Origin of the sequence: Pseudomonas sp. MWU15-20650, from assembly GCF_023242475.1 — a bacterium.
Taxonomy (GTDB): Bacteria; Pseudomonadota; Gammaproteobacteria; order Pseudomonadales; family Pseudomonadaceae; genus Aquipseudomonas.
The window spans coordinates 1-97,522 of sequence record NZ_JALJFG010000022.1; the positions used below are offsets into that span (position 1 = coordinate 1).

The following is a 97,522-nucleotide window of genomic DNA, read 5'->3' on the forward strand; positions in this document are numbered from 1 at the left end:
ACCGTAAAAATGTGGGAGGGGGCTTGCTCCCGATGGCGGTGGGCCAGCTGAGGATAAGCTGACTGATCCACCGCTATCGGGAGCAAGCCCCCACATTTGACCCTGCTCAGTTTTCTACCTGGCTCCACTGCTTGCTCAAACGCTTATCGGAAATCGGCACTTTGGTACCCAATTGCTGGGCGAACAATGACACCCGATATTCCTCCAACCACCAGCGGTAGAGCTCCAGTTGAGGGTCGCGCTTACCTTCCTGGGCGTGCTTGTTCAGCCGGTTCTGGTATTGCGCCCAAAGGCCGCTCAACTCAGTACTCCACACCCGATCTTTTTGCACCTGGCCCGGTAGCTTTTCCAGGCGCAACTCGATGGCCTTGAGGAAACGCGGCAACTCCTTGAACCATTGCGCCGGGGTTTCCCGTACAAACCCGGGGTACACCAGGTTGCTCAGTTGCTGCTTGATGTCGTTCAAGGCCACGGCCTGGGCCAAGTCGATCTTGCCTTTGAAGCGCTTTTGCAAGCCGTGCCAGAGTTTCAGCACGTCCAACGTCAAACGCGCCAGGCGCTCGGCATGTTCGGTCCAACTGCCACGCTTGCGCTCCGCCAAGGCGGCAAGGCCCGCACCGTCGCGCGGCAAGCTGGCTTCGCCTTCCAGTACGCAAGTATCGAGGCTGGCCAGCAGGATGTCCTCCACCAGCGCGTCAATGCGTCCCAGCTCGCGGTACATCAGGCCCAGCTCGGTCAGCCCCGGCAACTTGCCGCGCAGGAATTTAGCCGGCTCCGCCAGTTGCTGCATCAATAGGCGCTGCAAGGCGCGACGGTGCTGGAACTCGGCCTCGGCGGCCGTGGAGAAACGACCTTCCTTGACCGTGCCGTTTTCTTCCACCAGCGCCGGGTACACCGTCATCGACAGGCCGGCGATCTTTTGTTGAGTCTTCTCGGCCACCGCCGCAAACACCTTGGCCTCCACCGGCTGCTGGCTTTTTGCGGTGTGCGGCACCGCTAAGGCCGCCTGGCTGGCTTCGGCGAAACGCGCGGTCAGCTCCGCCAGGTCACGGCCCTCGCCCAGGAACTTGCCCTGGCCGTCGACCACTTCCAGGTTCATCTTCAGGTGGTTTTCCACCTGTTGCGCGGCTTCCATCCAGGCTTCATCGGTGACCCGCGCACCTGTCATGCGCAGCAATTCACGCCCCAGCGCCTGGGGCAAGGAGCCCTGGCCGAATTCGATACGTTGCAGCGCCGCCTTGACGAAGTCCGGCACGGGTACAAAGTTTTTGCGCAACGCCTTCGGCAAGTTGCGCACCAGGGCGATGCACTTGGCCTCGATCACCCCCGGCACCAGCCACTCCAGACGCTCGGCGGGCAATGCCGGTAGCAGTGGTGCCGGCACACGCAGGGTGACGCCGTCACGCGGGTGGTTGGGCTCGAAGTGGTAACTCAAGGCCAGCGCCAGGTCGCCCAAGTGCAAGGTGTCCGGGTAATGTGCGGCGGTCACTTCACTGGCCTCACGGGCCAGCACGTCTTCCTCGCGCATGATCAGCAGTTGCGGGTCTTTCTGGCTGTTGACCTTGTACCAGCTGTCGAAGGTGGCAGTCTGGTGAATCTCCGCGGGCAAGCGCGCATCGTAGAAAGCGAACAGGGTTTCTTCGTCCGCCAGGATGTCGCGCCGGCGTGCCTTGGCTTCCAGTTCGTCAAGCTGCTCCAGCAGTTGCTGGTTGGCCGTGAGGCACTTGGCCCGGGACTGAATCTCGCCGCGCACCAAGCCTTCGCGGATAAACAGCTCGCGGGACACCACCGGGTCAATCGGCCCGTAATGCACCGGCCGCCGTCCGACCACGATCAGCCCGAACAGGGTGATCTGCTCAAAGGCCACCACTTGGCCGCGCTTCTTCTCCCAATGGGGTTCGAAGTGGTTTTTCTTGATCAGGTGCCCGGCCAGGGGTTCGATCCAGTCGGCATCGATCTTGGCCACCATGCGCGCATAGAGCTTGGTGGTTTCCACCAGCTCAGCGGTCATCAGCCATTGCGGGCGCTTCTTGCCGATACCGGACGAGGGATGAATCCAGAAACGCCGCTGACGGGCACCGAGGTAATCGCCCTCTTCGGTCTTCTGGCCGATCTGGCTGAGCAGGCCGGACAGTACGGCCTTGTGCAGTTTGGCGAAGTCCGCCGGTTCCTTGTTGATCGTCAGCTGCATGTCGCGGCAGATCAGGCTCAACTGGCGATGGGAATCGCGCCACTCGCGCAAGCGCAGGTAATTCAGGAAGTTTTTACGACACCAATTGCGCAACGGGCTGGCGGTCAATGCCTGGCGCTGCTCTTCAAAACCACGCCACAGATTAACCAGACCGGCGAAGTCGGAATCGGCATCTTTCCATTGTGCGTGAGCCTGATCGGCGGCCTGCTGACGCTCCGGCGGGCGCTCGCGCGGGTCCTGGATCGACATCGCACTGGCGACGATCAACACCTCCTGCAAACTACCCAGCTTGGCGGCTTCGAGCAGCATGCGCCCCATGCGCGGGTCCACCGGCAGGCGCGCCAACTGGCGCCCCAATGGCGTGAGTTGGCTGTTACGGTCAACCGCCGAGAGCTCTTGCAGCAAGTTGAAACCATCACTGATGGCCTTGCCGTCCGGCGGTTCGATAAACGGGAAGTCGGTGATTTCGCCAAGGCGCAGGTGCAGCATCTGCAGGATCACGGCGGCAAGGTTGGTACGCAGGATTTCCGGGTCGGTAAATTCCGGGCGACCGATAAAGTCTTCTTCACTGTACAACCGAATGCAAATGCCCGGCTCGACACGGCCGCACCGGCCCTTACGCTGGTTGGCGCTGGCCTGGGAAATCGCCTCGATCGGCAGGCGCTGCACTTTGGCGCGATAACTGTAGCGACTGATGCGCGCAGTGCCGCTGTCGATCACATAACGAATGCCCGGCACAGTCAGTGAGGTTTCCGCCACGTTGGTCGCCAAGACCACACGGCGCCCCGGGTGCGACTGGAAAATGCGCTGCTGTTCGGCCGGCGATAGGCGCGCGTACAACGGCAGGATTTCCGTGTGCCTAAGCTGGGCCTTGCGCAGCATCTCGGCGGCGTCGCGAATTTCACGTTCACCCGGCAAAAATACCAGCACATCCCCTGGGCTGCGCCGCTCGCTGCGCTCATAGGCGGCGATCTCATCGAGGGTGGCGAGGATCGCCTGGTCAACGGTCAAGTCGTCCTCGACACGGTTGCCCTCCTCGTCTTGCTCCAGGGTCAATGGGCGATACCAGGTGTCCACCGGGAAGGTACGCCCCGAGACTTCGACAATCGGCGCATCGTCGAAGTGCTTGGAAAAGCGCTCCAGGTCGATGGTCGCCGAGGTGATGATGACTTTCAGGTCGGGACGACGCGGCAACAGGGTCTTGAGGTAACCCAGCAGGAAATCGATGTTCAGGCTGCGTTCGTGGGCTTCGTCGACGATGATTGTGTCGTAGCGTTCGAGGTAGCGGTCGTTCTGGGTTTCCGCCAGCAGGATGCCATCGGTCATCAGCTTGATCAGGGTGTTGGAATCGCTCTGGTCTTCGAACCGCACCTGATAACCCACCAGGGCGCCCAAGGGGGTGGCCAGTTCTTCGGCGACACGGCTGGCGACACTGCGCGCAGCAATCCGGCGCGGCTGGGTATGGCCGATCAGGCCGTACTGGCCGCGGCCGATCTCCAGGCAGATCTTCGGCAGCTGGGTGGTCTTGCCCGAGCCGGTTTCGCCCGCGATGATCAGCACCTGATGCTTGAGCAGTGCGTCCTTGATCTCATCGCGCTTGGCGGCAATCGGCAGGCTGTCGTCGTAGCGAATCACCGGCAGGCTGGCACGCCGCGCCGTCACCTGGGCGCAGGACGCCTGCAGACGCGTCACCCACTGCGCCAGCTTTTCCTCATCGGGCTTCTTGCGCAGCTCAAGCAACTGGCGCCGCAAACGGTGGCGGTCGGCGAGCATGGCGTGATCGAGGTTTTTCAGCAGTTGATCGATAGTGGGTGCTTGGTCAGTCATCAGGGCGGCAACGGTCTTTTGGGTAAGGCAGGTGATGCCTGCACAGCGTTAGTCGATTGAGTGGGAGGGATTGTCGCAGATTTCGACGCGTCGGGAGACGCTGCGTCATTGGGCAGCGGTACTGAAAGCCGTTCCATGGTGATTTTTACTACAGAGTTTTAACACCCCATCTGACGCTTAAACAGAGAAAGTCCGATGTGATGGATGCAGTGTGCAGGCTTCAATAAGTCTCCAGATACGTCTGGTAAATCAGAACATTCCCACCGGAAAGCGGAGTTTATTATGCCTATCAATGCCACCACGTCACGCCTGCCAAACTACGATGACTCCATGCGGGCCCAACCTCGCTCGGCAAGTACGGAGCCACCGCCCCGCTATGAGTTCGCTCCGGCTTACACAGAAAAGCCGACCGCTACTTCCAACAGCCGCACCTCGTCAGAGCCAACAACCAACCTGACGGCGAATAGAATCTCGAACAACCAACCTTCAAGCTCGGCAAGGCGAGGAATGAGTTTCATGAGCGGCCTTTAACGCTGAAACAGGTGAGAGTCGATGAACAACCTGCATCAGGACACTTCGACCACCCGGAGCCAGGCCCCCAACAAGACAGACAGGAACCACCTGGGCACCTGGAGTGACAAAATACTGGAAACTAACAAAGACACGCCGTTTTTGGCCAAGAAGTAAACCCAGTCGACCCCATCCATCGATCTGTAAGTGCCTACCCCTTGAACTACTGTCAACTCAATAGTTGCCAGTAGTTTTTAGCCACACTCCAGCGCTTACTGAAACGCAATAATTTGGCTGTTCAAGCCCCCCCTTCCCACCTACGCCGATAAGGAAATACATCGATGACCTTGCCGGCACGAATCGCCTCCTGCAGGCCCTTCCAGTAGTCGGCGTTGTACAACTCGCCGTGCAACTCATCGAACAGCTTGCGCTGGCCGGCATCGGCAAACAGGAACGGTGGGAATTCTTCCGGAAACACGTCCAGCGGGCCGATGGAATACCAGGGCTCGGAGGCCATTTCATCCTCGGGGGTGCGCGGCGCAGGGATGTGCCGGAAATGGGCTTCGGTGAGAAAGCAAATTTCGTCGTAGTCGTAGAACACCACGCGACCATGACGGGTGACACCGAAGTTCTTCAGCAGCATGTCGCCCGGGAAGATATTGGCGGCCGCCAATTGCTTGATGGCCAGGCCGTAGTCCTCCAGTGCTTCACGCACCTGGGCCGGGTTGGCGTTGTCGAGGTAGAGGTTGAGCGGGGTCATGCGCCGCTCGGTCCAGCAGTGACGAATGAGCACCGTGTCGCCTTCCACTTCGACGGTACCGGCAGCGACTTCCAGCAATTCGGCCAGGCACTCAGGCTCGAATTTGCTCAAGGGAAAGCGAAAGTCAGCGAACTCCTGCGTGTCGGCCATGCGCCCGACGCGGTCGACGCTTTTAACCAAGCGGTATTTCTCGATCACCGTGGCGCGGTTGACGTTTTTCGACGGCGAAAAACGATCCTTGATGATCTTGAACACGGTGTTGAAGCCCGGCAGCGTGAACACACTCATGACCATGCCGCGCACACCCGGGGCCATGATGAACTGGTCGTCGGTGGTCGCCAGGTGGTTGATCAACGCCCGGTAAAACTCTGACTTACCGTGCTTGTAGAAACCAATGGAGGTGTACAGCTCGGCGATGTGCTTGCCGGGCAGGATGCGCTTGAGAAAGCCGATAAATTCCGCCGGTACCGGCACGTCGACCATGAAGTAGGAACGGGTGAACGAGAAGATGATCGACACGTCGGCTTCATCGGTGATCAACGCATCGATCTGAATGCCACGCCCTTCGCGGTGCAGCAATGGAATAACCAGCGGCCATTGTTCGTCGCGGGTGTAGATACGCCCTACGAGGTAGGCGCCTTTATTGCGGTAGAGCACCGAGGAAAACAGCTCGACCTTGAGATCCGGGTCTTTGCACACCCAATCCGGCAGGTTTTCCCGCAGCTGTACTTCAAGACGCCGCAGGTCGGCCGGCAGATCGGCGTAGGGCTCGCTGAAGCTGTAGTCAGAAAAAATCTGCGCAAGCAGGTCCGATATTTTACCGGCCGGTGTGTAGATGCGCGTTTGTGCCGCCCGTGCCCGGCGCAAGCTTGGCCGGGTGGTGTGAATGAACATGCAGCCGTCGCTGATCAGGTCATGGCTGAACAGGCCGCAAAAAATCGAGTTGTACCAAGTCTCGGACAGCTCATCATCAAAGCGCAGGTCGATCAGGCCGATATAGGCGCTTTTCACCAGGGGCCACAGGTCAATCTCGTGCAGGGCGCAGGCTTCGAAGCTGGCCCGCAGGCGGGCGGTGACCTCACTGACCTTCTCTTCGTACAGGTTGATACGCGCCGCCGAAGCAGCCTGCCCTTGCTGCCACTGGGCCTTTTCGAAACGCTCGCGGGCGCCATCGGTGATCTGGCGGAAGTGCTCACGGTAATCGTCGAACCCTTCAAGGATCATCCGGGCGATTGCAAGGGCAGGTTGCGGCATACGGAAAACCTCGAACGGGCATTTGGAATGCCCTGAGCTTAGCCAGTGAGCCGAGGCAGGAGAAGGATGATTTTGCGTAGCGGCCTTGAAGCCGCGTAAGGGAAACCCCGATTACCACGATGACCGCACGTTGATAGATAGCGCCCCCCTCTCCCACGCTGACATGACCCGGGACAGGTTCTAATCGCCAAGGCGTCTCGAGATGTCATTCGAAGCGCTCGGCGCCGCAGTCAAAGCCGAGGGCCTGGCGGTGGACCTCAACGGCATGGTGACGCGGTTTGTGCTGTAAATAGCCATTGTGTCAGGCCGGTCTCTGGGCAACACTCGCCGCCCTTTCGCGTAGGAGTTTTCCGTGAGACCTGTCGACACCCTGTATTTGCTGGGGCTGGCCGCTATTTGGGGCGCCAGCTTCCTATTCATGCGCATTATCGCGCCGGAAATCGGCAGCGTGCCGACGGCTTTTTTCCGGGTGTCGATTGCTGCTGCGGGGTTGCTGGTGATTCTGGCGATGATGCACGTGAGTTGGGACTTCCAGGGCAAGTTCAAGACCGTCCTGCTGCTGGGTGTGATCAACTCCGGGATTCCGGCGACCCTGTATTCGGTGGCAGCTCAAGTATTGCCGGCGGGTTACTCCGCTATTTTCAACGCCACCACGCCCTTGATGGGCGTGCTGATTGGCGGGCTGTTCTTCAGTGAGCGCCTGACGCCGTCAAAAATTGCCGGCGTGAGCCTGGGCCTGTTCGGCGTCGGCGTGCTGACCCGCGCCGGGCCCGTGGCGTTTGATCGGCAATTGTTGATCGGCGCGCTCGCCTGTTTGCTGGCCACGACATGCTATGGCTTTGCCGGTTTCCTGGCGCGGCGTTGGCTGGATCAACGTGGCGGGTTGGACAGTCGCCTGGCGGCCTTGGGCAGCATGCTGGGCGCAACCTTGTTTTTGCTGCCGCTCTTTGCCTACAGCGCGATCAGTCATCCGCCTGCGAGTTGGGGCGGCTGGCAGGTGTGGTCCTCGTTACTGGGATTGGGCCTGGTGTGTACGGCATTGGCCTACATCCTGTACTTCCGCCTGCTGTCATCCATTGGCCCGGTGAAGTCGATGACCGTGACCTTCATGATTCCGCCGTTTGGCGTGTTATGGGGCGCGTTGCTGCTCGATGAGCCTTTATCAATGGCGCATCTGTATGGCGGGGTATTGATTGCAGGGGCTTTGTGGCTGGTATTGCGGCCGGGGAAACTGGCCAAGGCGCTGTAGGAGCCGACGGGCTCCTACAGCGAGTGAGTCCGCTATTTTTTGCGGAACACAAAGACCAAGCCAATGATGATCAACGCCATCCCCAACAGGCTCAACAATGCGAGCCGATTGCCGAAGATCCAGTAGTCCATCACCGCCGTCACCGCCGGTACCAAGTAGAACAGACTGGTGACATTCACCAGGTTGCCCCGGGCGATCAGGCGATACAGCAACAACGTCGCCAGCACTGATACCACCAGGCCCATCCACAGCACCGGCAGGTAAAAGCCCGTGTTGTGTTCAACGTGGAAGGGTTGGAACGGCACGAACACCGAGCACAGCAATAGACCGGCCAGGTACTGCACCGGCAATGTGCCCAAGGGGTTGTCGGTAATGCGCTTCTGCATGATCGAGCCAAACGTCATGCTCGCCAGCGCCAACAACCCGAACAGCATCCCGGCCAAGGACATGCCCGCCAACCCGATGCCCTGGTAAACCACCATGATCAACCCCACCAACCCCAACCCCAGGCCGAACAACCGGCGCCAGGAGCGCTGACGCTCCATCAGCACCACCGTAAGGATCGGCTGCACGCCCATGATGGTCGCCATCACTCCGGGCGTGACGTTGAGGTCCAGGGCCAACAGATAGAAAATCTGGTAAGCCCCCAGCAACACCAGCCCGGTCGCCGCCGCATACCACAGCGGCTTGCCGGCACGTGGCAGCTTCAACTTGAGGACCGGCACCAGCACCACCAACCCGACCAGGGCGATGGCAAAACGGATCAACAGAAAGGCAAAGGGCGAAGCATGGGCCAGGCCCAACTTGGAAAAAATCGCCCCACTGCTCCACAGCAAGACAAACAGGCTCGTCGAGGCCGCCGCGGCCACGGATTGTTTCGAAAGAACAGACATGGTTACCACCTGTAATCAGGCAAAAAAGCCGATTCAGCAAAGAGCTGAAATTCAGTAGGTTTTTTCAGGCAGGCAGAGGGGCAACAGCGATTCGCTGATCAGCCCGAAATGCCAACGCCCGGCGGTGATACGACTGCGTACACCGGCGTGCTACTGACAGGTGGGGGGTAGTGACTGATCTGCGCAGGCTGCTTGTTCCCGCACGGCACGACCACAGCGCTGACCGCTGAATCGACTACCGCTATGTGCTGGGAAGCTGACATGTGCTGATCTTTTTGAAGGGATGAAGGCGCACCGACTATAACCAGCTGCAAACACATTTTGCAATCCCTTCGCCCATGGCGGTACGTGGCGGACTTTTCATGCCCTCTAAAGAAGACCGCTCGTTATAATGTCGCCCAGTTTTTTTAAAGGATTTCACATGATTGCTTTGCCCTGGCTGTACCTGGTGCTTCTTTCCATTGGCTATGTGCTGGCCTTGATCTATGGGCAACTGGGCCTGCTGGCGGCGGTTTCGATCGCCTTGCTGCTGATCGCAGGGTACGCCGTACGCCAACAACGTACCCCCTGGGCGCGCTACCTCGGCCATGGCTTGTTCATCGTCTTGGCCCTGGGCCTGGCGATGCACTGGCTGCCGGGTTTCTACAACGGCCGTGGCATCGCGCCCCAGCGCCTGACCCCAGACGCCGTGCCGTTCTCGATGTACCTGAACCAGGACAAACCGCTGATTGGCTTCTGGTTGCTGCTCGCCTGCCCGTGGATTGTGGCGCGGCGTTCATTGCGCCTGTCGATCTGCGTCACGGCGCTGGCCTTGACCCTGACCGCCATCGCCGCCTTGGGTGGCGCAGCCCTGATAGGGATGATCAGTTGGGCACCAAAATGGCCGGAACAATCCTGGCTATGGGTGTTGAATAACCTGCTGCTGGTGACGCTGGTGGAAGAAGCGCTGTTTCGCGGCTATGTCCAAGGGGGCCTGAGCCAACGCTTGAAACACCTGCCCTACGGCGAGAACCTCGCGCTGCTGTTGGCGTCGCTGTTATTCGGCCTGGCGCACCTGGGGGCGGGCTGGCAGTGGGTGCTGCTGGCGAGCATCGCAGGGGCAGGTTATGGCCTTGCGTATCGCTTCGGTGGGCTCGGCGCGGCGATTGCCACGCATTTTGGCTTGAATCTGCTTCACTTCGGCTTGTTTACGTACCCGATGCTGGCCGGCTGATTGTTGCGCGCCGTTGGATTGTTGCAAAAACACGTTAAATAAATGCCTGCAACCGCCGATAACCCCTGAAAGCCTTGCGGATTGAACAATCATGCGTAATAACCAACCCGTTACCCAGCGCGAACGTACCTTCCCCGCTCAGCAACGGTTGATCTCCACCACAGATGCCAAGGGTGTCATCACTTACTGTAACGACGCGTTTGTCGAAATCAGTGGGTTCACCCGCGACGAACTGATCCGTGCTCCGCACAACCTCGTGCGTCACCCGGATGTGCCGTCGGCCGTGTTCGCGCACATGTGGTCCACGCTCAAACAAGGCTTGCCATGGATGGGCATCGTTAAGAACCGCTGCAAGACAGGTGATCATTACTGGGTTAACGCCTATGTGACACCGGTCTTCGACGGCAACCAGGTGATCGGCTACGAATCGGTGCGCATCAAGCCCACCGCCGAGCAGATCCGCCGGGCCGAAGCGCTTTATCAACGGATCAACCAGGGCAAGTCCGCCATTCCCCAGCGGGACAAGTGGCTGCCGGTATTGCAGGATTGGCTGCCGTTTATCCTGGTCAGCCAACTGAGCTTCATGATCGGCGCAACCCTCACCTCCCAATGGGGGTTCGCCCTGGCGGCAGGGTTGTCGGTGCCACTGGGCCTGCTCGGCCTGAGCTGGCAACAGCGTGGCCTCAAGCGTCTGCTGCGCCTGGCTGGGCAGACCACCTCCGACCCGTTGATCGCGCAGATGTACACCGACAGCCGTGGTGCACAAGCACGCCTGGAGATGTCGATCCTCAGCCAGGAAGCGCGCCTGAAAACGTGCCTGACACGCTTGCAGGACACCGCCGAACACCTCAACGACCAGGCGGCACAATCCAACACCCTGGCGCATAACAGCTCCAGCGGCCTGGAGCGCCAGCGCGTGGAGACTGAGCAGGTGGCCACTGCGGTCAACCAGATGGCGGCGACGACCCAGGAAGTCGCCAGCCATGTACAACGCACCGCAGATGCGACCCAGGAAGCCAACCGCCTGACCGGTCGCGGACGCGACATCGCCGGGGAAACCCGCGAGGCGATTCAGCGTCTGTCGGTCGCCGTGGGCGAGACGGGCGTGACCGTGACCCAATTGGCCAAGGACAGCGATGAGATCGGTGGCGTGGTCGATGTGATCAAAGGCATTGCCGACCAGACCAACCTGCTGGCGCTCAACGCAGCCATCGAAGCGGCGCGTGCCGGTGAGATGGGCCGTGGTTTTGCGGTGGTGGCCGACGAAGTGCGACAACTGGCGCAACGTACGGCGGAGTCCACCGGACAGATCCATACGCTGATCGCCAAACTGCAACACACCGCGGCTGCGGCCGTGCAAACCATGGACGCCGGGCACCGCCAGGCTGAAGAGGGTGTGGCGCGGGTCATGGAAGCAGACCAGGCGTTGGTGGGGATCAGTGAAGCGGTGGCCAACATCACCGACATGACCACCCAGATTGCCGCCGCGACCGAAGAGCAAAGCGCGGTGGCCGAGGAGATCAGCCGAAACATCAGCACCATTGCGCTGTTGGCGGACCAGACCTCGGAACAGGCGATGAACTCGGCGCAGTTGAGTGAGGAGTTGACCCATACGGCCAATACCCAGTACTCACTGGTAGAGCGTTTTAACCGCTAGACCGCTATCGGGGGCATGGGTATCTACACAACTTTCAGCCCCTGACAAATCTCCCACAACAGCCGTAGCTGCCCCTAACTGGCGCCGAGAAACCCAGCCACTTGCACCGCCGCAGCCTCCAAATGCTGCTCATGACTAAACCCTGAAGCCTTCAACGGCTTCAAGTCATGATCCCCCGCCACCAGCCACATCACCTCGATGCTCGGCGACAACTCATACCCCTCCACCGCCGCCCGGTTGCCCAAGGCATCGCGCTCGCCCTGCACAATCAATGCAGGCGTCTTCAGCGCGGCCAAATGTTCCACCCGTGGTTTCTCCGGCTTGCCCACCGCATAAAACGGATAGCCGAGGCACACCAGCCCGTCAGCGCCCAGTTCGTCCGCCAATAAACTGGCCATCCGCCCGCCCATGGACTTGCCGCCAACCGCCAGCTTCCCAGCGACATGACGTCGCACCTGGGCATACACCTCGCGCCAGGCTTCCAGCAGTTTGGGCGCCGGATTCGGCGGGCGTTTGCCCCCCTCCAAGCGGCGTTGGGCCATGTAGGGAAACTCGAAGCGCAGTACATTCACGCCATGGCTGGCAAGGCGTGCAGCCATGTCGTTCATGAACGCCGAGTCCATTGGCGCGCCGGCGCCGTGGGCCAGGATCAACGTGACCGGCTCGCCCGAAGCCTTGCCCACCGCGACATCCCACAGCCAGCCGTGTTCCCGCGCACGCTGCGCCCATTGATCCCCGTCAATACTGGCCTTGTGCTCTTTGCCCATGCTTGCCTCGCTTTTTAGTCTGCCTATAACTCCAGCCCAAGTGCCGCATTGGCTTGGGTTGAACCGTGGATGGGGAACCATGAACACTACTTTAAGTACCGCCTATAACTACAAGGTGGTCCGCCAATTCACCATTATGACGGTGGTGTGGGGCATCGTCGGCATGGGGCTCGGGGTTTTTCTCGCCGCCCAATTGGTATGGCCCGCGCTCAACTTCGATTTGCCCTGGACCAGCTTCGGCCGCTTGCGCCCGCTGCACACCAATGCGGTGATCTTCGCCTTTGGTGGCTGCGCACTGTTCGCCAGCTCGTTTTACTCGGTACAGCGTACCTGCCAGACACAGCTGTTCGCGCCGAAAATTGCCGCGTTCTGCTTCTGGGGCTGGCAACTGGTGATTGTGCTGGCGGCCATCAGCTTGCCGCTGGGCTACACCACCTCCAAGGAGTACGCCGAGCTGGAATGGCCGATCGCCATTCTGATCGCCGTTGTCTGGGTGGCCTATGGCATCGTGTTCTTCGGCACGGTAATGAAGCGCAAGACCAAGCATATCTACGTGGGTAACTGGTTCTTCGGCGCCTTCATCATCACCGTGGCCATCCTGCATATCGTCAACCATGCGTCCCTGCCGGTGAGCTGGACCAAGTCCTACTCGGCCTACGGCGGTGCGACCGATGCCATGGTGCAATGGTGGTATGGGCATAACGCGGTAGGCTTTTTCCTCACCGCAGGCTTCCTCGGAATGATGTACTACTTCGTGCCCAAGCAGGCCGAGCGCCCGGTGTATTCCTATCGCCTGTCGATCGTGCACTTCTGGGCCTTGATCACCCTGTACATCTGGGCCGGCCCACACCACTTGCACTACACCGCGCTGCCGGATTGGGCGCAGTCGCTGGGCATGGTGATGTCGCTGGTGCTGCTGGCTCCCAGCTGGGGCGGCATGATCAACGGCATGATGACGCTGTCGGGCGCCTGGCATAAGTTGCGCAGCGACCCGATCCTGCGCTTTTTGGTGGTCTCCCTGGCGTTCTACGGCATGTCGACCTTCGAAGGCCCGATGATGGCGATCAAGACCGTCAACGCCCTCTCCCACTACACCGACTGGACCATCGGCCACGTACACGCCGGCGCCCTCGGTTGGGTAGCGATGATTTCGATCGGCGCGCTGTACCACATGATCCCGAAAGTCTTCGGTCGCGAGCAGATGTACAGCCTCGGCCTGATCAACGCGCACTTCTGGCTGGCCACCATCGGCACCGTGCTCTACATCGCCTCGATGTGGGTCAACGGCATCGCCCAGGGCCTGATGTGGCGTGCGATCAACGAAGACGGCACCTTGACCTACTCCTTCGTCGAAACCCTGGTGGCCAGCCATCCTGGCTTCATCGTGCGACTGGTGGGCGGCGCAATCTTCCTCAGCGGCATGTTGCTGATGGCTTACAACACATGGCGCACCGTGCGCTCGGCGCCCGCTGTCGAAGCCGCCGAACCTGCCACCGCCGCGCAGATGGCCTGAGGAGTCAGTGATGAAACACGAAACGATTGAAAAGAACGTCGGCCTGCTCATGCTGTTGATGGTGTTCGCCGTGAGCATCGGTGGCCTGACCCAGATCGTCCCGCTGTTCTTCCAGGACGTGACCAACAAACCGGTGGAGGGCATGAAGCCTTACACCGCGCTGCAACTGGAAGGCCGCGACATCTACATCCGCGAAGGCTGCGTACAGTGCCACTCGCAGATGATCCGCCCGTTCCGCGCCGAAACCGAACGCTACGGCCACTACTCGGTGGCCGGCGAGAGCGTGTGGGACCACCCGTTCCTGTGGGGCTCCAAGCGCACCGGGCCGGACCTGGCTCGCGTCGGCGCGCGTTACTCGGACGACTGGCACCGCGCGCACTTGTACAACCCGCGCAACGTGGTGCCGGAATCGAAAATGCCGGCCTACCCATGGCTGGTCACGGCCCCGGTCGACAGCAGCCACACCGAGACCAAGTTGAACGTGATGCGCACCCTCGGCGTGCCGTACACCGACGACATCAGTGGCGCAGTCGCCAGCCTCAAGGGCAAGACCGAGATGGACGCACTGGTTTCCTACCTGCAAGTGCTCGGCACTGCCATCAAGAGCAAGAGGTGAGCCATGGGATTTGAATTCGATGCAGGCACCATCCGCGGCCTCGGCACGCTGGTGGTCGCCATCGCTTTTATCGGCCTGTCGCTGTGGGTGTTCAACAACCGGCGCAATGCGGAATTCGAGCAGGCACGCCTGCTGCCCTTTGCCGATGAACCTTCCCCCTGCGACGCTCAAGAAGAGCCTGCAACAAGGAGCACTCGGCCATGACCACATTCTGGAGTACATGGATCAGCGTCTTGACCCTCGGCAGCCTGATCGGCCTGACCTGGCTCTTGATCGGCACCCGCAAGGGCGAGACCAAGGGCAGCGTCGACCAGACCATGGGGCACGCTTTCGACGGTATCGAGGAATACGACAACCCACTGCCCCAGTGGTGGTTCATGCTGTTCGCCGGCACCCTGGTGTTTGCCGTCGGCTACCTGATCCTCTACCCGGGCCTGGGTAACTGGAAAGGTGTATTGCCGGGCTATGAAGACGGCTGGACCCAGACCAAGGAATGGGACAAGGAAATGGCCAAGGCCGACGCCAAGTTCGGGCCGATCTTCGCCAAATTCGCCGCCATGCCGGTGGAAGAAGTCGCCAAAGACCCGCAAGCGCTGAAAATGGGCGGTCGCCTGTTCGCGTCCAACTGCGCGGTGTGCCACGGCTCGGATGCCAAGGGCGCCTACGGCTTCCCCAACCTGGCCGACAACATCTGGCGCTGGGGCGGCTCGGCGGATGCGATCAAGACCACTATCCTGAATGGTCGCCACGCGGCGATGCCGGCCTGGGGTGAAATACTTGGCGAGGACGGCGTGAAAAACGTCGCGGCTTATGTGCGTCACGACCTGGCCAAGCTGCCCTTGCCGGCTGAGAACACGGCCGACCTCGTGGCCGGTCAAGCTGCGTTCAACACCACCTGCGTGGCGTGCCACGGCCCGCAAGGCCACGGCATGGAGGCCATGGGCGCGCCGAACCTGACCGAACCGGCCGGCTTCATCTATGGCACCAGCCTGACGCAGTTGCAGCAAACCATCCGCCACGGCCGCCAAGGCCAAATGCCGGCGCAGGATGTGTTGCAAGGCAATGACAAGGTGCACCTGCTAGCGGCTTACGTGTACAGCTTGTCCCATAACGCTGAAGGTGCAACGCCAGACAGCGCGACCAAGTAAGGCAGCAACCCGTTTCACTGTAGGAGCGAGCTTGCTCGCGAGGCACCTGAGGGCACCACGCTTATCCAGCATAAACGCGGCGCTCTGGAGTTCTTCGCGAGCAAGCTCGCTCCTACGGGGATCCGGTGTTGTTTTCATTTGCGCGACCAAGTGTCGCACCCCTTCCAAGCCCACCTTTCCCCTCCTCCTATTCGGGTCTACGCTTGTTCCCACAGTGGACCATTCCTGGCCTACGCGACGGCAGCCGTTGCGCCCCTGAAATTTCCTGTCCACTCGATCAGCTTTCCATTTTTGATTTTGTCCCTACGTAAAACATGGAAAGGGCGCAGAATCTGGCGTGGAACGCATTGATACAGGTCAGTCATTGCGTTGCAATGGCCCCTCGCTTTCTACATACTTGCGGCCGATTTTACCTATAAAAAAACCTAAACCGTGGAACCTTAGAATGAGCACAGCAATCAGTCCGACTGCTTATAACTATAAGGTAGTCCGCCAGTTCGCCATCATGACGGTGGTCTGGGGGATCCTTGGCATGGGGCTCGGGGTGTTCATCGCCTCGCAACTGGTTTGGCCGGAATTGAATTTCGGCTTGCCATGGACGACCTTTGGCCGCCTGCGCCCGCTGCACACCAACCTGGTGATTTTTGCCTTCGGTGGATGTGCACTGTTTGCCACCTCCTACTATGTCGTGCAGCGAACCTGCCAGACGCGACTGATCTCCGACGGCCTCGCGGCCTTCACCTTCTGGGGCTGGCAAGCCGTTATCCTCGGAGCCATCATCACCCTGCCCCTGGGCTACACCACCACCAAGGAATACGCCGAGCTGGAATGGCCGATTGCCATTTTGCTCGCCATTGTGTGGGTGACCTACGCCGTGGTGTTCTTCGGCACCATCGTCAAGCGCAAGACCAAGCATATTTATGTGGGCAACTGGTTCTACGGCGCGTTCATCCTGGTGACGGCGATGCTGCACATCGTCAACCATGCATCCTTACCGGTGAGTTTGTTCAAGTCCTATTCGGCCTACGCCGGGGCGACGGATGCGATGATCCAGTGGTGGTACGGCCATAACGCCGTGGGCTTCTTCCTCACCACCGGCTTCCTGGGGATGATGTATTACTTCGTGCCCAAGCAGGCCGAGCGTCCGATCTACTCCTATCGCCTGTCCATCGTGCACTTCTGGGCGCTGATCACCCTGTATATCTGGGCCGGCCCGCACCACCTGCACTACACCGCCTTGCCGGATTGGGCGCAGTCCCTGGGCATGGCGATGTCGATCATCCTGCTGGCCCCGAGCTGGGGTGGCATGATCAACGGCATGATGACCCTCTCGGGCGCCTGGCATAAGTTGCGCACCGACCCGATCCTGCGTTTCCTCGTGGTCTCCCTGGCCTTCTATGGCATGTCGACCTTCGAAGGGCCGATGATGGCGATCAAGACCGTCAACTCGCTGTCCCACTACACCGACTGGACCATCGGCCACGTACACGCCGGCGCCCTCGGCTGGGTAGCAATGATCTCCATCGGCGCGCTGTACCACATGATCCCCAAGCTGTTCGGGCGCGCGCAGATGCACAGCGTCGGGCTGATCAACACCCACTTCTGGCTGGCCACTATCGGCACCGTGCTCTACATCGCCTCGATGTGGGTCAACGGCATTACCCAGGGCCTGATGTGGCGTGCAATCAACGATGACGGCACGCTCACCTACTCCTTCGTCGAAGCGCTGCAAGCCAGCCATCCGGGCTACATCGTGCGCGCTATCGGCGGTGCGTTCTTTGCCAGCGGCATGCTGATCATGGCCTATAACGTCTGGCGCACCGTGCGCGCCTCCGACCCTGTAGCAGCCGAAGCCGCCGCCAAGATCGCCGTTGTAGGAGCCCACTGATGAAGCATGAAGTAGTCGAGAAGAATATCGGCCTGCTGGCCTTCTTCATGGTGATCGCCGTGAGCATCGGCGGCCTGACCCAGATCGTTCCGCTGTTTTTCCAGGACGTGACCAACAAGCCCGTGGAAGGCATGAAGCCACGCCCCGCCCTTGAAGTTGAAGGTCGAGACGTCTTCATTGCCAACGGTTGTGTCGGCTGCCACTCGCAGATGATCCGCCCGTTCCGCGCTGAAACCGAACGCTATGGCCACTACTCGGTCGCGGGTGAAAGCGTGTGGGACCACCCGTTCCTGTGGGGTTCCAAACGCACCGGCCCGGACCTGGCCCGTGTGGGCGGGCGTTACTCTGATGACTGGCAGCGTGCGCACTTGTACAACCCGCGCAACGTGGTGCCTGAGTCGAAAATGCCGGCGTACCCGTTCCTTGTGGAAAACAAGCTCGACGGCAAGTACACCGCCAAGAAGCTGGAAGTCTTGCGCACCCTGGGTGTGCCCTACACCGATGAAGACATCGCCGGTGCCGCCGCCGCCGTGAAGGGCAAGACCGAAATGGACGCATTGGTGGCCTACCTGCAGGGCCTTGGCACCCTCATCAAAAGCAAACGGTGATTTTCATGGATATCGGGATGATTCGTGGCCTGGGCACCGTTGTGGTGATGGTGGCCTTTGTCGGCCTGGCGTTATGGGTGTTCAGCCCCAAGCGCAAGTCGGAGTTTGACGACGCGACCATGCTGCCCTTTGCAGATGATCCCGAAGCCATCAAGCACGTCGAGCAAGCGTCTAGGAGTAACAAAGAATGACTACGTTCTGGAGTCTGTACGTCACAGTCCTCAGTCTGGGTACCATTTTCGCCCTGACCTGGCTGCTGCTGTCGACCCGCAAGGGCCAGCGCGCCGAGCAGACGGACGAGACGGTCGGCCACTCGTTCGACGGCATCGAGGAGTACGACAACCCGCTGCCCAAGTGGTGGTTCATGCTGTTTGTCGGCACCATCATTTTCGCGCTCGGCTACCTGGCGCTGTACCCTGGCCTGGGCAACTGGAAGGGGCTGCTGCCGGGCTACAACTACCTCGACAACGACAAGCAAGTCCCATTCGCCAACGGCCAGACCGGCTGGACCGGCGTGCACGAATGGGAAAAGGAAATGGCCAAGTCGGACGCCAAGTTCGGGCCGATCTTCGCCAAGTTCGCCTCGATGCCGATTGAAGACGTGGCCAAGGACCCGCAAGCCTTGAAGATGGGGGGCCGCCTGTTCGCCTCCAACTGCTCGGTGTGCCACGGTTCCGACGCCAAGGGCGCCTACGGTTTCCCCAACCTGACCGACGCCGACTGGCGCTGGGGTGGCGAGCCTGACACCATCAAGGAAACCATCATGAAAGGCCGCCACGCGGTGATGCCGGCCTGGGCCGATGTCATTGGCGAGCAAGGCGTGGCCGACGTGGCGGGCTTTGTGGTGACCAACCTTGACGGCCGCAAATTGCCGGAAGGTGCCAAGGCCGATGTGGCCAACGGCGCGAAGCTGTTCGCCGCCAACTGCGTGGCCTGCCACGGCCCGGCCGGCAAAGGCACCCCGGCGATGGGCGCGCCCGACCTGACCCACCCGGGTGCATTCATCTACGGCTCGAGTTTTGCGCAACTGCAGCAGACCATCCGCTACGGCCGTCAGGGCCAGATGCCTGCGCAAGAGCAATTGCAGGGTAACGACAAGGTGCACTTGCTGGCGGCGTATGTTTACAGTTTGTCCCATGGGGAGAAGCAGGCCGAAGAGCAGTGAAGCTAAACAGCGGCCTGAAATAACGGCAAAGCCAATGAGGGAGGGGGCTTGCTCCCGATAGCAGAGTGTCAGTCACCCTATACAGTGACCGGACCATTGCCATCGGGAGCAAGCCCCCTCCCACATTGGATCGCCAGTGTTTTGAAGGCTGGGCCGGCAAAAACTGTCCATACTTGCCAAGTCAATTGATCCAGATCACATATACCATCAATTGATTTTCCCCAACGCGACCAAAGGTCGCACCCGTTCAGCCGTACCAGAGGCGTATCATTACGCCACTGCAACACCCTATTTTTGACCCCGGCCGGCACGTACTGGCCGAGGCAAATGTCCACCGCCGTGGGATGCAATGATGAGCGACCAAATACCGGTACATGACGTTACCCCGCCTGCCAAAACCGTCGACCTCTACGCTTCGCGTGAGAAGATTTACACCCGCGCCTTCACCGGTTTGTTTCGCAACCTGCGCATGCTCGGTGGCGCTGCGTTGTTCCTGCTCTACTTCGGCACCGTGTGGCTGAACTGGGGTGGTCACCAGGCGGTGTGGTGGAACCTGCCGGAGCGTAAATTCTTCATTTTTGGCGCGACCTTCTGGCCCCAGGATTTCATCCTGCTCTCGGGCATTCTCATCGTTGCTGCCTTTGGCCTGTTCTTTATCACGGTGTACGCCGGGCGCGTATGGTGCGGTTATACCTGCCCGCAGAGCGTGTGGACCTGGATCTTCATGTGGTGCGAAAAAGTCACCGAAGGCGACCGCAACCAACGCATCAAACTCGACAAGGCCCCGATGGGTGCCAACAAATTCCTGCGCAAATTCAGCAAGCACACGTTGTGGCTGCTGATCGGGTTTGTCACCGGCATGACCTTCGTCGGCTACTTTTCGCCGATCCGCGAACTGGTGTTCGATTTCTTCACCGGCCAGGCCGATGGCTGGTCGTATTTCTGGGTCGGCTTCTTCACCCTCGCCACCTATGGCAACGCCGGCTGGTTGCGCGAACAGGTGTGCATTTACATGTGCCCGTATGCGCGTTTCCAGAGTGTGATGTTCGACAAAGACACCCTGATCGTCTCCTACGACCCGCGCCGTGGCGAGGTGCGTGGCCCGCGTAAAAAAGGCGTCGACTACAAGGCCCAGGGCCTGGGGGACTGCATCGACTGCACGATGTGCGTGCAGGTATGCCCTACCGGTATCGATATCCGCGACGGCCTGCAAATCGAGTGCATCGGCTGCGCCGCCTGCATCGACGCCTGTGACAACATCATGGACAAGATGGAGTACCCACGCGGCCTGATCAGCTATACCACCGAGCACAACCTGTCCGGGCAGAAGACCCACAAGCTGCGCCCACGGCTGATTGGCTACGCGTTGGTCCTGCTGGCGATGATCAGCTTGCTGGTCGGCGCGTTTTTCATGCGCTCGCTGGTGGGTTTCGATGTCAGCAAGGACCGCGTGCTGTACCGCGAAAACGCCGAAGGGCGTATCGAAAACGTCTACAGCCTGAAGATCATGAACAAGGACCAGCGCGACCACACCTACGTGCTCGACGCCGCAGGCCTGCCGGACCTCAAGCTGCAAGGCCGTCGTGAGATACGGGTCGCCGCTGGCGATATCGTCAGCATGCCGGTGGAGCTGTCCAGTGCACCGGAGCAACTGCCGTCGAGCACCAACGAGGTGAAATTCATCCTCAAGGATGCCGATGATGACAGCGTCCACGTGGAAGCCAAAAGCCGATTCATCGGCCCACAGGTCCGTTAAAAACAAAAAGCCCGTTAAAAGAGAACCCAACAATGCCCGCAGCCACTGCCGCAAGCCCCTGGTACAAACACCTCTGGCCCTGGATCATCATCGGGATCCTGACCTGCTCGGTCACCCTGACCCTGTCGATGGTGACCATCGCGGTGAAGAACCCGGACAATCTGGTCAATGACAACTACTACGAGGCCGGCAAGGGCATCAACCGCTCCCTGGACCGTGAACTGCTGGCCCAGACCCTGCAACTGCGTGCCACGGTGCACCTGGACGAGCTGACCGGTGAGGCTGATGTGCACCTGACCGGCAACAGCAACCCGGCCACCCTGGAACTGAACCTGATTTCCCCGACCCAGCCTGAGAAGGATCGCAAGATCGTCCTGGCCCGCAGCGCCAGCGAACCCGGCCGCTACATCGGCCAGGTCACCGACAAGGTTGAAGGCCGGCGCTTCGTGGAATTACTCGGTGTCGAGGGTGACCGGACCTGGCGCCTGTTCGAAGAAGAACAAGTCAGCCACGACAAGGACCTGCTGCTGGGCGACGAACCGTTGCAAGGTGCTGAAGACTTGGATAAATAGCAGCATCCATGACCAGCCCAACTCCGTGTTACCACTGCGCCCTGCCCGTTCCTGCCGGCAGCCGGTTTACCGCCGACATCCTCGGCGAGCGCCGCGAACTCTGCTGCCCAGGTTGCCAGGCAGTGGCGCAGGCCATCGTGGCCGGTGGGCTGGAAAGCTATTACCAGCACCGTAGCGAAGCCTCGGCCAACCCCGAGGCACTGCCAGTGCAACGGATGGACGAATTGGCGCTATACGACCGCGCCGATGTACAAAAACCGTTTGTACGCCATGACGGCGATCTCGCCGAAGCGATCCTGTTGATGGAAGGCATCAGTTGCGCCGCCTGCGGCTGGCTGATCGAAAAACACCTGCGCAGCCTGCCCGCCGTGGCCGAGGCGCGGCTGAACCTGTCCAACCACCGCTTGCATGTGCGCTGGGCCGACCGGCAGTTGCCGTTGAGCGAGGTGCTCAGCGAACTGCGCCATATTGGCTATGCGGCCCACCCTTACCAGGCCGATCGCGCCGCCGAGCAACTGGCTGGCGAAAATCGACTGGCCCTGCGTCAACTGGGCGTCGCCGGGCTGTTGTGGTTCCAGGCCATGATGGCAACCATGGCCACCTGGCCGGAATTCAATATCGACCTGAGCCCCGAGCTGCATGTGATCCTGCGCTGGGTCGCGATGTTTCTTACCACGCCTATCGTGTTCTACAGTTGCGCACCGTTTTTCAAAGGCGCACTGCGCGATTTGCGTACGCGCCACCTGACGATGGATGTGTCGGTGTCCCTGGCCATTGGCGGCGCCTACCTGGCCGGCATCTGGACCGCAATCACCGGCGTTGGCGAGTTGTACTTCGACGCCGTGGGCATGTTTGCGCTGTTCCTGCTGGCCGGGCGTTACCTGGAACGCCGTGCCCGCGAACGCACCGCCGCAGCCACTGCCCAACTGGTCAACTTGCTGCCCGCCTCGTGCCTGCGCCTCAATGGCGATGGCCAGAGCGAACGCATCCTGCTCAGTGAATTGGTGCTGGGTGATCGCGTGCTGGTCCACCCCGGCGCGGTCTTGCCGGCGGATGGGGTCATCCTCGATGGCCAATCCAGTATCGATGAATCCCTGCTGACCGGCGAATACCTGCCGCAACCCCGGCATAGCGGCGACAGCGTCACCGCCGGCACGCTGAATGTCGAAGGCGCATTGACCGTCGAAGTCCGCGCCTTGGGCCATGACACGCGCCTGTCCGCCATCGTGCGCCTGTTGGAGCGCGCCCAGGCCGAGAAACCGCGCCTGGCACAAATCGCCGACCGCGCTGCGCAGTGGTTTCTGCTGTGCTCGCTGGTCGCCGCCGTGCTCATTGGCTTGCTATGGTGGGAACTGGATTCGGCCCGGGCCTTCTGGATTGTGCTGGCAATGCTGGTGGCGACCTGCCCGTGCGCCCTGTCCCTGGCCACACCGACGGCCCTGACCGCCGCTACCGGCACCCTGCACAGCCTCGGCTTACTGCTGACCCGCGGCCATGTGCTGGAGGGCCTGAACCAGATCGACACGGTGATCTTCGACAAGACCGGCACCCTCACCGAAGGGCGACTGGCGCTGCGAGCCATACGCCCCTTGGGCGAACTGGACAGCGACCAGTGCCTGGGCCTCGCCGCCGCCTTGGAAAACCGCTCCGAACACCCGATTGCCCGTGCCTTTGGCCGCGCACCGCTGGCCGCCGATGAAGTCCTCAGTTCCCCCGGACTCGGCCTGGAAGGTCGCGTGGGCGAACGCTATTTGCGCATCGGCCAGCCCGACTTTGTCTGCGAACTCAGCGGTTGTGCAATTCCCGCTGCGCCACACGAAGCCGGGCAATGGTTGCTGCTCGGTGACCGCCACGGCGCCCTCGCCTGGTTCGTGTTGGATGACCGCCTGCGCAGCGATGCACCGGCCTTGTTGGCGGCGTGCAAGGCGCGTGGCTGGCGCACGCTGTTGCTGTCAGGCGACAGCTCGCCCATGGTCGCCAGCGTCGCCGCCGAGTTGGGCATCGACGAAGCCCACGGTGGCCTGCGCCCCGACGACAAGTTGCAGGTGCTGCAAGACCTGCACAAAAAAGGCCGCAAAGTGTTGATGCTGGGCGATGGGGTCAATGATGTGCCGGTACTGGCCGCCGCCGATATCAGCGTGGCCATGGGCTCGGCCACGGACTTGGCGAAAACCAGCGCCGACGCGGTGCTGCTGTCCAATCGACTGGATGCCCTGGTGCAAGCGTTTACCTTGGCGCGGCGCACCCGTCGGGTCATCATTGAAAACCTGCTGTGGGCCGGGCTGTACAATGGCCTTATGCTGCCGTTTGCCGCCCTGGGTTGGATCACTCCGATCTGGGCGGCGATCGGCATGTCCCTCAGTTCGTTGACCGTGGTGCTCAATGCCCTGCGCCTGACTCGCCTGCCGCGTGCGCAGTCCCATGGCGCCCCCTTGGTAACCCGCCCGCTGCCGGCTTGAGCCGTGCGGGCATGGAGTGCAGATGCCAGCTCTATACGTGATGATTCCGGCGGCGCTGCTATTGGTGGGCGTCGCCATTTACATCTTCTTCTGGGCCGTGGACAGCGGCCAGTACGAGGACCTCGACGGCCCGGCCCACAGCGTGCTGTTTGACGACCAGGACCCGAACCACCTGGCCGCCGTCGACGAAGCCAACGGCCCCGAACACCCTCCCAAAGACCCGCCCCATGCTTGAACTGGCGCCCCTGCTGGTCTCTGCGCTGATTCTCGGCCTGCTCGGCGGCGGCCATTGCCTGGGCATGTGCGGCGGGTTGATGGGCGCGTTGACCCTGGCGATTCCCAAGGAACAACGCAGTCGCCGGTTTCGCCTGCTGCTGGCATACAACCTGGGGCGTATTCTCAGCTATGCCAGCGCAGGATTATTGCTCGGCCTGGCCGGCTGGGCGGTGGCCAATAGCCCGGCGGCGATGTTCATGCGCGTGCTCGCCGGGCTGTTGCTGATCTGCATGGGCCTGTACCTCGCCGGCTGGTGGAGCGGCCTCACCCGCATCGAAAGCCTCGGGCGCGGCCTGTGGCGGCATATACAGCCCGTTGCCGGCCGTTTGCTGCCGGTGTCCAGCCTGCCTCGCGCCTTGCTGCTGGGCGCACTCTGGGGCTGGCTGCCGTGCGGTTTGGTCTACAGCACCCTGCTGTGGGCGGCCAGCCAGGGCAATGCGCTGGACAGTGCATTACTGATGCTGGCATTCGGCTTGGGCACCTGGCCGGTGCTGCTGGCGACCGGGCTTGCGGCCGAACGTGTCACCGCGCTCTTGCGCAAACGCAGCGTGCGCATGGCCGGGGGGTTGCTGGTGATGCTCTTCGGGATATGGACGTTGCCAGGTCCGCATCAGCACTGGTTGATGGGGCATTAAATCGCCCTGTGGCATAGCGCCGCTCCCCGTTGATACAAATCAAGATGCCCTGCCCGCCCTGCCCCTAGACTCGGCCCACTAGCCTATCCGGGGGACCGCCCGCATGCTCGACGCCATTCGTTGGGACACAGATCTGATTCACCGCTACGACTTGGCGGGGCCGCGCTACACGTCCTACCCCACCGCCGTCCAATTCGACAGCCAGGTCGGCACATTCGACCTGCTCCACGCCCTGCGTGACAGCCGCAAGGCGGCGCGGCCGTTGTCGCTGTATGTGCACGTGCCGTTCTGCGCCAACATCTGCTACTACTGCGCCTGCAACAAAGTCATCACCAAGGACCGTGGCCGCGCCCAAGCCTACCTGCAACGCCTGGACCAGGAAATCCAACTGGTGGCGTGCCACCTCGACCCGAAACAGCCGGTGGAGCAGTTGCATCTGGGCGGTGGCACACCGACCTTTCTCAGCCACGACGAACTGCGCCAGGTGATGACGCGCCTGCGCCAGCACTTCAACTTGCTCGATGACGATTCCGGCGACTATGGCATCGAGATCGACCCCCGCGAGGCCGACTGGGCCACCATGGGCCTGCTGCGCGAACTGGGTTTCAACCGAGTGAGTATCGGCCTGCAAGACCTCGACCCCGAGGTGCAACGGGCGGTCAATCGCTTGCAAAGCCTGGAAGAAACCCGCGCCGTGATCGATGCCGCGCGCACCCTGCAATTTCGCTCGATCAATATCGACCTGATCTACGGCCTGCCCAAGCAATCACCGCTGAACTTCGCCCGCACCGTGGAGGAAGTGATCCGCTTGCAACCGGACCGCCTTTCGGTATTCAACTACGCCCACCTGCCGGAGCGTTTCATGCCCCAGCGGCGTATCAACACCGACGACTTGCCCTCCCCGGCGGAAAAACTGCTGATGCTGCAAACCACCATCGAGCAGTTGACCCAGGCCGGCTACCGTTACATCGGCATGGACCACTTTGCCCTGCCGGATGACGAACTGGCCGTCGCCCAGGAAGAAGGCAAGCTGCAACGCAACTTCCAGGGCTACACCACCCATGGCCATTGCGATTTGATTGGGTTGGGCGTGTCGGCGATCAGCCAGATTGGCGACTTGTACTGCCAGAACAGCAGCGACCTCCATCACTACCAGAACGCCCTGGCCGGTGCGCAGCTGGCTACCAGCCGCGGGCTGGTGTGCACGACGGACGATCGCTTGCGGCGCGAGGTGATTCAGCAGTTGATCTGTAATTTCAGCCTGGCATTCGAAGGGATCGAACAGGCATTCAACATCGACTTTCGCGGCTACTTCGACGAACTATGGCCGCAATTGGAGACGATGGCCGCAGACGGCTTGATCGAACTGAACGCCCAGGGCCTCCACGTACGGCCTGCCGGACGCTTATTGGTGCGATCGGTATGCATGGTGTTCGATGCCTACCTGGAACACCAGAACAGGCAACGGTTTTCGCGGGTGATCTAGGCGAAATTACTTCATGGCCAGGCTCATGGCTTCCAACTGAGCCGCGGGTGGCTCACCCTTCATCGTCTTGGCCAGTTGCGTCTGAGCGGTGACCATGCCGGCCTGCAATGTCGCCACGGCCGACTGCAAGTTGGCGACCTTGGCCAGGCGTGCCTCTGGGGTCATGGAGGTATCCGCCATCGCCGCAGCGAGTTCGGCCATCTTCTCGGCGATCTGCTTTTTGATTTCGCGGATCATTTTCAACAGTTGCTTGACGCTGTCGCTCAGGCTGCTGTTGTCGATGTCGCTGTTGGGAGATTGGTCGGCCTTCGATGCACTCATTCCCTGACCGGAAATGCTGACTTTCACGCCTTCGGGCGCGCCAGGCTCAGTCGCCTTGGCGTCAACTGCCGGCGCCTTGTTGGCGGCATCTTTATCCTTGGCCGCGTCGGAGGCTTTCCAAACCGATACCGCCGCCACGTTTATCACCGGGTTTTGGACAGTACTGACTGACATGATCTGAGCTCCAGCTCGTAGAGGGACACCTCTTGTATCGACCCTGATACACAAACCTTTATACCGTTGCTGCTTTTTTGTACACGCTGGCCTCAGCGCCCCCCTGTGCGTTACCCTTACGTCTTATGTGTGTTTTCCCACAAGGATTTAAGAAATGTCCGAGCCAGTTAAACTGCGCGCTCACAGCCAGGCTCATTGCAAGGATTGCAGCCTGGCCCCCCTCTGCCTGCCACTTTCATTGAATCTGGAAGACATGGATGCGCTGGACGACATTGTCAAACGCGGCCGCCCGCTGAAAAAAGGCGAGTTTCTGTTTCGCCAAGGTGACAAGTTTGACTCCGTCTATGCAGTACGGTCGGGAGCGTTGAAGACGTTCAGCCTCAGCGACGGCGGCGAAGAGCAAATCACCGGTTTCCACTTGCCCAGCGAGCTGGTCGGGTTGTCGGGGATGGACACCGAGATTCATCCAGTGTCGGCCCAGGCCCTGGAAACCACGTCAGTATGCGAAATTCCCTTCGAACGCCTGGATGAATTGGCCCTGCAACTGCCGCAACTGCGTCGCCAGTTAATGCGTGTCATGAGCCGCGAAATTCGTGACGACCAGCAGATGATGCTGCTGCTGTCGAAGAAAACCGCCGATGAGCGCATCGCCACCTTCCTGGTTAACCTGTCGGCGCGATTCCGTGCCCGTGGGTTTTCGGCCAACCAGTTCCGCCTGAGCATGTCGCGTAACGAGATCGGCAACTACCTGGGCCTGGCGGTGGAAACCGTGTCCCGTGTGTTTACCCGCTTCCAGCAGAATGAACTGATTGCCGCCGAGGGCAAGGAAGTGCATATCCTCGACCCGATCCAGCTGTGCGCACTGGCGGGCGGTTCGCTGGAAAGTTAATGGAGGCAGATGCCGCGGCCGCGCCAACCAGCAAGGCCGCAGGTATACTTCGAGTCCGTTTTCAGCCTCAGGACTCTTCGACGATGACCTTCGATTCGTTCGACATCAAATCCCTGATTCGCCCTGTCATCGACTTCCCCAAGCCTGGGGTGATCTTCCGTGACATCACCCCCCTGTTCCAATCGCCCCGCGCCCTGCGCCTGGTAGCTGACACCTTTGCCCACCGCTACGTAGAAGCCGACTTCACGCATATCGGCGCGATGGATGCGCGCGGCTTCCTGATCGGCTCGATCATTGCCTACCAGCTCAACAAGCCGCTGATCCTGTTTCGCAAGCAAGGCAAGCTGCCGGCTGACGTATTGGCCGAGGGTTACCAGACCGAATACGGCGAAGCCTTCCTGGAAGTGCACGCCGATAGCCTGTGCGAAGGCGACTCGGTGCTGATGTTCGATGACCTGATCGCCACCGGCGGCACGTTGATCGCCGCAGCGAACCTGGCGCGACGCATGGGTGCGACGATCTTTGAAGCGGCGGCGATCATCGACCTGCCGGAGTTGGGGGGGTCGCAACGTTTGGAAGATATGGGGATTGCGACGTTCTGCCTGACGCAGTTTGCCCTGACCGAGCGGTAACGGTTGCCTGGACTGACGCTATCAGGGCTTGCCCCTCCCACACTTGACGGTGTTCACACATCAAAATGTGGGAGAGGCGGTGCGACGATTCGACCTGGCCCCGACGAGGCCAGTGATAACAACCCACCTCACAACCCCATCTGCTTGCAGATGATTTCATTCATGACCTCCCGCGTCCCCCCGCCAATCGACAGGATGCGGTTATCCCGGTACAGCCGCTCCACCAGGCTGCCACGCATGTAGCCCTGGCCACCGAGGATCTGCACGGCGTCATAGGTGACCCGATCGGCAGTATCAGTGGCCAGGTTCTTGGCCATGGAGATCTCTTTGATCACACTCTTGCCGGCGGCCATCTTCGCCGCCTGGCGATAGGTGAACTCACGGGAGACTTCAACGGCGGTGGCCATTTCCGCCAGGCGATGCTTGAGCACCTGGAATTTGCCGATGGGTTTGCCGAACGCTTCGCGCTGGGCGGCCCATTCAAGGCTCTCTTCAAGTGCCAGCTGCGCAGTCATGTTGGCCATCACCGCCAGGGCCAGGCGTTCGCTCTGGAAATTCCCCATGATGCAGGCAAAGCCCATATTCTCGGCCCCAATCAGGTGACCGACGGGCACGCGACACTGGTCGAAGAACAGTTCAGCGGTGTCCGACGCCCACCAACCCATTTTCTTCAGCGGCTGGCCGACCGTGAAACCGGGGGTGTCTTTTTCGATCAACAGCAGGCTGATACCGCCGAAACCTGGACCACCGGTGCGCACGGCGACAGTGTAGAAGTCAGCACGAATGCCGCTGGTGATAAACGTCTTGGCGCCACTCACGAGGTAATGCTCGCCATCACGGACAGCGCGGGTTTGCAGGTTCGCCACATCGGAGCCACCGCTCGGCTCGGTGACGGCCAGGGCGATGATCTTCTCACCGGCCAGCACCTGCGGCGCAACACGTTCACGCACCTCGGGCCTCGCCCATTTGACGACGGGCGGCAGGCCGATATCCAGGGAGCCAAGCCCCGCGACCACGCCACCGGAACCGCAGCGCATCAATTCTTCGCTGGCGGCGACCTTGGCGAACAGATCACCTTCGTGGCTACCGCCCAGCCCTTCGGGGTAGCCAATACCCAGGATGCCTGCCGCGCCGGCCTTGAGATAGAGTTCACGGGGAAAGCTTTCGGCCTCCTCCCACTGCTCAACGCCCGGCAAAATCTCGCGTTCGACAAAACGGCGCACGCTGTCGCGGACCAATTGGTGGCTGGGATCGAAGTATTCCTGATAGGCAGACATCGGCAAGCTCCATGGCGAGATGGAGCGAACTTACCAAGCGCTTGCTTGGTTATCAAGCCGCCATGCATATATCACATGGGACGTTGCGGTGGTCGTTAGAGAGCGATGGGTTTGCGACCGGCAAACGAGTGCGCCAAGGTGCCGCCGTCGACCAATTCCAGCTCGCCGCCCAATGGCACACCATGGGCGATACGCGAGGTGATCAAGCCCTTGTTGCTCAGCAGTTGCGCGATGTAGTGCGCCGTCGCTTCACCTTCCACTGTCGGGTTGGTCGCCAGGATCACTTCGGTAAAGGTGCCCTGCTCTTCGATGCGCGCCACCAACTGCGGGATGCCGATGGCTTCAGGGCCCAGGCCGTCCAGCGGCGACAGGTGCCCCTTGAGTACAAAGTAGCGCCCGCGGTAACCGGTCTGCTCCACCGCATACACATCCATCGGGCCTTCTACCACGCACAACAACGTGTCATCGCGACGGGAGTCGGCGCATTGTGGGCAGAGCTCTTCTTCGGTAAGGGTGCGGCACTGGCGGCAGTGGCCCACGCCCTCCATGGCCAGGCTCAGGGCCTGGGCCAAGCGGGTACCACCACTGCGATCACGCTCCAGCAGTTGCAGCGCCATGCGCTGGGCAGTTTTCTGGCCAACGCCCGGCAAGGTGCGCAAGGCGTCGATCAGTTGGCGAATCAGGGGGCTGAAGCTCATGGGCGAAGGGTCCGACAAAACAACGAGACGCGGTTTATACCCGCGCCCCGGATAAGCGTCAAATGGTCAATCCTGCGCGACCCGCACCACCAACTTGCCGAAGTTGCGCCCTTCGAGCAAACCGATAAACGCTTCGGGTGCCTGCTCCAGGCCATCGACCACGTCTTCGCGGAACTTGATCTTGCCATCGCGGACCCACGGCGCCATGGCACTGAGGAACTCCGGCTGGCGGTCGCCATAGTCGTCGAACACGATAAAGCCCTGGATACGCACACGCTTGGTCAGCAACGTGCGTTGCAGCGCAGGCAAGCGGTCAGGCCCGCTGGGCGCTTCGTGGGCGTTGTAACCGGCGATCAACCCGCACAGCGGAATCCGCGCCTTGGGGTTGAGCAGCGGCATCACGGCATCGAACACCTTGCCGCCGACGTTTTCAAAATAAATGTCCACGCCGTTGAAACACGCCAGGGCCAGCTCATGGGCAAAATCGGCCTGCTTATGATCAATGCAGGCGTCAAAGCCCAGCTCGTCCACCACATAGCGGCACTTGTCTGCGCCCCCGGCGATCCCCACCACCCGCAATCCCTTGAGTTTGGCGACCTGGCCCACGACCGAGCCGACGGCACCGGACGCGGCCGCCACCACCAGGGTCTCGCCGGCCTTGGGCTGGCCAATATCCATCAAGCCCATGTAGGCGGTCATGCCCGGCATGCCGAGTACTCCCAGCGCCATGGACGGATTGGCCAGGCCCTTGGGCACCGGGATCAAGTTGCGCCCGTCACTGATGCTATGGCTTTGCCAGCCGGTGGAGCCGACCACCAAGTCGCCCACTTCGAATTTTGGGTTGCGCGATTGCTCGACACGGCTGACAGCACCACCGGTCATTACCTCATCAATTTCCACTGGCGCGGCGTAGGACGGCGCGTCGCTCATGCGCCCACGCATATAGGGGTCCAGGGACAGGTACAAGGTTTTCAACAGCACCTGGCCGTCTGCCAGCTCCGGCAGGTTCACTCGCTCCAGGCGGAAGTTTTCCGGGGTGGGTGCGCCCTGTGGTCGTGAGACCAGGACGATGCGCTGGTTAAGAATCGGTTCTTGAGGCATTTGGAGGCTCCTTTATCGAATCCATCGGTATAAGGTGCAGACCCTGCATCCCGCTCCAGGGTTCGATTGGATCAGCACAAACAAAAATGCCAGGCGCGATGCCTGGCATTTTCATTCTAGCTAAGACTGGCCGATCAGAACGGCAGCTTCATGCCCGGTGGCAGTTGCATGCCAGCGGTCACGCCGGACATTTTGTCCTGGCTGTTGGCTTCGATCTTGCGCACGGCGTCGTTGACGGCCGCGGCGAACAGCGCTTCGAGCATTTCCAGGTCGTCTTCGCCTACACCGGGCAGCACGCTTGGGTCGATGCTGACGCGCTTGATGTCGTGACGACCGGTCATCACCACGCTGACCATATCGCCACCGGCTTTACCGGTGACTTCGGCGTTGGCCAGCTCTTCCTGCATCTTGGCCATCTTTTCCTGCATCTGCTGCGCCTGCTTCATCAGGCCGGCCATGCCACCTTTCATCATGGGAATCACCTCAAAAGTACGTGGATCAATTAGTAGCCCGGCTTTATGACGCTTGGGGCGCCGGGGCTTCGACAGGTTCAATAGTATCTTGGCGCACCACCGCACCAAACTGTTGCATCATTTGCTGGATGAGCGGATCACCGTGGATCGAATCTTCAGCCTCACGCTGACGGTTGATGCGTCGGCGAGTCGCGGCCTGGGCCGGGGTTTCCTGCTCGGGCTTGATCAGCTCGATGGTGATGGTCAGCGGGCGTTCATGGTACTGGTTCAGCGCATCGTTGAGGCGGCGTTGCTGGGTCGCATTGAACAAGGCGCTATGGGCCGGGTCCAGGTGCAGCAGCCAGTGGTCGCCGTCAATGGCAATCAAGGTGCAGTTGGCGGCGATACTGCCGGTCATGCCCGAGATCGGCAATTTCGGAAATAACTCCAGCCATTGCAGGGCAAGGCCAGTGGCCGGCGCCGCAGCAGGCTCCGCCTCGGGCTCGGGGGCCGGCTCGGCCGTGTGCTCGCTGGCCAATTCATCCAGGTAGCTATAGGCCGAATCCATATCCGGCTCGATGTAGTCTTCGTCCAGCGGTGGTTCGTCGTCGAGGTCGATGCCGGGAGTGGCAGCGTCCACCTGGGCGACGGTCGGCTCGGGCACGGGCGCGGACACCCACTCCGGCGCATCCGGTACCACGCTGTCCGGCGTCGGCGTGGGCATTGGCGTCAGCTCGGGCTGCTCGCCGGCGGTTTCCAGCACCGGCTCCACGGCAGGCTGCAACGGAGCTTCAGCTTCAACCTCCACCGGGTCATTCCAGGGCAGGTCGATCACCGGGGCCGGCTCAGGCTCTGGCGCAGGCTCGATTACCGGCGCAGGCTCGACCACAGGGGCGACCACCACAGGCTTCGGCGCCGAAACAACCGGCACAGGCACAGCAACCACTGGTTTGGCGGAATCAACTGTGGCCTGGCTGATCCCCACTGGCTTTAGCGGCTGTCTCGGCGCGTCTGCCGAATCGGCGGGCCTGAAGGCCAGCATTCGCAACAGCACCATTTCAAAGCCACCACGCGGGTCCGGTGCCAGGGGTAAATCCCGGCGGCCGATCAGGCCCATCTGGTAGTAGAACTGCACATCTTCGGCCGGCAACGCCTGGGCCAGGGCCAACACGCGGTCACGATCGCCATGGCCATTGTCGACACCTTCCGGCAGGGCCTGGGCGATGGCGACGCGGTGCAGCACATTGAGGATTTCCGAGAGCACGCCGTTCCAGTCCGGGCCTTGCTCCGACAAGTGGCGCACGGCTTCGAGCAAGGCCTTGGCGTCACCTTCGATCAGCGCATGCAGCACATCGAACACCTGGCCATGGTCGAGGGTGCCGAGCATGGCGCGCACGTCGGCCGCCATGACCTTGCCTTCACCGAAAGCGATGGCCTGGTCGGTAAGGCTCATGGCGTCACGCATCGAGCCGTCTGCGGCACGGCCGAGCAACCACAGCGCATCGTCTTCGAACGGCACGTTCTCGACCCCCAGCACGTGGGTCAGGTGCTCGACCACACGCTCAGGCGTCATGTTTTTCAGGGAGAACTGCAGGCACCGCGACAAAATCGTTGCAGGAAGCTTCTGCGGGTCGGTGGTCGCCAGGATGAATTTGACGTAGGGCGGCGGCTCTTCCAGGGTTTTCAACAGCGCGTTGAAGGAATGGCTGGAGAGCATGTGCACTTCGTCGATCAGGTAGACCTTGAAGCGGCCACGACTCGGCGCGTACTGCACGTTGTCCAGCAGCTCGCGGGTGTCTTCGACCTTGGTGCGGCTCGCGGCGTCGATCTCGATCAGGTCGACAAAACGCCCTTCGTCGATCTCGCGGCATACCGAACAGGTGCCGCAGGGCGTCGACGTGATACCGGTTTCACAGTTCAGGCATTTGGCAATGATGCGCGCAATGGTGGTCTTGCCCACCCCGCGCGTGCCGGTGAACAGGTAGGCGTGGTGCAGCCGTTGGCTGTCCAAGGCATTGATCAGAGCCTTGAGCACATGGGTCTGGCCGACCATTTCGCGGAACGAGCGCGGACGCCATTTACGTGCAAGAACCTGATAACTCATCGAAAACCGTCGCAACTGGGAAGCGGAAGCCGGTAATGCTAGCGGAGCAAGGGGGAAATTGCATCCGGCACGCTCGTCTAATCTGACCAAGCTCGACTGGCCAGCCCCGCAAAGGCCCTATATACGCGTGGTCCTGGGTGTTTCTGGAATGATTGCCACGGCCACTTTCATGACGCCTGTCGACTCCTGACAAGAACTGACAGTGCCCGCGTTTAGATTGGGCAGCCTCAACTAACCGTTCCCAAGGAGCCTGCATGAACATCGTTGCCCATTATTTCCTGCTGTATGTCGACAGCCCGGCCACCAGCGCCAACTTCTACAGCCGGCTGCTGGGCAAACCGCCAGTGGAGCTTAACCCGACATTTGCCCTGTTCATCCTCGACAACGGCGTGAAGCTGGGCCTGTGGTCGCGTCACACCGTGGAGCCTGCGGCCCAGGTTACCGGTGGCGGCGGTGAGGTGGGGTTTTCCGTGGCCGACAACGCCGCCGTCAATGCCCTGCACGATCAATGGGTAGCACTTGGCGCGAGCATCATCCAATCACCGACCACCCTGGATTTCGGCTACACCTTTGTCGCCCAGGACCTCGACGGCCACCGCTTGCGGGTGTTCTGCCTGAGCGACTAAGCGCCCACAAGGACACCCAGCGGCATCTGGCACGGGATGCGTTCGCCGGGTGATCGCGCGAGACCTTCGGCTGATCAGCTTTTCGGCGCGACCAAGCGTGCGTACTGGCCCTGGCTGATCCATCCGGTAAATGAACGATCCTTGGCATTGATGAATTCAACCTGGGCCCAGCCGTCCTTGAACGCCAGCACGCCCACTACATCATCCTTGACGATGTAAGGACGCTTGTCGGCCTTGGCGCCCGGGGTTTTCAGCAGGTAAGCCTTGTCGGCGGACACCGTGACCAGACCGATCCATTTTTTGTTGGCGGTCTGGGTCAGCTCGAGGCCCGTGGCGATTTCCGGCATCAATACGTTGATACAGCCGGGGTGTTGACGGCCCTGCTCGACCGTCAGGGTCACGCCGTCGGACGAGGCCGCCACACGCCCGGGATAGGCGGCATCAAGCCAAGTGGTGAGCGCTTCAGGCTGGCCCTGCAGGTAAAACGCGCAGCGGCGAGTCACGCCTTCGCCCATGGCTTCGGAGTAGAAGCCTTCGACCTGATGCTCCGGCGTCACCGCCAGCATCAGCCCCTCGTACCTGCCCGAATGCAAGGCGGCCGAGCCGGCAAACGCGGACGCCACAGAGCACAACGACAACACACCCATCGCCAGAAAACGAATCATCTTATTTCTTCCCTTCATAGGCTTCGTAGGCTTGCTTCATAAGAACGTCATAGTTACCGAAGTCATCGCCGTTATAGGCGCGAGCCATGGTAGTAAAGTCCTTGCTCTTCATGGCACTCAGCAACGTCGTGTTCTTGCTGCAAAGGCTGAGGTAAGCCTTGAGTTGGTTGCCGGTATTCACTTTTAATGCCGCCACGAATTCAAATACGGTCTTGAAACCGCACGACCCGTAGTTGAAGCCCATGATCTGGAACATCCCCCAGGAGGCCGACAACAGCGCCGCTTCCTGGTCCAGTGCAAACGCGGTAGCCATGGTTTCCCAGGCTTTTACCTGGTCCTTGTTATTGACCTGCCACTGCGGCCCGGCCTTTTTCTTGTAGGGGTAGGACAACAAAGGGTGTGCTTGGTCGTAGATGTGCTTGGTGTACTTGCGAAATTGGTGCCCTTCAAAGGCGATGATCGGCAACTTGGCCGGCCCGAAACCAAAGCGCCCACCGGACTCCACAGTGGCGAACGCTTTGATGACATTCACCGAAATGCCATTGCCCAACTGCTTGGCAGCGTTCTGGAAGTCGGTATCGCTGAGGGTCATCCCGCCATCGCAGGTGGATTGCATCATCAACTGCCGGTTACGCCGCTCCGCCTCGATCACCGCACGCACGCGGTCCAGGTACACATTGACCGTGGCCTGCACCGCATCGACGTTGTTATTTCCAAACACGTTGAGAAAGCTCGGGATGCGCATCGTCGGGAAGGCCCTCACCGGCACCTTCACGGCCTCCTCGATCAAGCTGTTGAACGTACGCCCCGTAGGATCGATCACCCCATCAGGATGGGCGTACTTGAGATAGCGGAACTGATACTGGCTGATGCACTGCACCAACTGGCCGTCGCACTTGCCGTTCTCCTGCAGGGCGAAACCCATTTTGGGAATGATCAGATTGAATAAATACTGGATGCACTGAACATCAGCGGGCAAGTTGCGGGCTTTACCGGGAGCGCCTACCGAAGCACTGATAAGACGAGGTAACCCTTGCAGGCTTTTCATGACAGACATCCTTGTTAGTTAAAGAAGTGATGGCACTTCAATATCAATCCATACCCTTGTCGCATTCTGAAACAAGTGGCGGGCGGAAGCTAACAAGGCGGTCTGCAAGTTGTCCAGAGGGTATTTTGAAAGTTGTGAAATCAATCAGTAACCGTGCAGCTCCCGGGTCTTCTGATACTGGTGATAGTCAAGCCACTCAACCACATCATAGGGCAGATAAAGCTGCATTCGCGCCCGGGAAATCGCGATGTACACCGCACAAAGTCGTTGATCGAACGCGTAGGCATCCTTGAATTTCACATTGGTCAACAATTGCGGGGTGAGCAGCACATGGTCGAACTCCATGCCGCCAGCGTCTTGCGCCAGCATCAGCAGGCAGCGCTCACCCGGATGGCCGCTCAATCGGTTCAAACGGGTGATGTCAGCCACGTTAAAGCCTTTTTCCAGCTCGGCCTCGACCCAAAGAAACGCCTCATCGAACTGGCAGGCATCCCGCACCTGCTGCCAGTCGGCCATATCGCTGAAAAATGGATGGGGGCCGATGTCATTGAACTCGTTGCTATAGAAATCAGGCTTGAACAATGCAATGACTGTGTCCATGAAGTACTTGAGCGCCTGCTGCGCCTCTTTATTTGCCAGGCCGAATGCACAACGGGCTTCGCTCAGTTGGATGGCCCACTTCATGGTGTCCCAATGGGACGCGGTCAGTACCACGCAACCGTGCGGTGGTACGAACCCCTGAGGATAAAACTCAATCCCGACGTCAGCATCGCGCGCGCCCTCGAAGAGCACCTTGCTTTTCTCCGAGTGCTGGCTGATCAACGGATTGACCAGGCGCTCGACATTGCGCCCGGAACGCACGGAGTAGCACACATCGGTGTGGCGAACCTCACGGGAGCGTTTGACCACGCCCCCACTGGCCTGCTGATACTCATCCCCCAGGGTGATCAGCACCTGGCGGCCGCGCTCGATAATTTGCAGCAGCGGCGCGGGAATGTCCTGGCTCTCATCAATGAGCACATGGGTATAGCGCTCCGGCACCACGCAGCCGGCGAGGCTGGCGCGCTTGATCATCAACAAGGCTTCAAACCCAGTGTGGCTACCCCAGGCGGGATTCGCCTCAAGGTAGCCCCACAACCGGCTGGAATACTCGAGCAACACCCTGGCGTCGACGCTGGAAAGGGGCTGCTTGAAGTGCGGCAAATGCTTGGCCGACAGGCTGTATTCCCAAGAGCGGCAGTAGCCTTCAAGCACTTTGAGGCAGACGTCCACCACCGCCTGTCCCTCCAGGTGCCGGAAGCCGAAGATATTCAGTTCCTGGGCCAACGCCTGCTTGCTCGGGGGCCGTGTCGGCGTATTCACCACCTTGGGCCGCGGGCCATGCAACACGGCATGCGCAAACGCGTGGAAGGTATGCCCGGCCTTGCGCTCTCGCACACCCACCATGCGGGCGCGCAGGGTTTCCAATTTTTCCGGCGTACGCGCCAGCAACAAGGTCTTTTCCGGGCGAAGGTGCTCCATCAAGGCCACCAGCAGGTGACTCTTGCCGATGCCCGCGTAGCCTTGGACATGCAGGTCTTCGTTCAGATTGGCGCGGAAGGTTCTGACCAGCTTGTCTTGCTCGGCACTCAACCAGCGCTCGCGATGCCGGGGCGTCACCATCTGCTTGCTGAACGGATCGTTTGCCTTGAGATGGCGGACTTTATACTCGACGTCCCATTTGCCGTTGGGTAACAGATAGTCTCGCGCCAAGACTTCGTCGGCTAATAGAAAACGCAGTTTCAGACTCTTGACCACATTGAGGCCGAAGTACAGCTTGCGTGGGTCGAACAGCCGTTGCGCCTCCGACAATAAGCTCACCGTCGCGCTATGCCTGCCATCAACCGCCCAGCCAATAAGCTTGGCCAACACCTTCTCGGCGCCATCGGCAGCCAGATCTTTTTCCGGTACTTGCGCCAGGTTCTGGATAACCAGCACCGCCGCCAGTTCCGGTTCACTCAGGGCTACGAGCGCATCCGCACCGTCGGTGCCCAACAAACCCGCACAGGCTTCATCGGTGATCGGCAAGAACACAGGGCTGGATAAATCAAAATGTTCCGAGTGCATACAGCCTCGTAGCCAGGGGAAAGAGACGGTTTGGAGTATGCCACTAGTCGTGAAATGACCGTCATGCACTGTGCAATAAGCATCACAGATGACTGGCTGGACAATCGTTGGATTGGAAACTGAAGAAGGGACCGCAGGAGGGAGCGTTATGGAGGCAACCCCACCAGCCACACCCCGGCACACAATGTTCCCGCTGTGGCTGCTGCCTTCCGGCTCTGACCAGGTTCACGGGTAATCGTTGCGGGGGGACCGATGGGGTCACCATAACGACGCTGGCCTCTCGGCAAGCCGCGCCATTGTACCGATCTCATCGGAAGTTACAACCGTTGACGTCGGATTAAAAAATGAGAGGGTTCAAGTACTTGCCGTCATCGCTATTCTCTGTGGGAGCAAGCCCCCTCCCACAATGGATCATCATTGTGCCTGCAAGACCCCATCGGCCCTGCCGCCCTCTTCCTGGATGACCAGGTGGATAAAGTGCAACTTGGCAATTACCGCCGGCGGCAGCACGAAGGGGTAGAAATCCGGCTGGCCCATGCTGCGTGACAGTTCGTTGAGCATGCCGGCCAGTTCGATCCAGGCGTTGACGAACGACAGGAACGCCGCACCGCCGGGATGTTCAGGGTCGTACAGCGTCGTCAGGGGGAACGGATGGTAATCCAGGTCCATCTCGCGCGCGCTCATGCCGAAACCCAGCGCGGTATCGACGGCGTCCATCATGTGCAGGTAATGAGCCCAAGTCTCGGCCCAGTCTTCCCAGGGGTGCATGGTCGCGTAGGCACTGACGCAGGTTTGCTGCCAGTCGGGCCGCGGGCCGTCCTGATAGTGCTGCTCGAGGGCATCGGCATAACTGGCGCGTTCGTCGCCGAACAGGTTACGAAAAGGCTCGAGCCAATCGGTGTTGGCAATCAGACGGTCCCAGTAGTAGTGCCCGACTTCGTGGCGAAAGTGGCCAAGCAAGGTGCGGTAGGGTTCACGCATTTGCACGCGGACTTTTTCGCGATGGGCATCGTCGGCTTCCTTGATATCAAGGGTAATCAGGCCGTTGGCATGCCCCGTGGTCGGTGCGTTGCCCTCCAGGTCAATGCCGACGAAGTCGAACGCCAGGCCGGTGTCTTCGTTGACACTTTTGGGCACGACTTGCAGGCCCAGGCTGATCAGTTGCGCCACCAGCCTGCGCTTGGCGGTTTCCACCTTGCGCCAGCGATCGAGGTTTTCCGGGATCGACAGGTCGGGAATGGTGCGGTTCAAGCTGCAGGCCACGCACAGCGACGCAGTGCTGTGAGCCGGAATCAGCCAGTTGCAGGCCGCTGGGGTGTCGAGATTGGCGCAGCGGCGGAAGGCGCCAGCGTCAAGATTATCGTCCGCCAGCCAGGTGCCGACGACAGGGCCGGGTTGCAGGGAAGACAGCCGGCTTTGCTGCGGCTGGTAGCCCAGCAGCGCCTGGCAGGCCAGGCATTGGCTGTTGCGAAAGAACAACGATTGCCCGCACCGACACTGCCACACCTTGCTGCTGCGCGAGGTTTGGGCCATGAACGGTGCGGCAATGCGCGAACTGAGTTGTTCGAAGTAGCGGAACATGGCGATCTCTCCCTGGGTGCTTGCCAATACTAGAGCATCCCTTGGGCGCGATCGTTCCACTTTCTTCAGGGCTGCTTCGCAGCGTGACGGGAGCAAGCGCCCTCGCCACAGAAAGCTGTCAGACGCTGATGTTGTGCTTGGCCAGGAAGGCCACGAAGGCCTCTTCATCCAGCACCTTCAAGCCCAACTCACTGGCCTTGGCCAACTTCGAACCGGCGCCCGGCCCAGCCACTACGCAGTGGGTCTTCGCCGACACGGAACCCGCAACCTTGGCCCCCAGGCTTTCGAGCTTGTCCTTGGCCACGTCACGACTCATCAGCTCCAGGGAACCGGTCAACACCCAGGTATGCCCCGCTTCCGGCAAGCCTTCGAGCGCCTTTTTCTCGCTCTGCCAGTGCATGCCGAAGTCCTTGAGCTGCTGCTCGATGGCCAGGGCATGGTTGGCGTTGTCGACGTTATCGAAGAAATCACGCACCGCCTTGGCCTGCTTCTCCGGCAACGCCTGGCGCATATCAAGCCAGTCGGCCTTGATCACGCCTTCGAGGGTGCCGAACTTGTCCGCCAGTTTCTGCGCCGCGCCCGGGCCGACACTGGGCACGTTCAGCTTGTCGAGCAAGCCATCCAGGGTGGTGCTGGCGGCGAACTCGGCGCTCAGGTCCCCCTGCTCCTGCAGTTGCAGGCCGCATTCGTCCGACGACAACAGCGCGCTGATCACGTTCTGGTTATGGCTGTCTTCAAAGAAGCTATGGATCTCATGCGCCACTTCCAGGCCCACATCCGGCAAGTACGTCAGCACTTGCGGCAAAGCCTTCTGCACGCGCTCCAACGATGCCAGGGAGCGCGCCAGCACCTTGGCCGTCTCCTCGCCCACGTCAGGTATGCCCAAGGCGTAGATAAAACGCGCCAGGGTCGGGGTCTTGCTGTTTTCGATAGCGGCGATCAGCTTCTTGCTGGAAATATCGGCGAAGCCTTCCAGGTCGATGATCTGTTCGTACTTGAGCTTGTAGAGGTCAGCCGGCGAACCGATGAGCTTTTCATCCACCAGTTGCTCGATGGTCTTGTCGCCCAGGCCGTCAATGTCCATGGCGCGGCGCGAAACGAAATGGATAATCGCCTGCTTGAGCTGTGCACCACAGGCCAGCCGCCCGACGCAGCGGTACACCGCACCTTCGCTGACGGTTTCCTTGCCCTTGCTGCGTTTTACCAATTGCGTGCGCTCCACATGGGAGCCACACACCGGGCAGTGCTCGGGAATCTGCACTGCACGGGCGTTTTCCGGGCGACGCTCAAGCACCACCGAGACGACCTGCGGGATCACATCACCGGCGCGGCGAATGATCACGGTGTCGCCGATCATCAGGCCCAGGCGCGCGACTTCGTCCATGTTGTGCAAGGTAGCGTTAGACACCGTCACGCCAGCAACCTTGACCGGTTTCAGGCGTGCCACCGGGGTCACGGCACCGGTGCGGCCCACCTGGAACTCCACGTCGAGCAGCTCGGTCAACTCTTCCATCGCCGGGAATTTATGCGCGATGGCCCAACGCGGCTCACGGGCACGAAAGCCCAGCTCACGCTGGGAGGCAATGCTGTTGACCTTGAAGACCACACCGTCGATTTCATACGGCAAGCTGTTACGCCGCTCGCCGATATCGCGGTAGTACGCCAGGCAATCCTGGATGCCCTTGGCCAGTTTCAATTCGTGGCTGACGGGCATGCCCCACTGTTTCAACTGCTGCAGGTTGCCGATATGGGTGTCGCTGATATCGGTGGTCACGCCATAGCCGCAGAACTCCAGCGGGCGGCTGGCGGTGATTTTCGAGTCCAGTTGGCGCAGGCTGCCCGCGGCGGCGTTGCGTGGGTTGGCGAAGGTCTTGCCACCCACTTCCAGTTGCGAGGCATTCAAGCGCTCGAAACCGGCCTTGGACATGAACACTTCGCCGCGCACCTCCAGGGTGGCCGGCCAACCGCTGCCGTGCAGCTTCAACGGAATATTACGTACGGTGCGTACATTGACGCTGATGTCTTCACCGGTGGTGCCGTCGCCTCGGGTCGCGCCGCGGACCAATTCACCGTCCTGGTACAGCAGGCTGACTGCCAGGCCATCCAGCTTCGGCTCGCAGCTGTACTCCACCGCCGCACCACCGCCAAACAGATCGCCCACCGGCAGGTCGAGCCCCTCGGTTACCCGCCGATCAAACTCAAGCATGGTGGTTTCATCGAACGCGTTGCCCAGGCTGAGCATCGGGATCTCGTGCTTGACCTGGGTAAACGCCGACAGCGCCGCACTGCCGACCCGCTGCGTCGGCGAATCGCGCGTTACCAGGTCCGGGTGCTCGGCTTCCAGGGCCTTGAGCTCGTGGAACAACCGGTCGTATTCGGCGTCCGGAATACTCGGCTCGTCGAGGACGTGGTAGCGGTAATTATGCTGATCCAGTTCAGCGCGCAGTTCGAGGATGCGGGTGTGGGCGGCGGTCATGGGTGTTCTCTCATAAAGCAAAAGAGCAGCCGAAGCTGCTCAATATGTTAGTGCACGGATTCTACAGACAACGCTTAAGATCGAACCTTAGCGTTTCTGTGTCAGGGCGCGACGCTCGAACTCGACGATGCGCTGACGGTAATGCTCGATGGTCTGGGCGGTCAGGACGCTGCGTTGGTCGTCCTTGAGCTCGCCGTTGAGCTCCTGGGAGAGCTTGCGGGCAGCAGCCACCATCACGTCGAACGCTTGTTTCGGGTGACGCGGGCCTGGCAACCCGAGGAAGAAACTCACGGCTGGCGTGCTGAACAGGTCGATGTCGTCCAGGTCGAAGGTGCCCGGCTTGACCGCGTTGGCCATGGAGAACAGGACTTCGCCGTTACCGGCCATGCTTTCGTGACGGTGGAAGATGTCCATCTCGCCAAAGCGCAGGCCACTTTCCAGGATGTTCTGCAACAGCGCCGGGCCTTTGAAGCCTGCAGCGTCGCGGCAGATCACACTGATGACCAGGACTTCTTCGGCGGCCGGCTGATCGTTGACCGACTGGCGCGGGGCGCTCTTGGTCGGGGTCTCGTCAGGGAAATCGTCATCACGGCTGCTGAAGCTCGGGCCTTCATCGACGTCGAGGTTCAGGTCACCCTGGTGCGGCTCGGCAACCGCCGCGCTACCGCGCTTGCCACGCTTGGAAGACGGCTCGCGGGCTTCCCGCACCGGCGCGCTCATCGACGGCAAGTCGTGCTCGTCCAGTTGCGGTTCTTTATGGGTATCCAGCACGCGGGGCGGCCCCAGCAGCTCGGCGCTGCCGTCGTCGTCAGGCAAGTTGGACAGGTTTCGGTCCAAACGGAACTTGAGCTTGCCCTTGCCACCGCGCATGCGGCGCCAGCCATCAAAAAGAATACCGGCAATGACAATAATGCCGATGACGATCAGCCACTCGCGCAGACCGATTTCCATGTAATCCCGTGCCTCTAATAAAAAATGCTGAAAAATAAGGGGTTTAGCACCGTGCAAACCGCTTTAAAACGTGGCGCCAACTCTATGTTCTGACTGACGTTTTGCCCACGCATACGAAAAATTGACATTAAACTAGCACGACCAAAGATAACTTTACACCGTCTGTCAAAATGCCTTGAACAAATATGTCCATTTGCCACTTTCGCCAGACCGGTAAATCGCCCCACGTCGCGCTAAAAAATATCCCTCATGGCGCGGTTCAGGATTCCACCATTGCCATCGCCTCTTCCACGTCCACCGCTACCAACCGTGAACAACCCGGTTCGTGCATCGTCACCCCCATCAGTTGATCCGCCATTTCCATGGCGATCTTGTTGTGGGTGATATAGATGAACTGCACGGTCTGGGACATCTCTTTGACCAACCGAGCGTAGCGTCCAACGTTAGCGTCATCCAGCGGCGCGTCAACTTCATCGAGCATGCAGAACGGCGCCGGGTTCAACTTGAAGATGGCAAATACCAGGGCCAATGCGGTCAGGGCTTTTTCGCCGCCGGACAACAAATGGATGGTGCTGTTCTTCTTGCCCGGAGGCCGCGCCATGATCGTCACCCCTGTATCGAGTAGATCTTCGCCCGTCAGTTCCAAGTAAGCGCTGCCACCACCGAAAACTTTTGGGAATAACGCCTGTAAACCGCCATTAATCTGATCAAAGGTATCTTTGAAGCGGTTACGGGTTTCCTTGTCGATCTTGCGGATCACGTTTTCCAAGGTGTCCAGGGCTTCGACCAAGTCGGCGTCCTGGGCATCCAGATAACGTTTGCGCTCGGACTGCTGCTGGTACTCGTCGATGGCCGCCAGGTTGATCGCACCCAGGCGCTGAATACGCGCAGCAATCCGTTCCAGTTCTTCTTCAGCGTCTTTCTCGTTGGCCTGGGCGGTCAGGGTGTTAAGCACGCCATGCAGGTCGTAGCCGTCTTCCAGCAATTGGTCTTGCAAGGTCTTGCGGCGCACCGTGAGGGCTTGCCATTCCATGCGTTGCTGTTCGAGCTGGCCGCGGATCAACTGGGATTGCTGCTCGGCCTGGGTGCGACGTTTTTCTGCGTCGCGCAGTTCGCGGTCAGCATCTTCCAGGGCGATCTGCGCGGTCTTGAGTTCTTCGTCGACAGTCATGCGCTTGTCGAGCAACTCTTCGAGCTTGAGGCGCAACTCTTCCAACGGCGCTTCGCCCTCCTCAAGATTGAGACTGAGCTGCTCGCGCTTTTCGGTCAGGCGTTCAGACTGCATCTCCAGGCGCTCAAGGGCCTGGCGCGTGGAGTCGTGCTGGGCGCGCAAAGAACCGAGGCGCACCGCTAGCTGGTGGGCATGATCCTTGTGCTGGCGAGCTTCCTGGCGCACGCGGTCGAGGCGTTCACGCAGGCTGTCGCGCTGGGCCAGCAGCAGCTCGCGCTGCTCGGTATCCAGGGCCATGCTGTCGAGGGCCTCCTGCAAGTGCAGGCGCGCTTCGCCGATCTGTTCGTGTTCGAGGGCGCGCTGCTCGCCCATCTCGGCCACTTCTTCATCAAGGCGAGTGCGACGCAGGGTCAACTGCTCGACCTTGGCTTTGCTCGCCGACAACTGGGCTTTCAATTCGCCTTGCTGGCGCGCTTCGTCCTGTAACAGGCGGCGCAGGTGTTCGCGGCCGGTTTCCTGCTGGCGTTGCGTAGCGCGCAGGGTTTGCAGTTCGGTTTCCAGGCTTTCGAGCGTGGCTTCGCGCTCTTCACGTTCGGCGATCAGGTTGACGATTTCCTGGCCCCGGGCCAAGACGCCGCTTTCCGCTTCGCTGGCGCGGCGTACGCGCAGGAAGTGCCGGCCTACCCAGAAGCCGTCACGGCTGATCAGGCTTTCGCCAGCGCCCAGTTGCCCGCGTTGGGCCAGGGCCTGCTCAAGTGATTCAACCGGCTTGACCTGGCCCAGCCAAGGCGACAAATCGACCGCCGCCTCGACTTTATCCAGCAAACTGCCCGGCACCCGCGTGCCATCGGCGGCGGGACTGAGCAAGCGCAGATCGCCCTGGGCAAAACCGGCCAGGTCGAAACCGCCAAAATCATCCACCAGCACCGCTTGCAAGTCGGCGCCCAACACGGTTTCCACCGCCAGCTCCCAACCGGCTTCGACTTTCAACCCTTCAGCCAGGCGTGGGCGTTCGGCCAAATGCTGGTCACGCAACCACTCGGCAGTACCGGTGCCCGGGTCAAGCGCGGCTTGCTGCAAGGCTTCGAGGGATGCCAGCCGGCCGTTGAGCCGCTGCAAATCGCCCTGGGCCTGCTGCTGCGCCTGGGTCGCTGTCTGCAATTGCTGACGCAGTTGCTCCAGGCGTTCCACTTGCTGTTCTTCGCTGGCCTCCAGCTCTTCCAGGGTCATTTCGCTTTCGGCCAGTTGCTCGCTGAGCGTCATGATCGCCGCGTCTTCCGGGTCGGCGGCGAGCAGCACCCGCTCTTCCTGCAGGCGGCGCTGGCGCTCGGCCAGGCGTTCCATACTGGTTTCCAACTGCTGGATGCGCGACTGCTGCACCTCGGCCTGGCGACGCGGCTCGGCGGACTGCAGGTTGAAGGCGTCCCACTGCTCCTGCCAGCCGTGCATGGTAAGTTCGGATTCTTCCAGGGCCGCGGCGGCTTCTTCGGCGGCGGCGCTGGTGATTTCCTGCTCGGGGGTGAGCATGTCCAGCTCTTCGCCGAGGGTCAGCAGCAAGGTCCGGTCATGACCCAGGTGCGACTCGGTCTCCAGGCGCGCGCGCTCGGCTTCCTTGAGATCATCCTGTAACTGGCGCAACCGCTGCTGCCCGTGCTGGATGCTCTGCTCGACCCGGGCGATATCGCCGCCCACCGAATAGAAGCGGCCCTGCACCAGATTGAAGCGTTCGGACAGGTCATGGTGACCATCACGCAGGCGTTCAATACTCGCATCGGCGTTTCGCTGCTCGGCCACCAGTGCTTCGAAGCTGATTTCCTGGGTGCCAATAATGGCTTCGCGCTGCCCTACCTGGTCATTCAGGGCCTGCCAGCGCAGGGCCGAGAGTTGTGCCTTGAGCTGGCGCTCTTCGCCCTTGTATTCCTGATACTTCTCGGCGGCCTGGGCCTGGCGGTGCAGGCGCTCCAGTTGGCGCTCCAGCTCTTCGCGCAGGTCGGTCAGGCGGGCGAGGTTTTCATGGGTACGGCGGATCCGGTTTTCGGTCTCGCGCCGGCGCTCCTTGTACTTGGAGATGCCGGCCGCTTCTTCGATAAAGTTACGCAGGTCTTCGGGCTTGGCTTCGATCAACTTGGAGATCATGCCCTGCTCGATGATCGAGTAGCTGCGCGGGCCCAGGCCTGTGCCGAGGAAAATATCGGTGATGTCCCGACGGCGACACTTGGTGCCGTTGAGGAAGTAACTGTTCTGGCTGTCACGCGTGACTTTGCGGCGGATGGAAATTTCCGCGTACGCCGCATATTCACCAACCAGGGTGCCGTCGGAGTTATCGAACACCAGCTCAATACTGGCCTGGCTCACCGGCTTACGGCTGGTGGAGCCGTTGAAGATGACGTCGGTCATCGACTCGCCACGCAGGTTTTTTGCCGAGCTCTCGCCCATCACCCAGCGTACGGCGTCGATGATGTTCGACTTGCCGCAGCCATTGGGCCCCACCACCGCCGCCATGTTACTGGGGAAGTTCACCGTGGTCGGGTCGACGAAGGATTTGAACCCCGCCAGTTTGATGCACTTGAGCCGCACGTTTAGGCGCCCGCCAACGCAGCGATGACCAGCGAGCTGCTGCGCTGGCAGTAGGCCGACAGCACCTGGCGGATCTGTGGCAGGTCACGGGCGAGAACCGCCGCGAGCAGTTGCTCGAACAGCGCCAGGAACTCGCTCATGGACGCCTTGCGCTGATCCAGGGCCAAGTAATAAGCGCGATTCATTGCCGGTTGCAGGTTTTCGACGGTTTCCTGCAAGTACGGGTTGTTGGCGAAGGGGTACGCGGCGCGCATCACATTGAAGCTTTCCTCGACGAAGGCGCGGATGTCCTCGCGCTCCAAGCTCAGCTGCAGGCGTTGCTGGATCTGCAGGAACGGCGCCATGTCGGCCTGGGTCTGCCAGCCTTCGGCGACCGCATTGCCCAACAGGATGTACATCTCGCCCATCAGGGTGCACAGGCTCTGCACCTTGTGTGCGGTGAGCTCGGTGACATGGGCGCCACGGCGCGGCAGGATCGCGATCAGATGGCGACGTTCGAGGATCAGCAAGGCTTCACGCACGGAACCGCGGCTGACGTTGAGCGCCAGCGTGACCTTTTGCTCCTGGATCCGCTCCCCAGGCTTGAGATCGCCGCGAATAATACGTTCGGCGAGGTGGTGAGCGATTTGCTCGGCGAGACTGTCCGGCGCCTTGAACGTCATGTTTTCCCTTCAAAATCTTCTATCGATACAAGCGCGGCAGTGTAGCGCATTGGCCCGCTGATGGCGCTACGCCCACCGTGGCGAATTTGGCATGAAATAAGCAACATCGAAAGCCCACAAGCCGCCAAAAACACCGGTTCCAGAAGACTGGACCATAATTGAAAGGGTTGCGACCGCACTTTCTTGACCTTCCGGTCAGAAAATCGTTGACCGAAAAGTCAGACATGACTAGATTCGGCGCAAAGCGGTTAACAACAATAATGAGTCTGCGAGGCCTTCCGTGATCCAGTTTTTACTTAACCAGGAACTCCGTAGCGAGCACGCCCTGGACCCCAACCTGACCGTGCTCAACTATTTGCGTGAGCATCTGGGCAAATCCGGTACCAAGGAAGGCTGCGCCAGCGGCGACTGTGGTGCGTGCACCGTGGTGGTGGGCGAGTTGCACACCGACGAGCAAGGCAGCGAGCAGATTCGCTATCGCAGCCTCAATTCGTGCCTGACGTTTGTATCGTCGCTGCACGGCAAACAACTGATCAGCGTCGAAGACCTCAAGCACCAGGGCCAACTGCACAGCGTGCAACAGGCCATGGTGGAGTGCCACGGTTCACAGTGCGGCTTTTGCACACCGGGCTTTGTAATGTCGTTGTTTGCCCTGCAAAAGAACAGCGACGCACCCGACAGCCAAAAGGCCCACGAAGCCCTGGCCGGCAACCTGTGCCGTTGCACCGGCTATCGCCCGATCCTGGCCGCCGCCGAACAGGCGTGCTGCAACAAGCCAATGGACCAGTTCGACAGCCGCCAGGCCGAGACCATCGCCCGCCTCAAAACTATCGCGCCGACGCAAACCGGTGAACTCAACAGCGGCGATAAGCGCTGCCTGGTACCGCTGACTGTCGCCGACCTGGCGGACCTCTACGACGCTTACCCCCAAGCCCGTCTGCTGGCCGGCGGCACTGACCTGGCGCTGGAAGTCACACAGTTCCATCGCACCCTGCCGGTGATGATCTACGTTGGCAATATCGAGGAAATGAAGCGCATCGAGTCCTTCGACGACCGCCTGGAAATCGGTGCGGCCACCGCGCTCTCCGATTGCTACACCGCGCTGCACCACGAATACCCGGACTTCGGTGAACTGCTGCAGCGCTTCGCCTCCCTGCAAATCCGTAACCAGGGCACCCTCGGCGGCAACATCGGTAACGCCTCGCCCATCGGTGATTCGCCACCGCTGCTGATCGCCTTGGGCGCGCAGATTGTGCTGTGTAAAGGCAACGTGCGCCGCACGCTGGCCCTGGAAGACTATTTCATCGACTACCGCGTCACCGCCCGTCAGGACAGCGAATTCATCGAGAAAATCGTCGTCCCCAAAGGCCACTCACTGTTCCGTGCCTACAAGGTTTCCAAGCGCCTGGACGATGATATTTCCGCCGTCTGCGCGGCCTTCAACCTGAAGATCGAGAACGGTGTGATCAGCGATGCCCGTGTGGCGTTCGGCGGCATGGCCGCCACGCCCAAGCGAGCTAAAAGCTGCGAAGCCGTGTTGGTCGGTGCCACCTGGAATTCGGCAACCGTGGAGAAAGCCTGCGCCGCCCTGGCCGAGGACTTCACGCCGTTGTCGGACTTCCGTGCCAGCAAGGAGTACCGCCTGCTCAGCGCACAGAACCTGCTGCGCAAATACTTCATCGAACTGCAAACGCCGCACATCGAGACTCGGGTGACCGCTTATGTCTAACCATCATGCCGTGGTAAAAACCCAAGCCGAACTGGCCGAGCTGTTTGCTCAGGACCTGACCTCCGGTGTCGGCCGCAGCGTCAAGCATGACAGCGCCGCCAAGCATGTCAGCGGCGAAGCGCAGTACATCGATGACCGCCTGGAATTCCCCAACCAGTTGCACCTGTATGCGCGCCTGTCCGACCGCGCCCATGCCCGGATCATCAGCATCGACACGGCGCCCTGCTACGCCTTCGAGGGTGTACGTATTGTCATCACCCACGAAGATGTGCCCGGCCTCAAAGACATCGGCCCGTTGATGCCTGGCGACCCCTTGCTGGCGATCGACACGGTGCAGTTCGTCGGTCAAGTGGTGCTGGCCGTGGCCGCCCGCGACCTGGAGACCGCGCGTAAAGCCGCCATGGCCGCCGTGATCGAGTACGAAGACCTGGAGCCCGTGCTGGACGTGGTCGACGCCTTTCGTAAAAAGCATTTCGTGCTCGACAGTCACACCCACCAACGCGGTGATTCGGTGGGCGCGCTGGCAACCGCCAAGCACCGTATCCAGGGCACGCTCCATATCGGCGGCCAGGAACACTTCTACCTGGAAACCCAGATCTCCTCGGTGATGCCCACCGAGGATGGCGGCATGATCGTCTACTGCTCCACGCAAAACCCCACCGAAGTGCAGAAGCTGGTGGCCGAAGTGCTGGATGTGTCGATGAACAAGATCGTCGTGGATATGCGCCGCATGGGCGGAGGTTTCGGCGGCAAGGAAACCCAGGCCGCCAGCCCCGCGTGCCTGTGCGCCGTGGTAGCGCGGCTCACCGGACAGCCGACCAAGATGCGCCTGCCGCGGGTCGAAGACATGTTGATGACCGGCAAGCGCCATCCCTTCTATATCGAATACGACGTAGGCTTCGACGACAGTGGGCGCCTGCACGGTATCAACCTGGAACTGGCGGGTAACTGCGGCTGCTCGCCGGACCTGTCGAACTCGATTGTCGACCGCGCCATGTTCCACGCCGACAATTCGTACTACCTGGGCGACGCCACGGTCAACGGCCATCGCTGCAAGACCAACACTGCATCCAACACAGCCTATCGCGGCTTTGGCGGCCCCCAAGGCATGGTCGCCATCGAGGAAGTGATGGACGCCATCGCGCGCCACCTGGCAGTGGACCCCTTGGCCGTACGCAAGGCCAATTACTACGGCAAGACCGAGCGCAACGTCACCCACTACTACCAGACCGTCGAGCACAACATGCTCGAAGACATGACCGCCGAGCTCGAGGCCAGCAGCCAATACGCCGAGCGCCGCGAAGCGATCCGCCTGTACAACGCCCACAGCCCGATCCTGAAAAAGGGCCTGGCGCTGACGCCGGTGAAGTTCGGTATCTCCTTTACGGCGAGCTTCCTGAACCAGGCCGGCGCGCTGATCCATATCTACACCGACGGCAGCATCCACCTGAACCATGGCGGTACCGAAATGGGCCAGGGCTTGAACACCAAAGTCGCCCAGGTGGTGGCCGAAGTGTTCCAGGTGGAAATCGACCGCGTGCAAATCACCGCCACCAACACCGACAAAGTGCCCAACACCTCGCCGACCGCTGCCTCCAGCGGTGCCGACCTGAACGGCAAGGCCGCCCAGAATGCCGCCGAAACCATCAAGCAACGCCTGGTGGAATTCGCTGCGCGCAAGTACGACGTGAGTGAAGCGGACGTGGAATTCCACAACGCTCATGTGCGTGTACGTGACCAGATCCTGACCTTTGAGGCATTGATCCAGCAGGCGTATTTCGCCCAAGTCTCACTGTCGAGCACCGGCTTCTACAAGACCCCGAAGATCTTCTACGACCGCAGCCAGGCCCGTGGTCGGCCGTTCTACTACTTCGCCTTCGGCGCGGCCTGTTGCGAAGTGATCGTCGACACCCTGACCGGCGAGTACAAGATGCTGCGTACCGACATCCTTCACGATGTCGGCGCGTCGCTGAACCCGGCCATCGACATCGGCCAGGTAGAAGGCGGGTTTATCCAGGGTATGGGCTGGCTGACCATGGAAGAGTTGGTGTGGAACAACAAAGGCAAGCTGATGACCAACGGCCCGGCCAGCTACAAGATTCCGGCAGTGGCCGATATGCCCCTGGACCTGCGCGTAAAGCTGGTGGAAAACCGCAAGAACCCCGAAGACACGGTGTTCCACTCCAAGGCCGTGGGCGAGCCGCCGTTCATGCTTGGGATTGCTTCCTGGTGTGCGATCAAGGATGCGGTGGCGAGTCTGGCTGACTATCGCCAGCAGCCGAAGATCGATGCACCGGCGACACCGGAGCGGGTGCTGTGGGGGTGTGAGCAGATGCGCAAGTTGCAGGCGGTGAAGGCCATTGAGGCTGAAACCGAGTTGGCTTCGCTCTAGACCGAGGCACTGCCATCGGGAGCAAGCCCCCCTCCCACAGTTCAAATGTGGGAGGGGGCTTGCTCCCGATAGCGGCCTGACAGACACCACAAGAGGTGAGTATGAACAACTGGATCAGCGCCCTCGCCGACCTGCAGAACCAGGCTGAACCCTGCGTGCTGGTGACCATTATCGAAGAGCTCGGCTCCACACCGCGCAACGCCGGTTCGAAAATGGTGATCAGCGCCGCGCAGACCTTCGACACCATCGGTGGCGGGCACTTGGAATACAAGGCGATGCAGATCGCCCGGGACATGCTCGTACGCGGCCAGCAGAACACTCATCTGGAGCGTTTCAGCCTGGGCGCCAGCCTGGGCCAGTGCTGCGGCGGCGTGACCGTGCTGCTGTTCGAACCGATGGGCCAGGTACAGGCGCAGATCGCCGTATTTGGCGCCGGCCATGTGGGTCGTGCCTTGGTGCCACTGCTGGCGAGCCTGCCATGCCGGGTGCGCTGGATCGATTCCCGTGACCAGGAGTTTCCGGAACATATCCCCCAGGGCGTGCGTAAAATCGTCAGCGAAGAGCCTGTCGATGAAATTGCCGACTTGCCAGTGGGCAGCTACTGCATCGTCATGACCCACAATCACGCGCTGGACCTGGAACTGACCGCCGCCCTGCTCAAGCGCAACGACTTCGCCTACTTCGGCCTGATCGGCTCGAAGACCAAACGGGTCAAGTTCGAACACCGCCTGCGTGAACGCGGCTTCGACGCCGCACAGTTGCAACGCATGCGCTGCCCCATGGGCCTCACCGAGGTAAAGGGCAAGTTGCCGGTGGAGATCGCCATCTCCATCGCCGGCGAAATCATCGCCACCTATAACGCCAATTTCGGCCAGCACACTGCAAGCGCCGAACCCATTGCCAAACTGCTTGTGGCTTCGCGCCGCAGCCAAGCTTTGACTTCTTTTACCAAGAATTGAGACGACCATGCCTTTGACTCGCAAAGCCTACCGTGCCGCCATCCTGCACAGCCTCGCCGACCCGGCCATCGTTGGGATCGAAGCGTCCTATGAGTATTTCGAAGACGGCCTGCTGGTGATCGAAAACGGCCAGATCAGCGCCGTCGGCCATGCGGGTGACCTGCTGCCGACCCTGCCTGCCGATGTCGAAGTCACCCATTATCAGGATGCGCTGATCACCCCCGGGCTGATCGACACCCATATCCACCTGCCACAAACCGGCATGGTCGGTGCCTATGGCGAACAACTGCTGGACTGGCTCAACACCTACACCTTCCCGTGTGAAAGCCAGTTCGCCGACAAGGCTCACGCCGACGAAGTCGCGGACATTTTCATCAAGGAACTGCTGCGCAACGGCACCACCACTGCCCTGGTGTTTGGCAGTGTGCATCCGCAGTCGGTGAATTCATTCTTCGAAGCGGCCGAGAAACTCGACCTGCGCATGATCGCCGGCAAGGTCATGATGGACCGCAACGCGCCGGACTATCTGACCGACACAGCCGAATCCGGCTACCAGGAAAGCAAGGCACTGATTGAGCGCTGGCACGGCAAGGGTCGCCTGCATTACGCCGTCACCCCGCGTTTTGCACCGACCAGCACGCCGGAGCAATTGGCGTTGGCCGGGCAACTGCTGGGTGAATACCCGAACCTGTACATGCAGACGCACATCAGCGAGAACAAGCAGGAAGTCGAGTGGGTAAAAGCACTGTTCCCCGAGCGCAAGGGCTACCTGGACGTGTACGACCATTACAAACTGCTGGGTGAACGCTCGGTGTTTGCCCACGGCGTGCACCTGTGTGATGAGGAGTGCGCGCGGTTGGCAGAGGCCGGTTCGGCAGTGGCGTTCTGCCCGACCTCGAACTTCTTCCTCGGCAGCGGCTTGTTCAACCTGCCGATGGCCGAGAAGCACAAACTCAATGTGGGCCTGGGCACGGACGTGGGCGGCGGCACCAGCTTCTCGCTGCTGCAAACCCTGAACGAAGCCTACAAGGTCATGCAGTTGCAGGGCGCACGGTTGAGTCCGTTCAAGTCGCTGTACCTGGCAACCCTGGGTGGCGCGCGGGCGCTGCGTCTGGAAGACAAGATCGGTACGTTGCAACCGGGCACCGATGCGGACTTCCTGGTGCTCGATTACAACGCCACGCCGCTGCTCAGCTATCGCTTGAAGCAGGCCAATAACATTGCCGAGACACTATTTGTATTGATGACGTTGGGGGATGATCGGACGGTGTTGCAGACGTATGCGGCCGGGCAGTTGGTGCACCAACGCTGATCTCAGCCACAACACAAAACACATGTGGGAGGGGGCAAGCCCTAATGCCAGTCAGTTAAGAAGGAACACTATCACTGTGGCGAGCGGGCTTGTCCCGCGTTGGGGTGCGCAGCAGCCCCAAAACGGTCTCTGCGGAGTATCGGGTACACCGCATTCGTCCTTCTTTGGGGGCGCTACGCGCCCCAACGCGGGACAAGCCCGCTCGCCACAACAAGCCCGCTCGCCACAGGTTACCGGTTGCTCCTTCTGGCGTTTAACTGGCTGGCATTGGGGCAAGCCCCCTCCCATATTTTTTATATTTATTCAGCTTAATTAACGTGTTGAATCGATTTTATGAAGTGAAATATCAAGGTCGATAAAGGTGTGCATGCCCGGCCCGATACAATGACGACTCACTGAAACTGTCACTTGCCAGCACCCGACCCACCACAATCAACGCCGTACGCCGAAAGCCCTTGGCCGCCACTTTTTCGGCAATATCGCTCAGCGTACCGACCACCCAATCCTGATCCGGCCAAGTCGCCCGGTGCACCACGGCTATCGGGCAGTCGGCGCCATAGTGCGGCAACAGCTCGGCAACGATCTTCTCCAGATGGTTGACCCCCAGGTGAATAGCCATCGTCGTGCCGTGACGGGCCAGGCTGTCGAATGCCTCGCCAGCGGGCATGCTGGTTTTATCGGCGTAACGGGTCAGGATCACACTTTGGGCGATGTCCGGCAGGGTCAGCTCGGTTTCCAGCAACGCCGCGCTGGCCGCCACGGCCGTGACCCCCGGAATGATCTGGAAGGGAATGCCTTGTTCGCGCAAATGGCGGATCTGTTCGCCAATCGCTCCATACAGGCTCGGATCACCGGAGTGCACGCGCGCCACATCCTGGCCCTTGGCGTGGGCGGCCTTGATCACGTCGATAATCTGTTCCAGATGCAACTGGGCACTGTTGACTACCTGCTCGGCCTGATGACCTTCCAGCACCGCCGCAGGCACCAGCGAGCCGGCATAGATGATCACCGGGCAACTGCGAATCAGCCGTTGGCCTTTAATCGTGATCAATTCCGGGTCGCCGGGGCCTGCACCGATAAAGTAGACGGTCATGGGGAGTTCCTGTGGAAAAACGGGTGAGCATGAAGAATGCTCATGATCGAGAAGGGCGATTATCGGGATTTTAGTCCGCGCAAGCCAATGCAAAGGTCGCCTGCGCGGTTTTCCTGCGACGGATCAGCAGGCGGGCAGGGCCGTGGGAGAGGTGTTCCGCCAGGGCCAGGGCGGCACTTTCGGCGATCCCATAACAACCGGTATGGGCAAAGGCGACCGCAGACTTATGGCTCAGTCGGTTTTCATAACCCGCCAATTGTTCTGCGCTGAAACAGTGGAATGGCAGGCCCAGTAGCTCGGCCAGGGCCTGCAACCCGGGCTCATCCCGTTTGTGGTCAATACTCGCCAGCGCGGTGATGTGTGTGCGTTCAATACCGCCCTCGGCGAGGGCAGTGTCAAACAGGCCCAGCAGGGTGTGGACCTCACAGCCCCGCTGGCAACCCAGGCCGACGACGAAGGTCATGCCGCGTAGTGGTCGTCGCGGTGACGGCGGAACAGCCAGGCACTGATCAGGCCCAGGGCCAGCCAGAACGCCACATTGGTTAACTGCGAAGCGATCTTGAACTGTGCGTCCAGCGCTTCGGGGGCCAGCATCGAATGCACTTCAGGCTGCGGCGCGCCAATCACATGCGGCACGGCCAGGATCGCCGCGCCCAATACTTTCAGCAGCCAGTGGCGACCGAACACCATCAGCGCAAGTCCGACAGCGGTGGACGCCGCCGTGCCGACCCACCAGACCTGACGCTGGGCCAAGTCGGCGGCGGCGGTGCCCGGCAACTCGGGCGGCAGGCCCAGGGTGGGTGCCAGCACAAACGTCGCGTAACCGGCCAAGCCCCACAGCAGCCCTTGAGTGGTGCGGGTGGGCGCACGCAGCGTGTAGAGGCCGGCCAGCATCAGCGCGAAACCGACGGCCACCACCAGGTTACCGCCCGTGGTCGACAGCACGCGCTGCCAGCCGTCTTCCGGCTCCCAGGCTTGGGCGTCGTGGGTGTGCGCAGCAGTGCCGGCAGCGTGCTCGTGGGCCACTTCGCTGGCGGCCGGGGCTTTTTCAAAGGTCTCCGCCTGCAAAATCAGCGGGGCGACCCAGAAGCTTTGCAGCAGGGTCAGTAGCAGGGCGGCCAACAGGCCGGTGAACCCTGCGGTTTGGGCAATACGCTTGATCATGTCGGCAGGTCTCAGTGGCACGGGAACGCGGCGCTGTGGCGGGTATCGTGGGCGGCGTTGTGCACTGCCTCGATATGCGAGAAGCCGGCAAAATACACCAGGCACGCGCCAAGGATCGACGCAGAGATAGCGGCGGTCAGGCGTTGGCTCAAGGTGGCAGTGCTGCTGGCGGAGTGCGAAGTGCTGCTGATGATCGACATGGCGCGTCCCTTTCAGGTATCAGGGTGAAACGAGCGCATGAAAACCCCGCGAGCCAGGCACGCAGGGTTCTGAACAGCGCCCGCCCACCGCGGGTTTGTTATCTGATATTTTCGGGCCGGTCTCCGGGCTTGCGAGGGGACTTTCGAAAAAAGTCCTGAAAGCATCGCCTTCCCATGCGTTTGCACAGTGGCTGTGACACTTCGCTCGCTTACCGTTGCGGGGGCAGCACCGGACTCGTCAACGCATCGACTCACCGGTTTCCCGTTTCACCCTGTGAAGGGCACCCGAAACAAGATGTGTAGGAGAGCATGGGCGGGCGACGGTAGTCAAATGTAGCGAGCCCCTGTAGCCTTGCACCCTCGAGGTTCTTCGGCCCAGGTCGAAGCTAAGAAGGGAACGCGGTTCAAGCCGCGGCTGCCCCCGCAACTGTGAAGGGTTCAGTTGACTGCCATGCCACTGTCGAGACGGCGGGAAGGTGCAGTCAGCGCCGGTCGCAAGACCCGTACGCCCCAAGCCAGGAGACCTGCCTCGTCACCGATTTTTCAATTCAACCGGGCGGGGTGATCCGGTGACGAAATCCGCTGCTGCGCGCTGCCGCAGGGCTCATCGTCCCATGTGCCCGCCCCAAAGGGCATCCGATGAAAACACTGGCCAAACTTCCCGTCACTATCGTCACCGGCTTCCTCGGTTCGGGTAAAACCACCTTGCTGCGCCATATGCTCGACAACGCCCAGGGCCGTCGCATTGCAGTCATCGTCAACGAGTTCGGCGAGCTGGGCATTGACGGGGAAATCCTCAAGCAGTGCTCCATCGGCTGCACCGAAGAAGAAGCCAATGGTCGTGTGTATGAGTTGGCCAACGGCTGCCTGTGTTGCACCGTGCAGGAAGAGTTCTTCCCGGTGATGCGCGAATTGGTCGCCCGTCGCGGTGACCTAGACCATATCCTCATCGAAACCTCGGGCCTGGCCCTGCCCAAGCCGTTGGTCCAGGCGTTCCAGTGGCCGGAGATCCGCAGCGCTTGCACGGTTGACGCGGTGATTACCGTGGTCGACAGCCCGGCCGTGGCTGCTGGCACCTTCGCCGCGTTCCCGGACCAGGTTGACGCCCAGCGCAAACTCGACCCGAACCTGGACCACGAATCGCCGCTGCACGAGCTGTTCGCCGACCAGTTGGCCAGCGCCGACCTGGTGATCCTCAACAAAACCGACCTGATCAGTGCCGAAGACCTGGCCCGTGTACGCCTGGAAGTGGCCGAAGAACTGCCGCCGGCGGTGAAGATCATCGAAGCCAGCAGCGGTCGCCTGCCGTTGGACGTGCTGATCGGCCTGGGCGCCGGCTCTGAAGAACACATCGACAGTCGTCACAGCCATCATGATCACCACCACGAAGGTGAAGACGATCATGACCACGATGCGTTTGATTCCATCTCCATCGACCTGCCACAAGCCGACGAAGCGCTGCTGCTCGACGCCCTGACCCAACTGGTGGTGCAGCACGGCATCCTGCGCGTCAAAGGTTTCGCCGCGATCCCGAACAAACCCATGCGCCTGCTGATCCAGGGCGTAGGCACCCGTTTCGACAAGCACTTCGACCGTGCCTGGGGCGCTGACGAAGCACGTACCACGCGCCTGGTGCTGATCGGCCAGGAGCTGGATGCCGCGGGCCTCGAAGCGCAACTGCGCGCCGCGCTCAGCGTCTGACCCATGCACCTGCTCAGGACACAGCCGGGTGGTTTCGTCTCGGACGACAATATTGCCGACCTGGGACAAACGCCCGCCGAGCTGGTGATCCTGTGCAGCGGTGATTCCAGCCTGGCGCTGTTGGCCGAGGCCGCCCAGCAGTTGCCTGCCGATTACCCCAGCCTGCGCCTGGCCAACCCGATGCAGGTGCAGAACCACGCTTCGGTCGACTTGTACGTCGATGAGGTGCTGCGCCACGCCAAGGTCATCCTGATTTCCCTGCACGGCGGTATTGGCTATTGGCGCTACGGTATCGAACGCCTGGTCGAGTTGGCGCAACGTGGCGTCACGCTGATCCTGGTGCCGGGGGATGATCGCCCAGACCCGGAACTCAGCGGTCTGAGCACTGTGGGCGCCGAACAGCGCGACCGCCTGTGGCACTTCCTGCGCCAGGGCGGCCTGGGCAACGCGCTGGATTTCTATCGCTGCCTGGCCAGTGTTTACTGGGGCCGCGATTATCCGTGGGGCGAGCCGCAAACCCTGCCGCGCACCGCGATCTATCACCCGCAAAAAGCCAGCGCCCGCCTCAATGACTGGCAGGCGGATTGGACCGTCGAGTGGCCCGTGGCAGCGGTGCTGTTCTACCGTTCCCATTTGCAGGCGGCCAACACGGCCTTTATCGATGTGTTCTGCCAACGCTTGCATGCGGCGGGCCTGAACCCGCTGCCTATCGCGGTGGCCAGCTTGAAGGAGCCCGGCTGCCTCTCGGTGGTCGAGGACCTGATGGACGACGTACAGGCAGCGGTGATTCTGAACACCACCGGCTTTGCCCAGTCCAGCCCGGAAGCGCCGCATTTACGCCCGTTTCGCCGCAACATCCCGGTGATCCAGGCGATTTGCGCCCAGGACAACCAGCCCGGCTGGCAGGCCAGTGAGCAAGGGCTCGGCCCTCGTGACCTGGCGATGCACATTGCCTTGCCGGAGCTGGACGGCCGCATTATCAGCCGGCCGATCAGTTTCAAGGATTTGGCCTGGCGCAGCGAGCGCAGCCAGTCGGACGTGGTGTGCTACCGCGCCGCCCCTGAACGCATGGATTTCGTGGCGCAGCTGGCACGGCGCTGGGTGGAACTGGCACGGGTGCCCAATGCGCAGAAACGCATTGCGCTGATCCTGGCCAACTACCCCACCCGTGATGGCCGCATCGGCAATGGCGTGGGCCTGGATACCCCGGCAGCGGCGCTGAACATCCTGCGCGCCTTGCAAGCCGAAGGCTATCCGGTGCCGGAGGCGCTTCCAGGCAGCGGCACGGCCCTGATCCATGAGCTGCTCGGCGGCGTTACCAACGACCTGGACAGCCTCGACCTGCGCCCCTGCCATCAAAGCCTGGGCTTGGTCGATTACGAAGCGATGTTCCAGCGTTTGCCCGAAGCCAATCGCCAGGCGGTGCTGGAACGTTGGGGCGCTCCACAAAACGATCCAATGTGCCGCGATGGCCGCATGATGATCGCCGGTCTGCGCCTGGGCCTGACCTTCGTCGGTATCCAGCCGGCCCGGGGTTACCAAGTGGACGCCAGCGCGGTGTACCACGACCCGGACCTGGTGCCGCCCCATGGGTACCTGGCGTTCTACTTCTGGTTGCGCCACACCTACGGCGCCCATGGCGTGATCCATGTGGGCAAGCACGGCAACCTGGAATGGTTGCCGGGCAAAGGCGTGGGCCTGTCGGAACACTGCTGGCCGGATGCACTGCTGGGGCCGTTGCCGAATATCTACCCGTTTATCGTCAACGACCCAGGCGAGGGCGCCCAGGCCAAGCGGCGTACCCAGGCCGTGATCATCGACCACTTGATGCCGCCGCTGACCCGTGCCGAAACCTATGGCCCGCTGCGCAACCTGGAGCTGTTGGCGGACGAATATTACGAGGCGCAGTTGCTCGACCCGCGCCGTGCCCTTGAGCTGCAAAGAGACATTCTCAAGCTGGTGCGTGAAACCCGCATCGACCAGGAGCTCGAACTCGGCGCTGAAGTGGACGCGGCAATCTGGTTACCGCGCCTGGACACTTACCTGTGTGACTTGAAGGAATCGCAGATCCGCGACGGCTTGCACATTTTTGGTGAGTCGCCCGAAGGGCGCCTGCGTATCGACACGCTGCTGGCCTTGCTGCGCATTCCCCGGGGCGATGGCCGTGGCCCACAATCAAGCCTGCTGCGGGTGTTGGCCCAGGCGTTCGAGTTGGGCTTTGACCCACTCGATTGCGCCCTGGCCGAACCCTGGACCGGGCGCCGCCCCGAGGTGTTGCAGAAAATCGACGCGCAGTTATGGCGCACCGCCGGTGATACCCGCGAGCGCCTGGAATTGTATGCGGCGCGGTTGATCGAGCAGGCGCTGGAGGGCCCGCTTGAGCAGTTGGAAGAACCGGGCTGGGAGACTGTGAAGGTCGTCATCGAAAGCCTGCGCATTGTCGTGGCGCCACGCCTGGATGCCTGCGGGCCGGCGGAAATGCGTGGCTTGCTGGATGCCTTGTGCGGGCGTTTCGTTCCCGCGGGGCCGAGCGGCGCCCCCAGCCGTGGGCGTCTGGATGTGCTGCCCACCGGGCGTAACTTCTTCACGGTGGATGTGCGCAACTTGCCGACCACCACGGCCTGGCGTATCGGTTTCCAGTCAGCCAACCTGATGCTTGAGCGACATTTGCAGGACCACGGCGACCACCTGCGCCAACTCGGCCTGTCGGTATGGGGCACGGCCACCATGCGCACCGGCGGCGACGACATCGCCCAGGCCATGGCGCTGATGGGCGTACGGCCGGTGTGGGCCACGGGCAGTCAACGGGTGGACGATTTTGAAATCCTGCCCATCAGTTTGCTCGACCGCCCGCGGGTGGACGTCACGCTGCGTGTGTCCGGGTTCTTCCGTGATGCCTTCGCCAACCTGATCCGCCTGTTCGACGCGGCGGTGCAAGCGGTGGCGGCCCTGGATGAACCGGACGACATGAACCCGCTGGCCGCCAAAGTGCGCAGCGAGCGTGCGGCGCTGCTGGCCTCTGGCCTGGATGAAGAAGCGGCGGCCAAACAGGCCGGCTGGCGCATTTTCGGGGCCAAGCCCGGTGCCTACGGCGCGGGCGTGCAGGGCGCCATTGACGGGCGCCTGTGGCAAAGCCGCGAGGACTTGGCCGAGGTCTACCTGAACTGGGGCGGCTACGCCTACGGCGGTTCTGACGAAGGCACCGCCGCCCGCGCGCAATTCGCCCAGCGCTTGAGCCAGGTGCAGGCGGTGTTGCAGAACCAGGATAACCGCGAACACGACTTGCTCGACTCCAATGACTACTACCAATTCCAGGGCGGCATGCTCGCTGCGGTGGAAACCCTGAGCGGCGCCAAGACCGCCAGCTATCATGGCGACCATAGCCAGCCGGACTTGCCCAGGATACGCACCTTGAAGGAGGAGCTGAACCGGGTGATCCGTTCGCGTGCCGCCAACCCCAAGTGGATCGAAGGTGTGAAGCGCCACGGTTATAAAGGGGCGTTCGAAATGGCCGCGACCGTGGATAATCTGTTCGCGTTCGATGCCACCACCGCGCTGATCGACGATCATCAATACGCGTTGCTCGCCGATGCTTACCTGCTTGACCCCGACACCCGGGCCTTTGTGCAGCAGCACAACCCCGAGGCCCTGCGAGACATGGCCGAGCGCCTGCTCGAAGCCCAGCAACGTGGGCTTTGGCAGGCACCGGGAGCGTATCGTGAAGCACTCGAAAACCTGTTGCTGGATATAGAAGAAGACAGCTGATGACCGACATTCCCCATTTCCCGCTGTCCGCCGTCGTAGGCGCCGACGACCTGAAACTGGCGCTGTGCCTGACCGCCATCGACCCGAAGATCGGTGGCGTGTTGATCGAAGGGCCACGCGGCATGGCCAAGTCCACCCTGGCGCGTGGTTTGGCGGACCTGCTGGCCAGCGGGCAGTTTGTCACCTTGCCTTTGGGGGCAACCGAGGAGCGGCTGGTCGGTACGTTGGACCTGGAGGCTGCGTTGGGTGAAGGTCGCGCGCAGTTTTCGCCGGGCGTATTGGCCAAGGCTGACGGTGGCGTGCTGTATGTCGATGAAGTCAACTTGCTGCCGGATCACTTGGTGGACCTGCTGCTGGACGTGGCCGCCAGCGGCACCAACCTGATCGAGCGTGACGGCATTTCCCATCGTCACTCGGCGCGTTTTGTGCTGATCGGCACCATGAACCCGGAGGAGGGCGAGTTGCGCCCGCAACTGCTCGACCGCTTCGGTTTTAACGTGGCCTTGAGCGGGCAGACGTTGCCGGCCGAGCGCGGGCAGATCATTCGCCGGCGCCTGGATTTCGACAGTCACCCGCAGGCTTTCTGCGCGCAGTGGGCCGAGCCGCAGGCGGCCTTGCGCGAGCGTTGCACCCAGGCCCGGGCACGGCTTGAGAGCATTGAACTGGATGACCAGGCGTTGGCGCGAATCACCGAGCGTTGTTTTGCCGCTGGCGTCGATGGCTTGCGCGCCGATCTGGTGTGGTTGCGCGGCGCCAGGGCTCATGCGGCGTGGCGAGGTGCCACGGCCATCACCGAAGAGGATATCGAGGCGGTGGCCGAGTTTGCCTTGCGCCATCGCCGCCAAGAACAATCCCCGCCGGCCAGCAGTCCGCCGCCTGCCGGGCAGTCGCCGCAGCCCTCCGATCGCTCACCTGGCCAGGGCCAATGGGGCGATATGCCCGCACCGGCCTTGCCCACGGGCGCACGCCGTGAAGTGCCCACCTGGCCAAAAAAGCCCTAGGCATTCGCCCTCGACCTGACGCGGGGGCGGATGCCCGACCCAAGGCGGGGCGACTGGACAAGGGCAGGCAAGGCCAGGCGCGCAGTGCGCAACAGGGGGCTGTCAATTGGCCGGGCACGTTGCTCGGTGGGCGGCCGCAATGCCGTGATGACCTGTTGTTTCACCTGCGTAGCCGTTCGGCGCCGGAACTGTGGTTGGTAATCGTCGATGCCTCGGCGTCCACCCGGCGCCATCGGGCGTTGACCGATGCCAAGGGTTTGTTGGCTCAGCTGTTCGACGACGCTTATCGGCAACGGGCGCGTATAGCGCTCTTGACGGCCAGCGGGGCATCGCCGAGGTGGCAGGTGCAAGGGTTGAAGGCGGCGAAGGGCTTGACGGGTTGGCTGGAGCAGTTAGGCGCCGGTGGCGGTACGCCATTGCTCGCCGCCTTGAGCGAGGCCGGGCAGTGGCTCAGAGCGCGGCGCAAACGTTACCCGGCGCAGCAGCAGCGGTTGCTGGTGATCACCGATGGTCGGCTCAAAGCCATTGATGGGTTGCCGCCGTTGGAGTGCCGGGGGTTACTGGTAGACATTGAGCGCGGGCCGATCAGGTTGGGGCGGGCTCAGGAGTTGGCGATGGGGTTGCAGTTGGATTACCAGCATATTGATGCTTTGTAGTGCCTGGGCAATCGCCATCGGGAGCAAGCCCCCTCCCACACTTTTCAGTGCACCGCAGCATTACCTGTGGGAGGGGGCTTGCTCCCGATGGCTGCCTTGAATACACCGAGGATTTATCAGCTTGCCCCCGGCACATTCGGCCAAAGATCCGCCACCAGAAACAGCCGCTCGGCTTCTTCCCAATCCTCACCGCTCTGCACCATTCGCACCAGTAACTGCGCCGGTGCCATCGGATCCAAGTCCTTCAGCCAGCTTTGCATCTGCGCTTCACTCCACACTTGATCCGCCGTGTAATGCGCAGGTGCCAACCAGGCGTGGCGGGGCAGGGGTTGCCAGTGGCCAGGCGGGCGGGTGCTGACAAAATCCGACCAGTCACGCTGATGCAACCAGCAACCACGCAGATGCTGCGGGTGGGCGCCGATTGGGGGTTGTGCCGTGCCAGGCCAGGGATAGAGCAGATAACCGCCCAGCCACAAATGCGCATCGAACACCTGGATATCCAGCGCCGTCAAGGCGTCGCGGCTCTCGGCCCGTGCAGAAATCGGCAGTTGATGTTCGGCCAGGTGCGCCAGCTTGCGGTCCAGTCGGTCATGGCAACCCGGGCCGAGCCACTGCGCGGGGTCCTGGCCGTTGCCGGCCTGTGGCCCAAGGTAGAGTTTGATCGCCAGTTCCAGGTGGTGCACGCCATCGCGGTCACGCAGCAACATGTCCAACTCGCCAAGGGTATGCCCGGCGCGGCGGATCGGCAGGTTGGCGGCCAATAATTCAACGCCTGGCGCATGCTGCACGGCGAACTGCCACAGGCGTTCGTAGTAGAGGCCCAGGCGCCGGGTGCGCGACAGGCTCAGCCACTGCTGCAAGGCGCTGCTGTCGCGGTCCAATTGTCGCAGCCACTGTTCGAGCCGTTCGGGCGCTTGCACCCAGTCACTGCCGGCCAGTGGGTGGCGCTGTGGCCACGGCGTTTGCGCAAGCATGGGCGGGGCGAGCATCACCCACGCCAGGTCGCGCACCTCAGGGTGACGCAATTGGCGGGGCAGCGTGTGCAAATCGGCGAACAGAGTCATGGTCCGAGCATAGCCTTTTAAGCGTGCGGCAGGTGCCTGAGAACTATTGTCATCCAGGCGTGGCGGCGACAAAGGGTTTTGCCTGGCGCGGCCTTTCGCCCATAATCGTTCTTTTTTGCCACACCCCAGATCCCGCAGGAGCCCCATGGAGCAATTTCGCAATATCGGCATTATCGGTCGCCTGGGCAGTACCCAGGTGCTGGACACCGTCCGCCGGCTGAAAAAATTCCTGCTCGAACGCCACCTGCATGTGATCCTCGAAGACACGATTGCTGAAATCCTCCCGGGCCACGGCCTGCAAACGTCGTCGCGCAAGATGCTCGGCGAGGTATGCGACATGGTCATCGTGGTCGGCGGCGATGGCAGCCTGCTCGGCGCCGCGCGGGCGTTGGCACGGCATAACGTACCGGTGCTGGGGATCAACCGTGGCAGCCTGGGTTTCCTCACTGACATTCGCCCCGATGACCTGGAAGTCGAAGTGGCCAAGGTGCTCGACGGCCATTACCTGGTGGAGAACCGCTTCCTGTTGCAAGCCGAGGTGCGTCGTCACGGCGAGGCCATCGGCCAGGGCGATGCCCTCAACGATGTGGTGCTGCACCCGGGCAAATCCACGCGGATGATCGAGTTCGAGTTGTATATCGACGGCCAGTTCGTGTGCAGCCAGAAGGCCGACGGCCTGATCGTCGCCACACCGACCGGCTCTACCGCCTACGCGCTGTCGGCGGGTGGCCCGATCATGCATCCCAAGCTGGACGCCATTGTGATCGTGCCGATGTACCCCCATATGTTGTCCAGTCGGCCGATTGTGGTCGATGGCAACAGTGAGCTGAAAATCGTGGTGTCCAAAGACATGCAGATCTACCCGCAAGTCTCCTGTGACGGGCAGAACCATTTCACCTGCGCTCCCGGTGACACCATTACCGTGAGCAAGAAGGCGCAGAAGTTGCGGTTGATCCACCCGCTGGACCACAACTACTACGAAGTGTGCCGGACCAAGTTGGGCTGGGGTAGCCGCTTGGGGGGTGGAGGCGACTGATGCTCGATCCCGCGCGTAGCTACGACCTGATTGGTGACGTGCACGGTTGCGCTCACACCCTTGAGCACTTGCTCGACCGGCTGGGCTACCAGAAACAAGGCGGCACCTGGCGCCACCCGTCGCGCATGGCGGTGTTCCTCGGCGATATCATCGACCGGGGCCCGCGCATTCGCGAAGCGCTGCATATCGTCCACGACATGGCCGTGGCCGGCCAGGCGCTGTGCATCATGGGCAACCACGAGTTCAACGCCCTGGGCTGGACGACCCCGGCACCGCCCGGCAGTGGCCGGCAATTCGTGCGTGAGCACAGCCCACGGCATGCGCGGTTGATCCACGAGACCCTGACCCAGTTCGAACACCACCCGGCCGACTGGCACGACTTCCTTGGCTGGTTCTACGACATGCCGTTGTTTGTCGACGCCGGGCGTTTCCGCGTGGTGCATGCGTGCTGGGATGACGGCTTTATCCAACCGTTGCGTGCCACCTTCCCGGATGGCTGCATCGACCAGCACTTCCTGCAGGCCGCCGCTGTCCCGGGCAGCTTTGCCTGCAACGCGTTCGACCGCCTGCTGCGTGGCACCGATATGCGCCTGCCGGACGGCCTCACGCTGACCGGTGGTGATGGCCTGACGCGCTCGTTCTTCCGCACCAAATTCTGGGAAGACGACCCGAAAACCTACGGTGACATTGTGTTCCAGCCCGACGCGTTGCCGGAGCCGGTCGCGCGTACGCCGTTGTCGTCCACTGAAAAGAACTCCCTGTTGCGCTATGGCGTCGACGAACCTTTGTTGTTCGTTGGCCATTACTGGCGCAGTGGCAAACCGGCGCCGATTCGCCCGAACCTGGCCTGCCTGGACTACAGTGCGGTGCTGTACGGCAAGTTGGTGGCGTATCGACTGGACCAGGAAACCCAGCTGGATCCACGTAAATTCGTATGGGTCGACGTTGAGCGACCCGAGGTGATTTCACCCGAGGTAGAGTTATGAGCACCGTAGCCGTGTTGCGCTTGCCCCTGAGCGTCGACCTGGGTGGTTTCGTCAAGCTGTTGCAACGCATGCAAGTGCCCCATCGCGTCAGCGAAGAAGCGGGTGAGCAAGTGTTGTGGGTGCCCGATAGCATCAGCGAGGACGTGCGGGTGTTGTACCAGCGCTTTCCCGCCGGTGACCCCGACCAGCAACTGGATATTCCCGAGCAAACCCCCGTCACCCGTCCCAGCTTTGTGCAGCAGGTACGCCACAGCCCGGTAACGGCGCTGGTCCTGCTGGCGAGCATCATTGTCGGCGCGGTGACCCTGCTTGGAGAAAACCTGCAAGCCATGAGCTGGCTGACCTTCCTGCCGTTTCATGTGATGGGTGAGTACATCCAGTTCACGCCGTTTGCCGACACCATGGCGTCGGGGCAGTGGTGGCGACTGGTCACGCCGATGCTGATCCACTTCGGTATCCTGCACCTGGCCATGAACGGCATGTGGTACTGGGAACTGGGCCGGCGTATCGAGGTGCGCCAGGGCAGCATCAACCTGCTGGGCCTGACCCTGTTGTTCAGCCTGGTCTCCAACTATGCGCAATACGCCTATGGCGGCCCCGGTTTGTTCGGTGGCCTGTCCGGCGTGTTGTATGGCTTGCTCGGGCATTGCTGGATTTTCCAGCTGTTGTCGCCCAACCCGGCCTATCGCCTGCCCCGTGGGGTGTTGGTGATGATGCTGGTGTGGCTGGTGCTCTGCCTGTCGGGGCTGGTCTCGATGATCGGCTTCGGTGAAATCGCCAACGCGGCCCACGTGGGCGGCTTGGTCATCGGTTGCCTGACAGGTTTGCTGGGTGGGCTGTACAGCCGCCGCAAATCGTCTATTTGATAAGGAAGAGCCTCATGTCCTCTTTTGCTGAAATGATTGAAAACATCACCCCGGACATCTACGAGAGCCTCAAGCTCGCTGTGGAAATCGGCAAATGGTCTGACGGCCGCAAGCTCACCGCCGAGCAACGCGAGCTGTCGCTGCAAGCGGTCATCGCCTGGGAAATCCAGAACCTGCCGGAAGACCAGCGCACCGGCTACATGGGCCCGCAGGAATGCGCGTCGAAATCGGCACCGGTGCCGAATATCCTGTTCAAGTCGGATGCGATCCATTGATTGAAATTGGTCGCGGTGCAGTCAGCAAAATGTCGGCGCAACTCGGTGAGCCGACCGTTCAATACGCGTTTCGCCTGGGCGACACCGAGGTGCCGGTCAACCCCTTGATCGGCACTCACGTGCGCCTGGAATACCTTGGCGCCATCCATTGCAGCCATTGCGGCCGCAAGACCAAGACCAGTTTCAGCCAGGGTTATTGCTACCCGTGCATGACCAAGCTGGCCCAGTGTGACCTGTGCATCATGAGCCCCGAGCGTTGTCATTACGACGCCGGCACCTGCCGTGATCCGGGTTGGGGCGAGCAGTTCTGCATGACCGACCACGTGGTTTACCTGGCGAACTCGTCGGGCATCAAGGTCGGCATCACCCGCGCCACTCAACTGCCGACCCGTTGGTTGGACCAGGGCGCCAGCCAGGCGCTGCCGATCATGCGCGTGGCGACCCGCCAGCAGTCCGGTTTCGTCGAAGACCTGTTTCGTAGCCAGGTGGCCGACAAGACCAACTGGCGCGCCTTGCTCAAGGGCGATGCGCAATCGGTCGACCTCAAGCAGGTACGCGATGAGCTGTTCGCGTCCTGCGCCGACGGCCTGTTGAGTTTGCAGGAGCGCTTTGGCCTCCAGGCCATTCAGCCGGTCACCGACATCGAGCCGATCGAAATCCGCTACCCGGTGGAGCAGTATCCAACCAAGATCGTCAGTTTCAACCTGGACAAGAACCCGATTGCCGAAGGCACGCTGCTGGGGATCAAGGGCCAGTACCTGATCTTCGACACCGGCGTTATCAACATTCGTAAATACACGGCCTACCAGCTCGCCGTGCATCAGTAGAAGGATGCCACCCATGCGCACCGAACAACCGAAGATGATTTACCTCAAGGATTATCAGGCGCCGGACTACCTGATCGAAGAAACGCACCTGACCTTCGAGTTGTTCGAGGACCACAGCCTGGTCCACGCGCAATTGGTGATGCGCCGTAACCCCGAGCGCGGCGCCGGCCTGCCGCCCCTGGTGCTGGATGGTCAGCAACTTGAGCTGTTGAGCGTGAACCTCGCCGATCAGGAACTGACGGACGCTGACTACCAGTTGACCGACAGCCACCTGACCGTGCATCCCAAGAGCGCGACCTTCACCCTCGATACCACGGTCAAGATCCACCCGGAAACCAACACCGCCCTGGAAGGCTTGTACAAGTCCGGCGGAATGTTCTGCACCCAGTGCGAGGCCGAAGGTTTCCGCAAGATCACTTACTACCTCGACCGCCCGGACGTGATGAGCACCTTTACCACCACGGTGATCGCCGAGCAGCACCGCTACCCGGTGCTGCTGTCCAACGGCAACCCGATTGCCAGTGGTCCTGGTGAAGACGGCCGTCACTGGGCGACCTGGGAAGACCCGTTCAAGAAACCGGCTTACTTGTTCGCGTTGGTCGCCGGTGACTTGTGGTGTGTCGAAGACACCTTCACCACCATGACCAACCGGACCGTGGCGCTGCGCATCTATGTCGAGCCGGAAAACATCGACAAGTGCCAGCACGCCATGAACAGCCTGAAAAAATCCATGCGCTGGGACGAAGAAACCTACGGCCGCGAGTACGACCTCGACATCTTCATGATCGTCGCGGTCAACGACTTCAACATGGGCGCCATGGAGAACAAGGGCCTCAATATCTTCAACTCCAGTGCCGTGCTGGCCCGCGCCGAAACCGCCACTGACGCCGCTCACCAGCGCGTCGAGGCCATTGTCGCGCATGAATACTTCCACAACTGGTCGGGCAACCGCGTGACCTGCCGCGACTGGTTCCAACTGTCGCTCAAGGAAGGCTTCACGGTGTTCCGTGACTCGGGCTTCTCTGCCGACATGAACTCGGCCACGGTCAAGCGCATCCAGGATGTGGCCTACCTGCGCACCCACCAGTTCGCCGAAGACGCCGGCCCCATGGCCCACGCCGTGCGCCCGGACAGCTTTATCGAGATCTCCAACTTCTACACCCTGACCGTGTACGAAAAAGGTTCGGAAGTGGTCGGCATGATCCACACCTTGCTGGGCGCCGAAGGCTTCCGCAAAGGCAGCGACCTGTACTTCGAACGCCATGACGGCCAGGCGGTGACCTGCGACGATTTCATCAAGGCCATGGAAGACGCCAACGGCGCGGACCTCAGCCAGTTCAAGCGCTGGTACAGCCAGGCCGGTACGCCGCGTTTGGCGGTCAGCGAGTCCTACGACGCAGCGGCCAAGACCTACAGCCTGACGTTCCGCCAGAGCTGCCCGCAAACCCCGGACAAGGTCGAGAAACTGCCGTTTGTGATTCCCGTAGCGCTGGGTTTGCTGGACGCGAAGGGCGCAGGCATTGCCTTGCGCCTGGCCGGTGAGGCGGTGGCCGGCGGTACGTCCCGCGTGCTATCGGTGACCGAAGCCGAGCAGACGTTTACCTTCGTTGATATTGCTGAAAAACCGTTGCCTTCGTTGCTGCGCGGCTTCTCGGCGCCGGTGAAACTGAGCTTCCCGTACAACCGCGATCAACTGATGTTCCTGATGCAACACGACAGCGACGGTTTCAACCGTTGGGATGCCGGCCAGCAGTTGTCGGTGCAGGTGTTGCAGGAGCTGATCGGCCAGTACCAGGCCGGTCAACCGCTGACGCTGGATCAACGCCTGATCGACGCATTGCGCACGGTGCTGAGCGACGAAAGCCTGGACCAGGCCATGGTCGCGGAAATGCTCTCATTGCCGAGCGAAGCCTACCTGACGGAAATCAGCGAAGTGGCGGACGTCGACGCCATTCACGCTGCCCGCGAGTTTGCCCGCAAGCAACTGGCCGACCACCTGTTCGAAGGGTTGTGGCTGCGTTATCAGGCCAATCGTGCGCTGTCCAAACAAACGCCTTATGTTGCGGCGGCCGAGCACTTTGCCCGCCGAGCCTTGCAGAATATTGCGCTGTCGTACCTGATGCTCAGCGGTAAGCCTGAAGTGCTGGCGGCCACCCTGGAACAGTTCGACGCGTGCGACAACATGACCGAACGCCTGACGGCCCTGGCGGTACTGGTGAACTCGCCATTCGAGGCAGAAAAGGCGCAGGCATTGGCGGTGTTTGCCGAGAACTTCAAGGACAACCCGCTGGTCATGGACCAGTGGTTCAGCGTGCAGGCCGGCAGCACGTTGCCAGGCGGCCTGGCTCGGGTCCGGGCGTTGATGGAACACCCGGCGTTCACGATCAAGAACCCGAACAAGGTGCGCGCACTGGTCGGCGCCTTTGCCGGGCAGAACCTGATCAACTTCCATGCGGCTGATGGCTCGGGCTATCGCTTCCTGGCGGACCTGGTGATCCAGCTCAATACGCTCAACCCACAGATTGCCTCGCGCCAGCTGGCGCCGCTGACACGTTGGCGTAAATATGACGTCGCGCGCCAAGCGTTGATGAAGGCGCAGTTGGAGCGTATTCGGGCGTGTGGCGAGCTGTCCAGCGACGTGTTCGAGGTGGTCAGCAAAAGCCTGGCGTAACGCTTGCCGGCGTAGTTTGACGGGGCGCCTAAGATCCAAATGTGGGAGGGGCGGTGCGACGATTCGACCGCCCTCAATGAGCATCGGTATCTACACGCCTTTTGAAGGCCGTCATATTCCCCTGTGGCGAGCGGGCTTGCCCCGCGTTGGGCTGCGAAGCAGCCCCAGTAAAGGCACTGAGATGCTTCCTGAAAGAACTCAGCGCCAGGTTTTGGGGCCGCTGCGCAGCCCAACGCGGGCGGTGCGACGATTCGACAAGCCCGCTCGCCACGACAGGTCAGGGGCACGGTTTTACTACTGACATTTCCTGGCAGGGCGCTCTGCTAAGCTGCGGCACATTTTACTTTCTGCAGGCGGGAACGATGTGTCGCGTACTACTCGTCTACTGACGTTGCTCCAGGCCCTGCGGGGCAAAAAACGCCCGGTGACCGCCGCTGTTCTCGCGGCGCAACTGGAAGTGTCCGAACGCACGCTGTACCGCGACATCGCCGAGCTGGTCGCCTTGGGCGCGCCGATTTTCGGCGAGGCAGGGGTCGGGTATGTGTTGCGCAGCGGCTTGTTTCTGCCGCCATTGATGCTCAATGCCGAGGAGACCGAAGCGATCGTGCTGGGCTTGCGCTATGTGGATCAGCGTGGCGATGAGGTGTTGAGTCGCGCCGCTGCCAACGCGTTGGCGAAAATCGCGGATGTGCTCGATCCCGTCGCTCAGGAGGCGTTGCGTAACCCGACGTTGTTGCCCGGTCCGCCCGGTTTCGGCTACCCGGAAAACCGCGTGCCGCTTAACGTGTTTCGCGATGCCATCCGCCATCAGGCCAAGCTGCACATCGACTACGCCGACGCCAGCCAGGCCCGGAGCCAGCGCCTGATCTGGCCACTGGCCCTGGGCTTTCTCAATGAGGTGCGGGTGATCGTGGCGTGGTGTGAGTTGCGTGGTGCCTATCGGACCTTTCGCACCGATCGCGTGGCGAGTGCCGAGTCCCAGGGGCAGCGTTACCCAGGGCGCCGCAGTGACCTGCTGCGAGGCTGGCGTAAACTGATGGAACAGCAGGCGTCCGGGCCGTTTACTCCTGACAAAAACTGACATAACCCTGGCTTAGCATGGCGCCACAAATCACCTCAAAAGGAGTTGCGCCATGTCCCTTCCTGAACTGGCTCCGGCCATTGCGGCCTATATTGCGGCCGCCAATACCGGTGATACCTCGGCGATTGCCCAATGTTTTGCCGACGATGCCAATGTCTTCGATGAGGGCGAGCACCAGGTGGGCACCGCTGCAATTGCGCGCTGGGTGGAAGACACCGGGCGCCGCTATCAACCCAGGGTCGAAGTACTCAACGTGCAGCACCGTACCGGCAAGGTGCTGGTCAGCAATATCGTCACCGGCAACTTTCCCGGCAGCCCGCTGGCATTACGCTACACCTTTCGGCTGAACGAGCAGGGCAAGATTTCGCGCCTGGATATCTCCGTGTAAGTCATACTGGCTCCATGACTTTCGACTCGCCACTCGCCGCTTACCAACACGCCGTCGCTCAGCAAGGTTTCGTGCCCGACGACGCCCAGCGCCGAGCGGTGGAGGCCCTGCAAGCCTGCCACGAGGCGTTGCACCAGGGCCGCTCGCCGATTGCCGGCGTTTACCTGTGGGGGCCGGTAGGCCGCGGCAAGACCTGGTTGATGGACCAGTTCTATCAAAGCCTGCGTGTCCCTGCACGGCGTCAGCATTTTCACCACTTCATGGGGTGGGTGCATCAGCGCTCGTTCCAGCTTACCGGTATTCATGACCCTCTGCAGGCGCTCGCCCGCGAGTTGAGCCGGGAGGTGCGCGTGCTGTGCTTTGACGAACTGTTCGTCAGTGATATCGGTGATGCGATCATTCTCGGTCGCCTGTTCCAGGTGATGTTCGAGGAGGGCGTGGTGATGGTGTGCACCTCAAATCAGCCGCCTGATCAACTGTATGCCGGCGGTTTTAACCGAGAGCGCTTCCTGCCGGGCATCGAGGCGCTCAAGCAGCATATGCAGGTCGTGGCGGTAGACGGCGGCGAGGACCATCGCTTGCATCCAGGGGTTGGCAGGCAGCGCTATTGGGTGAATCAACCGGATGCACTGGCCACGGTATTCAAGCAGTTATGCGAGGGGCAAACGGTGAGCGGCGGGGCAGTGAGTGTGGGTTATCGTTCCGTTGTGGCGGTGCAGGCCAGTGACACCGTGCTCTGGTGCCGCTACGTTGACCTGTGCGAGCAGCCCCTGGCCGCGATGGACTTCATGCTGTTGTGTGATCGCTTCAAGGCGATCCTGCTCGGGGAGGTCCCTGACCTGAGTGCTCAAACGCGCCCGGGCCGGATTGCGCGAGGCACTGAAGACGGCGTCGAGCGTGTGCTGGCGGGGGATCGCGAACTGCCGCAGTTGTCGGTGCACGATGACAGCGTGCGGCGTTTTATCGCGCTGGTGGATGAATGCTACGACCGCAAGGTACCGCTGTTCATTGAAGCCAAGGTGCCGCTGGAGCGTCTGTATACGCAAGGCTACCTGGAATTTCCGTTCCGTCGCACCCTGAGCCGCTTGCAAGAGATGCAGTTGCAACGTTTCGCAGCCTAGGAAAAATCCTTGCTCAGGGCCGATTGCGTCTTTTGATTCCAGAAGCCTTCGGGTTTTCTGTCGGGCATTTGTAGTTAATCTCCTTCATCTGCTGCCGACTCCACGCTTACAATCGCCCCTCTCTCAAAGGGAACCGATTCCCTTGTTGTCGTTATCGAGGAAGGAAATGGACACCCCAGACATCCTGGTGTTGCAAGCCAGCTATACCAACTCCGTGCATGCCGAAGCCATTGGCCAGGTGCTCAATCACTATGCTGAAGGCCCGATGGGGGGCAGCCGCACCTTGTCGGCTGATCTCTTGCAGCAACTGCCGGGTGAATTGGCCAAGCGACCTCACGCATTCAGTGTGCTGGCATTTGTCGGTGGTGAGCCGGCGGGGCTGGTCAATTGTTTCGAGGGTTTCTCGACGTTCGCTTGCCGCCCCTTGATCAATGTTCACGACGTGGTGGTGATGAGTCAGTTCCGTGGCTTGGGGTTGAGTCAGAAAATGCTGCAAAAGGTCGAGGAAATCGCCCGGCAGCGCGGTTGCTGCAAGATCACCCTGGAAGTGCTTGAAGGCAATGATGTGGCGCAGTCGGCCTACCGCAAGTTCGGTTTCGACGATTCGGGCTTTGATCCGGTCCATGGCCGTATGTTGTTCTGGAATAAAGCCTTGTAAGAAATAACAGGCAAAAAAAGGGCGCCTTTACAAGGCGCCCGATAAACCTCTGCCATAGGCGTGGAATGGCACAGGGTATGGCGGATTAAATAAACATTACATTAACTTTTCGGTTGTTGCTCTGCGCCGGATTGTTCGACGGTGCGGGTCTTCACGTTCTTTGCGTCGGAGGAGGCCGTTTGTTCAGGGGTGCCGTGAGTTTGTTGCTGAATGAAAGTGAAGTTGTTGTAAAACTCCTTCGAACGCTCTGAGCCGCCTTCTGCAAACGCGGCGGCGGAGGTCAGGGTCATCAGGCTGGCAAGCATCAAAGTCGAGAGTTTCATTGAGGTATTCCCATTAAGTGTGATCGGTATCTGCCTCGTCCCTGATCAGATTCATGGGGCGAGTCTGGGGTGATCTTATTAAGTGGGTATTAACGTGTAGATGTCCCGAAGTTAACGTTTTTGTTAACTTCGGGTGAGAGGGTTAAAGCATCCAGTTTCGTGCCGGTTGCAAAGGGCGTGGGCCAGCCCAATGCACGTCATTATAAAAGCGACGCTGTTGTAATATTCTTTATCAAATACTGTGTGGGTATTAATCGATGCTGGAACAGGTGTGTCTGCCGGTCGGATGGGGGCTCCCCGGCAGGCACCTGGTTGTCTTGGGTCCCACCGAAGCGGGTAGGCAGGGCCGAGGGACAAAAGGAGGCATGCAGCGTCAGGTTTGAAACGAGAAAGCTGGCAACCTTCCCGTTTCAAACCACAGGCTTACTTGAGCACTACGTTGCCGTTTTCGGCCTTCTTGGGCTTGATCAGGCTGAAGTCGATCAGGGCTTTCTGCTTGGTTTCGTAAGGATTGCCGATCAACAAAGGGCGTGGCTTGAAGCTGTCGCTGATCAGGCTTTTGCTGTGATCCAACTCATCAAAACTCAGGCCGGCCAAGTCGGCCCAGGTGTGGATCAACTGCGAGCTGCTGTAAGGCCGTTGCAGGTCACCGGCAAACTTCCAGTCATGGGTTTCACGCCACTTGGGAGAGGCGTAGGCCATGAACGGGATGGTGTACATCGGTGCCGTCGGCTTGCCTTCGTTACGCCCCAGTGTGTTGTGACCGGCCGAGTCGTACACGTCTTCGCCATGGTCCGACAGGTACAGCAGGAAACCATTGGGGTCGGTCTTGGCATAATCCTTGATCAGGCTCGAGACCACGAAATCGTTGTACAGCACGGCGTTGTCGTAGCTGTTATAGACCGGCAGTTGCTCCTCGCTGATGCCTTCCGGCACGCCCTGGCGGTCGGTGAACTTCTCAAAGCTCGGCGGGTAACGGTACTGGTAGCTCATGTGGGTACCCAGCAGGTGCACCACGATGAGCTTGCGTTCGGCAGGGTCGGCCATGGCCTTGGAAAACGGCGCCAGCACATCGCCGTCGTATTGGCGGGCGTTCTGGTTGCGGTTGTTGTTCAAGTACACCTGTTCGTCGGCCTGTTCGGAAAAGGTCGTGAGCATGGTGTTGCGCTTGGTCATGGTCTGCTGGTTGGTAATCCAGAAAGTCTTGTAGCCGGCCTGCTTCATCATGCTGACAATCGACGGCGTCTTGAGGTACAGGTCCGGGTTTTCTTCGTCGGCGAAGGTCAGCACCTGTTGCAGCGCTTCGATGGTGTAGGGGCGCGGGGTGATGACGTTGTCGAACACCGCCAGTTGGTCACGCAGCTTGTCCAGTTCCGGGGTGGTATTGCGCGGGTAGCCGTAGAGGCTCATGCGCTGGCGGTTGGTGGATTCGCCGATGACCAATACTAGGGTGGAAGGCTGGCCGGCCATGGCGTCCTTGAAGTTTTTCAAGGGCGGGATCTGGCTGGCGCTGGTCAGCATGCCTTGCATGTTGTCCAGCTGTTCGGTGTAGCGATGGTAGGCGACGATCATCTGCCAAGGCACGGCGGGTTCGACGCGGGTTTCGAAACGCTCGATCGCCAGCTCCATGGTTTCGCTCGTGGCGATCTGCTTGACCAGTGGGTAGCCCACGACGGCCAATACGATGGCGATCGCCGCCAGGATCGACTGGCCGCGAGGCAGGTAGACCGGGCGCAGGCGTGTCCAAAGCAGGATGGCAACCGCGGTGTGGGCCAAGAAGGCCAGCACAATCCACCAGGCAAAGTATTGGGTGGCATATTCGCCAGCTTCAGAGATGTTCGACTCGAACATGATGAAGATGACGCTCTGGGAGAATTCCTGCTGGTAAATGAAGAAGTAACCCAGGCTTGCCATGGAGCAGGCCCACAACACGACACCGATCAAGGCCGCCAGCAGGCGCGTTCGACGCGGGAACAGCAACATGGGCGCCAGCCACAACGCACTCATAAAGAAGGCTTGGCGGAAGCCACTGAAGCCAGAAGTGCCGGTCAGTTGAATGAGCAGTTGGGTAATACCCGAGAAGTACCAGAAAAACAGGAACAGCCAACCCAGGCCAGCCCAATCAAAACCTTTCGCAGTCGTCGTGCTGCGTTTGAACATCGCCATCCAGCGCCCCATCAGAAAATAATTGTTGCGCATCGGCGCATGACATCGGGCCGCTCAGAAAGTGAGCGGCATAGCGGGGCGGCAGTATCAGGATAGAAATGTGAAAACTTCGTGAGTTTTCTGTAGGTATTATCTTGCAGCGCTATTCGGGACAGGGGTCAGCAGAGGGCAGGCTTGGCGCCGGGCGGCTGATCCAACTGGGCTTGAAGGTGTGAACGCAGGCGCAGGACCTCCTGCTGCAACTGATCACGCTCGTCTTTCAATTGGCGCAGTTCATCGCGGCGGATAGTGACGTAGAGGGTCTGTGGTGGGCGGGTCATGGGGGCTGTGCTCATTGCTTACCTCGCAAATGGCCGGTAGATCGCGGTGCCTGCACGCTTGAGTTTGCAGTGTTCGGCAACAGTCGGGAGCAAGTCTGAATTCTTTTTCGAGGCAAGGGAACTTTTTTATTTTTGGCGGTCGTGTGACTTTTTCAGCGGTGATGGTGAAACGATGGCGACTTTTTTGTCATGAAACTACACGGATCTGCTCTGGACTAACCCTCATTAGCCTCATTGCGCTATAAACTATGCCACACATTTATTTAGTAGTTAGGAGCATCAGCACATGCAACTGGGGATTATCGGACTAGGCCGCATGGGCGGTAACATTGCGCGGCGCCTGATGCTCAATGGGCATACCACCGTTGTATACGACCGTAACGAAGCCTTCGTCAAAGGCTTGAGCGAAGAGGGCGCCACTGGCGTCAGCGACTTGAAAGCCCTGGTGGCCGGCCTGCAAAAGCCTCGTGCCGTCTGGGTCATGTTGCCGGCGGGCGCTCCCACCGAAGACACCATCACTGAACTGAGCGGGTTGCTGGAAAGCGGTGACGTGATCATCGATGGCGGCAACACCCTGTACAAAGATGATATCCGTCGTGCCAAGGCCCTGTCGGAAAAGGGCCTGCACTATGTCGATGTCGGCACCTCCGGCGGTGTCTGGGGGCTGGAGCGTGGCTACTGCATGATGATCGGTGGCGACACCGAGACCGTACAACGCCTCGACCCGATCTTTAAAAGCCTGGCGCCGGGCCTGGGTAATATCCCGCGCACCAAGGACCGCTCCGCCAGCGCCGACACGCGTGCCGAGCAAGGCTATATCCATGCCGGCCCTGCGGGCTCCGGGCACTTCGTCAAGATGATCCACAACGGCATCGAGTACGGGATGATGCAGGCATTCGCCGAAGGTTTTGACATCCTCAAGACCAAGAACTCGGAAAACTTGCCGGAACATGAACGCTTCGACCTCAACGTGGCCGACATCGCCGAAGTCTGGCGCCGTGGCAGTGTGGTGTCGTCCTGGTTGCTGGACCTGACCGCCGACGCCCTGGCTACCGACCCGAAACTCGACGGCTACTCCGGTTCCGTGGCAGACAGTGGTGAAGGCCGCTGGACCATCGAAGCCGCCATGGAGCAAGCCGTGCCGGTTCCGGTGTTGTCGACCTCGTTGTTCGCGCGTTTCCGCTCCCGCCAGCAGAGCACCTACGGTGACAAAATGCTGTCTGCCATGCGCTTCGGCTTTGGCGGCCATGTGGAGACTTCCAAAAAATGACCGCCAACGGCAAGAAACACAAGGCCGAACCCGCACCCCCCACGACCCTGTTTCTATTTGGCGCCCATGGCGACCTGGTCAAGCGCCTGCTCATGCCGGCGCTGTACAACCTCAGCCGTGACGGATTGCTGGGCGATGGCTTGCGCATTGTGGGCGTTGATCACAACGCCATCAGCGACGCTGACTTTGCCAAGAAACTCGAAGACTTCATTCGTACCGAGGCTGCCAGCAAGGTCCGGGGCAACGCTGAAAATGCCCTTGACCCCACACTGTGGGCGCAGTTGGCCAAGGGGATCAGCTACGTCGAGGGTGACTTCCTCGACGACAGCACCTATGCCGATATCGGCAAGAAGATCGCCGACAGCGGCACCGGCAACGCGGTGTTCTACCTGGCCACTGCACCGCGCTTCTTCAGTGAAGTGGTGCAGCGCCTGGGCAGTGCCGGGTTGCTTGAAGAGACGGATGAAGGCTTTCGCCGTGTGGTCATCGAGAAGCCATTCGGCTCGGACCTGGCCACCGCCGAGGCGTTGAACGCCTGCCTGCTCAAGGTGATGAGCGAGAAGCAGATCTATCGCATCGACCATTACCTGGGCAAGGAAACGGTGCAGAACATTCTGATCAGCCGTTTCTCCAACGTGCTGTTCGAAGCGTTCTGGAACAACCACTACATCGACCACGTGCAAATCACCGCCGCCGAAACCGTGGGCGTGGAAACACGGGGCAACTTTTTCGAAAAAACCGGTACGTTGCGGGACATGGTCCCCAACCACCTGTTCCAGTTGCTGGCGATGGTGGCCATGGAACCACCGGCCGCGTTCGGCGCCGATGCGGTGCGGGGCGAGAAGGCCAAGGTCGTCGGTGCCATCCGCCCCTGGTCGCTGGAGGATGCCCGGGCCAATTCCGTACGCGGTCAGTACACCGCCGGCGAGATCGGCGGCAAGTCGCTCCCCGGCTACCGCGAAGAGGCCAACGTGGCGCCCGACAGCAGCACCGAGACATTCGTTGCGCTCAAGGTGATGATCGATAACTGGCGCTGGGTCGGTGTGCCGTTCTACCTGCGTACCGGCAAGCGCATGAGCATTCGCGACACGGAGATCGTGATTTGCTTCAAGCACGCGCCCTATGCGCAGTTCCGTGATACCGACGTTGATGAGCTCAAGCCCACTTACCTGAAAATCCAGATCCAGCCGAACGAAGGCATGTGGTTCGACCTGCTGGCCAAGAAGCCAGGGCCGACCCTGGAGATGGCCAATATCGAGTTGGGGTTTGACTACAAGGACTTCTTCGAAATGCAGCCATCGACGGGTTACGAAACCCTGATCTACGACTGCATGACCGGCGACCAGACCCTGTTCCAGCGTGCCGACAACATCGAGAACGGTTGGCGCGCCGTGCAGCCGTTCCTCGATGCGTGGAAAGAGGACGACACAATCCAAGCTTACAAGGCCGGTGAAGATGGCCCTGCGGCGGCGGACGCGTTACTGGCCCGTGATGGGCGCGCCTGGCACAGCCTCGGATGAGTGACGCTACGATTCATCCCATCCGACTGGTGCTCAGCGATGTGGACGGGACGTTGTTGCATCCCGACCATAGCCTCAGCCAGCGCACCGCCGATGCGATTCGCGCGTTGCGTGAAGCCGGGGTATTTTTCAGCCTGGCCAGCGGGCGTCCGCCCAAGGCCATGCTGCATCTGATCGAAACGTTGGGCATCGATGTACCCGTCGCCGGCTTTAACGGTGGCACGCTGATCAATCCGGATGGCAGCATCCTGATTGCCCATTACCTACCGGCGCAAGCGGCGCGGGTGGCGTTGGCGCTGTTTTCAGCCGAGCCGGACGTGGAAGTGTGGGTATTTGCCGACGGGGACTGGTTGCGCCGTGATCCATCCGGGCCAATGGTGCAGCGTGAAGCCGATGGCTTGGGCTATGGGCCGGTGGTGGTAGAGAGTTTCGAGCCCTACCTGGACCGGGTCGACAAGATCGTCGCCGCCAGTCACAACACACCATTGCTGGTGGAGCTGGAAGCGCAATTGCAGCCCAAGGTGGAGGGGTTGGCCCATGTGTCGCGCTCACAGCCGGTGTACCTGGATGTGACGGCGATGCTCGCCAACAAGGGGGATGCCCTCAAGACCCTGGCCGCGCACCTTGGCGTGCCCATGGAGCAGGCAGCGGCTATCGGTGATGGCGGCAATGATCCGGCGATGTTTCACGTGGCCGGGTTGTCGATTGCAATGGGGCAGGCGGAAGAAACCGTCAAGCGCCAGGCCAGTGTGGTCACGGGCACCAATATCGACGATGGCGCCGCGCAAGCGTTTGAACGGCTTATTCTTGCGGCGCCATAAACGTCTAGTGTTCTGACACTGAACTTACGCTCGTTCTCTTGCTGTCATGCAATGAATGAGCGCACGTTGTGGTGTGGCGTTACTTCGGCATTGCCCAGGATTGCAACTGGTGGCCGTTTTTATCGAGTTCGTCGCGAGCCTGCAACAGCAAGTTTTCTAACTGCGCCGGGTCGGTATACGCACTCGAAGACAGTTGTTTGCTGCCAATACGGGTATTGGTACGGTCGATGACGCTCAGGCTGAGGGCGCCATTGCCATCGTGCCAAGCCACGCACTGGAAGGGCTGGAAAGCACGGTCTGCGATCAAAAGGGCTTCGTTGATGCGGAGCGGGGCGTTCATGGGGTTTCTCTCTAAATGCCCATTCAAGTGAAGTGCCGTCGGTTGGGCTGACCGTGCGGCGAGTTACTTGTACTGATGCACGATGGCCGGGTACGGGTCACATGTTAGAACACGAATTTTCAACTTTCCGTGATGAGGATCATCTAAGCGGCTGTTTTGAAAGCTGAATGAAGGTTTCGACGGTCGACAACTTTTTTGTGCCGCGCTGCGGGTAAATGGCTTTTTGCCCACACTTATAGCGAAATGGTACAAGGTGGGCGTCAAGACCTTGCTAGGGTTAGCATCAGCCGCCACAAACTGTTGTTTCTAAATAACTTTAACAATTCTGGCGCCAAGGAACAGTCATGGTTGTGACACCTGTCCAACGCCGCCTGCTGGTGGTTGACCCCTGTGATGACTGCCACGGGTTGTTGCCCGGGCTGCGGACGGCAGGATGGGAAGTGGACAGCTGTGCGTTGGAAGCGGTGGGCGACAGGTCTTGCGATGTGGGCCTGCTGCGTTTGCAGCCCTACCACCTGGAACGTCCCGAAGCCGTCAAGGAGTTGATTGGCCGCAGCGGTACCGAGTGGATCGCCGTCCTTAGCCAGGATGTATTACGCCTGCAGAACGTGGGTGACTTTGTCTGCGAATGGTTCTTTGACTTCCACACCCTGCCATTTGATGTGTCCCGGGTCCAAGTGACCTTGGGGCGTGCGTTTGGTATGGCGCGCTTGCGCGGCAAGGGCCACGCGCCGGTGGATGAGCCCCATGAGTTATTGGGCGACAGCCGGCCGATTCGTGAACTGCGCAAATTATTGTCGAAGCTGGCCCCCACCGAGTCTCCGGTGTTGATTCGGGGTGACAGTGGCACCGGTAAAGAGCTGGTCGCCAAGACTTTGCACCGTCAATCACAACGGCATGGCAAGCCATTTGTCGCGATCAATTGCGGCGCCATCCCTGAACACCTGATCCAATCCGAGCTGTTTGGCCACGAAAAGGGCGCGTTTACCGGCGCTCACCAACGCAAGGTAGGGCGCATCGAAGCGGCCCACGGTGGCACCCTGTTCCTGGATGAAATCGGCGATTTGCCCATGGAGCTGCAAGCCAATCTGTTGCGCTTTCTCCAGGAGAAACACATTGAGCGCGTCGGCGGCAGCCAGCCCATCCCGGTGGATGTACGGGTGTTGGCGGCAACCCACGTTGACCTGGAAGCCGCGGTCGAGAGGGGCTCTTTTCGCGAAGACCTGTATTATCGCTTGAACGTCCTGCAAGTGGTGACCGCACCCTTGCGCGAGCGCCATGGCGATGTGGCCATGCTGGCCAACCACTTTTCGCGTTTCTACAGCCAGGAAACCGGTCGCCGCCCGCGCAGTTTCAGCGAGGGTGCGTTGGTGGCAATGGGGCAACACCCATGGCCGGGGAATGTGCGTGAGCTGGCCAACCGTGTGCGTCGCGGCCTGGTGTTGGCCGAGGGGCGTCAGATCGAAGCCGTTGATCTGGGTTTACAGGGGGAGCAGGCAATTTCACTGCCGATGGCTACACTGGAAGACTACAAGCACCGCGCCGAACGCCAGGCGCTGTGCGATGTGCTCAACCGGCACAGCGACAACCTGAGTGTCGCGGCCCGTGTGCTGGGGGTTTCCCGGCCAACGTTCTACCGGTTGTTGCACAAACACCAGATCCGCTAGGGCGGGTAAACCGAAAAGCCCCGCCACGACCCTTATCGTTGCGGGGCTTTTCCTTGTGTGCCGTTTAGAAGTAGTACGGGAATTTCAGGCTGAAGCTGAACGATGGCGCATCCGGCGTGAGCCCGATTGCCAGGTTGGGTACGATCGTCAGGTTATCGGAAGCCGCAATCGTCATACCCACGTTGAAGTAGCCGGCGTTGGCATCGCTTGAAATCACCGATTGCCAACTGCCGCCATCGGGCTTGAGCTGACTTTTACGTTGCACCAGGTCAGACACCGAGAACGACATGCTCATCTTTTCGTTCAGCGCAAAAGCTACGCCTGCGCCAATCTGGAAGCTGTCACCCAGCTTGACCTTGCCGGGGACTGTCTGGCCGACGGTGGAGCTTATGTCACTGAAGGAGTCTTCCAGGTTGTGGGTGTAGGACAACGAACCGAAAAGCACCGCCGGGTCGAAGGTCTTGACCAGGGAGATGCCGGGCGTAATCGACCAGACACCATTGCCGGTAGGCAGGTTTTCCGGCACGTACAGGTTGGTGTTGGTGGGTGACTGGATCAGCTTGATGCCAAACGGGTCTTCGCCGGTGGGCGCCTTGACCCGCACCGACACCACCGCGTCCGGCAGGCTGACACTCTCATCGAGGAATTTGTAGGCAATGCCGAAGTTGACGTCGCCGATCGTGGGGTTGCGGGTCACTGACTGTTCCGACGTAACGGTGCCGCTGCCGCCGTTGGCCCCGCCGGATTGGTAGGTCGACTCACGGTAAACCACGGGGACGTTCACATCGAACTGCCAGCGATTGTCGAGGTTGTAGCGACCCGTGAGGTCCACGGTCCAGTTATCCGACTTGATCCGGTCCAGGTTGATGTTACCCAGGAAGATCGAGTCCAGCGCCAAAAAGCCGTTCAGGGTCAATTGACGCGCATCATAGCGAGAGTAGGTCACGCCGGTTTCAAAGCTGAACTTGCCGTTGCCGAAGAAGCCGCTGGCCTCGTTATACAAGTTGCTGACACTTTGTGCCGGCGCCGAGTCGTCTTTGAGCGACTGACCATACGAGGCGCCGCCTCCCGCGCCGCCCGAAGCGGCAGCTGCGCCGACGCCCGGTGTGTTGGCGGCGACGGTCGTGCCTCCTTTCTGGAAGTCCGCCGGTGATTTAGCCAAGCGCTTTGGCGCGGGTGTCGCCGGCTGGTCCTCTACTTGTCGTACACGTTGTTCCAGCACCGCCAGTGCTTTTTGTTGTACTTCATAACGCTGCTTGAGCTCCAGTAGCTCTTTTTTCAACGTGTCTATATCGGCGTCCGGCGCGGCATACAGCATCGATGCGGGCAGGAGCGTGCTCAAACAAATTACGGCACGTAACGATAACGATCGGTGCATGAAATAAGCCGTCCCTTTCTTAGGCGTAAGTGTCGTGGCTCAGCGTAGTTCAAGAACCGGGAGTGCGTAGTCCCTTGAGTTGATTCAAGTTGAGGTTTTGCGCAAGATTGTTCAATCCTGGGTGGCCCAGCACTACATTGAGCTGTGTCAGGTTATTGACCAGGTTGCTGCTACCCTGCAAAACGGTACCTTGGAGAACATTGCCGGCACCGATTTTCTGAAGGGTATTACCCTGATTGTTGTTGGCCAGGATCGCCATCTGCATCCCACCGTTCACGAGCGAGACCGTGGCTTGGCCCGCATTGCTGCTACCGGTTACAGACTGGCCCGCGACCAGGGCCTGGCCCGACTGTACGACGTTCGCGGGGGCGAGGCCGTTCTGGCTGACATTGATATCGACGTTGTTGTTGGCGGTGTTGCCATCACCGGCGGCACGCACGCTTTGAGTGACGCCTTGGCCTGTGCCCAGGCCCGAGCCCCCGATGACAGTACCGGTGCCGGTGGTGTGATTTGACGGGCCACTCCCGTTGCTGCCACTGACCTGCACGTAGAACTGCGGCGTGATGGTTGTCGAGTTGATCTGCATGCTGGCTTTGCCGGTGATGTTGTCTCCGGCGGCATTGGTCCAGGTGGTGGTCATCACCAGGCCAAAACTGATGATCCGCCCGGGCATTACAAAGCGCCCGCGCAGGTCGGCCATTTCCGAATCCTTGAGCTCGATTGGCTTGAAGGCCGATGAGGCATAAGCGGGCATTGAGGCTGCCAGGCACAAGACCGTCAGCCAACGGTGAGTGTTCATTGTGTGCTCCTGGAGCGTCCTGCTCCTTATGGCGCTTCTAGAAGAAGTCGCTTTGTATAAAGCCGAAGTCCATTAGTTCACTGTCCCGGACCGGGGCAAATTCATTCAGTTTGTTCTTGGCGGTCAACGGTGTAGGCGGCGTCAGCAGGGCATTGGCTTTGTCGTAACCTTCGCCCAGGATGGCGAACACGATGCCGTTCCAGCCTTTGATGAAGTCATCACGGGTATAACGCTTGTTGCCCAGTACGGAATCGCCGATATAAACCCAGTCTTTGTCGGCGCGCTGCATCACGACGAAGTGTTTGTAGCCGCGAATGTCCAGCAGCACGATCACTGGGATTTTTACCGTGAGCAGCGTGTCGCCATTGATCCGATAGCCCCTGGCGCGCATGCCGATACTTTCCAGGTAGCGCTTCATGTCCAGCATGGAAAAGCCCTGGGTGCGGACCAGATCCTGGTCGGCGTTGACCAGCATGCCTTTGATGACGTGGTCTTCATCCACGTCCTTCCAATAGGCTTGGCGCAGGATGGTCGCCAATGCGGCCGCGCCGCAGCTGAAATCGGTTTTCTGTTCCACCAGGTTGGCGAATTTGCGCTCGCGGATGCTCTCGACCTTCTTGTAGATCACACCGCCACCATTGGGCATGGCAATTGCCATTTGCCCTGCCCAGGTCGGGCCGGCGAGCAGTAACAGGAAGGTGAGGGCGGCGATACGCATGATCGAATGGCCTGTTGGACACTGGAATAAAAAGGGGCCTTGTTGCCAAGGCCCCGATGGATCAGAAGCGCACACCCGAGGAAATCACAGTGGTGTTGCCCTGTTGGTTACCCACGCCAGCAGAAATGTTGGCGCCCAGGTTGCCCGAAGAGCCATTAAGCGAGTTGTTCGCGCTGGCGTTGTTCTGAACAGGCGTAAGGTTGATGCCGTGATGGCCATACGCAACGGCTACGGTGTTCAGGTAGGTATTGTCGACGCTGGTTTGTGTGGTGTTGCTCGAAGCAGTGGCCGAAGCGCCGCTGGCACTGGCAATCGACAGTTGGTTTTTCTGTTGGTTGAAGTTGCCGGAAGTGGCGTTCACGCCCAGGTTGCCGGAGCTACCGTTGGCTGAGTTGTTGAGCGAAGCGTTGTTTTGGGTAGCCACTTGCACGGAGGTGTTGTTGTGGTTGCTTTGGGTAATGGTACCCAGGGCAAACACCGCAGCAGCGTCACCGGCAGCGATGGCGGTCTGGTTGTCTTGCTGGTTGCCGTCACCGGCCGCGATGTTGGCCTGGGCGTTGCCCGAGCTGCCATTCAACGAGTGATTGGCCGAGGCATTGTTCTCGGTGCTCTTGTTGTTCACTGAGTTGTTATTGCTGGTTTGTGCATCGGAGACGGCGGCGGTAACTGCGGTAGGCGCCGGTTGAGGGTGCCAGCCGCCATAACCACCTGCGTTTGCAGCAACAGCCATGAGTGCAGTCAGAGCGAAAACCAGTGGTTTAAGAGCCATTGTAGGTTTCATGGTGTATCTCCTTGCTTCTAATTAGTTGGTTAAGTGTTGGTACGGTCCATCTATCGACTCAGCTCCATCAGTTGAGTCGTACATTCAGGGTGTTAGCCACTCGGTTCCCCACCCCGGCGCTCTGGTTGACCTGAACCACTCCACGGCTGCCGGTGAAGGCCTGGTCGCTGGTAACGACCTGGCGGCTGCCAGTGGTAGGGGTCAATCCTGAGTCGGTTGCAAGCGCAACGTTCTGTTGCGACATGACGCTGTCGTCGATGCTTTGCGGGCCGGCATTCACGCTGACTCGCACGGCATTGATCATCTGGTTCTGAGCACCGGCCGACTGGTTGACGCCCAGTACACCGCTGCCGTTGCTGAATGAGTTGCCCTGGATCGCCACGCCGGCGTTCTGGGCACGGTCGGCAGGCGCGCCGCCGATGGTTTGGCGGATCAGGCCGCCTGCCTGCGCGCTGCCGCCCACGGCGATGGCGCGGCTGTTGACTTGCTGCAGTTGATCGCCGGCGGCTTGGTTGACCGACGCTGCTCCGCTGTATTGGCTGGCGGAGTTATCGATCACTGCGCTGCTGTCGGCCATTGCCGATGAGCAGCCCAGCACCATGAGAAACAGCCAGGAATGTTTCACGTCACTGGCCTCCCATCATGCTGCTGATGTTGTTCAGGGGCGCCATGCCCCGGGAAATCGAGCCGTTGATTTGGCCGGAAAGGCTGCTTGCACCACTGTGCCCGGCAGCGCCGCCTGCACCCAGGCCCACACCGCCACCGTTATTGCTCAAGCCGGGCAAGTTACCGCCAGGCAGGATGGCGCGAGTGATGCTGGAACCGCTGCTGACGTTGGCGAAGTCGCTATCGTTCATTTCGCCGGTGGCACGCAGTATCTGTGGGGAGGCGTTGGCGTTCACGGTAATAGGATTGGGATCGACGCCGGGTGAACGGCCAGCCATGTGACCTTGGACGGTGCGTTGAATCACGATCACACCATCACCTGCCGCGAGCACCGGAAGGCTCACGCTGGTACTGAGTACGCAGCTGATCAGCAGGAGGCTCAGTGAGCCCGGATTATGTGTGTTCACGGCAGTGTTCCTTATTCTTCGCGCTGACCCTAAACAGCGCTGTAAGGAAGAGAGCAGAAGGCGTGCCGCTTTTTATTTGTTATTGATATTCAATGGGTTGTGATTAAAGAGAGGCAAAGTGATGGCCATGTTGTTTCATGCTTGAGACAGTCGCCACACGGCCGGATATGCCGCTCCCACCTGGCGGCTGTCTCATCGATGAAACAGTGCCGATGACAAAACGATGAATCCGCAGCGGGTGGGCGATCCAGCGGCCAGAGGTGTTTCAAAAATGGACACTGTAGGCGCGAGCAGGCCCGCGCCTGGAAGACGGTTCAGGTCTTGGGCGCTTTACGCGGGATGGAGTTGAGGACGGGGTTGCCGTCCTGGTTCTGGGTCAGGTAGACCGGCAAAACCTTGGGCAGGGAGGGGACGAGGTTGTTGACCTCATTGATGTTGTAGATGCCGCCGATACGAATTGCCCCGGTACCGGCGTCCGCGAGCATCACCGGTTTGTTCAGGTAGCGGTTGATCAGCGGCAACGCATCGGCCAGGGCCAGGTTGTCGAGGACCAGTTTGCCTTGGCGCCAGGCCAGCGAGGTGTCCTCGGGATTGGTCGCAGCGATATGCGGTGCGGCGTCACCCAAGTGGTAACTGGCCTGCATGCCCGGGCTCAATGGAACACTGGCGTGCAGCTTGTCGCTGGCCACTTGCACCGAACCTTCGAGCAACATGACCCGCACCTGGTCTTCATATTTCCAGACGTTGAACTGGGTCCCCGTCACGCGAACCTGTCCATCGCCGATGTGCACGATAAACGGGTGATCGCTGTCATGAATGACCTTGAAAAACGCTTCACCCTTTTTCAAGGTGGCCCGGCGTTCGTCCTTGTAATGGCTGTAGACCAACTCGGTCCCCAGGTTCAACTCGACCTGGCTGCCATCGCTGAGGGTGACCTTGCGTAGGCCATTGGCGGCGTCGAAGTGCTCATAGGAACTCGGTAACCAGCCCGCTTCCCAGCCAGTAAAGGCGGCAAGCGGCAAGGCGACGAGGCAGATCGCTGCGGCCACCGCGTACTTTCGCAAGCGGTGACGCGGCTTAAACGCCAGCACCACCGGTGCAGGCTCGCTGCGGGGCAGGTGATCGGCCACGTCCCAGATTTCCAGCATGGCTGCGTATTCAAAGGCATGCAGCGGATGGGCATCGTGCCACTGCGCAAAAGCCTCACGTTCGCCCACCGCGCAATCACTGGCATGCAGGCGCATGCACCAATGCGCGGCGGCGTCGGTGATAGCGTCATATTCGGCTTCTGAAAGGGACTTTTCGCTCATTAACTCATCCTGATTTCCCACATTCTAACCTCCCAAGGCCAATGACGAGAACCGCCATCATGGCGATTGCATCTCAATTGCGAGTCGTTCTTGTTTGGGCTTGTCGGTTGTGCTTGGAAAAGGGCAGGGTAAGCACGTATGACCCATTGGCGGGGGTAACTATTGAGCCCCGGCGCAAGTTGACAGCAGACGCTGTGCGTGGTGTTTAATCAGCGACCTGAATGTCCATTCGTTGCCCCTTCCAATCATAAAAACGGAGCTTCAAATGTCTGCGCAGCCTCCGACAGATGCTACGGCTTCAACCACCATCGGCTTTACCGAGTTGGTGGCCTTGCTACAACAGGTCTTTGTCCGCCACGGCACCTCGCCGGAGGTCGCCGCGATCCTGGCGCACAACTGCGCCAGCGCCGAGCGTGACGGCGCCCATAGCCATGGTGTGTTCCGCATCCCAGGGTACGTGTCGACACTCAACAGCGGCTGGGTCAATGGCAGCGCGTTGCCCGTGGTCGAAGATGTGGCTTCGGGTTTTGTTCGCGTGGATGCCGATAACGGTTTTGCCCAGCCGGCACTGGCGGCCGCACGCCCGCTGTTGGTCGCCAAGGCGCGCAGCGCCGGGATCGCGCTGTTGGCGATTAGAAACTCCCATCACTTCGCTGCGTTGTGGCCGGATGTCGAACCCTTCGCCGAAGAAGGGCTGGTGGCCCTGAGTGTGGTCAACAGCATGACCTGCGTGGTGCCTCACGGCGCCGATCGCCCACTGTTCGGCACCAACCCGATTGCCTTTGCCGCGCCACGCGCCGACGGCTCGCCGATTGTGTTCGACCTGGCCACCAGCGCCATCGCCCATGGCGATGTGCAGATTGCCGCGCGCAAAGGCGAGCGCCTGCCGCCGGGCATGGGCGTCGACAGCTTGGGCCAGCCGACCCAGGACCCCAAGGCCATCCTGGAAGGTGGGGCGCTGTTACCGTTCGGCGGGCACAAGGGCTCGGCGCTGTCGATGATGGTCGAGTTGCTGGCGGCCGCGTTGACCGGTGGCAACTTCTCATTCGAGTTCAATTGGGCGGATCACCCCGGGGCGCGTACGCCTTGGACGGGGCAGTTACTGATCCTGATCGACCCGAGCAAGACCGCCGGGCAAAACTTCGCTGAGCGCAGCCAGGAGCTGGTGCGGCAGATGCATGCGGCAGGGTTGCGGCGGTTGCCGGGGGATCGACGTCATCGCACGCGGGCGAAGTCGTTGGAGACGGGTGTTGAGGTGGATGCACACGCGCTGGATCAGTTGCGCGAATGGGCTCACTGAAGAACAGCGTAGCCGCTGCCGAGCCAGGGCTCGGCGGCGGCTATGCCGTATTAGTTACGGCGGCCGAGCAGCAGGCCGACCACCAGGCCAACGCCTGCGGAAATCGCGACGGTCTGCCACGGGTGGCCACCGATGTAGGTTTCGGTGGCATCCACCACCGGCTTGCTGCGCTCACGCACATTGGACACCGAGTCCAGCGCTTGCTTGAGCTTGATGGCGACCTGTTCGCGCAGGGTCTCACCTTCCTCACCCACCAGGGATGCGCTGCTTTTGAGCAGTTTGTCCGATTCTTCGATCAACGCCGTCAGTTCACTGAAAGCTTGATCCTTGATTTGATCTTCGACAGCTTGGGCGGCAGTTTTGCGGGCCATTGGGTGACTCCTTGCAGGTGAATGTGACAGTGAACAATGGAGTATCGGGCTGCGGCAAAAGTTGCAGTTTTTTTGCCGGAAGGTCACTTGAAGTAAAATCCGAATCTGGAACTTTCGACCTACAGTGTAAGATGTAGCCTATTTGTGCAGCAGGTAATTCAACATGAGCTTCAATCTGGCCAACAAGACCCTCGCCGAACGCGCCGAGCTGGAAGATGAAAAGTCCCGTCTCTACGACCTGTGGCAAACCAACCTGGGCAAAGCCAAGGGCGAAGCCGCCCGTTTGTTCGGCGAGCGTGCCAAGCGCAAAGGCAAGTGGGCCGAGTGGGTGCGTGCGGAGTTGGATGGTATGTCGCCACCGGAGTTTTCCAACATGGTTCGCAGCGAAGTCAACAAGCTGATGGCGGCGGCTAAATAAAGCACGCCACAATCGCCTCGCGTACTTTTAGCAACATCGGATCAAGCTGGGCTTGGGTGCGCCAGCCCAATTCCACCGGGTAGCGCGGCAATGCCAGTGGGCAAGGCAGTACGCGCAGGCCCGTCATCTGGGCGATGGCCTCGGCGGCATGTCCGGGAATGGTCGCCACCGCCCGGCTGCCCTTGAGCAGAAACGGCAGTGCGGCAAAGTGGCTGGTGGAGGCGCACACCTGGCGGCTCAACCCGTGCGCCGCCAAGCCTTCATCGGTAATGCCGATAAACCCACCCGACGACACCAGCACATGGTCGCGCATGACGAATTCCTGCAGGTCGATGCTTTGTTGGCCGGGTGCCAGGCTGTGCGGGTCCACCAGGCAACGATAATCACCGTCCCCCAGCACCTGGCGGCTTAGCCTGCGTTCGGCAAAACCACCGGCCGTGATGGCCAGGTCCAGAGTGCGGTCGAGCAGGGCGGCGGCAACAATCTGGCTGTGGGTCTGGCGAAAGATCACCCGCAGTTGCGGCGCGCGCTGTGCTACTTCGTCCATCAGTCGGCGCCCGTGGGCAATTTCGAAGTCATCGGACAGCCCCAATACCACCGAGCGCCCGTGATAGTGCGGGTTATCCGGATGGACCATGGCCAGGCTCTGCCGGCAGCGTTCCAGTGCTTCGCTGATCACGGGTTTGAGCTGGTTGGCCCGCAAGGTCGGCGCCAAGCCACGACCGGTGCGTATGAACAGTTGATCGCCATACACCTCACGCAAACGCCGCAGGCCGGCACTGATCGCCGACTGGGTAACGCCCAGGCGCAACGCTGCGCGGCTCGCGCTGGACTCGTCATGCAGGGCTTCGAAGGTTTTCAGCAGGTTCAAGTCAACCTGGGCGATATTCATTTGGCTCATATCATTTAGCACTGAGGTGGGCTTTATTCATGATCGAGTCTGGCCAGAGAATGGGCAACCCCCCTTGTTCGGAGTGATCGTGATGCCTATTTCTACCGTTGCAGCTTTGCAGGTTGGTTCATTGCCGGGTGGCAAGGCTGAGACCCTGGCGCAAATCCTGGCTTATGAGGACGAGATCCTGCGCAGCGGTGCGCAACTGGTGGTGATGCCCGAGGCATTGTTGGGCGGTTACCCCAAGGGCGAAAGCTTTGGCACGCAGTTGGGCTATCGCCTGCCCGAGGGCCGTGAAGCCTTTGCGCGGTATGTTGCCAATGCCATCGATGTCCCGGGTGTGGAGACTGAGGCGCTGGCCGGGTTGTCGGCGCGTACCGGTGCCAGCCTGGTGCTCGGCGTGATCGAACGCAGTGGCAGCACGCTGTATTGCACCGTGCTGTATTTCGAACCCTCAGGCGGTTTGGTCGCCAAGCACCGCAAGCTGATGCCCACCGGCACTGAACGGCTGATCTGGGGCAAGGGCGACGGCTCGACCCTGCCGGTGATTGATGCCGCCGTGGGGCGCATCGGCGGTGCGGTGTGCTGGGAAAACATGATGCCGTTGCTGCGTACGGCGATGTACGCCAAAGGCGTAGAGGTATGGTGCGCGCCGACCGTGGACGAGCGCGAGATGTGGCAGGTGAGCATGCGCCATATTGCCCATGAAGGACGTTGCTTCGTGGTCAGTGCCTGCCAGGTGCAGGCATCGCCTGAGGTGTTGGGTGTTGAGGTTGCCAACTGGCCGTCCGATCGCCCGTTGATTGCCGGTGGCAGTGTGATTGTCGGACCCATGGGCGACATTCTGGCGGGGCCGTTGCTGGGGCAGGCGGGGTTGTTGACGGCGCAGATCGATACTGATGACTTGGTGCGGGCCCGCTACGACTATGACGTGGTGGGGCATTACGCACGGCCGGACATTTTTGAACTGACTGTGGACGAGCGCGCCAGGTCGGGCGTTCGCTTTATCACTGACTGAATGCGGTTAAAAAGGTGGGACGGGGGTTGCCGGTCAGTTAAGCGTTAGGGCGGGCAACCGGTAACCTGTGGCGAGGGAGCTTGCTCCCTCGCCACAGTGACAGTGTTCCTTACGGTTACCAAGTGGCGGTATTCGGCAGGTCCAGGGTACCGCGCTCGACAAAACGCATGGTACCGAACAGCCCGCCCGCCAGTTTGCCGCGCAGCACGTAGGGCAGGTTGTTCAGGCTTTGGGTCTGGCTCAGGCCAAGGGTCTGGCGCAACACAGAAAACGCCGAAACGCTGACCGGCACCATCAGCACGGTCTCGGAAAAGCGTGGGATGCTTCCGCCTTGATCGCTGACCCCCGACGCCAATGGTCGGCCATTGACGTCCAGGTCCAGGGCCACGCCGCTGTAGTCGATCGTCGTTTCATTTGGGTTCTGCACCCGCAGCTTCACGGCAAAACGCACTTCCAGGTCCTGGCTTTGCAGCGGCTCGATGCCCACCACCGTGATGTTGACCGGGTCGCGGTCCGGGAACAGCGCACAGGCGCTCAAGGTAAGCAGCAATACCGATAAAACCATGAGCTTGCGCATATGAAAAGGTGCTCCTAGTGCGTGACGTCCGGATCTTGCATGACCTTGAGGGTCGAGGACTCCGGATCGAATTCATCCTCGTGCAGTTCTATGAACTCTTCCGGCAGGAAAATGTTCAGCAGGATTGCACAGAATGCGCCCACGGTGATCGGCGATTCGAAGATGTTGTGCAGCGCCTTGGGCAAATCACGCAGCACTTCCGGCACGGCCGCGACGCCCAGGCCCATGCCTAAGGAAATGGCCACGATCAGCACATTGCGACGGTGCAGGCCCGCTTCGGCGAGGATCTTGATCCCGGCCACGGCCACCGTGCCGAACATGATCAGCGTCGCGCCGCCCAGCACCGGCTTGGGCATCAGTTGCAGCACTGCGCCGATCATCGGGAACAGCCCCAGCAGCACCAGCAGGCCGGCGATGAAGTACGCCACGTAGCGGCTGGCGACGCCCGTCAATTGAATCACGCCATTGTTCTGCGCGAAGGTCACCATCGGCAGGCTGTTGAAGGTCGCGGCCATTGCCGAGTTGAGGCCGTCCGCCAGCAGGCCGGACTTGATGCGTTTGATATACAGCGGGCCCTTGACCGGCTGCTGGGAAATCATCGAATTGGCTGTCAGGTCACCGGCCGCTTCCAGTGGCGAAATCAGGAAGATCACCGCCACCGGGATGAATGCCACCCAGTCGAACGAGAAACCGTACTTGAACGGTACCGGCACACTGATCAGTGGCACCTGGGGCAGGGCGGCCATGTCGACCCGGCCCAACCACCATGCCACGAAGAAACCCAGGCTCAGGCCGATCACGATCGAACCCAGGCGCAGGAACGGGTTGCTGAAACGGTTGAGAACCACAATGGTCAGCAACACCAGCGCCGCCAGGCCCATATTGCCCGCAGCGCCCAGGTCGTTGGCGCCGTAGCCGCCGGCCATGTCGGTGACCGCCACCTTGATCAGCGACAGGCCCATCAACGTAATGATGGTGCCGGTCACCACCGGGGTGATCAGTTTGCGCAGTTTGCCGATGAACTGGCTGAGCGCCACTTCGATAAATGCGGCGAAAAAACAGATACCAAAGATCGTCGAGAGAATTTCATCGGTGCCGCCGCCCCGGGCCTTGACCATGAAGCCGGCGCTGAGAATCACGCTGATAAACGAGAAGCTGGTGCCTTGCAGGCACAACAGCCCTGAACCGATGGGGCCGAACGTGCGCGCCTGCACAAACGTACCCAGGCCCGAGACGAACAGCGCCATGCTGACCAGGTAAGGCACTTCGCTTTCCAGGCCGAGCACACCGCCGACAATCAGGGTCGGCGTGATGATGCCGACGAAACTCGCCAAGACATGCTGCAAGGCGGCAAAAATCGCGGCGGTGAAGTGCGGGCGGTCTTCCAGGCCATAGATCAGGTCGGATTTATAGCGCGGGCGAGGGGCTTGAGCGTCAGGCAAAATATGGGCTCGGCAGGGAAAGGGGGCGCGCAGGATGCCAGAAAGTACCGGCTGTCAGAAGTGTGTAAAAAATTTTCGAAACATCCTGCATTAAAACCATGGGTCGGCCGATAGCCTGGATAGGCCCACGACACCTATTACAACAGTGGTGCCCAAAGGTCAGAGCGGCGCGTTGACGCCGGCTGAACGTGTCGCGGCACGGACGCTCGCCAACACTACTTCTTGAGAGCTTCTCTATGTCCCTTCGTAATCTGAATATCGCCCCTCGCGCTTTTCTCGGTTTTGCGTTCATTGCGTTGCTTGTCATTATCCTCGGGGTGTTTGCGGTTAACCGCATGACACAGATCCGCCAAGCGTCGTTGGACATGGGAACAAATCAGTTACCCAGCGTGAAATACCTCGGCAACCTCACCGAGAACGTGCTGCGGCTGCGCATTCTCTCGTTCCGCATTTTGATCAACCGCGAGCCCGCGTCCCTTGAAGAAGCCAAGACCCGCGTGGCCGTGCTGGTAGACAAGGTCAGGCAGGCCCAGGCCGCCTACGCGGCCACGCCGGCCGGTGGCGAAGAAGCCGCCTTGTACAAAACCTTCGCCGCCACGCTCGACAGTTTTCTCAGCGCACATGCTGAAATGATGGCGTTGTCGCAACAGAACAAAGTCGAGGAGATGCGCACCCTCATCAATACGCGGATCAAGGACGGTACCGACCTGATGGGCGAGCAGTTGAACAAGCTCATCGCCATTAACAGTGCCGACGCCGATCGGGCAGGGCGAGACGCCGAGAGCAGCTATCAGCAGGCCGTCATCGGCATCATTATTGTCGCGATCACAGCTGCCGTGCTGACGGTGCTGCTCGCCTGGCTGCTCACCCGCAGCATCGTTGCACCGCTGCGTAAAGCGGTGGACATGGCGCAAACCATCGCCGGTGGCAACTTGACCACTGTGATTGAGGATGACGGTAAAGACGAGTCGGCGCGCTTGCTCAGTGCACTGTCGGCCATGCAAACCAACCTGCGCCAGACCATCCAGCACATCGCTGGTTCGGCCACGCAATTGGCTTCGGCCGCTGAAGAACTCAGCGCGGTCACCGAAGAAGCCTCGCGTGGCTTGCAACAGCAGAACAACGAAATTGACCAGGCCGCGACGGCTGTCAACGAGATGACCGCGGCAGTCGAGGAGGTGGCGCGCAATGCGGTGTCCACCTCCGAAGCGTCCGGCCAGTCCAACCAGGCGGCACGGGAAGGTCGCGATCGGGTCGTGGAGACCGTGGGCGCTATCCAGACCATGACCCAGGACGTGCAGAATACGTCGGTGTTGATCGAGGGCCTGGCGTCCCAGGGTCGTGACATCGGCAAGGTGTTGGACGTGATCCGCGCGATTGCCGAGCAGACCAACCTACTGGCCCTCAACGCCGCGATTGAAGCCGCCCGCGCCGGTGAGGCCGGGCGGGGCTTTGCGGTGGTCGCCGATGAAGTACGGGCACTGGCCCATCGCACCGCGCAGTCGACCCAGGAAATCGAAAAAATGGTCGCCGGTATCCAGAACGGCACCGGCGAGGCGGTGCAGTCGATGCAGCAAAGCAACGTGCGCACCCAAAACACCCTGGAACTGGCCCGCGCCGCCGGCGTGGCCTTGGAGCAGATCACCCAGTCCATCAGCCTGATCAACGAGCGCAACCTGGTGATTGCCAGCGCTTCGGAAGAACAGGCCCAGGTGTCCCGTGAAGTGGACCGCAACCTGGTCAATATCCGCGACCTGGCGACTCAGTCGGCGGCGGGTGCCAACCAGACCAGCGCAGCCAGCCACGAGCTGTCGCGACTGGCGGTGGACCTGAATGGGATGGTGGCCAGGTTCGTTATCTGACCCGATTTGAACTGCAGTCGAAAGGTGGGGCAAGCCAGCTCCCACCTTTTTACGGTGCAGTGTCAGGCCAATTAAACTGCCTGAAATAGCAACCGCCGCCGGCAAGGCCAGCACCTTCAATACCAGACACACCGCAGATCCAAGTGTGGGAGGGGGCTTGCTCCCGATAGCGGTGGATCAGTCAGCTTATCCTCAGCTGACCCACTGCCATCGGGAGCAAGCCCCCTCCCACCTTTTACGGTGCTGTGTCAGGCCAA

General features: G+C 60.8%; 84 protein-coding genes, 1 other RNA gene and 2 riboswitches. Of the genes, 46 read left to right on the plus strand and 39 right to left on the minus strand.

Annotation, left to right across the window (positions count from 1 at the left end; all coding sequences use genetic code 11):
- Positions 1-106: 106 nt before the first annotated feature.
- Together hrpA and aceK are read right to left on the minus strand one after the other, a co-directional pair.
- A complete protein-coding gene (gene hrpA, locus M5B43_RS17055; protein ID WP_248751184.1) occupies positions 107-4,018 on the minus strand; it encodes an ATP-dependent RNA helicase HrpA in 3,912 nt (1,303 codons plus the stop codon).
- Positions 4,019-4,826: 808 nt separating this feature from the next.
- Entirely contained in the window at positions 4,827-6,542 is a 1,716-nt protein-coding gene (gene aceK / locus M5B43_RS17060; protein ID WP_248751185.1) for a bifunctional isocitrate dehydrogenase kinase/phosphatase, read from the minus strand.
- Between the two features lie 352 nt (positions 6,543-6,894).
- Between aceK and M5B43_RS17065 the strand changes: the two genes are divergently transcribed.
- Positions 6,895-7,791 (plus strand): DMT family transporter, encoded by an 897-nt coding sequence (locus M5B43_RS17065; RefSeq protein WP_248751186.1) that lies wholly within the window; start codon positions 6,895-6,897, stop codon positions 7,789-7,791.
- A gap of 32 nt (positions 7,792-7,823) precedes the next feature.
- On the opposite strand, the gene M5B43_RS17070 is transcribed toward M5B43_RS17065, so the two are convergent.
- Entirely contained in the window at positions 7,824-8,684 is an 861-nt protein-coding gene (locus M5B43_RS17070) for a DMT family transporter (protein ID WP_248751187.1), read from the minus strand.
- A 421-nt stretch (positions 8,685-9,105) separates the two neighbouring features.
- On the opposite strand from M5B43_RS17070, the gene M5B43_RS17075 reads away from it, so the two are divergent.
- Positions 9,106-9,897, plus strand: coding sequence for a CPBP family intramembrane glutamic endopeptidase (locus M5B43_RS17075; RefSeq protein ID WP_248751188.1), 792 nt, complete (start codon positions 9,106-9,108; stop codon positions 9,895-9,897).
- Between the two features lie 91 nt (positions 9,898-9,988).
- On the plus strand, positions 9,989-11,554 hold the full coding sequence (locus tag M5B43_RS17080) for a PAS domain-containing methyl-accepting chemotaxis protein (protein WP_248751189.1): 1,566 nt from the start codon (positions 9,989-9,991) through the stop codon (positions 11,552-11,554).
- A 74-nt stretch (positions 11,555-11,628) separates the two neighbouring features.
- Here the strand turns inward: M5B43_RS17080 and M5B43_RS17085 are convergent, their stop codons facing one another.
- Positions 11,629-12,321 (minus strand): alpha/beta family hydrolase, encoded by a 693-nt coding sequence (locus M5B43_RS17085; protein WP_248751190.1) that lies wholly within the window; start codon positions 12,319-12,321, stop codon positions 11,629-11,631.
- 79 nt (positions 12,322-12,400) lie between these two features.
- On the opposite strand from M5B43_RS17085, the gene ccoN (M5B43_RS17090) reads away from it, so the two are divergent.
- From ccoN (M5B43_RS17090) to hemN, 14 genes are all read left to right on the plus strand, one after another.
- Complete coding sequence (gene ccoN / locus M5B43_RS17090) at positions 12,401-13,834, plus strand: cytochrome-c oxidase, cbb3-type subunit I (protein ID WP_248751191.1); 1,434 nt, start codon at positions 12,401-12,403, stop codon at positions 13,832-13,834.
- A gap of 10 nt (positions 13,835-13,844) precedes the next feature.
- Positions 13,845-14,450: a cytochrome-c oxidase, cbb3-type subunit II gene (gene ccoO, locus M5B43_RS17095; RefSeq protein ID WP_248751192.1), complete on the plus strand. Its 606-nt coding sequence runs from the start codon at positions 13,845-13,847 to the stop codon at positions 14,448-14,450.
- A 3-nt stretch (positions 14,451-14,453) separates the two neighbouring features.
- Complete coding sequence (locus M5B43_RS17100) at positions 14,454-14,654, plus strand: cbb3-type cytochrome c oxidase subunit 3 (RefSeq protein ID WP_248751193.1); 201 nt, start codon at positions 14,454-14,456, stop codon at positions 14,652-14,654.
- Positions 14,651-15,598 carry a cytochrome-c oxidase, cbb3-type subunit III gene (ccoP, locus tag M5B43_RS17105; protein WP_248751194.1) on the plus strand — a complete coding sequence of 316 codons (948 nt, stop codon included), beginning with the start codon at positions 14,651-14,653 and terminating at the stop codon, positions 15,596-15,598. The genes M5B43_RS17100 and ccoP (M5B43_RS17105) overlap by 4 nt, the downstream gene beginning before the upstream one ends.
- Before the next feature lie 445 nt (positions 15,599-16,043).
- The gene (gene ccoN, locus M5B43_RS17110; RefSeq protein ID WP_248751195.1) at positions 16,044-17,486 is read left to right on the plus strand and encodes a cytochrome-c oxidase, cbb3-type subunit I; all 1,443 of its coding nucleotides are present in this window, start codon (positions 16,044-16,046) and stop codon (positions 17,484-17,486) included.
- Positions 17,486-18,094, plus strand: coding sequence for a cytochrome-c oxidase, cbb3-type subunit II (gene ccoO / locus M5B43_RS17115; RefSeq protein ID WP_248751196.1), 609 nt, complete (start codon positions 17,486-17,488; stop codon positions 18,092-18,094). The genes ccoN (M5B43_RS17110) and ccoO (M5B43_RS17115) overlap by 1 nt, the downstream gene beginning before the upstream one ends.
- A gap of 5 nt (positions 18,095-18,099) precedes the next feature.
- Positions 18,100-18,285, plus strand: a complete 186-nt coding sequence (locus M5B43_RS17120; protein WP_020372609.1) for a CcoQ/FixQ family Cbb3-type cytochrome c oxidase assembly chaperone — start codon at positions 18,100-18,102, stop codon at positions 18,283-18,285.
- Positions 18,282-19,259 carry a cytochrome-c oxidase, cbb3-type subunit III gene (gene ccoP, locus M5B43_RS17125; protein WP_248751197.1) on the plus strand — a complete coding sequence of 326 codons (978 nt, stop codon included), beginning with the start codon at positions 18,282-18,284 and terminating at the stop codon, positions 19,257-19,259. The genes M5B43_RS17120 and ccoP (M5B43_RS17125) overlap by 4 nt, the downstream gene beginning before the upstream one ends.
- A gap of 352 nt (positions 19,260-19,611) precedes the next feature.
- A complete protein-coding gene (gene ccoG / locus M5B43_RS17130) occupies positions 19,612-21,015 on the plus strand; it encodes a cytochrome c oxidase accessory protein CcoG (protein ID WP_248751198.1) in 1,404 nt (467 codons plus the stop codon).
- 32 nt (positions 21,016-21,047) lie between these two features.
- The gene (locus M5B43_RS17135; protein ID WP_248751199.1) at positions 21,048-21,587 is read left to right on the plus strand and encodes a FixH family protein; all 540 of its coding nucleotides are present in this window, start codon (positions 21,048-21,050) and stop codon (positions 21,585-21,587) included.
- A gap of 8 nt (positions 21,588-21,595) precedes the next feature.
- Positions 21,596-24,046, plus strand: coding sequence for a heavy metal translocating P-type ATPase (locus M5B43_RS17140; protein WP_248751200.1), 2,451 nt, complete (start codon positions 21,596-21,598; stop codon positions 24,044-24,046).
- A 22-nt stretch (positions 24,047-24,068) separates the two neighbouring features.
- Positions 24,069-24,281 carry a cbb3-type cytochrome oxidase assembly protein CcoS gene (gene ccoS / locus M5B43_RS17145; protein WP_248751201.1) on the plus strand — a complete coding sequence of 71 codons (213 nt, stop codon included), beginning with the start codon at positions 24,069-24,071 and terminating at the stop codon, positions 24,279-24,281.
- On the plus strand, positions 24,274-24,957 hold the full coding sequence (locus tag M5B43_RS17150; protein WP_248751202.1) for a sulfite exporter TauE/SafE family protein: 684 nt from the start codon (positions 24,274-24,276) through the stop codon (positions 24,955-24,957). Before ccoS ends, M5B43_RS17150 begins: the two co-directional genes overlap by 8 nt.
- 103 nt (positions 24,958-25,060) lie before the next feature.
- Positions 25,061-26,443: an oxygen-independent coproporphyrinogen III oxidase gene (hemN, locus tag M5B43_RS17155; protein WP_248751203.1), complete on the plus strand. Its 1,383-nt coding sequence runs from the start codon at positions 25,061-25,063 to the stop codon at positions 26,441-26,443.
- Positions 26,444-26,449: 6 nt separating this feature from the next.
- Here hemN and M5B43_RS17160 read toward each other — a convergent pair whose 3' ends face one another.
- The gene (locus tag M5B43_RS17160) at positions 26,450-26,938 is read right to left on the minus strand and encodes a hypothetical protein (RefSeq protein WP_248751204.1); all 489 of its coding nucleotides are present in this window, start codon (positions 26,936-26,938) and stop codon (positions 26,450-26,452) included.
- A 154-nt stretch (positions 26,939-27,092) separates the two neighbouring features.
- Between M5B43_RS17160 and fnr the strand changes: the two genes are divergently transcribed.
- Together fnr and M5B43_RS17170 are read left to right on the plus strand one after the other, a co-directional pair.
- Entirely contained in the window at positions 27,093-27,827 is a 735-nt protein-coding gene (gene fnr, locus M5B43_RS17165) for a fumarate/nitrate reduction transcriptional regulator Fnr (RefSeq protein ID WP_236417155.1), read from the plus strand.
- An 83-nt stretch (positions 27,828-27,910) separates the two neighbouring features.
- Positions 27,911-28,459, plus strand: coding sequence for an adenine phosphoribosyltransferase (locus M5B43_RS17170; protein ID WP_248751205.1), 549 nt, complete (start codon positions 27,911-27,913; stop codon positions 28,457-28,459).
- A gap of 128 nt (positions 28,460-28,587) precedes the next feature.
- Here M5B43_RS17170 and M5B43_RS17175 read toward each other — a convergent pair whose 3' ends face one another.
- The 5 genes from M5B43_RS17175 to dnaX all read right to left on the minus strand — a co-directional run bounded on the left by M5B43_RS17175 (position 28,588) and on the right by dnaX (position 34,091).
- Complete coding sequence (locus M5B43_RS17175; protein ID WP_248751206.1) at positions 28,588-29,736, minus strand: acyl-CoA dehydrogenase family protein; 1,149 nt, start codon at positions 29,734-29,736, stop codon at positions 28,588-28,590.
- A gap of 95 nt (positions 29,737-29,831) precedes the next feature.
- Positions 29,832-30,434 carry a recombination mediator RecR gene (gene recR / locus M5B43_RS17180; protein ID WP_248751207.1) on the minus strand — a complete coding sequence of 201 codons (603 nt, stop codon included), beginning with the start codon at positions 30,432-30,434 and terminating at the stop codon, positions 29,832-29,834.
- A gap of 66 nt (positions 30,435-30,500) precedes the next feature.
- On the minus strand, positions 30,501-31,535 hold the full coding sequence (locus M5B43_RS17185; RefSeq protein WP_248751208.1) for an NADP-dependent oxidoreductase: 1,035 nt from the start codon (positions 31,533-31,535) through the stop codon (positions 30,501-30,503).
- A gap of 134 nt (positions 31,536-31,669) precedes the next feature.
- Complete coding sequence (locus M5B43_RS17190; RefSeq protein ID WP_003193199.1) at positions 31,670-32,008, minus strand: YbaB/EbfC family nucleoid-associated protein; 339 nt, start codon at positions 32,006-32,008, stop codon at positions 31,670-31,672.
- A 43-nt stretch (positions 32,009-32,051) separates the two neighbouring features.
- On the minus strand, positions 32,052-34,091 hold the full coding sequence (gene dnaX, locus M5B43_RS17195) for a DNA polymerase III subunit gamma/tau (RefSeq protein WP_248751209.1): 2,040 nt from the start codon (positions 34,089-34,091) through the stop codon (positions 32,052-32,054).
- 254 nt (positions 34,092-34,345) lie between these two features.
- On the opposite strand from dnaX, the gene M5B43_RS17200 reads away from it, so the two are divergent.
- On the plus strand, positions 34,346-34,717 hold the full coding sequence (locus M5B43_RS17200; protein ID WP_248751210.1) for a VOC family protein: 372 nt from the start codon (positions 34,346-34,348) through the stop codon (positions 34,715-34,717).
- A 74-nt stretch (positions 34,718-34,791) separates the two neighbouring features.
- Here M5B43_RS17200 and M5B43_RS17205 read toward each other — a convergent pair whose 3' ends face one another.
- From M5B43_RS17205 to M5B43_RS17245, 9 genes are all read right to left on the minus strand, one after another.
- Entirely contained in the window at positions 34,792-35,382 is a 591-nt protein-coding gene (locus M5B43_RS17205; RefSeq protein WP_248751211.1) for a hypothetical protein, read from the minus strand.
- Between the two features lies 1 nt (position 35,383).
- Positions 35,384-36,430, minus strand: coding sequence for an N-acetylmuramidase family protein (locus tag M5B43_RS17210; protein WP_248751212.1), 1,047 nt, complete (start codon positions 36,428-36,430; stop codon positions 35,384-35,386).
- 144 nt (positions 36,431-36,574) lie between these two features.
- On the minus strand, positions 36,575-38,536 hold the full coding sequence (locus M5B43_RS17215; RefSeq protein WP_248751213.1) for an AAA family ATPase: 1,962 nt from the start codon (positions 38,534-38,536) through the stop codon (positions 36,575-36,577).
- 158 nt (positions 38,537-38,694) lie between these two features.
- Positions 38,695-38,791, minus strand: an RNA gene (gene ffs / locus M5B43_RS17220) — signal recognition particle sRNA small type.
- Positions 38,792-38,950: 159 nt separating this feature from the next.
- Positions 38,951-40,117 carry a putative zinc-binding metallopeptidase gene (locus M5B43_RS17225; protein ID WP_248751214.1) on the minus strand — a complete coding sequence of 389 codons (1,167 nt, stop codon included), beginning with the start codon at positions 40,115-40,117 and terminating at the stop codon, positions 38,951-38,953.
- Between the two features lie 118 nt (positions 40,118-40,235).
- On the minus strand, positions 40,236-42,593 hold the full coding sequence (ligA, locus tag M5B43_RS17230; RefSeq protein ID WP_248751215.1) for an NAD-dependent DNA ligase LigA: 2,358 nt from the start codon (positions 42,591-42,593) through the stop codon (positions 40,236-40,238).
- Between the two features lie 87 nt (positions 42,594-42,680).
- Positions 42,681-43,544 (minus strand): cell division protein ZipA, encoded by an 864-nt coding sequence (gene zipA, locus M5B43_RS17235; protein ID WP_248751216.1) that lies wholly within the window; start codon positions 43,542-43,544, stop codon positions 42,681-42,683.
- A gap of 259 nt (positions 43,545-43,803) precedes the next feature.
- Positions 43,804-47,292, minus strand: coding sequence for a chromosome segregation protein SMC (smc, locus tag M5B43_RS17240; protein ID WP_248751217.1), 3,489 nt, complete (start codon positions 47,290-47,292; stop codon positions 43,804-43,806).
- 2 nt (positions 47,293-47,294) lie between these two features.
- Positions 47,295-47,954, minus strand: coding sequence for a GntR family transcriptional regulator (locus M5B43_RS17245; RefSeq protein WP_248751218.1), 660 nt, complete (start codon positions 47,952-47,954; stop codon positions 47,295-47,297).
- Between the two features lie 280 nt (positions 47,955-48,234).
- Here M5B43_RS17245 and xdhA point away from each other — a divergent pair, with 280 nt between their 5' ends.
- The 4 genes from xdhA to guaD all read left to right on the plus strand — a co-directional run bounded on the left by xdhA (position 48,235) and on the right by guaD (position 54,346).
- Positions 48,235-49,683: a xanthine dehydrogenase small subunit gene (gene xdhA / locus M5B43_RS17250; RefSeq protein ID WP_248751219.1), complete on the plus strand. Its 1,449-nt coding sequence runs from the start codon at positions 48,235-48,237 to the stop codon at positions 49,681-49,683.
- Positions 49,676-52,075: a xanthine dehydrogenase molybdopterin binding subunit gene (gene xdhB / locus M5B43_RS17255; RefSeq protein WP_248751220.1), complete on the plus strand. Its 2,400-nt coding sequence runs from the start codon at positions 49,676-49,678 to the stop codon at positions 52,073-52,075. Before xdhA ends, xdhB begins: the two co-directional genes overlap by 8 nt.
- A 101-nt stretch (positions 52,076-52,176) precedes the next feature.
- A complete protein-coding gene (gene xdhC, locus M5B43_RS17260) occupies positions 52,177-53,034 on the plus strand; it encodes a xanthine dehydrogenase accessory protein XdhC (protein ID WP_248751221.1) in 858 nt (285 codons plus the stop codon).
- A 7-nt stretch (positions 53,035-53,041) separates the two neighbouring features.
- A complete protein-coding gene (guaD, locus tag M5B43_RS17265; protein ID WP_248751222.1) occupies positions 53,042-54,346 on the plus strand; it encodes a guanine deaminase in 1,305 nt (434 codons plus the stop codon).
- A gap of 346 nt (positions 54,347-54,692) precedes the next feature.
- Here the strand turns inward: guaD and cobM are convergent, their stop codons facing one another.
- The 4 genes from cobM to M5B43_RS17285 form a co-directional block, all read right to left on the minus strand.
- The gene (cobM, locus tag M5B43_RS17270) at positions 54,693-55,439 is read right to left on the minus strand and encodes a precorrin-4 C(11)-methyltransferase (protein WP_248751223.1); all 747 of its coding nucleotides are present in this window, start codon (positions 55,437-55,439) and stop codon (positions 54,693-54,695) included.
- A 70-nt stretch (positions 55,440-55,509) separates the two neighbouring features.
- Positions 55,510-55,902, minus strand: a complete 393-nt coding sequence (locus tag M5B43_RS17275; protein ID WP_248751224.1) for a cobalamin biosynthesis protein — start codon at positions 55,900-55,902, stop codon at positions 55,510-55,512.
- Positions 55,899-56,603, minus strand: a complete 705-nt coding sequence (locus tag M5B43_RS17280) for a CbtA family protein (protein WP_248751225.1) — start codon at positions 56,601-56,603, stop codon at positions 55,899-55,901. The genes M5B43_RS17275 and M5B43_RS17280 overlap by 4 nt, the downstream gene beginning before the upstream one ends.
- A gap of 11 nt (positions 56,604-56,614) precedes the next feature.
- Positions 56,615-56,803: a CbtB-domain containing protein gene (locus M5B43_RS17285; protein WP_248751226.1), complete on the minus strand. Its 189-nt coding sequence runs from the start codon at positions 56,801-56,803 to the stop codon at positions 56,615-56,617.
- Positions 56,804-56,899: 96 nt separating this feature from the next.
- Positions 56,900-57,107, minus strand: a riboswitch (cobalamin riboswitch).
- Positions 57,108-57,149: 42 nt separating this feature from the next.
- Positions 57,150-57,350, plus strand: a riboswitch (cobalamin riboswitch).
- A 92-nt stretch (positions 57,351-57,442) separates the two neighbouring features.
- Between M5B43_RS17285 and cobW the strand changes: the two genes are divergently transcribed.
- From cobW to M5B43_RS17305, 4 genes are read left to right on the plus strand one after another with little or no spacing between them, the layout of a single operon-like run.
- Positions 57,443-58,504 carry a cobalamin biosynthesis protein CobW gene (gene cobW, locus M5B43_RS17290; protein WP_283099516.1) on the plus strand — a complete coding sequence of 354 codons (1,062 nt, stop codon included), beginning with the start codon at positions 57,443-57,445 and terminating at the stop codon, positions 58,502-58,504.
- Positions 58,505-58,507: 3 nt separating this feature from the next.
- Positions 58,508-62,269, plus strand: a complete 3,762-nt coding sequence (cobN, locus tag M5B43_RS17295; protein ID WP_248751227.1) for a cobaltochelatase subunit CobN — start codon at positions 58,508-58,510, stop codon at positions 62,267-62,269.
- On the plus strand, positions 62,269-63,270 hold the full coding sequence (locus tag M5B43_RS17300; RefSeq protein WP_248751228.1) for an AAA family ATPase: 1,002 nt from the start codon (positions 62,269-62,271) through the stop codon (positions 63,268-63,270). The genes cobN and M5B43_RS17300 overlap by 1 nt, the downstream gene beginning before the upstream one ends.
- A 53-nt stretch (positions 63,271-63,323) precedes the next feature.
- Positions 63,324-63,926, plus strand: coding sequence for a VWA domain-containing protein (locus M5B43_RS17305; RefSeq protein WP_349292377.1), 603 nt, complete (start codon positions 63,324-63,326; stop codon positions 63,924-63,926).
- 116 nt (positions 63,927-64,042) lie between these two features.
- On the opposite strand, the gene M5B43_RS17310 is transcribed toward M5B43_RS17305, so the two are convergent.
- Positions 64,043-64,990 (minus strand): DUF1853 family protein, encoded by a 948-nt coding sequence (locus M5B43_RS17310; protein WP_248751229.1) that lies wholly within the window; start codon positions 64,988-64,990, stop codon positions 64,043-64,045.
- A 145-nt stretch (positions 64,991-65,135) separates the two neighbouring features.
- On the opposite strand from M5B43_RS17310, the gene M5B43_RS17315 reads away from it, so the two are divergent.
- The 10 genes from M5B43_RS17315 to M5B43_RS17360 all read left to right on the plus strand — a co-directional run bounded on the left by M5B43_RS17315 (position 65,136) and on the right by M5B43_RS17360 (position 74,899).
- Positions 65,136-66,026 (plus strand): NAD(+) kinase, encoded by an 891-nt coding sequence (locus tag M5B43_RS17315; protein WP_010210870.1) that lies wholly within the window; start codon positions 65,136-65,138, stop codon positions 66,024-66,026.
- Entirely contained in the window at positions 66,023-67,012 is a 990-nt protein-coding gene (locus M5B43_RS17320) for a metallophosphoesterase (RefSeq protein ID WP_248751259.1), read from the plus strand. Before M5B43_RS17315 ends, M5B43_RS17320 begins: the two co-directional genes overlap by 4 nt.
- Positions 67,009-67,878, plus strand: coding sequence for a rhomboid family intramembrane serine protease (locus M5B43_RS17325; protein WP_248751230.1), 870 nt, complete (start codon positions 67,009-67,011; stop codon positions 67,876-67,878). Before M5B43_RS17320 ends, M5B43_RS17325 begins: the two co-directional genes overlap by 4 nt.
- A gap of 14 nt (positions 67,879-67,892) precedes the next feature.
- Complete coding sequence (locus M5B43_RS17330; protein ID WP_016972751.1) at positions 67,893-68,153, plus strand: DUF1315 family protein; 261 nt, start codon at positions 67,893-67,895, stop codon at positions 68,151-68,153.
- Entirely contained in the window at positions 68,150-68,980 is an 831-nt protein-coding gene (locus M5B43_RS17335) for a DUF2797 domain-containing protein (protein WP_248751231.1), read from the plus strand. Before M5B43_RS17330 ends, M5B43_RS17335 begins: the two co-directional genes overlap by 4 nt.
- A gap of 13 nt (positions 68,981-68,993) precedes the next feature.
- A complete protein-coding gene (pepN, locus tag M5B43_RS17340) occupies positions 68,994-71,651 on the plus strand; it encodes an aminopeptidase N (protein WP_248751232.1) in 2,658 nt (885 codons plus the stop codon).
- Between the two features lie 364 nt (positions 71,652-72,015).
- Positions 72,016-72,732, plus strand: a complete 717-nt coding sequence (locus M5B43_RS17345; RefSeq protein ID WP_248751233.1) for a YafY family protein — start codon at positions 72,016-72,018, stop codon at positions 72,730-72,732.
- A 52-nt stretch (positions 72,733-72,784) separates the two neighbouring features.
- Positions 72,785-73,120 (plus strand): nuclear transport factor 2 family protein, encoded by a 336-nt coding sequence (locus M5B43_RS17350; protein WP_248751234.1) that lies wholly within the window; start codon positions 72,785-72,787, stop codon positions 73,118-73,120.
- 14 nt (positions 73,121-73,134) lie between these two features.
- Positions 73,135-74,241, plus strand: coding sequence for a cell division protein ZapE (zapE, locus tag M5B43_RS17355; protein ID WP_248751235.1), 1,107 nt, complete (start codon positions 73,135-73,137; stop codon positions 74,239-74,241).
- Positions 74,242-74,407: 166 nt separating this feature from the next.
- Positions 74,408-74,899, plus strand: a complete 492-nt coding sequence (locus M5B43_RS17360) for a GNAT family N-acetyltransferase (protein ID WP_248751236.1) — start codon at positions 74,408-74,410, stop codon at positions 74,897-74,899.
- A gap of 101 nt (positions 74,900-75,000) precedes the next feature.
- On the opposite strand, the gene M5B43_RS17365 is transcribed toward M5B43_RS17360, so the two are convergent.
- From M5B43_RS17365 to M5B43_RS17375, 3 genes are all read right to left on the minus strand, one after another.
- Entirely contained in the window at positions 75,001-75,222 is a 222-nt protein-coding gene (locus M5B43_RS17365) for a hypothetical protein (protein ID WP_248751237.1), read from the minus strand.
- 423 nt (positions 75,223-75,645) lie between these two features.
- Positions 75,646-77,388: a phosphoethanolamine transferase CptA gene (locus M5B43_RS17370; RefSeq protein WP_248751260.1), complete on the minus strand. Its 1,743-nt coding sequence runs from the start codon at positions 77,386-77,388 to the stop codon at positions 75,646-75,648.
- A 158-nt stretch (positions 77,389-77,546) separates the two neighbouring features.
- Positions 77,547-77,723, minus strand: a complete 177-nt coding sequence (locus M5B43_RS17375) for a DUF6026 family protein (protein ID WP_283099517.1) — start codon at positions 77,721-77,723, stop codon at positions 77,547-77,549.
- Between the two features lie 271 nt (positions 77,724-77,994).
- Between M5B43_RS17375 and gnd the strand changes: the two genes are divergently transcribed.
- The 3 genes from gnd to M5B43_RS17390 are packed head-to-tail and all read left to right on the plus strand — an operon-like array spanning position 77,995 to position 81,319.
- Positions 77,995-78,978 carry a phosphogluconate dehydrogenase (NAD(+)-dependent, decarboxylating) gene (gene gnd / locus M5B43_RS17380; protein WP_248751239.1) on the plus strand — a complete coding sequence of 328 codons (984 nt, stop codon included), beginning with the start codon at positions 77,995-77,997 and terminating at the stop codon, positions 78,976-78,978.
- Entirely contained in the window at positions 78,975-80,498 is a 1,524-nt protein-coding gene (gene zwf / locus M5B43_RS17385) for a glucose-6-phosphate dehydrogenase (protein ID WP_248751240.1), read from the plus strand. The genes gnd and zwf overlap by 4 nt, the downstream gene beginning before the upstream one ends.
- On the plus strand, positions 80,495-81,319 hold the full coding sequence (locus M5B43_RS17390) for an HAD family hydrolase (protein WP_248751241.1): 825 nt from the start codon (positions 80,495-80,497) through the stop codon (positions 81,317-81,319). The genes zwf and M5B43_RS17390 overlap by 4 nt, the downstream gene beginning before the upstream one ends.
- A 79-nt stretch (positions 81,320-81,398) precedes the next feature.
- On the opposite strand, the gene M5B43_RS17395 is transcribed toward M5B43_RS17390, so the two are convergent.
- The gene (locus M5B43_RS17395) at positions 81,399-81,659 is read right to left on the minus strand and encodes a hypothetical protein (RefSeq protein WP_248751242.1); all 261 of its coding nucleotides are present in this window, start codon (positions 81,657-81,659) and stop codon (positions 81,399-81,401) included.
- Positions 81,660-82,003: 344 nt separating this feature from the next.
- On the opposite strand from M5B43_RS17395, the gene M5B43_RS17400 reads away from it, so the two are divergent.
- Positions 82,004-83,326 (plus strand): sigma-54 dependent transcriptional regulator, encoded by a 1,323-nt coding sequence (locus M5B43_RS17400; protein WP_248751243.1) that lies wholly within the window; start codon positions 82,004-82,006, stop codon positions 83,324-83,326.
- A gap of 64 nt (positions 83,327-83,390) precedes the next feature.
- Here the strand turns inward: M5B43_RS17400 and M5B43_RS17405 are convergent, their stop codons facing one another.
- The 7 genes from M5B43_RS17405 to M5B43_RS17435 all read right to left on the minus strand — a co-directional run bounded on the left by M5B43_RS17405 (position 83,391) and on the right by M5B43_RS17435 (position 89,385).
- Positions 83,391-84,704 carry a hypothetical protein gene (locus tag M5B43_RS17405; RefSeq protein WP_248751244.1) on the minus strand — a complete coding sequence of 438 codons (1,314 nt, stop codon included), beginning with the start codon at positions 84,702-84,704 and terminating at the stop codon, positions 83,391-83,393.
- A gap of 49 nt (positions 84,705-84,753) precedes the next feature.
- Positions 84,754-85,503, minus strand: coding sequence for a hypothetical protein (locus M5B43_RS17410; protein ID WP_248751245.1), 750 nt, complete (start codon positions 85,501-85,503; stop codon positions 84,754-84,756).
- 37 nt (positions 85,504-85,540) lie between these two features.
- A complete protein-coding gene (locus tag M5B43_RS17415) occupies positions 85,541-86,221 on the minus strand; it encodes a C39 family peptidase (RefSeq protein ID WP_248751246.1) in 681 nt (226 codons plus the stop codon).
- Between the two features lie 61 nt (positions 86,222-86,282).
- Positions 86,283-87,002, minus strand: a complete 720-nt coding sequence (locus tag M5B43_RS17420; protein ID WP_248751247.1) for a hypothetical protein — start codon at positions 87,000-87,002, stop codon at positions 86,283-86,285.
- Between the two features lie 67 nt (positions 87,003-87,069).
- The gene (locus M5B43_RS17425) at positions 87,070-87,627 is read right to left on the minus strand and encodes an adhesin (protein WP_248751248.1); all 558 of its coding nucleotides are present in this window, start codon (positions 87,625-87,627) and stop codon (positions 87,070-87,072) included.
- 1 nt (position 87,628) lies between these two features.
- Positions 87,629-88,075: a hypothetical protein gene (locus M5B43_RS17430; protein ID WP_248751249.1), complete on the minus strand. Its 447-nt coding sequence runs from the start codon at positions 88,073-88,075 to the stop codon at positions 87,629-87,631.
- Between the two features lie 314 nt (positions 88,076-88,389).
- A complete protein-coding gene (locus M5B43_RS17435) occupies positions 88,390-89,385 on the minus strand; it encodes a FecR family protein (RefSeq protein ID WP_248751250.1) in 996 nt (331 codons plus the stop codon).
- 265 nt (positions 89,386-89,650) lie between these two features.
- On the opposite strand from M5B43_RS17435, the gene M5B43_RS17440 reads away from it, so the two are divergent.
- Positions 89,651-90,685, plus strand: coding sequence for an Ldh family oxidoreductase (locus tag M5B43_RS17440; protein ID WP_248751251.1), 1,035 nt, complete (start codon positions 89,651-89,653; stop codon positions 90,683-90,685).
- Positions 90,686-90,735: 50 nt separating this feature from the next.
- Here M5B43_RS17440 and M5B43_RS17445 read toward each other — a convergent pair whose 3' ends face one another.
- Positions 90,736-91,056 (minus strand): DUF883 family protein, encoded by a 321-nt coding sequence (locus M5B43_RS17445; protein ID WP_248751252.1) that lies wholly within the window; start codon positions 91,054-91,056, stop codon positions 90,736-90,738.
- Between the two features lie 163 nt (positions 91,057-91,219).
- Between M5B43_RS17445 and M5B43_RS17450 the strand changes: the two genes are divergently transcribed.
- The gene (locus M5B43_RS17450) at positions 91,220-91,474 is read left to right on the plus strand and encodes a hypothetical protein (protein ID WP_003190904.1); all 255 of its coding nucleotides are present in this window, start codon (positions 91,220-91,222) and stop codon (positions 91,472-91,474) included.
- Here M5B43_RS17450 and M5B43_RS17455 read toward each other — a convergent pair.
- Positions 91,467-92,366, minus strand: coding sequence for a LysR family transcriptional regulator (locus M5B43_RS17455; RefSeq protein ID WP_248751253.1), 900 nt, complete (start codon positions 92,364-92,366; stop codon positions 91,467-91,469). The genes M5B43_RS17450 and M5B43_RS17455 overlap by 8 nt on opposite strands.
- 91 nt (positions 92,367-92,457) lie before the next feature.
- Here M5B43_RS17455 and M5B43_RS17460 point away from each other — a divergent pair, with 91 nt between their 5' ends.
- Positions 92,458-93,384, plus strand: coding sequence for a carbon-nitrogen hydrolase family protein (locus M5B43_RS17460; protein ID WP_248751254.1), 927 nt, complete (start codon positions 92,458-92,460; stop codon positions 93,382-93,384).
- Positions 93,385-93,499: 115 nt separating this feature from the next.
- On the opposite strand, the gene M5B43_RS17465 is transcribed toward M5B43_RS17460, so the two are convergent.
- Both M5B43_RS17465 and M5B43_RS17470 read right to left on the minus strand, forming a co-directional pair.
- Positions 93,500-93,961, minus strand: coding sequence for an LEA type 2 family protein (locus tag M5B43_RS17465; RefSeq protein WP_248751255.1), 462 nt, complete (start codon positions 93,959-93,961; stop codon positions 93,500-93,502).
- A gap of 14 nt (positions 93,962-93,975) precedes the next feature.
- Positions 93,976-95,403, minus strand: coding sequence for a nucleobase:cation symporter-2 family protein (locus tag M5B43_RS17470; RefSeq protein WP_248751256.1), 1,428 nt, complete (start codon positions 95,401-95,403; stop codon positions 93,976-93,978).
- Positions 95,404-95,639: 236 nt separating this feature from the next.
- Between M5B43_RS17470 and M5B43_RS17475 the strand changes: the two genes are divergently transcribed.
- The gene (locus M5B43_RS17475; RefSeq protein WP_248751257.1) at positions 95,640-97,265 is read left to right on the plus strand and encodes a methyl-accepting chemotaxis protein; all 1,626 of its coding nucleotides are present in this window, start codon (positions 95,640-95,642) and stop codon (positions 97,263-97,265) included.
- The last annotated feature ends 257 nt before the right edge of the window (positions 97,266-97,522 follow it).

What these genes read in the sequence shown, in the direction of transcription:
- ccoN (WP_248751191.1), top strand. Translation starts at nt 12,401, where the DNA reads ATGAACACTACTTTAAGTACCGCCTATAACTACAAGGTGGTCCGCCAA.
- ligA (WP_248751215.1), bottom strand. Translation starts at nt 42,593, where the DNA reads ATGACCGCCGCCCACACCCGCATCCTCGAACTGCGCGCTGAACTGGAT.
- dnaX (WP_248751209.1), bottom strand. Translation starts at nt 34,091, where the DNA reads ATGAGTTATCAGGTTCTTGCACGTAAATGGCGTCCGCGCTCGTTCCGC.
- zapE (WP_248751235.1), top strand. Translation starts at nt 73,135, where the DNA reads ATGACTTTCGACTCGCCACTCGCCGCTTACCAACACGCCGTCGCTCAG.
- M5B43_RS17450 (WP_003190904.1), top strand. Translation starts at nt 91,220, where the DNA reads ATGAGCTTCAATCTGGCCAACAAGACCCTCGCCGAACGCGCCGAGCTG.
- gnd (WP_248751239.1), top strand. Translation starts at nt 77,995, where the DNA reads ATGCAACTGGGGATTATCGGACTAGGCCGCATGGGCGGTAACATTGCG.
- M5B43_RS17400 (WP_248751243.1), top strand. Translation starts at nt 82,004, where the DNA reads ATGGTTGTGACACCTGTCCAACGCCGCCTGCTGGTGGTTGACCCCTGT.
- M5B43_RS17370 (WP_248751260.1), bottom strand. Translation starts at nt 77,388, where the DNA reads ATGGCGATGTTCAAACGCAGCACGACGACTGCGAAAGGTTTTGATTGG.
- ccoP (WP_248751197.1), top strand. Translation starts at nt 18,282, where the DNA reads ATGACTACGTTCTGGAGTCTGTACGTCACAGTCCTCAGTCTGGGTACC.
- M5B43_RS17170 (WP_248751205.1), top strand. Translation starts at nt 27,911, where the DNA reads ATGACCTTCGATTCGTTCGACATCAAATCCCTGATTCGCCCTGTCATC.
- M5B43_RS17375 (WP_283099517.1), bottom strand. Translation starts at nt 77,723, where the DNA reads ATGAGCACAGCCCCCATGACCCGCCCACCACAGACCCTCTACGTCACT.
- ccoO (WP_248751192.1), top strand. Translation starts at nt 13,845, where the DNA reads ATGAAACACGAAACGATTGAAAAGAACGTCGGCCTGCTCATGCTGTTG.
- M5B43_RS17475 (WP_248751257.1), top strand. Translation starts at nt 95,640, where the DNA reads ATGTCCCTTCGTAATCTGAATATCGCCCCTCGCGCTTTTCTCGGTTTT.
- pepN (WP_248751232.1), top strand. Translation starts at nt 68,994, where the DNA reads ATGCGCACCGAACAACCGAAGATGATTTACCTCAAGGATTATCAGGCG.
- M5B43_RS17215 (WP_248751213.1), bottom strand. Translation starts at nt 38,536, where the DNA reads ATGCACTCGGAACATTTTGATTTATCCAGCCCTGTGTTCTTGCCGATC.
- M5B43_RS17420 (WP_248751247.1), bottom strand. Translation starts at nt 87,002, where the DNA reads ATGAAACCTACAATGGCTCTTAAACCACTGGTTTTCGCTCTGACTGCA.
- ccoS (WP_248751201.1), top strand. Translation starts at nt 24,069, where the DNA reads ATGCCAGCTCTATACGTGATGATTCCGGCGGCGCTGCTATTGGTGGGC.
- M5B43_RS17070 (WP_248751187.1), bottom strand. Translation starts at nt 8,684, where the DNA reads ATGTCTGTTCTTTCGAAACAATCCGTGGCCGCGGCGGCCTCGACGAGC.
- ccoP (WP_248751194.1), top strand. Translation starts at nt 14,651, where the DNA reads ATGACCACATTCTGGAGTACATGGATCAGCGTCTTGACCCTCGGCAGC.
- M5B43_RS17175 (WP_248751206.1), bottom strand. Translation starts at nt 29,736, where the DNA reads ATGTCTGCCTATCAGGAATACTTCGATCCCAGCCACCAATTGGTCCGC.
- fnr (WP_236417155.1), top strand. Translation starts at nt 27,093, where the DNA reads ATGTCCGAGCCAGTTAAACTGCGCGCTCACAGCCAGGCTCATTGCAAG.
- M5B43_RS17245 (WP_248751218.1), bottom strand. Translation starts at nt 47,954, where the DNA reads ATGACGTTCAAGGCGCCGGACAGTCTCGCCGAGCAAATCGCTCACCAC.
- xdhB (WP_248751220.1), top strand. Translation starts at nt 49,676, where the DNA reads ATGTCTAACCATCATGCCGTGGTAAAAACCCAAGCCGAACTGGCCGAG.
- M5B43_RS17185 (WP_248751208.1), bottom strand. Translation starts at nt 31,535, where the DNA reads ATGCCTCAAGAACCGATTCTTAACCAGCGCATCGTCCTGGTCTCACGA.
- xdhC (WP_248751221.1), top strand. Translation starts at nt 52,177, where the DNA reads ATGAACAACTGGATCAGCGCCCTCGCCGACCTGCAGAACCAGGCTGAA.
- M5B43_RS17310 (WP_248751229.1), bottom strand. Translation starts at nt 64,990, where the DNA reads ATGACTCTGTTCGCCGATTTGCACACGCTGCCCCGCCAATTGCGTCAC.
- ccoN (WP_248751195.1), top strand. Translation starts at nt 16,044, where the DNA reads ATGAGCACAGCAATCAGTCCGACTGCTTATAACTATAAGGTAGTCCGC.
- M5B43_RS17360 (WP_248751236.1), top strand. Translation starts at nt 74,408, where the DNA reads ATGGACACCCCAGACATCCTGGTGTTGCAAGCCAGCTATACCAACTCC.
- M5B43_RS17275 (WP_248751224.1), bottom strand. Translation starts at nt 55,902, where the DNA reads ATGACCTTCGTCGTCGGCCTGGGTTGCCAGCGGGGCTGTGAGGTCCAC.
- M5B43_RS17350 (WP_248751234.1), top strand. Translation starts at nt 72,785, where the DNA reads ATGTCCCTTCCTGAACTGGCTCCGGCCATTGCGGCCTATATTGCGGCC.
- M5B43_RS17285 (WP_248751226.1), bottom strand. Translation starts at nt 56,803, where the DNA reads ATGTCGATCATCAGCAGCACTTCGCACTCCGCCAGCAGCACTGCCACC.
- M5B43_RS17135 (WP_248751199.1), top strand. Translation starts at nt 21,048, where the DNA reads ATGCCCGCAGCCACTGCCGCAAGCCCCTGGTACAAACACCTCTGGCCC.
- ccoO (WP_248751196.1), top strand. Translation starts at nt 17,486, where the DNA reads ATGAAGCATGAAGTAGTCGAGAAGAATATCGGCCTGCTGGCCTTCTTC.
- zwf (WP_248751240.1), top strand. Translation starts at nt 78,975, where the DNA reads ATGACCGCCAACGGCAAGAAACACAAGGCCGAACCCGCACCCCCCACG.
- M5B43_RS17080 (WP_248751189.1), top strand. Translation starts at nt 9,989, where the DNA reads ATGCGTAATAACCAACCCGTTACCCAGCGCGAACGTACCTTCCCCGCT.
- cobM (WP_248751223.1), bottom strand. Translation starts at nt 55,439, where the DNA reads ATGACCGTCTACTTTATCGGTGCAGGCCCCGGCGACCCGGAATTGATC.
- M5B43_RS17315 (WP_010210870.1), top strand. Translation starts at nt 65,136, where the DNA reads ATGGAGCAATTTCGCAATATCGGCATTATCGGTCGCCTGGGCAGTACC.
- M5B43_RS17190 (WP_003193199.1), bottom strand. Translation starts at nt 32,008, where the DNA reads ATGATGAAAGGTGGCATGGCCGGCCTGATGAAGCAGGCGCAGCAGATG.
- M5B43_RS17365 (WP_248751237.1), bottom strand. Translation starts at nt 75,222, where the DNA reads ATGAAACTCTCGACTTTGATGCTTGCCAGCCTGATGACCCTGACCTCC.
- hemN (WP_248751203.1), top strand. Translation starts at nt 25,061, where the DNA reads ATGCTCGACGCCATTCGTTGGGACACAGATCTGATTCACCGCTACGAC.
- M5B43_RS17410 (WP_248751245.1), bottom strand. Translation starts at nt 85,503, where the DNA reads ATGAACACTCACCGTTGGCTGACGGTCTTGTGCCTGGCAGCCTCAATG.
- M5B43_RS17150 (WP_248751202.1), top strand. Translation starts at nt 24,274, where the DNA reads ATGCTTGAACTGGCGCCCCTGCTGGTCTCTGCGCTGATTCTCGGCCTG.
- M5B43_RS17405 (WP_248751244.1), bottom strand. Translation starts at nt 84,704, where the DNA reads ATGCACCGATCGTTATCGTTACGTGCCGTAATTTGTTTGAGCACGCTC.
- ccoG (WP_248751198.1), top strand. Translation starts at nt 19,612, where the DNA reads ATGAGCGACCAAATACCGGTACATGACGTTACCCCGCCTGCCAAAACC.
- M5B43_RS17225 (WP_248751214.1), bottom strand. Translation starts at nt 40,117, where the DNA reads ATGTTCCGCTACTTCGAACAACTCAGTTCGCGCATTGCCGCACCGTTC.
- cobW (WP_283099516.1), top strand. Translation starts at nt 57,443, where the DNA reads ATGAAAACACTGGCCAAACTTCCCGTCACTATCGTCACCGGCTTCCTC.
- M5B43_RS17440 (WP_248751251.1), top strand. Translation starts at nt 89,651, where the DNA reads ATGTCTGCGCAGCCTCCGACAGATGCTACGGCTTCAACCACCATCGGC.
- M5B43_RS17460 (WP_248751254.1), top strand. Translation starts at nt 92,458, where the DNA reads ATGCCTATTTCTACCGTTGCAGCTTTGCAGGTTGGTTCATTGCCGGGT.
- M5B43_RS17415 (WP_248751246.1), bottom strand. Translation starts at nt 86,221, where the DNA reads ATGCGTATCGCCGCCCTCACCTTCCTGTTACTGCTCGCCGGCCCGACC.
- M5B43_RS17330 (WP_016972751.1), top strand. Translation starts at nt 67,893, where the DNA reads ATGTCCTCTTTTGCTGAAATGATTGAAAACATCACCCCGGACATCTAC.
- zipA (WP_248751216.1), bottom strand. Translation starts at nt 43,544, where the DNA reads ATGGAAATCGGTCTGCGCGAGTGGCTGATCGTCATCGGCATTATTGTC.
- M5B43_RS17465 (WP_248751255.1), bottom strand. Translation starts at nt 93,961, where the DNA reads ATGCGCAAGCTCATGGTTTTATCGGTATTGCTGCTTACCTTGAGCGCC.
- M5B43_RS17455 (WP_248751253.1), bottom strand. Translation starts at nt 92,366, where the DNA reads ATGAATATCGCCCAGGTTGACTTGAACCTGCTGAAAACCTTCGAAGCC.
- M5B43_RS17395 (WP_248751242.1), bottom strand. Translation starts at nt 81,659, where the DNA reads ATGAACGCCCCGCTCCGCATCAACGAAGCCCTTTTGATCGCAGACCGT.
- M5B43_RS17445 (WP_248751252.1), bottom strand. Translation starts at nt 91,056, where the DNA reads ATGGCCCGCAAAACTGCCGCCCAAGCTGTCGAAGATCAAATCAAGGAT.
- M5B43_RS17325 (WP_248751230.1), top strand. Translation starts at nt 67,009, where the DNA reads ATGAGCACCGTAGCCGTGTTGCGCTTGCCCCTGAGCGTCGACCTGGGT.
- M5B43_RS17200 (WP_248751210.1), top strand. Translation starts at nt 34,346, where the DNA reads ATGAACATCGTTGCCCATTATTTCCTGCTGTATGTCGACAGCCCGGCC.
- M5B43_RS17140 (WP_248751200.1), top strand. Translation starts at nt 21,596, where the DNA reads ATGACCAGCCCAACTCCGTGTTACCACTGCGCCCTGCCCGTTCCTGCC.
- M5B43_RS17100 (WP_248751193.1), top strand. Translation starts at nt 14,454, where the DNA reads ATGGGATTTGAATTCGATGCAGGCACCATCCGCGGCCTCGGCACGCTG.
- recR (WP_248751207.1), bottom strand. Translation starts at nt 30,434, where the DNA reads ATGAGCTTCAGCCCCCTGATTCGCCAACTGATCGACGCCTTGCGCACC.
- M5B43_RS17120 (WP_020372609.1), top strand. Translation starts at nt 18,100, where the DNA reads ATGGATATCGGGATGATTCGTGGCCTGGGCACCGTTGTGGTGATGGTG.
- hrpA (WP_248751184.1), bottom strand. Translation starts at nt 4,018, where the DNA reads ATGACTGACCAAGCACCCACTATCGATCAACTGCTGAAAAACCTCGAT.
- M5B43_RS17210 (WP_248751212.1), bottom strand. Translation starts at nt 36,430, where the DNA reads ATGAAAAGCCTGCAAGGGTTACCTCGTCTTATCAGTGCTTCGGTAGGC.
- cobN (WP_248751227.1), top strand. Translation starts at nt 58,508, where the DNA reads ATGCACCTGCTCAGGACACAGCCGGGTGGTTTCGTCTCGGACGACAAT.
- M5B43_RS17205 (WP_248751211.1), bottom strand. Translation starts at nt 35,382, where the DNA reads ATGATTCGTTTTCTGGCGATGGGTGTGTTGTCGTTGTGCTCTGTGGCG.
- M5B43_RS17280 (WP_248751225.1), bottom strand. Translation starts at nt 56,603, where the DNA reads ATGATCAAGCGTATTGCCCAAACCGCAGGGTTCACCGGCCTGTTGGCC.
- M5B43_RS17085 (WP_248751190.1), bottom strand. Translation starts at nt 12,321, where the DNA reads ATGGGCAAAGAGCACAAGGCCAGTATTGACGGGGATCAATGGGCGCAG.
- M5B43_RS17075 (WP_248751188.1), top strand. Translation starts at nt 9,106, where the DNA reads ATGATTGCTTTGCCCTGGCTGTACCTGGTGCTTCTTTCCATTGGCTAT.
- aceK (WP_248751185.1), bottom strand. Translation starts at nt 6,542, where the DNA reads ATGCCGCAACCTGCCCTTGCAATCGCCCGGATGATCCTTGAAGGGTTC.
- guaD (WP_248751222.1), top strand. Translation starts at nt 53,042, where the DNA reads ATGCCTTTGACTCGCAAAGCCTACCGTGCCGCCATCCTGCACAGCCTC.
- M5B43_RS17390 (WP_248751241.1), top strand. Translation starts at nt 80,495, where the DNA reads ATGAGTGACGCTACGATTCATCCCATCCGACTGGTGCTCAGCGATGTG.
- M5B43_RS17300 (WP_248751228.1), top strand. Translation starts at nt 62,269, where the DNA reads ATGACCGACATTCCCCATTTCCCGCTGTCCGCCGTCGTAGGCGCCGAC.
- M5B43_RS17160 (WP_248751204.1), bottom strand. Translation starts at nt 26,938, where the DNA reads ATGTCAGTCAGTACTGTCCAAAACCCGGTGATAAACGTGGCGGCGGTA.
- M5B43_RS17435 (WP_248751250.1), bottom strand. Translation starts at nt 89,385, where the DNA reads ATGAGCGAAAAGTCCCTTTCAGAAGCCGAATATGACGCTATCACCGAC.